At 59.5% G+C, this 113,188-nt stretch carries 107 protein-coding genes and 4 pseudogenes (1 of these 111 cut by a window edge); 50 read left to right on the top strand and 61 right to left on the bottom strand.

Annotated features, from left to right (window positions below; all coding sequences use genetic code 11):
* The 3 genes in view from trxA to AACY44_RS17445 are tightly spaced (at most 57 nt apart) and all read right to left on the bottom strand, a layout consistent with a single transcriptional unit that may run on beyond the window.
* Window positions 1–26: the beginning of a thioredoxin gene (gene trxA / locus AACY44_RS17455; protein WP_339530750.1), read on the bottom strand. 847 nt of this gene lie to the left of the window's left edge; 26 of the gene's 873 nt are visible here — the first part of the coding sequence; it begins with the start codon at window positions 24–26; its stop codon lies off the left edge, out of view.
* Between the two features lie 57 nt (window positions 27–83).
* On the bottom strand, window positions 84–740 hold the full coding sequence (locus tag AACY44_RS17450) for a class I SAM-dependent methyltransferase (protein ID WP_339416993.1): 657 nt from the start codon (window positions 738–740) through the stop codon (window positions 84–86).
* Window positions 737–1,192, bottom strand: a complete 456-nt coding sequence (locus tag AACY44_RS17445) for a YbaY family lipoprotein (RefSeq protein WP_339436991.1) — start codon at window positions 1,190–1,192, stop codon at window positions 737–739. The genes AACY44_RS17450 and AACY44_RS17445 overlap by 4 nt, the downstream gene beginning before the upstream one ends.
* 140 nt (window positions 1,193–1,332) lie before the next feature.
* Here AACY44_RS17445 and nrdR point away from each other — a divergent pair, with 140 nt between their 5' ends.
* The 10 genes and pseudogenes from nrdR to AACY44_RS17395 all read left to right on the top strand — a co-directional run.
* A complete protein-coding gene (nrdR, locus tag AACY44_RS17440) occupies window positions 1,333–1,803 on the top strand; it encodes a transcriptional regulator NrdR (protein WP_049713467.1) in 471 nt (156 codons plus the stop codon).
* The gene (gene ribD, locus AACY44_RS17435) at window positions 1,800–2,936 is read left to right on the top strand and encodes a bifunctional diaminohydroxyphosphoribosylaminopyrimidine deaminase/5-amino-6-(5-phosphoribosylamino)uracil reductase RibD (RefSeq protein WP_339436990.1); all 1,137 of its coding nucleotides are present in this window, start codon (window positions 1,800–1,802) and stop codon (window positions 2,934–2,936) included. Before nrdR ends, ribD begins: the two co-directional genes overlap by 4 nt.
* Window positions 2,937–2,982: 46 nt before the next feature.
* Window positions 2,983–3,645 carry a riboflavin synthase gene (locus tag AACY44_RS17430; RefSeq protein ID WP_339416990.1) on the top strand — a complete coding sequence of 221 codons (663 nt, stop codon included), beginning with the start codon at window positions 2,983–2,985 and terminating at the stop codon, window positions 3,643–3,645.
* A gap of 15 nt (window positions 3,646–3,660) precedes the next feature.
* Complete coding sequence (gene ribBA, locus AACY44_RS17425; protein ID WP_339436988.1) at window positions 3,661–4,752, top strand: bifunctional 3,4-dihydroxy-2-butanone-4-phosphate synthase/GTP cyclohydrolase II; 1,092 nt, start codon at window positions 3,661–3,663, stop codon at window positions 4,750–4,752.
* Between the two features lie 90 nt (window positions 4,753–4,842).
* Window positions 4,843–5,319 carry a 6,7-dimethyl-8-ribityllumazine synthase gene (gene ribH / locus AACY44_RS17420; RefSeq protein ID WP_003194576.1) on the top strand — a complete coding sequence of 159 codons (477 nt, stop codon included), beginning with the start codon at window positions 4,843–4,845 and terminating at the stop codon, window positions 5,317–5,319.
* Window positions 5,316–5,816: a transcription antitermination factor NusB gene (gene nusB / locus AACY44_RS17415; protein ID WP_065873720.1), complete on the top strand. Its 501-nt coding sequence runs from the start codon at window positions 5,316–5,318 to the stop codon at window positions 5,814–5,816. Before ribH ends, nusB begins: the two co-directional genes overlap by 4 nt.
* A gap of 18 nt (window positions 5,817–5,834) precedes the next feature.
* On the top strand, window positions 5,835–6,797 hold the full coding sequence (gene thiL, locus AACY44_RS17410; RefSeq protein ID WP_339416988.1) for a thiamine-phosphate kinase: 963 nt from the start codon (window positions 5,835–5,837) through the stop codon (window positions 6,795–6,797).
* 148 nt (window positions 6,798–6,945) lie between these two features.
* A complete protein-coding gene (ribA, locus tag AACY44_RS17405; protein ID WP_339416985.1) occupies window positions 6,946–7,563 on the top strand; it encodes a GTP cyclohydrolase II in 618 nt (205 codons plus the stop codon).
* Window positions 7,560–7,979 carry an MFS transporter gene (locus AACY44_RS17400; RefSeq protein ID WP_339416984.1) on the top strand — a complete coding sequence of 140 codons (420 nt, stop codon included), beginning with the start codon at window positions 7,560–7,562 and terminating at the stop codon, window positions 7,977–7,979. Before ribA ends, AACY44_RS17400 begins: the two co-directional genes overlap by 4 nt.
* A pseudogene (locus AACY44_RS17395) lies at window positions 7,976–8,761 on the top strand (cobalamin-binding protein); the annotation flags it as partial. The gene AACY44_RS17400 and the pseudogene AACY44_RS17395, both read left to right, overlap by 4 nt.
* Before the next feature lie 11 nt (window positions 8,762–8,772).
* Here the strand turns inward: AACY44_RS17395 and AACY44_RS17390 are convergent.
* The 6 genes and pseudogenes from AACY44_RS17390 to AACY44_RS17365 form a co-directional block, all read right to left on the bottom strand.
* The gene (locus tag AACY44_RS17390; RefSeq protein ID WP_339530747.1) at window positions 8,773–10,668 is read right to left on the bottom strand and encodes a TonB-dependent receptor domain-containing protein; all 1,896 of its coding nucleotides are present in this window, start codon (window positions 10,666–10,668) and stop codon (window positions 8,773–8,775) included.
* A 95-nt stretch (window positions 10,669–10,763) separates the two neighbouring features.
* A complete protein-coding gene (gene dxs, locus AACY44_RS17385; RefSeq protein ID WP_339416981.1) occupies window positions 10,764–12,662 on the bottom strand; it encodes a 1-deoxy-D-xylulose-5-phosphate synthase in 1,899 nt (632 codons plus the stop codon).
* 111 nt (window positions 12,663–12,773) lie between these two features.
* The gene (ispA, locus tag AACY44_RS17380; RefSeq protein ID WP_339457366.1) at window positions 12,774–13,661 is read right to left on the bottom strand and encodes a (2E,6E)-farnesyl diphosphate synthase; all 888 of its coding nucleotides are present in this window, start codon (window positions 13,659–13,661) and stop codon (window positions 12,774–12,776) included.
* Window positions 13,658–13,900, bottom strand: a complete 243-nt coding sequence (locus AACY44_RS17375) for an exodeoxyribonuclease VII small subunit (RefSeq protein ID WP_003176346.1) — start codon at window positions 13,898–13,900, stop codon at window positions 13,658–13,660. The genes ispA and AACY44_RS17375 overlap by 4 nt, the downstream gene beginning before the upstream one ends.
* A gap of 125 nt (window positions 13,901–14,025) precedes the next feature.
* Window positions 14,026–14,403 (bottom strand): MerR family transcriptional regulator, encoded by a 378-nt coding sequence (locus AACY44_RS17370; protein WP_339530745.1) that lies wholly within the window; start codon window positions 14,401–14,403, stop codon window positions 14,026–14,028.
* Window positions 14,342–14,479 (bottom strand): annotated as a pseudogene (locus tag AACY44_RS17365) (NAD(P)H-dependent oxidoreductase); the annotation flags it as partial. The gene AACY44_RS17370 and the pseudogene AACY44_RS17365, both read right to left, overlap by 62 nt.
* A gap of 120 nt (window positions 14,480–14,599) precedes the next feature.
* Between AACY44_RS17365 and AACY44_RS17360 the strand changes: the two are divergent.
* Window positions 14,600–15,631 carry a PDDEXK nuclease domain-containing protein gene (locus AACY44_RS17360; RefSeq protein ID WP_339530743.1) on the top strand — a complete coding sequence of 344 codons (1,032 nt, stop codon included), beginning with the start codon at window positions 14,600–14,602 and terminating at the stop codon, window positions 15,629–15,631.
* Between the two features lie 96 nt (window positions 15,632–15,727).
* Here AACY44_RS17360 and ycaC read toward each other — a convergent pair whose 3' ends face one another.
* The 7 genes from ycaC to AACY44_RS17325 all read right to left on the bottom strand — a co-directional run bounded on the left by ycaC (window position 15,728) and on the right by AACY44_RS17325 (window position 23,535).
* Window positions 15,728–16,360: an isochorismate family cysteine hydrolase YcaC gene (ycaC, locus tag AACY44_RS17355; RefSeq protein ID WP_049711340.1), complete on the bottom strand. Its 633-nt coding sequence runs from the start codon at window positions 16,358–16,360 to the stop codon at window positions 15,728–15,730.
* A gap of 104 nt (window positions 16,361–16,464) precedes the next feature.
* A complete protein-coding gene (locus AACY44_RS17350) occupies window positions 16,465–16,851 on the bottom strand; it encodes a Zn-ribbon domain-containing OB-fold protein (RefSeq protein ID WP_339416976.1) in 387 nt (128 codons plus the stop codon).
* A gap of 1 nt (window position 16,852) precedes the next feature.
* On the bottom strand, window positions 16,853–18,031 hold the full coding sequence (locus tag AACY44_RS17345; protein ID WP_339416974.1) for a thiolase domain-containing protein: 1,179 nt from the start codon (window positions 18,029–18,031) through the stop codon (window positions 16,853–16,855).
* Complete coding sequence (locus tag AACY44_RS17340) at window positions 18,028–20,025, bottom strand: acetoacetate--CoA ligase (protein WP_339530741.1); 1,998 nt, start codon at window positions 20,023–20,025, stop codon at window positions 18,028–18,030. The genes AACY44_RS17345 and AACY44_RS17340 overlap by 4 nt, the downstream gene beginning before the upstream one ends.
* Window positions 20,026–20,144: 119 nt before the next feature.
* Window positions 20,145–20,873: a TetR/AcrR family transcriptional regulator C-terminal domain-containing protein gene (locus AACY44_RS17335; RefSeq protein WP_339416972.1), complete on the bottom strand. Its 729-nt coding sequence runs from the start codon at window positions 20,871–20,873 to the stop codon at window positions 20,145–20,147.
* Window positions 20,874–20,948: 75 nt separating this feature from the next.
* Window positions 20,949–22,220, bottom strand: coding sequence for an aspartate aminotransferase family protein (locus tag AACY44_RS17330; protein WP_339416969.1), 1,272 nt, complete (start codon window positions 22,218–22,220; stop codon window positions 20,949–20,951).
* Complete coding sequence (locus AACY44_RS17325) at window positions 22,204–23,535, bottom strand: amino acid permease (RefSeq protein WP_339530740.1); 1,332 nt, start codon at window positions 23,533–23,535, stop codon at window positions 22,204–22,206. The genes AACY44_RS17330 and AACY44_RS17325 overlap by 17 nt, the downstream gene beginning before the upstream one ends.
* 614 nt (window positions 23,536–24,149) lie before the next feature.
* Between AACY44_RS17325 and AACY44_RS17320 the strand changes: the two genes are divergently transcribed.
* The 8 genes from AACY44_RS17320 to AACY44_RS17285 all read left to right on the top strand — a co-directional run bounded on the left by AACY44_RS17320 (window position 24,150) and on the right by AACY44_RS17285 (window position 30,177).
* Complete coding sequence (locus tag AACY44_RS17320; RefSeq protein WP_339417052.1) at window positions 24,150–24,731, top strand: YjfI family protein; 582 nt, start codon at window positions 24,150–24,152, stop codon at window positions 24,729–24,731.
* Between the two features lie 17 nt (window positions 24,732–24,748).
* Window positions 24,749–25,447 carry a PspA/IM30 family protein gene (locus AACY44_RS17315; RefSeq protein WP_339416966.1) on the top strand — a complete coding sequence of 233 codons (699 nt, stop codon included), beginning with the start codon at window positions 24,749–24,751 and terminating at the stop codon, window positions 25,445–25,447.
* Between the two features lie 57 nt (window positions 25,448–25,504).
* Entirely contained in the window at window positions 25,505–26,065 is a 561-nt protein-coding gene (locus AACY44_RS17310) for a rhomboid family intramembrane serine protease (protein ID WP_339416965.1), read from the top strand.
* Window positions 26,066–26,137: 72 nt separating this feature from the next.
* Window positions 26,138–27,172 (top strand): ion channel, encoded by a 1,035-nt coding sequence (locus tag AACY44_RS17305; RefSeq protein ID WP_339416963.1) that lies wholly within the window; start codon window positions 26,138–26,140, stop codon window positions 27,170–27,172.
* The gene (locus tag AACY44_RS17300; protein ID WP_339416962.1) at window positions 27,159–27,833 is read left to right on the top strand and encodes a DUF2491 family protein; all 675 of its coding nucleotides are present in this window, start codon (window positions 27,159–27,161) and stop codon (window positions 27,831–27,833) included. Before AACY44_RS17305 ends, AACY44_RS17300 begins: the two co-directional genes overlap by 14 nt.
* 16 nt (window positions 27,834–27,849) lie before the next feature.
* Window positions 27,850–28,278 carry a DUF350 domain-containing protein gene (locus AACY44_RS17295; protein WP_065873700.1) on the top strand — a complete coding sequence of 143 codons (429 nt, stop codon included), beginning with the start codon at window positions 27,850–27,852 and terminating at the stop codon, window positions 28,276–28,278.
* A gap of 18 nt (window positions 28,279–28,296) precedes the next feature.
* A complete protein-coding gene (locus tag AACY44_RS17290; protein WP_339427969.1) occupies window positions 28,297–29,007 on the top strand; it encodes a DUF1190 domain-containing protein in 711 nt (236 codons plus the stop codon).
* A 12-nt stretch (window positions 29,008–29,019) separates the two neighbouring features.
* A complete protein-coding gene (locus AACY44_RS17285) occupies window positions 29,020–30,177 on the top strand; it encodes a glutathionylspermidine synthase family protein (RefSeq protein WP_339530738.1) in 1,158 nt (385 codons plus the stop codon).
* Window positions 30,178–30,284: 107 nt separating this feature from the next.
* Here AACY44_RS17285 and darG read toward each other — a convergent pair whose 3' ends face one another.
* The 17 genes and pseudogenes from darG to exaC form a co-directional block, all read right to left on the bottom strand.
* Window positions 30,285–31,373: a type II toxin-antitoxin system antitoxin DNA ADP-ribosyl glycohydrolase DarG gene (darG, locus tag AACY44_RS17280; RefSeq protein WP_339436982.1), complete on the bottom strand. Its 1,089-nt coding sequence runs from the start codon at window positions 31,371–31,373 to the stop codon at window positions 30,285–30,287.
* Window positions 31,370–32,012: pseudogene (gene darT / locus AACY44_RS17275) on the bottom strand (type II toxin-antitoxin system toxin DNA ADP-ribosyl transferase DarT). The gene darG and the pseudogene darT overlap by 4 nt, the downstream one beginning before the upstream one ends.
* Window positions 32,009–32,302 carry a DarT ssDNA thymidine ADP-ribosyltransferase family protein gene (locus AACY44_RS17270; protein ID WP_339530736.1) on the bottom strand — a complete coding sequence of 98 codons (294 nt, stop codon included), beginning with the start codon at window positions 32,300–32,302 and terminating at the stop codon, window positions 32,009–32,011. Before AACY44_RS17270 ends, darT begins: the two are co-directional and overlap by 4 nt.
* A gap of 122 nt (window positions 32,303–32,424) precedes the next feature.
* The gene (locus AACY44_RS17265) at window positions 32,425–33,360 is read right to left on the bottom strand and encodes a hypothetical protein (protein WP_154990140.1); all 936 of its coding nucleotides are present in this window, start codon (window positions 33,358–33,360) and stop codon (window positions 32,425–32,427) included.
* Window positions 33,360–35,024, bottom strand: a complete 1,665-nt coding sequence (locus tag AACY44_RS17260) for an AAA family ATPase (protein ID WP_154990142.1) — start codon at window positions 35,022–35,024, stop codon at window positions 33,360–33,362. The genes AACY44_RS17265 and AACY44_RS17260 overlap by 1 nt, the downstream gene beginning before the upstream one ends.
* Before the next feature lie 14 nt (window positions 35,025–35,038).
* Complete coding sequence (locus AACY44_RS17255; protein ID WP_339530734.1) at window positions 35,039–36,187, bottom strand: restriction endonuclease subunit S; 1,149 nt, start codon at window positions 36,185–36,187, stop codon at window positions 35,039–35,041.
* Window positions 36,184–37,740: a type I restriction-modification system subunit M gene (locus AACY44_RS17250; RefSeq protein WP_339530732.1), complete on the bottom strand. Its 1,557-nt coding sequence runs from the start codon at window positions 37,738–37,740 to the stop codon at window positions 36,184–36,186. The genes AACY44_RS17255 and AACY44_RS17250 overlap by 4 nt, the downstream gene beginning before the upstream one ends.
* A gap of 24 nt (window positions 37,741–37,764) precedes the next feature.
* Window positions 37,765–41,145: a DEAD/DEAH box helicase family protein gene (locus tag AACY44_RS17245; protein ID WP_339530730.1), complete on the bottom strand. Its 3,381-nt coding sequence runs from the start codon at window positions 41,143–41,145 to the stop codon at window positions 37,765–37,767.
* 1,160 nt (window positions 41,146–42,305) lie between these two features.
* Entirely contained in the window at window positions 42,306–43,082 is a 777-nt protein-coding gene (locus tag AACY44_RS17240; RefSeq protein ID WP_339416946.1) for a LexA family transcriptional regulator, read from the bottom strand.
* Window positions 43,083–43,296: 214 nt separating this feature from the next.
* Window positions 43,297–43,824, bottom strand: coding sequence for an inorganic diphosphatase (gene ppa / locus AACY44_RS17235; RefSeq protein ID WP_049711351.1), 528 nt, complete (start codon window positions 43,822–43,824; stop codon window positions 43,297–43,299).
* 109 nt (window positions 43,825–43,933) lie between these two features.
* A complete protein-coding gene (locus AACY44_RS17230) occupies window positions 43,934–44,749 on the bottom strand; it encodes a M90 family metallopeptidase (RefSeq protein ID WP_339530728.1) in 816 nt (271 codons plus the stop codon).
* 6 nt (window positions 44,750–44,755) lie between these two features.
* The gene (locus AACY44_RS17225) at window positions 44,756–45,412 is read right to left on the bottom strand and encodes a DedA family protein (protein ID WP_339416943.1); all 657 of its coding nucleotides are present in this window, start codon (window positions 45,410–45,412) and stop codon (window positions 44,756–44,758) included.
* A 250-nt stretch (window positions 45,413–45,662) separates the two neighbouring features.
* On the bottom strand, window positions 45,663–46,121 hold the full coding sequence (locus tag AACY44_RS17220; protein WP_339416942.1) for a GNAT family N-acetyltransferase: 459 nt from the start codon (window positions 46,119–46,121) through the stop codon (window positions 45,663–45,665).
* 92 nt (window positions 46,122–46,213) lie between these two features.
* The gene (gene eutC, locus AACY44_RS17215; protein ID WP_339530726.1) at window positions 46,214–47,047 is read right to left on the bottom strand and encodes an ethanolamine ammonia-lyase subunit EutC; all 834 of its coding nucleotides are present in this window, start codon (window positions 47,045–47,047) and stop codon (window positions 46,214–46,216) included.
* Window positions 47,044–48,438, bottom strand: coding sequence for an ethanolamine ammonia-lyase subunit EutB (locus AACY44_RS17210; RefSeq protein WP_049711356.1), 1,395 nt, complete (start codon window positions 48,436–48,438; stop codon window positions 47,044–47,046). The genes eutC and AACY44_RS17210 overlap by 4 nt, the downstream gene beginning before the upstream one ends.
* A gap of 52 nt (window positions 48,439–48,490) precedes the next feature.
* Window positions 48,491–49,924, bottom strand: coding sequence for an ethanolamine permease (gene eat / locus AACY44_RS17205; RefSeq protein ID WP_339436981.1), 1,434 nt, complete (start codon window positions 49,922–49,924; stop codon window positions 48,491–48,493).
* Between the two features lie 156 nt (window positions 49,925–50,080).
* On the bottom strand, window positions 50,081–51,601 hold the full coding sequence (gene exaC, locus AACY44_RS17200) for an acetaldehyde dehydrogenase ExaC (RefSeq protein WP_339436980.1): 1,521 nt from the start codon (window positions 51,599–51,601) through the stop codon (window positions 50,081–50,083).
* Window positions 51,602–51,874: 273 nt separating this feature from the next.
* Here exaC and AACY44_RS17195 point away from each other — a divergent pair, with 273 nt between their 5' ends.
* The 4 genes from AACY44_RS17195 to AACY44_RS17180 are packed head-to-tail and all read left to right on the top strand — an operon-like array spanning window position 51,875 to window position 56,092.
* Window positions 51,875–53,782 carry a sigma-54-dependent Fis family transcriptional regulator gene (locus AACY44_RS17195; RefSeq protein WP_339530724.1) on the top strand — a complete coding sequence of 636 codons (1,908 nt, stop codon included), beginning with the start codon at window positions 51,875–51,877 and terminating at the stop codon, window positions 53,780–53,782.
* Between the two features lie 57 nt (window positions 53,783–53,839).
* Complete coding sequence (gene mpl / locus AACY44_RS17190) at window positions 53,840–55,189, top strand: UDP-N-acetylmuramate:L-alanyl-gamma-D-glutamyl-meso-diaminopimelate ligase (RefSeq protein WP_339416937.1); 1,350 nt, start codon at window positions 53,840–53,842, stop codon at window positions 55,187–55,189.
* The gene (gene ubiX, locus AACY44_RS17185) at window positions 55,186–55,815 is read left to right on the top strand and encodes a flavin prenyltransferase UbiX (RefSeq protein WP_003219402.1); all 630 of its coding nucleotides are present in this window, start codon (window positions 55,186–55,188) and stop codon (window positions 55,813–55,815) included. The genes mpl and ubiX overlap by 4 nt, the downstream gene beginning before the upstream one ends.
* The gene (locus tag AACY44_RS17180; RefSeq protein ID WP_065873690.1) at window positions 55,808–56,092 is read left to right on the top strand and encodes a YceK/YidQ family lipoprotein; all 285 of its coding nucleotides are present in this window, start codon (window positions 55,808–55,810) and stop codon (window positions 56,090–56,092) included. The genes ubiX and AACY44_RS17180 overlap by 8 nt, the downstream gene beginning before the upstream one ends.
* Before the next feature lie 87 nt (window positions 56,093–56,179).
* On the opposite strand, the gene AACY44_RS17175 is transcribed toward AACY44_RS17180, so the two are convergent.
* From AACY44_RS17175 to AACY44_RS17165, 3 genes are all read right to left on the bottom strand, one after another.
* Window positions 56,180–56,821: an oxidoreductase gene (locus AACY44_RS17175; protein WP_339436978.1), complete on the bottom strand. Its 642-nt coding sequence runs from the start codon at window positions 56,819–56,821 to the stop codon at window positions 56,180–56,182.
* A 29-nt stretch (window positions 56,822–56,850) separates the two neighbouring features.
* Window positions 56,851–58,569, bottom strand: coding sequence for a C13 family peptidase (locus tag AACY44_RS17170; RefSeq protein WP_339530721.1), 1,719 nt, complete (start codon window positions 58,567–58,569; stop codon window positions 56,851–56,853).
* A 104-nt stretch (window positions 58,570–58,673) separates the two neighbouring features.
* Window positions 58,674–59,129, bottom strand: a complete 456-nt coding sequence (locus AACY44_RS17165) for a MaoC family dehydratase (protein WP_339416931.1) — start codon at window positions 59,127–59,129, stop codon at window positions 58,674–58,676.
* A 159-nt stretch (window positions 59,130–59,288) separates the two neighbouring features.
* Between AACY44_RS17165 and AACY44_RS17160 the strand changes: the two genes are divergently transcribed.
* The 3 genes from AACY44_RS17160 to AACY44_RS17150 are packed head-to-tail and all read left to right on the top strand — an operon-like array spanning window position 59,289 to window position 60,968.
* Window positions 59,289–59,642, top strand: a complete 354-nt coding sequence (locus AACY44_RS17160; RefSeq protein ID WP_049711365.1) for a CidA/LrgA family protein — start codon at window positions 59,289–59,291, stop codon at window positions 59,640–59,642.
* Complete coding sequence (locus AACY44_RS17155) at window positions 59,639–60,355, top strand: LrgB family protein (protein WP_339416930.1); 717 nt, start codon at window positions 59,639–59,641, stop codon at window positions 60,353–60,355. Before AACY44_RS17160 ends, AACY44_RS17155 begins: the two co-directional genes overlap by 4 nt.
* A 22-nt stretch (window positions 60,356–60,377) precedes the next feature.
* Window positions 60,378–60,968 (top strand): LON peptidase substrate-binding domain-containing protein, encoded by a 591-nt coding sequence (locus tag AACY44_RS17150; RefSeq protein ID WP_339416929.1) that lies wholly within the window; start codon window positions 60,378–60,380, stop codon window positions 60,966–60,968.
* Here AACY44_RS17150 and AACY44_RS17145 read toward each other — a convergent pair.
* Together AACY44_RS17145 and AACY44_RS17140 are read right to left on the bottom strand one after the other, a co-directional pair.
* Window positions 60,965–62,281, bottom strand: a complete 1,317-nt coding sequence (locus tag AACY44_RS17145; protein ID WP_339530719.1) for a bifunctional DedA family/phosphatase PAP2 family protein — start codon at window positions 62,279–62,281, stop codon at window positions 60,965–60,967. The two genes, AACY44_RS17150 and AACY44_RS17145, sit on opposite strands and share 4 nt — an antisense overlap.
* A 149-nt stretch (window positions 62,282–62,430) precedes the next feature.
* Window positions 62,431–63,114, bottom strand: coding sequence for a DNA-3-methyladenine glycosylase (locus AACY44_RS17140; protein WP_339417051.1), 684 nt, complete (start codon window positions 63,112–63,114; stop codon window positions 62,431–62,433).
* Window positions 63,115–63,288: 174 nt separating this feature from the next.
* On the opposite strand from AACY44_RS17140, the gene AACY44_RS17135 reads away from it, so the two are divergent.
* From AACY44_RS17135 to AACY44_RS17075, 13 genes are all read left to right on the top strand, one after another.
* Entirely contained in the window at window positions 63,289–64,554 is a 1,266-nt protein-coding gene (locus AACY44_RS17135; protein ID WP_339416927.1) for a glutamate-5-semialdehyde dehydrogenase, read from the top strand.
* Window positions 64,554–65,198: a nicotinate-nucleotide adenylyltransferase gene (gene nadD / locus AACY44_RS17130; RefSeq protein ID WP_049711370.1), complete on the top strand. Its 645-nt coding sequence runs from the start codon at window positions 64,554–64,556 to the stop codon at window positions 65,196–65,198. Before AACY44_RS17135 ends, nadD begins: the two co-directional genes overlap by 1 nt.
* Window positions 65,199–65,267: 69 nt before the next feature.
* Complete coding sequence (gene rsfS / locus AACY44_RS17125; RefSeq protein ID WP_003237041.1) at window positions 65,268–65,762, top strand: ribosome silencing factor; 495 nt, start codon at window positions 65,268–65,270, stop codon at window positions 65,760–65,762.
* Between the two features lie 9 nt (window positions 65,763–65,771).
* On the top strand, window positions 65,772–66,239 hold the full coding sequence (gene rlmH, locus AACY44_RS17120) for a 23S rRNA (pseudouridine(1915)-N(3))-methyltransferase RlmH (protein ID WP_003176297.1): 468 nt from the start codon (window positions 65,772–65,774) through the stop codon (window positions 66,237–66,239).
* 15 nt (window positions 66,240–66,254) lie between these two features.
* The gene (mrdA, locus tag AACY44_RS17115) at window positions 66,255–68,153 is read left to right on the top strand and encodes a penicillin-binding protein 2 (RefSeq protein ID WP_339416926.1); all 1,899 of its coding nucleotides are present in this window, start codon (window positions 66,255–66,257) and stop codon (window positions 68,151–68,153) included.
* A gap of 31 nt (window positions 68,154–68,184) precedes the next feature.
* The gene (gene rodA, locus AACY44_RS17110; RefSeq protein WP_339417049.1) at window positions 68,185–69,288 is read left to right on the top strand and encodes a rod shape-determining protein RodA; all 1,104 of its coding nucleotides are present in this window, start codon (window positions 68,185–68,187) and stop codon (window positions 69,286–69,288) included.
* Between the two features lie 17 nt (window positions 69,289–69,305).
* Entirely contained in the window at window positions 69,306–70,316 is a 1,011-nt protein-coding gene (gene mltB, locus AACY44_RS17105) for a lytic murein transglycosylase B (protein ID WP_339416925.1), read from the top strand.
* Window positions 70,316–71,314 carry a septal ring lytic transglycosylase RlpA family protein gene (locus AACY44_RS17100; RefSeq protein WP_339416923.1) on the top strand — a complete coding sequence of 333 codons (999 nt, stop codon included), beginning with the start codon at window positions 70,316–70,318 and terminating at the stop codon, window positions 71,312–71,314. The genes mltB and AACY44_RS17100 overlap by 1 nt, the downstream gene beginning before the upstream one ends.
* 180 nt (window positions 71,315–71,494) lie before the next feature.
* Entirely contained in the window at window positions 71,495–72,652 is a 1,158-nt protein-coding gene (locus AACY44_RS17095; RefSeq protein WP_339416921.1) for a D-alanyl-D-alanine carboxypeptidase family protein, read from the top strand.
* 83 nt (window positions 72,653–72,735) lie between these two features.
* Window positions 72,736–73,011, top strand: coding sequence for a DUF493 domain-containing protein (locus AACY44_RS17090; RefSeq protein ID WP_065891172.1), 276 nt, complete (start codon window positions 72,736–72,738; stop codon window positions 73,009–73,011).
* Window positions 73,011–73,658, top strand: a complete 648-nt coding sequence (lipB, locus tag AACY44_RS17085) for a lipoyl(octanoyl) transferase LipB (RefSeq protein WP_339416919.1) — start codon at window positions 73,011–73,013, stop codon at window positions 73,656–73,658. Before AACY44_RS17090 ends, lipB begins: the two co-directional genes overlap by 1 nt.
* A 26-nt stretch (window positions 73,659–73,684) precedes the next feature.
* Window positions 73,685–74,686, top strand: coding sequence for a lipoyl synthase (gene lipA / locus AACY44_RS17080; RefSeq protein WP_162490596.1), 1,002 nt, complete (start codon window positions 73,685–73,687; stop codon window positions 74,684–74,686).
* Between the two features lie 153 nt (window positions 74,687–74,839).
* Window positions 74,840–75,760 (top strand): S66 peptidase family protein, encoded by a 921-nt coding sequence (locus AACY44_RS17075; RefSeq protein ID WP_339416917.1) that lies wholly within the window; start codon window positions 74,840–74,842, stop codon window positions 75,758–75,760.
* Window positions 75,761–75,872: 112 nt separating this feature from the next.
* Here the strand turns inward: AACY44_RS17075 and AACY44_RS17070 are convergent, their stop codons facing one another.
* From AACY44_RS17070 to leuS, 5 genes are all read right to left on the bottom strand, one after another.
* Entirely contained in the window at window positions 75,873–77,198 is a 1,326-nt protein-coding gene (locus AACY44_RS17070) for a lytic murein transglycosylase (RefSeq protein ID WP_339437550.1), read from the bottom strand.
* A gap of 61 nt (window positions 77,199–77,259) precedes the next feature.
* Window positions 77,260–77,424, bottom strand: coding sequence for an alternative ribosome rescue factor ArfA (gene arfA / locus AACY44_RS17065; protein WP_003176285.1), 165 nt, complete (start codon window positions 77,422–77,424; stop codon window positions 77,260–77,262).
* Window positions 77,425–77,645: 221 nt separating this feature from the next.
* Window positions 77,646–78,683, bottom strand: a complete 1,038-nt coding sequence (holA, locus tag AACY44_RS17060; RefSeq protein WP_339416914.1) for a DNA polymerase III subunit delta — start codon at window positions 78,681–78,683, stop codon at window positions 77,646–77,648.
* A gap of 39 nt (window positions 78,684–78,722) precedes the next feature.
* Window positions 78,723–79,328, bottom strand: a complete 606-nt coding sequence (locus tag AACY44_RS17055; RefSeq protein ID WP_339416913.1) for an LPS-assembly lipoprotein LptE — start codon at window positions 79,326–79,328, stop codon at window positions 78,723–78,725.
* A gap of 88 nt (window positions 79,329–79,416) precedes the next feature.
* On the bottom strand, window positions 79,417–82,023 hold the full coding sequence (gene leuS / locus AACY44_RS17050) for a leucine--tRNA ligase (protein ID WP_339416911.1): 2,607 nt from the start codon (window positions 82,021–82,023) through the stop codon (window positions 79,417–79,419).
* Window positions 82,024–82,285: 262 nt separating this feature from the next.
* Between leuS and AACY44_RS17045 the strand changes: the two genes are divergently transcribed.
* Both AACY44_RS17045 and AACY44_RS17040 read left to right on the top strand, forming a co-directional pair.
* On the top strand, window positions 82,286–82,603 hold the full coding sequence (locus tag AACY44_RS17045; RefSeq protein ID WP_339416910.1) for a hypothetical protein: 318 nt from the start codon (window positions 82,286–82,288) through the stop codon (window positions 82,601–82,603).
* Window positions 82,604–82,699: 96 nt separating this feature from the next.
* Window positions 82,700–83,461 (top strand): YdcF family protein, encoded by a 762-nt coding sequence (locus tag AACY44_RS17040; protein ID WP_339530716.1) that lies wholly within the window; start codon window positions 82,700–82,702, stop codon window positions 83,459–83,461.
* 129 nt (window positions 83,462–83,590) lie between these two features.
* Here AACY44_RS17040 and lnt read toward each other — a convergent pair whose 3' ends face one another.
* The 5 genes from lnt to miaB all read right to left on the bottom strand — a co-directional run bounded on the left by lnt (window position 83,591) and on the right by miaB (window position 89,284).
* Window positions 83,591–85,114, bottom strand: coding sequence for an apolipoprotein N-acyltransferase (lnt, locus tag AACY44_RS17035; RefSeq protein WP_339427990.1), 1,524 nt, complete (start codon window positions 85,112–85,114; stop codon window positions 83,591–83,593).
* 273 nt (window positions 85,115–85,387) lie between these two features.
* Window positions 85,388–86,227 (bottom strand): HlyC/CorC family transporter, encoded by an 840-nt coding sequence (locus AACY44_RS17030; protein WP_339416906.1) that lies wholly within the window; start codon window positions 86,225–86,227, stop codon window positions 85,388–85,390.
* A gap of 41 nt (window positions 86,228–86,268) precedes the next feature.
* A complete protein-coding gene (gene ybeY / locus AACY44_RS17025) occupies window positions 86,269–86,727 on the bottom strand; it encodes an rRNA maturation RNase YbeY (protein WP_339416905.1) in 459 nt (152 codons plus the stop codon).
* Window positions 86,720–87,724: a PhoH family protein gene (locus AACY44_RS17020; protein ID WP_339416904.1), complete on the bottom strand. Its 1,005-nt coding sequence runs from the start codon at window positions 87,722–87,724 to the stop codon at window positions 86,720–86,722. The genes ybeY and AACY44_RS17020 overlap by 8 nt, the downstream gene beginning before the upstream one ends.
* A 231-nt stretch (window positions 87,725–87,955) precedes the next feature.
* A complete protein-coding gene (gene miaB / locus AACY44_RS17015; protein ID WP_339416903.1) occupies window positions 87,956–89,284 on the bottom strand; it encodes a tRNA (N6-isopentenyl adenosine(37)-C2)-methylthiotransferase MiaB in 1,329 nt (442 codons plus the stop codon).
* A 131-nt stretch (window positions 89,285–89,415) separates the two neighbouring features.
* Between miaB and AACY44_RS17010 the strand changes: the two genes are divergently transcribed.
* Window positions 89,416–89,742 carry a DUF1820 family protein gene (locus AACY44_RS17010; protein WP_003236992.1) on the top strand — a complete coding sequence of 109 codons (327 nt, stop codon included), beginning with the start codon at window positions 89,416–89,418 and terminating at the stop codon, window positions 89,740–89,742.
* Window positions 89,743–89,864: 122 nt separating this feature from the next.
* On the opposite strand, the gene AACY44_RS17005 is transcribed toward AACY44_RS17010, so the two are convergent.
* The 4 genes from AACY44_RS17005 to AACY44_RS16990 all read right to left on the bottom strand — a co-directional run bounded on the left by AACY44_RS17005 (window position 89,865) and on the right by AACY44_RS16990 (window position 93,385).
* Window positions 89,865–90,419 carry a tetratricopeptide repeat protein gene (locus AACY44_RS17005; RefSeq protein WP_339416902.1) on the bottom strand — a complete coding sequence of 185 codons (555 nt, stop codon included), beginning with the start codon at window positions 90,417–90,419 and terminating at the stop codon, window positions 89,865–89,867.
* A 225-nt stretch (window positions 90,420–90,644) separates the two neighbouring features.
* Window positions 90,645–91,928, bottom strand: coding sequence for a glutamate-1-semialdehyde 2,1-aminomutase (gene hemL / locus AACY44_RS17000; protein WP_339456756.1), 1,284 nt, complete (start codon window positions 91,926–91,928; stop codon window positions 90,645–90,647).
* Window positions 91,929–91,945: 17 nt separating this feature from the next.
* Window positions 91,946–92,569 (bottom strand): thiamine phosphate synthase, encoded by a 624-nt coding sequence (thiE, locus tag AACY44_RS16995; protein ID WP_339416900.1) that lies wholly within the window; start codon window positions 92,567–92,569, stop codon window positions 91,946–91,948.
* A gap of 18 nt (window positions 92,570–92,587) precedes the next feature.
* Window positions 92,588–93,385: a hydroxymethylpyrimidine/phosphomethylpyrimidine kinase gene (locus AACY44_RS16990; protein WP_339416899.1), complete on the bottom strand. Its 798-nt coding sequence runs from the start codon at window positions 93,383–93,385 to the stop codon at window positions 92,588–92,590.
* Window positions 93,386–93,672: 287 nt separating this feature from the next.
* On the opposite strand from AACY44_RS16990, the gene AACY44_RS16985 reads away from it, so the two are divergent.
* The 4 genes from AACY44_RS16985 (at window position 93,673) to AACY44_RS16970 (ending at window position 100,068) form a co-directional block, all read left to right on the top strand.
* Complete coding sequence (locus tag AACY44_RS16985) at window positions 93,673–96,069, top strand: hybrid sensor histidine kinase/response regulator (protein ID WP_339416898.1); 2,397 nt, start codon at window positions 93,673–93,675, stop codon at window positions 96,067–96,069.
* Window positions 96,070–96,136: 67 nt separating this feature from the next.
* The gene (locus AACY44_RS16980) at window positions 96,137–97,783 is read left to right on the top strand and encodes an acyl-CoA dehydrogenase family protein (RefSeq protein ID WP_339530715.1); all 1,647 of its coding nucleotides are present in this window, start codon (window positions 96,137–96,139) and stop codon (window positions 97,781–97,783) included.
* A 105-nt stretch (window positions 97,784–97,888) separates the two neighbouring features.
* Window positions 97,889–99,361: an AMP nucleosidase gene (gene amn, locus AACY44_RS16975; protein ID WP_339427978.1), complete on the top strand. Its 1,473-nt coding sequence runs from the start codon at window positions 97,889–97,891 to the stop codon at window positions 99,359–99,361.
* Between the two features lie 71 nt (window positions 99,362–99,432).
* Window positions 99,433–100,068 carry a pseudouridine synthase gene (locus tag AACY44_RS16970; RefSeq protein WP_339437543.1) on the top strand — a complete coding sequence of 212 codons (636 nt, stop codon included), beginning with the start codon at window positions 99,433–99,435 and terminating at the stop codon, window positions 100,066–100,068.
* Here AACY44_RS16970 and AACY44_RS16965 read toward each other — a convergent pair.
* Window positions 100,063–100,272 carry a DUF2788 domain-containing protein gene (locus tag AACY44_RS16965; protein ID WP_049713471.1) on the bottom strand — a complete coding sequence of 70 codons (210 nt, stop codon included), beginning with the start codon at window positions 100,270–100,272 and terminating at the stop codon, window positions 100,063–100,065. The genes AACY44_RS16970 and AACY44_RS16965 overlap by 6 nt on opposite strands.
* A gap of 194 nt (window positions 100,273–100,466) precedes the next feature.
* Entirely contained in the window at window positions 100,467–100,946 is a 480-nt protein-coding gene (locus tag AACY44_RS16960) for an Lrp/AsnC family transcriptional regulator (protein ID WP_017735654.1), read from the bottom strand.
* A gap of 398 nt (window positions 100,947–101,344) precedes the next feature.
* Between AACY44_RS16960 and AACY44_RS16955 the strand changes: the two genes are divergently transcribed.
* Window positions 101,345–102,328, top strand: coding sequence for a DUF6515 family protein (locus AACY44_RS16955; protein ID WP_339471395.1), 984 nt, complete (start codon window positions 101,345–101,347; stop codon window positions 102,326–102,328).
* A gap of 26 nt (window positions 102,329–102,354) precedes the next feature.
* On the opposite strand, the gene AACY44_RS16950 is transcribed toward AACY44_RS16955, so the two are convergent.
* Both AACY44_RS16950 and AACY44_RS16945 read right to left on the bottom strand, forming a co-directional pair.
* Complete coding sequence (locus tag AACY44_RS16950) at window positions 102,355–103,260, bottom strand: cation diffusion facilitator family transporter (RefSeq protein ID WP_339530714.1); 906 nt, start codon at window positions 103,258–103,260, stop codon at window positions 102,355–102,357.
* Window positions 103,261–103,275: 15 nt separating this feature from the next.
* On the bottom strand, window positions 103,276–103,695 hold the full coding sequence (locus tag AACY44_RS16945) for a polyribonucleotide nucleotidyltransferase (RefSeq protein ID WP_339530713.1): 420 nt from the start codon (window positions 103,693–103,695) through the stop codon (window positions 103,276–103,278).
* Between the two features lie 192 nt (window positions 103,696–103,887).
* Here AACY44_RS16945 and AACY44_RS16940 point away from each other — a divergent pair.
* Together AACY44_RS16940 and hrpB are read left to right on the top strand one after the other, a co-directional pair.
* A pseudogene (locus AACY44_RS16940) lies at window positions 103,888–104,268 on the top strand (DEAD/DEAH box helicase); the annotation flags it as partial.
* 250 nt (window positions 104,269–104,518) lie between these two features.
* A complete protein-coding gene (gene hrpB / locus AACY44_RS16935; protein ID WP_339530711.1) occupies window positions 104,519–107,041 on the top strand; it encodes an ATP-dependent helicase HrpB in 2,523 nt (840 codons plus the stop codon).
* Window positions 107,042–107,099: 58 nt separating this feature from the next.
* Here the strand turns inward: hrpB and AACY44_RS16930 are convergent, their stop codons facing one another.
* The 5 genes from AACY44_RS16930 to AACY44_RS16910 all read right to left on the bottom strand — a co-directional run bounded on the left by AACY44_RS16930 (window position 107,100) and on the right by AACY44_RS16910 (window position 111,884).
* Window positions 107,100–107,792, bottom strand: a complete 693-nt coding sequence (locus tag AACY44_RS16930; protein WP_339437540.1) for a helix-turn-helix domain-containing protein — start codon at window positions 107,790–107,792, stop codon at window positions 107,100–107,102.
* Window positions 107,793–107,917: 125 nt separating this feature from the next.
* Window positions 107,918–108,277, bottom strand: a complete 360-nt coding sequence (locus tag AACY44_RS16925) for a DUF2326 domain-containing protein (protein ID WP_339530709.1) — start codon at window positions 108,275–108,277, stop codon at window positions 107,918–107,920.
* A gap of 358 nt (window positions 108,278–108,635) precedes the next feature.
* Entirely contained in the window at window positions 108,636–109,919 is a 1,284-nt protein-coding gene (locus tag AACY44_RS16920) for a cation:dicarboxylate symporter family transporter (protein WP_339436746.1), read from the bottom strand.
* An 88-nt stretch (window positions 109,920–110,007) separates the two neighbouring features.
* Complete coding sequence (locus tag AACY44_RS16915; protein ID WP_339436747.1) at window positions 110,008–111,213, bottom strand: aminotransferase class I/II-fold pyridoxal phosphate-dependent enzyme; 1,206 nt, start codon at window positions 111,211–111,213, stop codon at window positions 110,008–110,010.
* Between the two features lie 11 nt (window positions 111,214–111,224).
* Window positions 111,225–111,884: an RraA family protein gene (locus AACY44_RS16910; protein ID WP_339530706.1), complete on the bottom strand. Its 660-nt coding sequence runs from the start codon at window positions 111,882–111,884 to the stop codon at window positions 111,225–111,227.
* A gap of 174 nt (window positions 111,885–112,058) precedes the next feature.
* Here AACY44_RS16910 and AACY44_RS16905 point away from each other — a divergent pair, with 174 nt between their 5' ends.
* Window positions 112,059–112,961 (top strand): LysR family transcriptional regulator, encoded by a 903-nt coding sequence (locus AACY44_RS16905; protein ID WP_339436810.1) that lies wholly within the window; start codon window positions 112,059–112,061, stop codon window positions 112,959–112,961.
* Window positions 112,962–113,188 lie beyond the last annotated feature (227 nt).

Raw genomic sequence — 113,188 nt, 5'->3', positions numbered from 1 at the left:
AAGATGTATGGCGTGGGCTCACTCATGGGGCGTCTCGAATAAAGCGGGAATGGGGCAACTATAAGGGCTTGCTCGCGAAGGTCTCAAGTGCGCCGCGAATGGTACAGGCTCACCTTGCGAAACTCCCAAGGCTCCGCCAAGTCTGGCAACGTCAGCGCATCCAGAATCTCCAGCCGTTGATAATCCGGGTGCTGGAAGTCCCGCACCCGCGAATCCGCCACCAACGCTTCGCGGCCACGGGTCAGGAACTGGTCCAACAGCGGCAGGTTCGCCCGGTCGTAGAGCACGTCAGCCACCAGGATCAGGTCGAAGCGGTCTGATTCGGCGAAAAAGTCCGCCGAATAACCCAGTTCCACACCATTAAGCTCGGCATTCGCCCGGCAGGATGCCAAGGCCAGCGGGTCCAGGTCGCAGGCGACTACTTCCAGCGCGCCCGCTTTAGCCGCCGCAATCCCGGCCACACCGGAACCCGCGCCAAAATCCAGCACGCGCTTGCCGGCGACCCATTCAGGAGTCGCCGCCAGATACCGTGCCAGCGCCAAACCACTGGCCCAGCAAAAACTCCAGTAAGGCGGTTCATGCAGGATGCGCCGGGTTTCTTCGGGGCTGAAGGCGCGGTCCATGTTGTCTGCGTCCAGCAGCCACAAAGACAGCTCGGTACCCGGCAGCGGGCAGGGCACCAATTGCGCGTCGCCGATCAGTTCGCTCAGCGCCGCTTGCAGGTCCAGCGGTGGCGTCATGGTGCCTTGACGAGTTGCAGGGGGCCGGTGGTCTGGGTGATTGCCCGGGTGATCAGCACGGCGGGCAGGTGCAGGATCAGCTCGCCGGACTGGCTGGCGCGACCACGCAGTTCAACCCGCGCACCGGCTGGGAAGGCTTCGGGGTTGTAGCGCAGGCGGAAGGCCAAGGGCTTGCCGTTGCCGCTCAATACACTGCTGGCGAGCAGTTGCTGCGGGCGCGAACGGTCGTCGATGACCAACAAGGCCATCTCGACTTCGGCACCCGCCGGTACGTTGGTCAGGCTGCCGCTGATTTCCCGCTGATAGGCAGGCAGGGGGCCCATGTCTTCAATCCCTGGGACTTTTTTCTCTTGCGCTGGCGTCGGTTGAGGTGCGGCCGGCTTTGGGGCTTCGCTGCTGCAGGCGACCAGGAAACTGAAGAGGGTAAGCAAAACAAGTGGTCGTAACTGCATGTACGGCTCCAGAAAGGACAAAATCCGTGGCTTAAAAGATATGAAACATAATAGTCAGCCTATATACCGTAAAGGCTATGGCTTGTCTTGCCACGGGGATGCGCTACCATGGTCCTCCCTTTATTTGTTGCCTGCCAACCATGCACTGTCCCTTCTGCGGTGCCAACGACACCAAGGTCATTGACTCGCGTCTGGTCGCCGAGGGCGATCAAGTGCGTCGCCGGCGCGAATGCCTGGCCTCTGGCTGCGGTGAGCGTTTCACCACCTTCGAAACCGCCGAACTGGTATTGCCACGTCTGATCAAGTCCGACGGCAGCCGCCAGCCTTTCGACGAAGATAAATTACGCGCCGGTATGCAGCGCGCCCTGGAAAAACGACCGGTGAGTGTTGAGCGGCTGGAAGCGGCGCTGGTGCACATCAAGCACAAGCTGCGGGCGACCGGCGAGCGCGAGGTCAAGAGCCTGGTAGTTGGAGAGCTGGTAATGGGCGAGCTGCAAAAGCTCGACGAAGTTGCCTATATCCGTTTCGCCTCGGTGTATCGACGTTTCCAGGACCTCAATGAGTTCCGTGAAGAGATCGACCGCCTGGCCCGTGAGCCTGCCAAAGAATGAACCCACCTTCTGCTGAACAGGCTGTGCTCGACGCCCATTACATGGCCCGCGCCCTGGAACTTGCACGCAATGGCTTGTACACCACCCACCCCAACCCGCGGGTAGGTTGCGTGATTGTGCGTGATGGGCAGGTTGTCGGCGAAGGCTGGCATGTGCGTACCGGCGAGCCCCATGCCGAAGTGCATGCCCTGCGCGCAGCCGGTGACAAGGCTCGCGGTGCCACGGCCTACGTAACCCTTGAACCTTGCAGCCACTATGGTCACACCCCGCCGTGCGCCGATGCGTTGCTGAGCGCCGGGTTGGCGCGGGTGGTTGCGGCGATGCAGGACCCTAACCCGGAAGTCGCCGGGCGCGGCATGCAGCGCCTGGCCCAGGCCGGGATCGAGGTGCGCAGCGGTGTGTTGGAGGGTGAAGCCAGGGCCCTCAACAAGGGTTTCCTCAAGCGTATGGAACACGGCCTGCCTTTCGTGCGGGTCAAATTGGCGATGAGCCTGGACGGTCGCACCGCGATGGCCAGCGGCGAAAGCCAATGGATCACCGGCCCCGCCGCCCGCGCCGCGGTACAGCGCCTGCGCGCCGAGGCCAGCGTGGTGCTGACTGGCGCCGACACGGTGTTGGCGGACGGTGCGCGCCTGACCGTGCGCGCCGCCGAGCTCGGCCTGGACGAGGCCACGACTGCCCTGGCGATGTCGCGCCCGCCGTTGCGCGTGCTGATCGATGGCCGCTTGCGCGTGTCGCTCAATGCGCCGTTCTTCAAGGCCGGCCCGGCGTTGGTCATCACGTGCGTGACGGCGGAAAACCAGTTCCCCCGTGGCCCCGAGTGCCTGGTGGTGCCGGGCGTCGAGGGCCAGGTCGACCTGCGCTCAGCACTGGTTGCGCTGGCTGCCCGCGGCGTCAATGACGTGCTGGTAGAAGCCGGCCCAAGCCTGGCGGGCGCGTTCGCCCAGCAAGGCCTGGTGGATGAGTACGTGATTTTCGTCGCCGGCAAGTTCCTCGGCTCCGCCGCCCGGCCTTTGCTGGACTGGCCGCTTGAGAAACTCGCCGACGCCCCCCAACTCAAAATCACTGAAATGCGCGCTGTTGGCGACGACTGGCGAGTCACTGCCATCCCGCTCCCCGCAGCGAGCGTATAATTCCCGGCCTGCGCTTGAGCGTCAGCCCCGTTTTCAGGAGAACGAAATGTTCACCGGCATTATCGAATCCATCGGCAGCATCCGTGCAATGACCCCCAAAGGCGGCGATGTACGCCTGCTGGTTGAAACCGGCAAGCTCGACCTGGGCGACGTCAAACTGGGCGACAGTATCGCCGTCAGTGGCGTGTGCCTGACCGTCATCGAGCTGCCGGGCAACGGCTTCGCCGCCGATGTCAGCCGGGAAACCCTGGACTGCACCGCGATGAATGACCTTAAGGCCGGCAGCCCTGTCAACCTGGAAAAAGCCCTGACGCCGACCACCCGCCTCGGCGGCCACCTGGTCAGCGGCCACGTCGACGGCGTCGGCGAAGTCGTGGCGCGCAGCGAAAACGCGCGGGCCGTGGAATTCCGCATCCGCGCGCCCAAAGCGTTGGCCAAGTACATTGCCCACAAAGGCTCGATCACCGTCGATGGCACCAGCCTGACCGTGAACGCCGTGAACGGCGCCGAATTTGAACTGACCATTATTCCCCACACCCTGAGCGAAACCATCATGGCGTCGTACCAGCCGGGTCGCCGGGTGAACCTTGAAGTCGACTTGCTTGCCCGTTATCTGGAGCGCCTATTGCTGGGCGACAAGGCCGCAGAGCCTGCTGCCAGTAACATCACCGAAAGTTTTCTGGCCGCTAATGGCTACCTGAAATCCTGACCAAGGGGGTGCCACGTGGCGCTCAATAGCATCGAAGAACTGGTTGAAGACATCCGCCAAGGCAAGATGGTCATCCTGATGGATGACGAAGACCGCGAGAACGAAGGCGACATCATCATGGCCGCCGAGGCCTGCCAGGCTGAGCACATCAATTTCATGGCCAAGCACGCCCGTGGGCTGATCTGCATGCCCATGAGCCGTGAGCGTTGCGAGTTGCTCAAGCTGCCGTTGATGGCGCCGCGCAACGGTTCGGGTTTTGGCACCAAGTTCACCGTATCGATTGAAGCCACCACCGGCGTCACCACCGGTATCTCTGCTGCTGACCGTGCACGCACCGTACAGGCGGCCGCCGCGAAAGACGCCAAGGCCGAAGACATCGTCAGCCCAGGCCACATCTTCCCGCTGATGGCCCAGCCGGGCGGCACCCTGGCTCGCGCCGGTCATACTGAAGCGGCCTGCGACCTGGCGCGCATGGCCGGTTTCGAACCGAGCGGGGTGATCTGCGAAGTGATGAACGACGACGGCACCATGGCTCGCCGTGTTGAACTGGAAGCCTTTGCCGCCGAACACAACATCAAGGTCGGCACTATTGCCGACCTGATTCACTACCGGATGATCCACGAACGTACCGTTCAGCGGATTGCCGAGCAGCCACTGGACAGCGAACTGGGCCAATTCAATTTGGTGACCTACCGTGATTCAGTGGAAGGCGACGTGCACATGGCCCTGACCCTGGGTGCCATTTGCGCAGACGAACCGACCTTGGTGCGCGTGCACAATATGGACCCGCTGCGTGACCTGCTGATGGTCAAGCAACCGGGTCGTTGGAGTCTGCGCGCCGCCATGGCTGCGGTCTCCGAGGCGGGTAGCGGCGTGGTGTTGCTGCTGGGCAATCCGATGGACGGCGATGTGTTGCTGGCGCATATCCGCGAAACGGCTGACAACGTGCCGGTGAAAAAACCGACCACCTATAGCATCGTCGGTGCCGGTTCGCAGATCCTGCGTGACCTGGGCGTGCGCAAAATGCGCTTGATGAGTGCACCCATGAAATTTAATGCGATATCCGGTTTCGACCTGGAAGTAGTAGAATACGTGCCCTCCGAATAAAGGCCGGCGATTGTCGCCCCTTGTTCGCGGTTCAAATATCACTAAGGGACGCGTCATACACGCGTCCCGGCTCTTTAAGAGATTTGTCGAATGACCCTGAAGACCATCGAAGGTACCTTCATCGCCCCCAAAGGCCGCTACGCCCTGGTAGTTGGCCGCTTCAACAGCTTCGTGGTTGAAAGCCTGGTTAGCGGTGCCGTGGACGCCCTGGTTCGCCACGGTGTGAGCGAAAGCGACATCACCCTTATCCGTGCCCCTGGCGCCTTCGAAATTCCACTGGTTGCGCAAAAAGTTGCTCAACAGGGTGAATACGCGGCCATCATCGCCCTGGGCGCGGTCATTCGTGGCGGTACTCCGCACTTCGAATACGTGGCTGGCGAATGCACCAAGGGCCTGGCTCAGGTGTCCATGGAGTTCGGCGTGCCGGTCGCCTTCGGCGTACTGACCGTTGATTCCATCGAACAAGCCATCGAGCGTTCCGGCACCAAGGCCGGTAACAAAGGCGCTGAAGCTGCCCTGTCCGCCCTGGAAATGGTCAGCCTGCTGTCGCAGTTGGAGGCCAAGTGATTTCCGACGAGAGCGATCGTTTCAACCCACGCGACGAGCGTCCAGCCGACGCCGGTAAGCCGTCCAAGAACGAGAAGCGTCGCGCTGCTCGTCAACTGGCCACCCAGGCGCTGTATCAGCGTCAGATGGCGGGCGCCTCGTTGAACGAAATCGAAGCGCAGTTTCGCGTCGATAACGATTTCACCTTCGCCGACCTGCCGTACTTCCACGACATCCTGCACGGTGTGTATGCACACCTGAGCGAGATCGACACGGCCCTGGCACCTTGCCTGGACCTGACCATCGAAGAGCTGGACCCGGTTGAACTGTGCGTGATGCGCCTGTCCACCTGGGAACTGCTGTATCGCGTCGATGTGCCGTACCGCGTAGTGATCAACGAAGGCATCGAACTGGCGAAAGTCTACGGTTCGACCGACGGTCACAAGTTCGTCAACGGCGTGCTCGACAAGCTGGCCCCGCGCCTGCGTGAAGCTGAAGTGAAGGCGTACAAGCGCTAACCGGCGCTTGAGTCCTGAATGGGCGAGTTTGAGCTGATCCGCAACTACTTCGCCGCCGCGCCTTGTGCGCAAGGCGGCGAAGGCATTGCCTTGGGGATCGGCGACGACTGCGCCTTGCTGGCGCTCCCTGCCGGGGAGCAACTGGCAATTTCTACCGATACATTGGTGGCCGGGGTGCACTTTTCGGACCCCTGCGACCCCTTCCTGCTCGGCCAACGCTCGTTGGCGGTGGCGGTGAGCGACCTGGCTGCCATGGGCGCCAACCCTCTCGCGTTTACCCTTGCCCTTACCACGCCGACGGTTGATGCCGATTGGCTGCAACGCTATGCCCTGGGTTTGAACCGCATGGCGCAACGCTGCGGCGTGGGCTTGGTGGGCGGCGATACCACGCGCGGGCCCCTCAGCCTGACCCTGACCGTGTTTGGTCGTGTTCCGGCCGGGCAAGCCTTGACCCGCAGCGGTGCGCAGCCGGGTGACCTGCTGTGTGTCGGCGGCGAGCTGGGCAATGCGGCTGGCGCCTTGGCGCTGGTGTTGGGCCAACGCAGCGCCGATGCGACCATCGCCGACCCGCTGCTGGCCCATTACTGGTCGCCGCAGCCGCAGTTGGCCCTGGGGCTGGCGCTGCGCGGCAAGGCCACGTCTGCGATGGATATTTCCGACGGGCTCCTCGCCGATTGCGGGCATATCGCCACGGCATCAAAGGTCAGCCTGCTGATTGAGCGTCAGCGGTTGCCATTGTCCCAGGCGCTGCTGGCGTTTGTCGGCGATCATGAGGCGCGCGTGGCGGCCCTGAGCGGGGGCGACGACTACGTGCTGGCGTTCACCCTGCCACCCGCCGAATTGGCGCCGTTGCAGGCCAATGGCTGGCCGATCCATGTGATCGGCCGGGTCGGGGCGGGGCAGGGCGTGACGCTGCTCGACGACAACGGGCAGGACATCACCCCGGCCATTCGGGGTTATCAGCATTTTCGCGACGCGTGAATAGGTCTTGGCCAGTGGCGCTGCATAGAACCTGAACAAAGGCCAATCAAACCGATTGATCTTTATCAGCGATAATTCAGCTTAAGCGTCTGTAGGAACGTGCTGTTACAATGGCCGCCTCTGTAAAAACTGAAATCAGGAGCACACGGTGCCCGTCGTTTTCGTCGCCGCTTCCAAGTTGCCTACCCCTTTTGCCACGTTCACCATGAACGGCTTTCTTGAAGAAGCCACCGGGCGCGAGCACGTTGTGCTTAGCCTGGGCGATATCGCGGATGGCGCGCCGGTGCTTGGGCGTTTGCACTCCGAGTGCCTGACCGGCGATGCACTGTTCAGCCAGCGTTGCGACTGCGGCTCGCAACTCGAAGCGGCTATGCGAGCCATCGCGCGTGAAGGCCGTGGCGTGCTGCTGTACTTGCGTCAGGAAGGCCGCGGCATTGGCCTGTTGAACAAGATCCGCGCCTACGAGCTGCAAGATGGCGGTGCCGATACCGTGGAGGCCAACGAGCGCCTGGGCTTCGCCGCTGATCAGCGTGACTACGCGATCTGCCTGCCGATGTTGGAGTATCTGGGCGTCAAGTCCCTGCGGCTGATGACCAATAACCCGCGCAAGGTCAAAGCCCTGACCGAAATGGGCATCACCGTTGCCGAGCGTGTGCCGTTGCACACCGGGCACAACCCGCATAACAAGCTCTACCTGGCCACCAAGGCCAGCAAGCTCGATCACATGATGGGCAACGAGCACCAGGGCGAGGTCGACCGCGCGTGACTCGTGGCCAGGTGAAACGGCGACTGTCCTTCAATTGGTGGCAGTACCTGGCGCTGGCGCTGCTCCCTTTGTTCGTGATCAACCTGGTATTTGGCAAGGCGCAGTCCTTGCTGCCGGTGCTGGCCATGCCGTTCTTTATTGCCGGCGTGGCTTCGATGTTCCTCAGTCTGCGCTACTTCAACGGCTATAAACATGCGTTGATCGCGACCTCCAAAGCCCTCGATACCCCCGAAGAACCGGCTGCCTGGATTACGTTGGCGGCGCGTCGGCGCACGGCGTTGCTGATTGCCTCCGTGCCAGCCTGGATCGGTGCGTTGGCGGTGTTTGTCGGCCTTGAAGCAGTGCCGCTGTTCTTGCTGGTGCTATCGACACTCGTGCTGTTTTACCTCTACCGCATCCCCCGTCAATTGGGATGAGGCGTCACTGGCTGGCGTTCCTGCTGCTGGCATCGAGTGCCCAGGCGTTGGCTGCCGAACGCGTGATCAGCCTGGCGCCATCGCTGTCTGAAATCGTCGCTGAACTGGGCGCTGCCGACCTGCTGGTGGGCGTGCTCGACGGCGGCGATCGCCCGGCAGCCTTGGCGCAAGTACCGTCGGTGGGGCGTTATGGCCAACTCGACATGGAACGCCTGCTCAGCCTCAAGCCCGACCTGATCCTGCTGTGGCCCGGCAGTGTCGGCCCGGCCCAGCGTGAGCAGTTGCAGCGCCTGAACATTCCGGTGTACGTCTCCGAACCCCACAGCCTTGAGCAACTGACCACCCAAGTGCACGCCATCGCCGAACAATTAGGTCGGCCTGAAGCCGGTCGGCAGTTGGCTGCACAGTTGCGCCAGCGCCTGGCTGAACTGCGTCAGCGTTATCAGCGGGCCAAACCGTTGCGAGTGTTCTACCAAGTATGGAACCCGCCGCTGTACACCGTGGGCGGCGGGCAGATCATCAGCGATGCCTTGGGTGTGTGCGGCGCGCGCAATGTGTTTGACGACCTCACGCTGCCCGCGCCGCAGGTGAATATCGAGTCGGTGTTGCAGCGTGATCCCGAGCTGATTCTGGTGGGGGATCAGGCGCAGAAGGAGGCCTGGAAGGTCTGGCCGGCGATGGCGACGCGGGTGCGGGTGGTGCCGGACAAAGGCCTGGAGCGGCCCAGTGGGCAGATGTTGGAGGCGGTGGCGAGGTTGTGCCAGGTGATTGCACCTGACCTGTCACAGCCAACTCAGATCTCGGGTGTCCAAGTCACCCCAATCATCCAAGCCCGGCCTTCTTCACGGTAATCCTGATTGTTCAAGAACCCCGGGTCGTTATAGCTGTAACGCGCCCGTGCATAAGACTTGTCCAACAGATTATCGACCTTCACCGACAACGCCACTTCCCGATTCAACGTCCAACTGCCGCGTAACCCCAGCAAGGCATACCCGCCAAGGCGGTGTGTGTTGTCTTCATCGTCATAGCTGCTGCTGATGGCCTGCCAACTGGCACCTACGCCCAGTTTGTCGAACTGCCGATCCAGATCCAGGCTCAACGTACGCCGCGCCCGGCGGGCCAGGGTGTGGCCGCTGTCACGGTCGCGCGGGTCGATGACCGCAAGCCCCAGGTTGCCCTGCCACCCAAACAGCTCCTGCTTCAGCGCGGCCTCAACGCCATCGATGCGCGCCGACGCCACGTTTTGGGGCTTGCTGTTACTGTCGAGAATGATCGCATCGCTCAATTCGGTGCGGTACAGCGAGGCTTCCAGGCGCGTGCTGTCGCTCAACTGGCTGCGCCATTGCAGCGCGTAGCTTTTCGAGGTTTCGGGCTGCAGGTTGGGGTTGCTGTACTTCGTATCCGGGTAATACAGGTCGTTGAAGGTCGGCGCACGAAAGCCTTCGCTGTAGCTCAGCAGCACGTCGTTGTCGGGGTTGACCGGCACGGTGACGGTGCCGCTCCAGCTGTTCTGCCCGCCAAATTGCTGGTTCTGGTCGCGCCGTATCCCCAACTCGGTGGAAAACCATTCGCCGTGGAACCGATGTTGCACAAAAGCTGCACGGTTCCGGCGGCTGTTTTCGGTAAAGGTGGTGGAGCCGTGGAACCGGTCTTCGTACCAGTCGCCGCCGAGAATCAGGCTGTTCTGGTCATTCAGCGTCAGGTCGTTCTGCCAGTTGACCGAGTCGCGGTACGTGTTGAACACGCTGAAGTCATCGCTGAGGGTATCGCGCTTGGTGTCCCGGTTCTCGCTATGGCCCAGCTCCAGGCGCGACTGCCAGCGCTCGTTGAGCCTGGCGTCGACATAGCCGCTGGCGCTGCTGACGGTGTAGTCGGTGTAGGGCTTTTGCCCAAGCGTTTGCCCGGTGGCGACGTCGTAGCGGCCGAAACTGTTGTCGTACTCCGATTTGCCACGGTTATCCAACAGGTTGAACCCGGCCTCAAGCTCATCGCTGAAAGAATGGCTCAGGTTCAGGCTGAGTGACTGGTTGCGGTAGGCGTCGTGGTCGCCATCGCTTGGGAATGACGTGTGCGTCGAGTTGATACCCGAGGTTTCATCCAGGCTCGCGCCGAGGTTGAAACGGGTGTGCTCATCACCGCCGGACAGGCCAAGGCTGCGCTCCCAGGTCTGGTTGCTGCCGAAACCGAACTTGAGGCGTGGTTGCAGGCCTTGCCCGGTATTACGCCGGGTAAACACCTGGATCACCCCGCCAATTGCATCGCTGCCGTAGATCACCGAGCGTGAACCGCGCAGCACTTCCACCCGTTCAATCTGGTCGACGTTCAGGTACTGCAAGCCGCTGTCACCGGAGGTGCTATTGGCGATGCGCTGACCGTCCACCAGCACCAGGCTCTGGGCGGATTTGGTGCCACGAATATAGATGCCGGGCAGGCTGCCGCGGCCACCGGTAGGCGCTATTTGCACGCCAGGAACGCGGCTGAGCAGGTCGGTCAGGCTGGTGGGTTGCAGGCGCTCGATGTCGTCGCGGGTAAACACGCTGTTGGCGGCGCTGCTGTCGTTGCGCGCCTGCACCTGTCGGTTGGCGCTGATGACGACGTTGGGGAGTTTCAGGGCGTCGTCGCGGGTGTCTGCGAGCAGGTCCGGGGAGGCTAGAAGCAGCAAGGGCAGGGCGAGGCGAAGGTGACTCATGGGCGGTCCATGGCTATCAAAATTGACACAAAACCAATCTGGGAGCGGCTTGCTCGCTCCCATATTCTAGTCTCGGTATCAGCCTGGAGATTGGGTTAGAGGCCCAATAGCGCCATGCGCTCGCGCACCGAAGCCTCGATCCCGGCCTCATCCAGCCCACACTCCGCCAGCATCTGCGCCGGCTTGGCATGCTCAACGTATACATCCGGCAAGCCCAGGTGCAGCACCGACTTGAGGATGTTTTCCCGCGCCAGGCATTCGCTGATCGCCGCACCGGCGCCGCCCATGATGGCGTTTTCTTCAACCGTCACCAGCAGCTCGTGGCTACCGGCGATCTCGCGCACCAAGGCTTCATCCAGTGGTTTGACGAAACGCATGTCGACCACGGTCGCGTCGATCTTCTCGGCGACTTTCAGGGCCTCGGCCAGCTGCACGCCGAACACCAGGAACGCGGTCTTGCTGCCCTGGCGGCGCACGATGCCTTTGCCGATCTCGATCGGCTCCAGGTCCTTTTCGATCACGGCATTCGGGCCATTGCCGCGCGGGTAACGCACGGCCGCCGGGCCGTTGTACAGATGGCCGGTGCTGAGCATCTTGCGCAATTCGTTTTCGTCGCTCGGCGTCATCACCAGCATGCCGGGGATGCAACGCAAGTAGGACAAGTCGAAGCTGCCCGCGTGGGTCGGGCCGTCTTCGCCGACCAAGCCGGCGCGGTCGATGGCAAACAGCACGTCGAGGTTCTGCACCGCCACGTCATGCACCAGTTGGTCATAACCGCGTTGCAGGAACGTCGAGTAGATAGCGACCACCGGCTTGGCGCCTTCACAGGCCATGCCGGCGGCGAATGTCACTGCGTGCTGCTCGGCAATCGCCACGTCAAAGTAACGCAGCGGGAACCGTTCGCTGAACGCCACCAGGTCGGAGCCTTCCTTCATCGCCGGTGTAATGCCCACCAGGCGCGGGTCGGCGGCGGCCATGTCGCACAGCCATTCGCCAAACACACCGGAATACTTAGGCCCGCTGGCTTTTTTCGGCGCAGCGGCGGGGGCGTCCAGCGGTTCCAGCTTGGTGATTGCGTGATAGCCGATCGGGTCGACTTCTGCCGGGGCAAAGCCTTTGCCTTTCTTGGTGACGATGTGCAGGAACTGCGGGCCCTTGAGGTCACGCATGTTGCGCAGCGTGGCGATCAGGGTCGGCAGGTCGTGGCCGTCGATAGGGCCGATGTAGTTCCAGCCCAGCTCTTCGAACAGGGTGCCGGGAACCAGCATGCCCTTGGCATATTCTTCGGTGCGCCGGGCAATTTCCCACGCGCCGGGAAGACGCGAGAGCACCTTCTTGCTGCCTTCGCGCATGCTGGCGTAGGTGCGGCTGGAGAGGATTTTTGCCAGGTAGTTGGACAGGCCCCCGACATTGCGCGAGATCGACATGTCGTTGTCGTTGAGGATCACCAGCATGTTGGCGTCCACTTCAGGCGCATGGTTCAGCGCTTCGAAGGCCATGCCGGCAGTCAGCGCGCCATCACCAATCACGGCAATCGCCTTGCGATCGCTGCCTTGCAGACGGGCGGCAATCGCCATGCCCAGCGCTGCACTGATGGAGGTGCTGGAATGGCCGACGCCAAAGGTGTCGTACTCGCTCTCGGAGCGACGCGGGAAGGCAGCAACGCCGTCCTTCTGGCGCAGGGTGCCCATTTGCTCGCGGCGGCCCGTAAGGATTTTATGCGGATACGCCTGATGGCCCACGTCCCACACCAGCCGGTCGTCCGGGGTGTCGAACACGTAATGCAGGGCGATGGTCAGCTCGATGACGCCCAGGCCAGCACCAAAATGCCCACCGGTCTGGCCGACCGTGTAGAGCAATTCCAGGCGCAACTCATCGGCCAGGGTTTCCAGCTCGGCTTCACCCAACCGACGCAGGCCGTCCGGCGTGGCAGCACGGTCGAGCAGGGGCGTGGACGGGCGCTTGCGGGGAATCTCTTGAAACGTCGTGGGCATCAGGCGAATCGTTATAGGTATAAGAAGAGGCGGCAGTTTACCTCAAGCATCGCAAACTGCCCACGCAGAGCGCCGAACTTGGCCGATATGCGGCTGAAATGGCCGCTGTAATCAGTGCCGGCGTTCGACGATATACCGCGCCAAGTCACGCAGTGGCTCGGCCGCCGCGTCGAAAGGTCGCAGGGTGTCCAGGGCTTGGTCGCGCAGTTCCAAGGCATAAACCTTGGCCGATTCCAGCCCGAGCAGCGCAGGATACGTCGGTTTGTCCCGTGCGATATCAGCGCCTTGGCGTTTGCCCAGGGTGGCGGTGTCACTTTCTACGTCGAGAATGTCGTCCTGCACCTGGAACGCCAGGCCGACGGCCAGCGCGTAGGTCTTCAGCGCCGCCAATTGAGGGGCTTCGGCCCGCCCACTGGCCAGGGCGCCCAAGTGCACGGCGGCTTCGATCAAGGCGCCGGTCTTGTGCCGGTGCATGTATTCCAAGGCGTGTTGATCAAGCTTCTGGCCTACCGAACCGAGGTCGATAGCTTGGCCGCCGACCATACCGGCGGGGCCTGCAGCCACGGCCAGGGCGGTCACCATACGCAGACGGATGTCGGCGTTGACGCTGCTCAGCGCCGGGTCCAGCAGTGCGCTGAACGCCAGGCTTTGCAGGCCGTCACCGGCGAGGATCGCGCAGGCTTCATCAAACGCTTTGTGGGTGGTCGGCTGGCCGCGACGCAAATCGTCGTCGTCCATCGCCGGCAAATCGTCATGCACCAACGAATAGGCGTGAATCAACTCCACCGCACACGCCGCGCCATTCGCCTGTTCGGCCGGCGCGCCCAAGGCTTCACAGGCCGCATAGGCCAGCAAGGGGCGCACGCGCTTGCCGCCATTCATCACGCTGTAGCGCATGGCTTCGTAAAGACGCTTGAGTTCGGGGCTTGGCGCAACAAACAAGGGTTCCAACGCCGCATTGACCCGGGCTTGGCTACTGGCCTGATACGCGTCGATCATTCGGGCTGTTCCGCATCGAAAGGCTCTTCGGCCAACTCCCCGTCACGTTCCAGCAGTACTTGGACCTTCTGTTCCGCCTGTGCCAAAGCACTCTGGCAGTCACGGGTCAGGCCGATGCCTTGCTCAAACGCTGTCAACGAGTCTTCCAGCGACAATTCGCCGTTCTCCAGACGCTCGACCAGGGTTTGCAGGTCGGCGAGGGATTGTTCGAAATCGAGTGCAACTTTTTTGCGGGCCATGGCGGCTATTCCGGTAGACGGTAAACCGGCGCGACACTAGCAGACATGGGGGTTCTGGGCAAATGAGCGGGGGAGGATGCCGTGGTGTGTGAGCCGATTAGCCATATTATTCGGCTCATGAGCCGTCAGGTTCTCTGCGCTACTGACAAACACTGTCCTTGTGCATCCTTCAGCTGTGCCTCAAATGCCAGCAATCCCATGCGCATCTTCTGCAATTCGGCAATGTGCACGGCCAGTTCCTGTTTTTTGCCAGCGATAGCCTGGTCCGCTCGGTCCCAGGGCAACGCATCGCCTTGATGGCCTCGGAGAATGTCCTGCAACTCCTTGAGCTTGAAGCCCAGTTGCTGCGCGCACTTGATAAACATCAGCAACTGAACGCTTTGCTGCGAATAGACCCGGTACTGGCCCTGACGCTGCGGCGCAGGTAATAGCCCGATCGCCTCATAGTGACGAATTGCCTTGATGGTCGTGCCCGACAACTGCGCGGCTTTGCCGAAGTACATGAAAATTCCCTTTTCCCAATAAAGCGCCGGTTTGTTTCAGCCACCTGGCCCGCTGCGCTGCAGTAGAGCCCAGTACCTGCAATGGCCAGCAGGGCGTTTCTGTAACCGTTGAAAGGCCCTTCCTGAACCGTTCCTGGCCCCTTGTGACAGCACATGCCCCTGACTAGCCTGCCTTAAAACACAAGAGTGCAACGGCATGAGCGAAACCGCTATCGGCTTGACCCAACCGCCTGCGGGTTACAGCGACTGGCTGACTGACCTGAAAGGCCGCATCCATTCGGCGCAACAGCGCGCAACGCTGACGGTAAACCGAGAACTCGTGCTGCTCTACTGGCAGATCGGCCAGGACATTTTGACCCGTCAGGCTGAGCAGGGCTGGGGCAGTAAAGTCATTGATCGTCTTGCCCAGGATTTGCGTGCGGCCTTTCCCAAAATGAAGGGTTTTTCACCGCGTAATCTTAAATACATGCGTGCTTTCGCGCAGGCATGGCCAAGCTCGGAATTTGTGCAACAGGCTGCTGCACAATTGCCCTGGGGTCATAATGTGGTGTTGCTGGACAAACTACCCGGCCCCGAAACCCGCCGCTGGTACATCGCCCAGGCGATAGCACACAACTGGTCGCGCAACACGTTGGTCATGCAGATCGAAAGCCGATTGCTGGAGCGCAGTGGCAAGGCCGTCAGCAATTTCGACAGCCATCTGCCCAAACCTCAATCCGATTTAGCGCGCGAATCGCTGAAAGACCCTTACCGTTTTGATTTCCTCAGCCTGGGCTTGGACGCGCAGGAGCGCGACATAGAAAACGCCTTGATCAAACACGTCATTGACTTTCTGTTGGAGCTGGGCGCGGGTTTTGCGTTCGTCGGCCAGCAAGTGCTGCTCGACGTTGGGGGCGATGAATTCTTTGTTGACCTGTTGTTCTATCACCTGAAGCTGCGCTGCTACGTGGTGATCGAACTGAAAGCGGGCAAGTTCAAACCCGAGCATCTGGGGCAGTTGAGCTTTTATCTTGCGGCCGTCGATGCCCAGCTCAAACACCCGCAAGACGGACCAACGATTGGCCTGCTGCTGTGCAAGAGCAAGAACGAAGTCGTCGCCGAATATGCATTGCGCGACAACAACCGACCGATGGGTGTGGCTGAATATCAACTGGTTGAGTCGCTGCCCGCGGAGCTGCAGACGGTTTTGCCTAGCATTGAGCAGATCGAGCGCGAGCTGGCGGATTAGAGTGCGTGATAGGCCAAATACGCGTGGGGACGTTGTTTTAGCGAATAAAAAGAGCCTGCTTTTCAGGGCAGGCTTGTGTTGAGTGAAACGGTTGGCTTAGTCCTTACGCGCCGTCAGCGCCGAGTAACCATTCATCAAGTTGCGGTAGTTCGGAATACGCTGGGACAACAGATTGCCCAGGCCTTCGATATCGTTGCGCCAGTCGCGATGCAGCTCACAGGCCACCGAGAACCAGTTCATCATCTGCGCACCGGCTTGGGTCATCCGGCTCCACGCCGCCTGCTGCACTGTGGTGTTGAACGTGCCCGAGGCATCAGTCACCACAAACACATCAAAGCCTTCCGCCAGTGCCGACAAGGTTGGGAACGCGACGCACACATCCGTGACCACGCCGGCAATGATGATCTGCTTGCGGCCGGTAGCCTTGATCGCCTTGACGAAGTCTTCGTTGTCCCACGCATTGATCTGGCCAGGGCGAGCGATGTACGGCGCGTCCGGGAACATTTCTTTCAGCTCCGGCACCAGCGGGCCATTGGGGCCTTGCTCGAAGCTGGTGGTGAGGATGGTCGGCAGGTTGAAGAACTTGGCCAGGTCCGCCAAGGCGAGCACGTTGTTCTTGAACTCGTTAGGGGAGAAGTCTTGCACCAGGGAGATCAGGCCAGTCTGGTGGTCGACCAGCAGCACTACGGCGTCGTCTTTGTTCAAGCGGTTGTAGGTTGGCGTGCTCATGGTTGAATCCTTTTTTGTTTAAGTGGGTTTTGCGTTGCGTTCAACATGGGCACAGATTAATGGGTGGTTGACGGGTGATAAATCGGCTGCGGTGTGTCTGACTGTCAACCCCTAAGGGACAATTTAAAAATGGGTATTTTTTGCCCATCGGGCGTCGGCGCGAAGGTCACCTCAAGCCGTTGCCCGATATGCAGCTGTTGCCTGTCCTCGCACTCGATGACGGACAACATTGTCGGTCCCTCGTCGAGCGTTACGTAGGCGATGCAATACGCTTCATCGTCTCGCCCGCTGTAGCTGAAGCTGTACAAGGTGGCGTTGCCGCTGGCGACGATCCAGTCGGTGGCCGCACTGCCGGTAAAAGGGCTGTGGTCGCGGGGGTAGAAAAAGGCCTTGCCAGTGTCGAGGCAGCGGCGCAGCAGCAGTTGCTCCCGGTTGGCCGCTTCCCAGAACGGCGCGCTTTCGGGGGTGATGTGCGGTGATGTCAGGTGCATATCAGAGTCGCTCCAGAATGAGACTAGCGCTGCCATGCCTTGAGCCCAGCAATCCACCGGTGCCGTGGGCCAGGGCCAGCGCGCAGTCAGGCCGTTGCACCGCGGGGTGTGCCTCGCCACGTAACTGACGCACGGCCTCTATCAGCCTGGCCATGCCGCCGCGATTGCCGGGGTGGTTGTTGCACAGCCCACCACCGTCGGTATTGATCGCCAACGGGCCCATGCCGCTGATCAATTTACCGTCGGCAACGAAAGCGCCGCCCTCGCCGGGGGCGCAGAAGCCGAGGTTTTCCAGCTGGATCAATACGGTGATGGTGAAGCTGTCGTACAGCGAGGCGTAACGGATGTCACTGGGTTTGAGCCGTGCCTCGGCGAATGCATCGGCGCCAGACTTCACCGCGCCCGAAGCCAGCAGGTCGAAGTAGCCGCCGTTCAGATGACTGATTGAGTAACCTGCACCGATGGGTGTAATCAGCGGCCGCTTGAGTGCCCGCGCAATGGCCGGATGAACCACCACCAACGCGCCACCGCCGTCGCTGATCACACAACAATCCAAGCGTCGCAATGGGGCGGCGATCAGCGGTGAGTTCAGCACATCGTCCACCGTCACTATGTTGCGCAACATCGCCAAGGGGTTGTGCTGGGCATGGTGCGACGCTGCGACTTTGATCCAGGCCAGTTGCTCGGCGGTGGTACCGTGCTCGTACTGATGGCGCATCGCGCACATCGCGTACAGGTTGGTCACGGCGGCGCCGTAGGGCATTTCAAAGGGGCCCTCGCAGGTGGTTTGGGGCTGATCGAGGTGGTTGGCGTCCGGCCGTTGGCGCCTGGCACGCGGGCGTCCGGCTTGGGTGATCAGGGCAACGGTGCAGCGCCCGTCGGCAATCGCACGCGTAGCCTGGGCGACGTGATGCAGGTAGGACGAACCCCAGCTTTCTGTGGTCTCCAAGTGCCGAGGATGAATGCCCAGGTACTCGACCATGGAAAAAGGCCCCACGCCCGGTGCATCCCAACCGGGTACGTCGCCGGCGCAAAAGTAGCCGTCCACATCGCTGAGGCTCAGCCCCGCATCTGCCAGGGCGCCGCGGGCCACGTCCGCGTGCAATTGCGCGAGGGAGCGGTCCACCGCATGCCGTGTGGGGTGTTCGTAGGCTCCGACGATAAAGGCTTTGCTCTTCATGGTTGACGACTCCGGCGGGCGTACTCGATGAAAAACGCCAGCGCCTGCGGATCGCGCATGGCGCTGAGGTTGGCGACGTTTTGCGGGTCGTGTCCCATCAGGATTCGGCGCACCGGCACTTCCATTTTTTTACCGGTCAGCGTCAGGGGAATCTGCGGCACCGCGAGGATCTGGTCCGGTACATGCCGGGGCGTGCACGCCTGGCGCAGGCATTCACGCACGCGCTGCTGCAAGGCGTCGTCCAGCACAGCGCCATGACGCAGTTCTACAAACAGCGGCATGAAAAAACCGCCTTCGGGCAGGTCCAGATTCACGATCAGCGCATTGTCGATTTCTGCGATGGGCTCCAATGCCCGGTAGATTTCTGCCGTACCGATCCGCACCCCAAAGCGGTTCAGCGTGGCGTCCGAACGCCCCAGCACCTGGCAACCGCCGCGGGCATTGAGCAAGAAAAAATCCCCATGGCGCCACACCCCTGGCCAGGGGTGGAAATAGCTTTCGCGGTAGCGCTCGCCCCCAGTGTCATCCCAAAAGTACACCGGCATTGACGGCATGGGCGACGTCACCACCAGCTCGCCAACCTGTTCAACCACCGCCTGACCCTTTTCATCAAACGCATAAACCGCCACACCCAGGGCGCGCGCCTGGATCTCACCGGCATACACCGGCAGTGTCGGCACGCCGCTTACCAGCCCCGTACAAATGTCCGTGCCCCCGCTGCCTGTGGTCACCCAGATGTCCGTTTTGAGGTTGCGGTAAAACCAGGCATTGCATTGCGGCGAAACCGGCGAGCCCACCGGCATCACGGTGCGCAGCGCGCCCAGTTCAAAGCGCTCACGGGGCACTACGTCGTAGCGTTTCATCAACTCGATATAGGTGGGGCTGGTGCCGAAAAAGCTGGCGCGGCTGTCCTGCACGATCTGCCACAGCGTATCGATGTTCGGCCAGGTCGGATGGCCGTCATAGAGCACTGGCCGTACTCCGCAGAGCAGGGCGCTGAACAAGGTGTTCCACATCATCCAGCCGGTGGTGGTGAAGATGAATGCTGCATCACCGGGGCGAAAATCCAGGTGTAGATGCAGTGCCTTCAGCTGCTCCAGAAGTATCCCGCCATGGCTGTGTACGATGGCTTTGGGCAAGCCAGTCGTGCCGGAAGAAAACAGCACCCATAACGGATGATCGAAGGGCAATTGTTCGCAGTGGAAATCGGCTGCGGGCACGGTAGGACGCAGGAGCAAGGCGCGCCAGTCGATGGCGTTGGCAAACGTCAGCGGTTCATCGGGAAACAGCGCTGGCAGCACGATGACGTGCTCGATACTGCCCAGCTCGCGGGCAATGTGCCGGACCTGTTCGCGTCGATCAAACGCCTTACCGCCATAGCGATAACCGTCCACCGCCAATAGCACCTTTGGCGACAATTGCCGCACCCGGTCCAGCACGCCCTCCACACCGAAATCCGGCGAGCAACTGGCCCAGACCGCGCCGATGGCTGCACATGCACACAGCGCAATCATCGCCTCGGGAACATTTGGCAAATAAGCCACCACTCGATCACCCGGCACCACCCCCACTTCCCGTAGGTAGGTCGCCAGGATGCGAACCTGACGGGCGAAGTCACTCCACGGCAGGCCTTGCAAGGCAACCGTTTCACTCTGGAAGAGCAGCGCGTCGCCTTCGCGTTCATTGCGCAGAATGTGTTCGGCAAAATTCAGTCGCGCGCCGGGAAACCACTGCGCACCGGGCATCGCACGGTCACCCAGCACTGCCTGGTGAGGGCTGCTGGCCTGAATGTGAAAATGATCCCAGATCGATTGCCAGAACGCCTCCGGATTATCGACGGACCACTGCCATAGCCCGTGATAATCGGCGAATCTGAGCGTGCGTTCGTGCTTCAGCCAATTCAGGTAATGAGTGAGGCGGGCGTGTTGAAGAAGCTCAGGGGAGGGCTGCCAGAGCAGTTGCCCCTGGGCCACGTCGTTGAATGCAGTCGCCACGATAAAAGACCTCTGACGTTGTTGTTATTCGGGTCATGGGGTGCTCTTGCGTGGCGGACTGTAGCGATAAATTGTACGTCGTACAATTAGTGGCGTGTCTGGTTTTGCTGTGCGAATTTTCAGCGGCGGGCAGCCAGGGTTTCCAGGCCGCAGAGGAGGGTGTCGACGTAGAACGTGAAGCTCTCATCCAGCGCGGCGTGCACGCCATTTTGCCAGCGCAGGCTGAAACCGCGATTGCTCAGTTGGTCCATATTCTGCGCGAGAGTGGGGTGCTGTTCTGCGTCGACGGCCCTCAGCTTCTCCTGCACTTGGCATTGCCATGCCTCGGTGTTATCCGGCAATGGTGCGTACTCCAGCGTCGTGAAACCGGCAAGAGCAGCGATAAACGTATTGTAGGCGGCGGCCAGGGAAGGGCCGCTGAAACCCGCTTGTTGCAGTGCTGCCAACACACCCTCGACCAACGTGAAGTCGGTGCTGGCGTTGGACACCAATTGCGAGCCCAACAACGGCGCGATGTTCGGATGCTGGTGCACGGCATCATGGCAGTTGACCATCGCCGCACGCAGGTAGTCCTGCCAGCGCTCCTGAGGCTCTGGCGCAACGTGCTCCAAGACTTTGGCCAGCACTTCGCTCAACAACAATTCGCGTGATGAGACGTACCAATAGATGGCCGTCGGGTACACACCCAGGCTGCTGGCCAGGTTGCGCAGGCTGCATTTGTCCAGGCCTTCGCGATCGATCAACGTCAGGGCTGCGGTGATGATCGCGTCTTTGTTCAGTGGGCTCTTTGCATCTTCGCCAGCGGTTTTTTTACGCCGGCCTCGTGGGTTTGCGGTTTTGCTGGTCATTATTGTGGGTTCCGGTTGAGCGACGGCGAAAGGATAGCGGTTCACCGATTCGCTGTCGCTCTTGCGCAATAGCCGTCAATCCCCTCCGTAGCGCTCGACGAACGCTTGCGTGGCCGTGACCAGTCGGCTCAGCTCGCGGTCAGTCAGCGGCAAACTCAGCGCAAACAACCCGCGCCGCGCGCTGTAGATCCCACATTCGAGCAGGTGAAAAAAGAACAGGTCGCGCAGGTCGTTTCGCTCCGTTGGAATATCTGAAGGACGAAGAATAGGTAAGCCCGTGGGATGCAGATTCATCACCGATCCTTGCCCGGTAAATTGCATCGGCATGGGCGCCAGCACCTCATTGAGCTGGCCGCGCAACCTGTCGCCACGGGCATTCAGTTCCAACGCTGCTTCGCGCGTGTACACCTGCTCCAGTCCGGCGATGCCCGCCGCCATGGTCAGCACATTGTTATTGAACGTGCCCGCATGGGACAGGCATCCATGGCGCGGGTCAAACTGCGCGAGGATGTCCCGCCGCCCACCGAGCACGCCGCACGGCATACCACCGCCGAGGTATTTGCCCAGCGTGATCAGGTCCGGGGTGATGCCGAGCTTTTCCTGCAGGCCGCCGGGGGCCAGGCGCGAGGTCATCACTTCATCGAAGATCAGCAGCGTGCCATGGGCGTGGCTCCTTTTGCGCAACCCTTCGAGAAAACCCGGCGCGGCACAGATACACCCGCCCGCACCCAGCATCGGCTCCACCAGGATGGCCGCAATGTCGACATGCTCATGCAACAAACGCTCGACGCTGTCCAGGTCGTTGTAGTCGGCCAAGTAGACCCGATGCGGCACATTCATCGCCGTGCTTGTCCCGGCAAAACTCAACACACCGCCGTGATAACCGCCGTTGAACGCGATGACTCCGCTGCGCCCGGTGTAGGCCTTCGCCGCCGCCAGCGCGAGCAGATTCGCCTCGGTGCCGGAGTTGGTAAACCGCACCTGCTCGATGCAGCCGAAGCGCTCCACAATCAGCGTCGCCAGCCGCGCCTCCCCTTCCGTATGGGCGCTCAGGTTCAGCCCATTCGCCATCGCCTTTGTCAGCGCATGGGTGATCACCGGATGGGAGTGTCCATACAGCGCTGCCGTGTATTCCGCGAGAAAATCGACGTAGCGGTGCCCATCCAGATCATCGAGAAAACACCCGCTGGCGCCTGTCATCACCAACGGAAACGGCTCATAAAACAGCACCGAGCGCGTGTTGCCGCCGGGCATCACCTGCGCGGCCCACTCCAACTGGCGCGCACTCTTTGGATTGGCCCGGATGTACCGTTGAATGCAACGCTCCAACTCAAGCTTGCCAGGCATCACTCACCCCCTTCGACGCAGTACGTTTCGGATACACCAGCATCAATAAGCCAAACCACGCCGCCGCTACGTAAAACGCCGCGCGCGTTTCCGGGTCGCGAATCACCAACACCGTCAGCACGCCCAGGTAACACAGCACCAGCACACTGCTGACCTTGGGCCAGGGCAGGCGGTAATCCACTTCTGCCAGCTCGCTGCGCTGCACCTTACGGCGATAGGCCATATGCGCGGTGATGATCACCATCCACACCCAAATCAACAGGCCCAGGATTCCCGTGATCAACAGGCTGAAAATGCTCTCCGGGATCAAATAATTCAGCAGCACCCCCACTAGCAAAATGGCGGTCGACACCATCAAGCAACGGGCCGGCACCCGTTGCGGGCTCAACACCTGCAACTGACGCGGCGCCTGCCGGATATGTGACAGTGCAAACAACATGCGGCTGGTGGCAAACAGTCCGGTATTACACGAGGACGCCAGCGCGCTGATCACCACGAAATTGATGAATCCGGCCGCCACACCCAGCCCAATACTGTCGAACACCATCACAAACGGGCTTTGCGAGGTGTCGATCTGGTTCCACGGGTACAGCGCCATGATCACAGCGGTCGACCCCAGGTAAAAAATCGCCATGCGCCACAGGATGCTATTGATCGCTCGTGGCAAGGTGCGCTGCGGCTCGGCTGTTTCCGCCGCCACCAAACCAATCACCTCGACCCCGGCAAAGGTAAACGCGGCCACAGGCACCGCGAACCAGAAGCCATGCCAGCCATTCGGAAAAAACCCACCGTGCTGCCAGAGATTCGCGACTGAGGGTGTCGTCTGCGCAGACGTCTCCAGCCCAAACAACAAAATCACCAACCCCGCCCCAATCAGCCCGACAATCGTCAACACCTTGATCAACGCCAGCCAGAACTCCACCTCACCAAACGTCTTCACTGCAAATAGATTGATCACCATCAACACGCCGACAGTGACCAACGCGGGAATCCACTGCGGCAACTCCGGGTACCAATACTTCATCAACAAACCAATCCCGGTCACCTCCAGCACCCCGACCAGAATCCAGATCATCCAATACGACCACCCCGTGATAAACGCCACCCGCGGCCCCAAAAATTCCTCCGCGTACGTCGCAAACGACCCACTGCTGGGTCGATACAACGACAACTCCCCCAGCGCCCGCGCAATCAGATAAACCATCCCTCCACACAACGCATACGCCAGCAACAGCGCCGGCCCCGCCGTGGCAATCGCCTTGCCCGACCCCAAAAACAACCCGGCCCCGATAATGCCGCCGATAGCGATCAACATGACGTGGCGCTCCTTGAGCGATCGCGCCAAGCCATGGTTGGAAGAGTGAAGCGGTGTTGTAGACATCAGCATTCCCCAGGCTGCATTACGCAGCAGTGGTTGAGGGTGAGCCCGGCTTGGGCCGGTTTTATTGTACGGTGTGCAATAAGCAGGTTTTGGGCCAGCGGCGAGGGGAGTCGGGGAATTGGCGTTTAAACGGTTTATTTAGATATGCGTGTAGGACGTTTCATCTGATGTTTATGCGATGGGGGTAAGGTTGCAGGGTGTCACCTGGGAACACAGGTGGGTGGGGGGAACACGGGAGTGAGTGTGGTGTGATCTTCAAAGGCCAGCAGGGCTGATCTTTGTTACGTGCAGGACGTTTCCTAGGGAGCGCCTATCGCTCGTCGACGCTTTTTGATGGCCGGAAAACGTAACGCAAAAATCTCACGCGTGAGCTCTTGAGCGTGGTCGAAATTGCCTGTAGTGTTTCTCACGCGTGAGTTTTTCACAACGAGGTCAGTACCATGAAAAGCAGCTCTCCATCGAGCCCGCCGGCTGGGCCCGATACAGATTCAGCAAGCCGCAAGGGAGAGCGCTTGAAATCGCCTGCGAAAAAGCCGTCTAGCTTTTATATGAAGCAGATGCGCGCGGGCCTGGCGGCCGCCGGTTATGTGAAACACGAGACTTGGGTGCTTCCCGAAAATCGAAGCCTGCTCAAGCAGATGGAGAAACAGCTTCGCCAGCCGATTCTGGCTGGCTCATTCATGTCGGAGAATTACATGAGCGCAGGTACCAACTGGAACATCAATCGCCTCTTCAGTGCACTTCAGGCCCTGGACGACGTGGTTTCCAACGACATTACGCTTTCTCTGGTTCAAGGTTCCGAGTCCAGCATCAAGCTGGAAATGAACGACTTCGGTGGCCTGCCGATTTACATCGCGGTGGTCGGCGAGCAGATCATCGTCGACACCGTTCTGGTCGACGTCGAGTCCATCAACGATGTACCTGCCTTCAATGACGCCGTGCTGCGCAGCCGGGAGATGTTCCCGCTGTCCTCGATCGGCATCGAGTCCATGCCGAACGGGCAAGTTATTTACAACATGTTCGGCGCGTTGAGCTCCGACTCCAGCTTGACGAACATCGTGACCGAGGTAAAAACCCTCGTCGATAACGTGCAGCGCGCGAGCGAAGCCTTTGAACGCTTCTTCAACTAATCAGTAGGGAATATCCAATGACTCAGTCCATCTGGAGCAAATTGTTCACCGCGCTGCGTGGCGGTGCCAACGAAGTCGGCGAATCGATTGTCGATCAACAAGCCCTGCGCATCCTCGACCAGGAAATTCGCGACGCCGACAGCGCGCTGGCTAACGCCAAGCGTGAGCTGGTCAGCATCATGGCCAAGCACAAACTGGCGAATGATCGCGTCGGCGAGTACAACGCCAAGATCAAGGATCTGGAGTCCAAGGCGATGGCCGCTATCCAGGCCAACCGTGAAGACCTGGCGCTGGAAGTGGCCGAGGCCATTTCGACCCTGACCAACGAACTGGATGTCGAGCAAAAGCAGGCCGCCGAGTTCGGTGGGTACGCTGAAAGCATGCGCAAGGACATCACCAAGGCTGAAAGCCGGATTAAAAGCCTGCGTCAGCAAGTGGACATGGCCAAGGCGCGCGACAGCGTACAGAAGGCCCAGGTCAGCGCGTCCATCGCCAGTGGCGGTGCCAACGGCAAGCTGGAAACCGCCGTCGGTACGCTGAATCGCTTGCAAGCCAAGCAGCAGCAACGCGCCGCTGAGCTGCAAGCCCAGGACGAACTGGCTGACGCCTCGACGGGTACCGACCTGGAGCGTAAATTGCGCGACGCCGGCATCACGCCGAACGAAGGCAGCGCCAATGCGATTCTGGAACGTCTGAAGCAAAAGTCGGCCGACTAAGCAACGCGGCAACAGGAAGGGCATGGTCTGCCCTTCCTTTTTTATATCGAGGTCAGGATGGATGCCCTGAAGGGTTTCAAGACAATCGCAGGCCTCGCCCTCTTGATGGTCGCGCTGCAACTACTCAATGCAGCCACCGGTTACAGCCTGATGGCATACGGCCTGGTCCCAAGAACGCTGTACGGGCTGCCGGGCATTCTCACCTCACCCTTTTTGCACGCGTCCTTTGCTCACCTGAGTGCGAACCTGATCGCCTTTTTGATACTGGGCACCCTGGTCATCCTCGAAGGGTTCAATCGGTTCATCAGCGTCAGCGCGATCATTATCCTGCTGGGCGGCTTGTTGGTCTGGCTGTTCGGTTTTGCAGGCGTCCACGTGGGTGCCAGCGGCTGGGTATTCGGGTTGTGGGCCTACCTCCTGTCTCGCGCCTGGTTTCATCGGAGCTGGAGCAACCTGATAACCGCCGGCGTTGTCGCTCTGCTGTATGGCGGGCTGATCTTTGGCTTCCTGCCGCGTCAGGGTGTGTCCTTCGAAGGTCACCTGTTTGGTGCGTTCGCTGGATTTATTGCAGCCAAAGTACTTCTCTCTGCGCCGCGCAGCAGGTTTAATGCGCGGTGAACGCACTTGAGCCTCCAGACGCCCAGGCGCTGATCTCATCCGGAATCAAGTACCCAGGGAATCAGGGACAACATGTCGATTTTTTTATTGCTGCGCCTGTACGCGTCCTCCCTCTTTCACCGCTTCGGCTGGGCAGGTCTGGTCATTGCCCTGGGCGTCCACCTGAGCACGGCTTATCTGGGCCTGGTGTTTCTGGGCGAACAGCACCTCACCGCTCCCGCCACGTTCATTTACTTCTATCTCACCACCACACTCACCGTCGGCTACGGCGATCTCGCGCCGCAGACCTCGGCGGGACGAATTTTCGTGGCCTCCTGGGTCATGCTCGGGGGCATTGCGCTGTTGACGGCAGCCATCGGCAAAACCACCAGCAGTGTCATCGATGCATGGAGAAAAGGCATGAAGGGTAAAGGCGATTTCACGGGCAAGGTCGACCATACGGTGCTCATTGGCTGGGAAGGCGCATCCAGCGAGCGGGTCATTGAGTTGTTGCTGCAAGACGAAACCTCGAGCGACAACCTGATCGTCATCTGCGATTGCACCCTCGAAGAAAACCCGATGCCCGGCAAAGCGGCATTCATCCGCGGCGAAAGCCTGTCCTCCACCGCGTTACTGCTGCGTGCAGGCGTGCCCGGTGCCGAGCGTGTGCTGGTGCGAACTTCGTCTGACGACTTGACGCTGGCCACTGTGCTGGCGGTGAATCAATTGAATCCTGTGGGGCATGTGGTCGCGCACTTCAACGAAAGTGAAATTGCCGCACTTGCCAGCTCCTACGCCCCGAGCCTGGAATGCACCTCCAGTATGGCGATCGAGATGTTGGTGCGAGCCTCTCAGGACCCGGGCTCGTCAGTGGTCATTAATGAGCTGCTGTGCGTGGGCCAAGGCGCCACCCAATACCTGATGAAATTGCCCGAGGCCTTTGAAGCAACGTTTGGCGACCTGTACACGCAGATGAAGGAACACCACAACGCCACCCTCATCGGCTACCGCGCCAAAGGTGCCCAACAACCGTCGATCAACCCGCCCAGCGCCACGCGCGTTGAAGGCGGCGAACTCTTTTACATCGCCTCTACACGCCTCAAGGAAATCTCCAATGGGATGGCTTAAACAGTTGATGGGGCTTGAGGCCCCGAACGCGAATACCGCGTCGAACCGCACAGCCAGCGTAGCCCTGCCGACCACTGGCCCGCTGGGCCTGGCGCCGGGTAAAGGCGTGATCTTCGACGCAACCCTGCGATTGTTGCTCGATGATAAAACCAGCGTGGTCATCCCCGGTTCCCAGGAAATCTGGAGCAACGGCACCGTGGACCTCGGGCAGTCGACCTGGCTGTCGCGCTATTACATGAACGACGACGATTACTGGCTGCAGGTGCACACCACGGGTGACATCGCCGGGCAGGTCGAGTCGGTGATCCTGTTCAACTACCTGAGTTACGTCACCCTCAGCAGTGAGGCGGAACTGCGTCGGCTGGCAGGTCCACAGAGCCTGATCGGGCTGGCGACCTACACGCACAACGGCGTCGAATACAGCCGCGTGTGGGGCAGCGAAGAGGGCCAGACAGAATTAGTGGCAATGAGCGAGCAGGTGATCAATCCGGAGAGTGCCTACACCGTCGAGCACCGTTCGATGTTGTACGCCCGCGATACCGGCCTGACCGATCGCCGGGAGTTCCTGCTGTTTTCCGTTGAAGAAGACGCTGAAGGCACCGTCAGCCTGAGCACCTCGCTGGGCATTTCACTGTACACAACCGACCTGAATACGCTCTGAAAAAAGGAAGAAATCCATGCTAGAAGCTCTGTCCATCTCGCTGAATAAACCCGCCGTGTTCGGGTTTGTCACCTACATCCTGGGTGCCGCCGTGCTGTTCGCGCTGTTCCAGTTCATCTACACCCGCGTCACCCCGCACAAGGAATTCGAACTGATCCGTGCGGGCAACGTGTCGGCTGCGGTCGCGCTGGGCGGTGCCATCATCGGTTTCGCGATTCCGGCCAGCAATGTGATTGCCTTCTCGATCAGCCTCCTCGACTTTGTCGTTTGGGCCGTGATCGCCGCCCTCGTCCAACTGTTGGCGTTTCTGGTGACCAGCCTGGTACTCAAAGGCACTTCCGAACGTATCAAAAAAGGTGAACTCGCGGCCGGTATCTACGTGGCAGCCGTGGCCATCAGCGTCGGCATGTTGAACGCCGCCTGCATGACGCCTTCCCAGAACTGATTGCGCACGGAGCTCCCGATGAAACGAAGCAAGTACGTCCAGCTTTCGCTGGCAGCGTCGGTCGCCATGGCGATATCCGGCTGCGGGCCGACGGAAAAAACCTACGAGTTGCAGAAGAAGTACAACTTCCAGTCTGTTCAGCAGTGCGCCGATGAAAAGCTACCGGTGGACGTCTGCTCGGACGCCTACATGAAGGCCATGGCCGAGCACCGCCGCATTGCACCGGTGTACGACAGCCAGGCCGACTGCGACGCCGACTTTGTCGCCGACTGGTGCCAGCAAGACTCCGCCGGCAAGTTCATCCCCAAGCTGGGTGGTTTCGAACTGACCGCCGAAGGCCAAGTCACGCAATCCCAGGTTGACGCGGCCAAGGCGCAAACGGGCGAATCGCAAGCGAGCGGCGGCTCAGGCTTCTCCACCAGCAGCCTGCTGACGGGGTTGCTGATCGGCAACATGCTGAGCAACAACCGCAACAGCTACCGCTCCGAGCCGGTTTATCGCTACCGCGACGATCGCGGCAGTTATGGTTCCTCGACGCTGAGTCAGCGAGCCTCCAGCGGGGCGACATTCGGCCGCTCGAATCAGGCACGGTACGGCAGCAGCAATTACTCGAACACGCTGCGCTCCTCCAGCGCGTCCAGTGCCGTATCGTCGGCCACCTCCCGTGGCGGCTTCGGCAGCAAGGCCAGCGCACGCAGCGGCTGGGGCGGCGGCGGGTCGAGCAGTTAAGGAAACCGGGCCATGAAGAAGATCCATTGCGCAGAGCGTCATGACTGGAAACAGACCGCCGACAGCCTCGGCTTCCTGTTCCACACCATCGACGACGAACCCTACTGGGACGAGAGCGCGTACTACCAGTTCACGCTCAAGCAAATCGAGCAAGACCTCGAAGACCCGACCACCGAGATCCATGACATGTGCATGGACCTCGTGGCCCGCGTGGTCCATAGCGAGGAACTGCTGGACCGCCTGAGCATCCCCGCGCCGTTCTACGACATGATTCGAACCTCATGGCTCGAAGGTCACCCGCACCTGTACGGGCGCATGGACTTCTCCTACAACGGCCCCGGGCCCGCCAAGCTGCTCGAACTCAACTACGACACCCCCACCAGCCTGTACGAAGCGGCGGCGTTCCAGTGGGGCTGGCTGGAACAATGCATCGAACGCGGCCTGCTGCCCAAGCACGCCGATCAGTTCAACAGCATCGACACCAAACTGCACCAGGCCTTCGCCCAATTGCAGATCAACCAACCTTTCTACTTCGCCTCGATGAAAGACTCGATCGAAGACAAAGGCACCACCGACTACCTGCGCCTCGTCGCGGAGAAAGTCGGCATCGAATCACGCCACATCGACATCGAAGACATCGGCCTGACAGCCGAAGGCCGCTTCGTCGACCTCGAGGACCGCTGGATCCCCCACCTGTTCAAACTGCACGCCTGGGAATTCATCTTCCACGAGCCCTTCGGCTCGGCGATTGCCCAGAGTGATACGCAGTTTTTCGAGCCGGCCTGGAAGTCCATTATTTCCAACAAAGGCATCCTGCCGCTGTTGTGGGAATTCAATAAAGGGCATCCGAATTTGCTGGCGTCCCACCTGGATACCGACCCGGGTAAAGCCGTGCCAAAGGGCTGGGTGCGCAAGCCGTTCTTCTCGCGGGAAGGGGCCAACATCGAGCTGCAAACGGCGGACGGGCTGATTGTGAAGGAGGATGGCCCCTATACGGATGCGCCGTTCATTCTTCAAGAGTTTGCGCCGCTGCCGAAGTTTGGGGACAGCTATACGTTGATTGGGTCTTGGGTGATTGGTGATCAGGCGGCGGGGATTGGGGTGCGCGAGGATAATAGTTTGATTACCAAGGATTCGAGTCGGTTTTTGCCGCATTTGATATTGGATTGAGAAAGTCCGCCGGGCTCCTCAGTCAGTATTGGCTGGACACGACTCAATAATTGGGTAAATACCCGCGCCAGCGGGCAGGATTCTAAGCATCTCGAAGATTGCGCGGCTCAGCAGGTAGCCATCTGAGCATTGGAGTGGTTGTGCGTAAGCCGTTTCAGTGCGATCTCAAGCGCTTGATCGTCGAACAGCTTGTTCTTACGAGCACCAGCACCGACTCCGCCCTCCCAATTTTTCAATGCCTCGCGCACAGCAGAGATGGTAGGGGGGATATTTTTCCGACTCAGCAACCAATCGACTGTCGCCAGCAGTTCCATACCAAACGGGGACTCAAAGCCGTCAATCAATTCGGCAGTGCACTCCAGGGCTTCGGAGTATTCCTTGGCTTCTGTTTTAAGATAGGTTTGTAGAAAGGCTTTGCGGTCTTGGTCGAACCAGATCACATCACTGTTTTCCGCATCACCGATGCGCTTATCGCAATGCAGATAACTACCATCCAGGTTGTTAAGCAGATGCTCTAATCGATTGGCATACGGCCCGTATTTATGAGCAACAAACTGAAGGTCCAGTGGGTTCTTAAGATCTGGCCGCTTCTCGATAGCGCGTTCCAGAAACCAGGCCAGTTTCTGAATCTCAAGCAGGCTACATTCCATACCTAAAACCCAGTAACGCCGAACCAGTTCCGCAATGAGTGCGCGGGCCGGCGTGAGTTTCTCCACGCCGGTGCGCTTCGCGACATTCAGGTATTGATTGGAAGGCTCGAATACCAACACATCAACATCCAGATCGCTTAAGACGTCAATAATCTGCTCACGTACTTCCGGCCATTTGAGACCTCCGTTACCTGCACCCAGCGGCGGAACCGCTACAGATTTCACATGGTTTTCGATCAAAAAACGACGTAAGTCGTGCAGGCCTTCGGTTATCCATGCCATCTGCGACGGTGATCGCCAGTGACGTTTGGTCGGAAAGTTAACGATCCATTGAGGACCTTCCAATTCGTTGACAGCGGTTACGTGAACTTTACCGGTCTCCACCTCACCAGCCTTGCAGGCGGCCGCGTACAAGCGATAGTTCTCCGCAAACCGCTCTTTGAACATCAGCGCAATACCTTTACCCATCACACCTACGGTATTCACCGTGTTGACGAGGGCTTCGGTGTTGGCTTCCAGAAGGTTGCCCTGGGTGAATCTGATCATTGGAAATACCATCCCGGACGCGCATGAACAGACAACGTCAGACCTCTAGCGGCAACGTCCTGCTCTATACGTTTTTTCGTTGCATCGGTGTAACACATGATGCCAAGGAGTCCTGTAATCGGTAGGTGGTGGTGAATCAGCGCTTCTGCCTGATAGCGCTCCATCTTTCGAGGGTCATCTGGATCGCGTTTGAAGTCGCGTCTTTGAAGGATAGACCAATCGATCTCATGGAGACTCGCCAGATCGCTGTAATAGTCTGTCCAATCCGGGTACGCATGTGCGTTTGTGAAGACGAACGGTAAGCCAAGCTCGGCCACGCGGTGCAGGCTTGAGACCAGAATTACGATCTCTTCGTTGTTGCTGCTGAACGCTCCACCCGGAGTGAATGTTTTTCATCATCACAGAGAAGGGGGTGAAATAGAAGGGTACGTAGTCGGACAAGACACCTGCAGGTGCAATGGGTACGCAGCGCGTGCGGCGCTTGTCGATTAAGTCAACGTTGCCGATGTTCACGTACTGCGGTGCCTGCAACTCGGAGCTGGCGCAGTGCAGGCCGTTGTCCAGAATCCAGGGCAGATTGTCGCGATGAACGATCCGCCAGATCAGAGCCTTTTCCGGATTCAGGTTGTTATAAATCATCTAATTAACATTCCCCGATTCACCGCGATTTGGACGTTAACGCCAGCCTCACGCATTTTAGCCCTGCACAGGGTCTCAACCTCAGTATTGGAAACAAAAACCTTGAAAAAATCGTAAGAGGGCACGACCTCCGGCGATAAGCACTCTGCCATACAGATGCTTTTGCAGTGCGGATCGTGGTAATCCCTGGCGTTCATGACATCCCAACTTATCGCGTCGAAGCCTTCGGCATACTGCAGTGTGCAGTGGCCACGTCGCAGGCGCTTGGTGAACCGCTGGGTGCGCCGCATAGAGCGGTGATGCATTTGGTGGAGATGGCGAAGATGGTGGCGGATCGGGCGGTGGAGGCGAAAGACAGCTCACCGCCGTACTTTCTACGGCGTCGCCGATAAACGCTTGTGCTTGTTACCTGTTATAGGTTTTTTGTCTCAGTGACCTTTCCTGTGGAGTCAACAACAAGAATAGGTTCGACTAACTCATACACCTGTGAGTCTTGGTTGTATTCTGCCCAGCGGTTAGCGTGATGATTTCGATCAATAAGGGAGACATCGGTGGTCTGGTTCGCGCCTGTAGCTTCATCCAGCCCCCCCTCATAGTACAAACCGGCATTTTCAGTAAGCAAGTAGCGTCGATGAAAGCGCTCCCCGCCAGGTTTTTCCTTCCATCGAATTATCCGCAGCGTCCCCCCCTCTGGAATTACTTGTTTGAGCTGCTGAAGACGTCGGATCAGTTCGGCAGTGGAGGGAGAGTCACCCCTCTCCTGAAGATGATATTCGCATTCGACTCTGCTGATGTTGGGGAGAAATGCAAGGATGGCGGCAAGGGGGGTCCACCATTTTGGTCTGCCGGGATCAAAGTAGGGGTCTACAAGGCGTAATTTATGACAGTTTTGTAATAGCAGCGCGGCCGCCTGTGCGAGGTCGTTAGCAGTTCGGCTAACCATACGGGTTCTATTGACGGCAAATAAAGGATTTGCTTCATCACATTCGTTGGCATTTACAAGTTGGTTCTGTGGATCGTCCTGCTCACAGAGAATGCCTTGGAAAGGAGTTTGAGCATGTGCTAACACTGCATTATTGAGCCAAGGGTCGCCTGGGGCCAAATACGCGCGGTTTGATGTGGCAAATGTCAGCCACTCGTTGCCGATACTGTTTAGATACTCAACGATCCGCTCCTTTTGTAAACCGTCGGGTAGCTTATCGGCAGCCTCGAAAGCCAATCGCTTCCATTTGTTTGGAAACTTGGAAATCAGCCGCCCCTTGTCGGCACCGAACTGACTGATCAGGTAACGACAGGTTTCGAAACTTGATGCGATAACACGAGGATCGACCGCGAACTCCTTTAGCACTAGAACAGCTCCTTTTTCCGTTCTGGGAAAAACCCGTTTGGCCAACGGTCGAGGAACTCGCCCTCTTCGGTCAGGCGCAGATGTTTGATCTCAGTGGCGTCACCTGTTGGATTGACGTAGTACACGGCCAAGTCTTCTGGTGCCAGCGCAGGAGCATCTGGTTCGAGCTCATCATTGGCCGTTTCATTCAATCGGCGCAGGAAGCGCAGCATCATGTATTCGCTGTGGGTCTCTAGGATGAACACTGTGTCTCTGGCGAAGTGTTCGTCCTTGATAGCATGGATAAAAAGCTCGCCAAGCGCCACTTGGAACTTGGGATGAACGTGTAGCTCAGGTTGTTCGATGGCGACGATATTCTTGTTGTGGCCGAGGGCGGCGACCAGTACAGGGAGCACCTGAGAGATGCCTGTTCCGAGGTCTTCGGGATACAGATCAATATTGCTGCGCTGATCCCGCAGGGTGACTTGCCTGCGGGTGGGGTTGGCTTCGAGCTGTTCCCGCACAAATTCGCTTGATTCGAGCAATTCGCTATTGGTTTGTAGAGCAATCATCAAAGGCGAATCCAAGGGGAACGGCTTGTATTCGCTGTAATGTACCTCGTAGCCAGCATTGAGCCGCTTGTCATCCGCCAGCCAGGAGTTGACCTTCTCCGCCAATCGCTCTCCTTCGTTATATAGCTGGTCCCACGCTCCTAGCCCTGAGGACCAGCGAGCCAGGCCGGGGGAGAGTTCGGGGCTGTAGTGGCGACCAGGAATGTCGCGCAACGGACCGAGGTAGAGAAACTGCTGCAGACAGCTATGAGCCAATTCACCGGAACCGACAATGATGCGAGAGAGGTAGCGGTTCAAGTAGGTAAAGTTTCGCTCGGCCTGCCGTGTTTGCTCGTCCGCTCCTTCTCTTGAGTCGCTGTCTGCCTCATCTGGCAAATCCATCGAGCGCACCAATGGCAAGGCGATCCCAAAGTCCGGCATAGCCCCCCTTCCTGTGCGCAACTGCAAGGGAACGGTTATCGATTGTGCGTCGCGTGTGGCGGGCACGGTAGCGAATTCGTTTACCAGGTCCTGCAAGGCTTCGCCAACGGTACCAGTCTCTTCGTCCTCGTTCAGTAACGCACTGAACATGGTGTGGTGGCAATTGAGCATACTCAATGCGATTTGTTTCTGATCGGGCGTGGTGGTGATCGTGGCGAAGGGCTCACCATCAGCCGAGACGGTGTAGGCAGAGACGTAGGCCTGATTGAGTTGCTGGCTCCAGCTCATGCCGAGCCGGACCTCCACCGTCGTAACGCGACTCAGGTCAAACACCTGCTCACTCCCCAAGGACTCACCTAGCAGGAGATGCTCGTCCTCTTCGTCGCTACCGTAACCGGTGAGCAGGTTGTTATCGAGCTCAAGCCTAATCGCCAGTTCGATGGTGGTATCCGGGTCATGTAAATGGACCAGATTGCGGAAGCCGCCTAGGTCGAGCTTGCCGCCGATTTGGGTGGTGCCAGGGTCGCAGTTGTTGCGTGACAAGACTTCCGACAGGTAGTGCAGAGCCTGGACAACGGTGCTCTTGCCCGCGCTGTTGGGGCCAAAAAGCAAGGTAATGGGGCGGAACTCAATCCGCTGCTCGACGGGGCCGATGGCCTTGAAGTTGCGGAGGCTGAGTGAGGTGATGCGCATTATCTGCCCCTTGCTTAAAGTTCGTTGGCGAAAGCTCGTTGGCTCAACGAGGAAAATAAATTGTCTTGGTTAATAGTGAAATTCAGAGCCCTTTCACTGTTTTCCACAACTTTTGCAACGATCTCGGAAAATCTTTTTTGCAAATCAATATCGGGAACAGGAATGTCGAGATCTCTCAGAATCTCCAGATTTATATTCTTCTGTGCTGATTCAGGCGCGTTTGCTTCGAGATTTTTCTGCAAGAAACTCAGCCAGTGTTGAATATATTCCACGGTTACGTGTTCGTTCGCTGTAAAGCCTACAACGCTATCTGGAAAGCACGCATCAAATGTCAGGATGCCGGTTTTAGCTATATTCGCTGCAATTGTTATGCAAAGCGTGCCCTTTGGCCACTTCCTACTTTGCTGCAATCCAAGGTCTGAGTAGGTGGATTTATAGTTTCGTATATACCCACCAGATCCGGCGACGTCTCCAGTCTGAACCAACGGATGTGCCCCGCCCAGAAGTGCGGGATCGTTTCTCGGCCTGTGCCTAGATTTTCCTCTATCTAGTGTGCCGACATCCATTAGCTTTTTAGTGTCCCAGTCCTTCGGATTAATTACTGGCTCGCCGAACATGTCGAGGAAAACGGAGCGCAGGAATTGGTCGGCGAGCTGATTAGCCTGCTGGCGTTTGTGGCGGATAGCATCGGCCTTATCAAGTATTGCGGCGATGCGTTTTTGCTCTTCCAGGGGAGGCTTAGGGATAAACGTCTCTTTGAGAAATTTATAATGACGACTATATCCTGCGTTTTCAGGAAGTCTTACTTGCTTTAGGTAGTGAAACAGGAAGCGCTTATCAAAGCCGTCCTTTGGAACAAGTACCTTCACGCCATCGGCGCCTAGTACGAAGGGCTTATCTACATATTTGAATATACGAGTGTGGTCACCAAAAAGAAGGCAGGGCAGCTCCTCTTTGCACGCAAGTGAGAAGTCATTGACGTATCCCGCTACTGCGGATTGGCCTTGATCAACAACCGCGAGCTCGCCGGATTCTTCATACTCACTTTTTTTGACCTTTGGATTCCCGCCAGTCCGATCTTCGATAGCTGAGCTAAAGGGCAAAACTTCCCAGCATTTAGGAAATCGTTGAAATTCAGCGGGCAAAGTACTGCGTGCTTTCACAACAACCCCTCCAACTCATCCATCTCCTGCATTATTTCCGCTTCCAATACCCTCATGCGCGCCAGGATTTCCTTCGGAGGCTCGTACTCCTCCTTCTGATGCACTACCTCCTTATAGCGGTTAATGGAGAGATCGAACATGTTCTCGGCGATCTCATCTTTTTTAACCCAGAAGTGGGAGGCGCGGCGGTCGTTGGCTTCGCTGTTTGCATTTTGCTTATCGCGGGCGTGCCAGACCTCCAGTAGCTCGGGTAAGTCGCCAGCAAAGTCGTTGTCGTAGAGACGATCACGTCTATCGTCCAATGAAAAACCGTCGTCTTGGAGGTCGTAGAACCAAACGTGTTCGGTACTACCGTCTTTAGTAAAAATTAGAATGGCGGTGGCGACACCGGCATAGGGGCGGAAGACGCCGCTAGGCAGGTTGATGACCGCTTCTAATTGGTTTTGCTCAATCAGCAGTTCTCGCAGGGCGCGATGGGCGGTGGAAGAACCAAACAGTACGCCCTGGGGCACGATGGTGGCTGAGCGGCCGCCGGTTTTAAGCATGCGCAGAATCTGGGCGATGAATAGCAGCTCAGTCTTTTTGGTTTTGACCAGACGTAGAATGGCGGGGTTGATAGTGTCTTCGTCCAAGCTGCCCTTGAAAGGCGGATTGGCGAGGATAATCTCAAAGCCATCACGCTCGGCTTGCGGAAATTTTTCTGCAAAGCTTTGGGCCAAAGTGTCCTGGTAGTGGATGTCGGGGTCTTCGGCGCCGTGCATATAAAGGTTCATGGCAGCGATGCGCAGCATAGTGGCGTCGAAGTCGAAACCGTGGAACATTTTGCCCTTGATATGGGTCCACTGGGTCTGGTCGAGTAGGTCACCAGTGTAGATGGCTTGTACTTCCTTTTTGCCGTTCTCGAGAGTGACGGTTTCGCGGATCACCCCTTCGGGCGAAGTGTAGGTTTCCAGCAGGTGTTCGAGCACTGCGACCAGAAAACCGGCTGTACCGCAGGCCGGATCGGCAACCACTTCATCGGGCTTGGGGTCGAGCATACGCACCATCAGTCGTATGATGTGACGCGGTGTGCGGAATTGCCCGTTGATGCCAGCAGTGGAGAGTTTGCCGAGTAGGTACTCATACAAGTCACCCTTGGTGTCGCCGGCTTCCAGCGGGAGTTTGTCGATCATACGCACGGCTTTTTGCAGTAGGCTGGGCTTGTCGATGGCGAGGCGTGCGTCCTTCATGTAGTCACCGAAGCGACTGTCGCGATCATGTTCACGGATGTGCTTGAACACTTGGTCGCGAATCAGGGTATAGAGCTTGTCCGCGTCTTCAATGTGAATAAAGTCGGACCAGCGAAGGTGCTGTTGATATTCCCCAAAGCGACGTTTGAATGACTGCCCGGTACGCTTGCTGCGCTTTTCATCGCGCGTCTCGTTGATGTCGAGCAGGCGGGTGAAAATGAGGAAGGTGATCTGCTCTATGACGGTGAGCGGATTGGCGATGCCGCCCTGCCAGAATTCCAGCCAAAGTTTGTCGATCTGGGTTTTCAGTTCACCGGTGATCATAGATGTATTGTTACCTGATTGCGTTTATTGGGTAGCACCACTGTCGGCTTGCGGCGTGGGGCCGAAGCTCTGGACAATAGCGATGATTTTTTCGATTTGCTGTTCGTTGCCAAACAATTGGTCGAGATCGCCGACGGCGGCAAAGGGCATTTCATATAGACTCTTCAGCTCGATGGCCCCGCTCTGGGCGATCTGGCGCTTGAGCATGCCAAGGAACTGAACCTGCTTGGCCTTCAGGCCGGGATAGGCCTGAATAAATTCCGCGAAACGGGCATTGACTGCCTCAGAGTCCATTCCGACGATGTTGCGCAGAATCTGATCGAGTGGCGCGGCGGAGCCATAGAACTCATGCAGCCTGTGCAGATCAATGCTGGGGTTTCGAATGTGGATCAGCGCATTGAGGCTTTCTAGTTCCTGTCGATTGACCGGCAGGCCGGTACGAATTTTTTGCAGGATAGGGTTGTCGTCGAATAAGACGCTGAGGGCTTGCTCCACCTTGGCGCGGTAGGCGCGCATGTCTACTGCGTTGAGGTGGCTACTCTGCTGCTCGTGCACCTCATCGCTGTCATGAATGTCGATCACTCTCGGGTCAAAGCTTGGACCGTCGCCTTTATCACGATACCTGATGATGTCGCGCAGTGCTTCGCGAATGGCCTCGATCTCTTCTAGTGAGGCCTTGTCCCAAAATTCCGGGGCACGTGACTGTTTGATCTCGACCGCTTTAGTTTTCACCTGATTGAGGTTCATTTGAAGGGCAGCAAGCAGATTCAGGACATCACCCTTGATGTCGTCAAAATGAGTGCTGTTGGCGAGCTTTGCAATTTGTAGCTGGGTAATGAGCAGATCCCATTGATATGCATCGACATGGCCGCGGATGTCCACCCACTGCATCAGCGGGGCAATTTCGGTTTCGAGTAGCGTGACGGTAGTGGCGGCGAACTGACGGATCACCTCCAGCTCACCGAGTTGACGTTTGATCTTCCACTTGTCGCGCACAGCGATGGTCTTTTCATCAAGGCTGTTGATCGCCTTGGCAAGCCACTTCGCGAGCGTATCAAAGTGATCGATTTCGCTATTGTCCAGAGCTGCCTTGGCCAGCCCAAGGCGAGCTTCGAAAAGGCGCTGCATGAGCGGCTTGCTCTGGCTGACCGTAACCTCGCGCTGCTGCATGCCATGATATTCCACCACGCCCCAGTGGTCGAAGATCTGGAAGCGGGTTTTATCCTTCCGAGGGCCGAATAGGTTTTTGCATAGACGGGTGCCGCGGCCTACCATCTGCCAGAACTTGATGGGAGATTTGACCGGACGAGCGAAGACCAGATTAACGACTTCGGGAACGTCGATGCCAGTGTCGAGCATGTCCACTGAGATAGCGACGGTGAGTTGGTCGTTACTACCGTTACCCTTGAAATCGTCGATCAGCGTTTCGGCGCGGGGGTCGTAGTTGTCAATAACCTGGCAAAACTTGCCGCCGTACTGGGGGTACATCTCGTCAAAGAGCTCCTCCAGCAACTTGGCATGACGGTGGTTCCGGGCGAAAACGATGGTCTTGCCCAGGGTCTGGCCATCGGCCTGACGAATACCGTTGTTCATCAGGTTTTGCAGGATTTTGCGATTGGTGTCTTTGTTGTATATGGCGCGGTCAATCTCACTGCCGTCGAAGTCAAGGGTGTTGGGGTCAATTCCCTGCTCCTCCAACTGAGCTAATTCTTCGGCGCTCAAGGCGTGTCCCTTGATGCCATTGCGCAGGAATTTAGTTGTATGTTTGACCACCTCGTAGGGCACTAGATAGCCCTCCTCCACGGCGCGGTCCAGTGGATAGTTGGCTGTGGGGTGTTTGAAGTCGCAGCCGAACAGGCGGCAGGTGGAGCGGCTGATCATCTCTACAGGGGTGGCCGTTAGACCGAGCTGAAACGCATCGAAATAGCGGAATAGGTCACCGTAGACGTTGTAGATGCTGCGGTGAGACTCGTCGGCGATGATGAGATCGAAAAAGCCTGGGTCAAAGCGTTGGTAAATCCTGTCCATCGCTGGATAGGTTGCAAGGAAGATGCTGTTAACGTCGTCGTTGACGCTATTTGACGTCAGCACCGTTACCGGGGAGGGGAGGAACTCACTGAAGGCGTTCTTCGCCTGCTTGCGCAGTTCGCGACGATCACATAGGAAAAGGACCCGTTTGACCCACCCGGCCTGCATGGTGATATCGCTGATAGCGATGGCTAGCCGTGTTTTGCCGGTGCCGGTGGCCTGTACCGCTAGCGCCTTGCGCTGCTTAGCTTCGAATCGCTCGCTGACGCGTTTGAGCGCCTCGTGCTGGTAGAGCCGATCTCCAAGAGTGTCGGGGCGGGGGGAGACCGAATTCAGGGGCTTACGCTCACGCCGCTGGCGGATCAGGTATTGCAGACTAGCCTTCGAATAGAAGCCGTAAAGACGACGCGGGGGGTAATTCTGTTCAGGATGATCGTCCCAGATCCAGATGTCGTGGCCATTTGTGTAGAAGATTACTGGGCGCTGACCATGCATCTTCTCTAAGCCGTCGGCGTAAAGGCGCGCTTGATGGCGGCCCTTCTCGGCATCGACGGCGGTTTTCTTTGCTTCGATTACGGCTAGGGGTTGGCCGTTGTCATCCCACAGCACATAGTCGGCATAGGCGTTACCTGTCTCGGTCGGCTGCTCGAGCACCTTCTCTTCTTGGGTGACGACTTCGGTATTGACGCCATCTGCGCCCACGTCCCAGCCGCGTTCGGACAGCTGCAAGTCAATGAGGCGCTTGCGCGTGATAGCCTCATTGAAATGGAGTTCGTTGGCAACCTGTTGCGCTCGATCTTGTACCTTGACGAGCTCTTCTGCAGTCTTTCTTGGGCGCGTGGCTTTCTGGCGTTCTGTCTCCAACTCGGCAAGGAGGGCCTGCATGCGCGCTTCCTGCTTGGCGTATTGTTCCAGCAGGGCTTTGCGTTCTTTTTTGTATTCGCTCTTAGCTGATTGAGGCCGCAAGGGTTGAATATAATCGGCAACAGACTCTACAGCTCCGTGGCCGTAGGTAACGAATAGCCAACGCCCCAGATCCCAAGCTTCACGGACGAGCAACAGTGCGCTATCAACGGAAATCTTGTCACCATGGGCGGCCTTGTTGCCGTGGATGCGAATTGCGTGAAGCTTGTCGATCACCACCTTGGGGGTAACCGATTCGAAGGCGGCGTTACTCAGAAGGTCCATGAACGTAGGCATGGGCGGGCGCGGAAGCGCGAGGTCCTGATAGACGATGGCGACCATTCGCTCAGCATAGGCTCGCAGCTTTACCATGGCTCCTTCAGGATCGCCATGAGAATAGTTCTCAGAAAATCCACCAAGCGATGCCAGCTCTGGCCAACGTTTCCTGAGAAACTCAAAATTTTGTGATTGCATATTGTTTTGCGTCCATGCTGGTAGTACAGCGAAGACCGTGCCAACTATTCGAGCACGCCGTGTTTTATTCGGTTACCGAGCGTTTGGTCTTCGAGAGGCCTAGAAGACTCGCCGCTCTGGGACGATTCCACCGGTTTCCTCAAGGGCTCGGGTGATTTAATGTCGCATTACTTCATCAATAGCTAATTGAATATTAAAGCTATTATCAAAATTCTTATCTAGGATGCTACTGGCCTAGCTGGGGCATTTGAAAAGCGCTGATTCTATATCTAACTCGTAATCTTATCATCCTGCGACCGCAAGGTCGCCCACAGTAAAGGGTGGAGTAGAGCTCCGTGATGTCTCCGTGCCAAGGGTGTCTGTGGATAAGGTTTTTGCCGTTGCATAAAATTTCTTATGCTCCTGACCGGGCGGACCTTTTGTTTCCCGATTGATCTGCTCTAACAAGGCATCAGCAAGCAAGCCGAGATCGCCTTTGCGCTCCCGCAGCGGAGGCAAATGGAGCACACCCACTGCGACACGGTATAGTGAGTCCATCACGTGTGCACGACAAGCGACCCCATCGCCCGTGATTACTGCAAGACTGAAGGTAGGGTAAAAAGCTCAGACCGAACACCCCTCGAATGACAGGGGGGCATGCGTTTGCCCTAGAGTCGCTGACTTACCGTGGGTAGTCATTACTAGCAAAGAATTAACTGGCCACCCACCCTCGGCGTGTTCGGCTGGTGGGCAGTTTTCCGATTCTGACCGTCAAACCTGCTTTTAACCTTTTCACACAGTATTAGTCGTTTACCACCCATCGTGATATGCAGGAATCGGCCATGAGACGCCGCAGATCGTTGGTGTTATAGATCGCTGGCCGATCGAGTGGCAAACCAGCGTTTTGGTGTGGGTCAAAGTGTGGGTTAAAGATAACGTTTTTTATCCGGCCTATGTGTTTCGTGGCTTTCAGGCATTAAAAAGCCGGCTTGTGGCCGGCTTCTCGGGGACTGCCTCAGCTTGTTTTTGACAAACCTCACCAGCCTTCAAATCGCTCAGCCCACATTGCGTCAGGCTGAATAGTAGGGGCATCCGCGGGAACGCCTCCGCATCGCCGAGCAGGGTGGATAGCGCAAAGCCACCCCCTGCCAAATGTGCGGCGCATGATACCCACATTCATTTCAAATGCCCACCTCCGGCTCCGATTTAGAGCCTTCCCAGCCCAAGAGGTGTTCATCCAGCGGCACTGGGGGCCGGCGGTTGTTCAGAGTGGACCACCAGAACACCCACCCCAGAATCTGGAAGTTCTGTTCAAAGCGTTGCTCGTGCGTGAGGTATTCGTCCGGGTGTTCACTGGCATTGTGGCTACGCATGCGCAAACCACCGCCAGGTCGGTTGTAGAGGTATTTGATGCGCAGCATGCCGTCGTGTTCAACGGCGTAGATTTCGCCGTCGATGAGTTGCGTGCGGCCTCGGTCGATGGCGAGGGTGGCGCCTTGTTGGATGATGTCGATCATGCTGTTGTCGACCATGTAGGCGCCCAGGGCGCGGTCGGGGTTTACGGTGAGGGTTTGGAGGGTGTGCAGGGAGACGCGGATGCGTTCGGTGGAGGTGAATGAGGGGTGGAGGTCGATCTCCACGTCGATTTTTTCTGGAGGGCAGGCGGGGCCTGTGAGGTATTTGCCGCTTCCTTCGCGGGTCGAGGGCAGTCCTTTTCGGGTGTCCGGGCCTTCCAGCAGGAAGTTGGCCGGTGGGTGTTTGGGGCCCTCGCCGGTGCGCAACCAACGGCTGGAGATGCACAGCAGTTCTGCGATCTCGTTGAGTCGGCCCATGGGTACACCGCGCTTGAACCAGTTGTTCACGTGTTGAGGCGTGACACCACGGTTCTTGGCGAAGTCGGAGGCGGAAAGATGAACTTCCCGCAGTAGCGCTTTTAAGCGATCACCTGATGTATTCATAAACGCAGAGTTTACTGGCGGGATTTACAGATCAAATAAACCATGCGTTGAGTTGCGCCTGTAGGTTTTTGCTTAGTTGTAGCCCAATACTTCGGATTCGCTCGCTAGTTAAACATTACTTATAAAGAGTTGAACTTGTCGTTTAATTTTTCCCACAAAAAAAGCCCCGAATGATCGGGGCTTTTTCAATTGCCGAGGCAATGAGGAGCAGGTATCAGCCTTTGTAGGCCGCGACCGACTTCATGATTTCGGCACGAGCGGCTTCTGCGTCGCCCCAACCGTCGATCTTCACCCATTTGCCTTTTTCGAGGTCTTTGTAGTTCTCGAAGAAGTGTTTGATCTGCTCCAGCAACAGGGGCGGCAGGTCGGTGTATTCCTTCACGTCCACGTACAGCTGGGACAGCTTGTCGTGTGGCACTGCGATTACTTTGGCGTCGCCGCCGCCGTCGTCGGTCATGTTCAGGATGCCGACTGGGCGTGCGCGGATAACCGAGCCTGGGGTAACCGGGTAAGGGGTTACAACCAGCACGTCGAGGGGGTCACCGTCGTCAGCCAGGGTGTTCGGGATGAAACCGTAGTTGGCCGGGTAGAACATCGGGGTGGCCATGAAACGGTCAACGAACAGGCAGTCGCTGTCTTTGTCGATTTCGTATTTGATCGGCGCGTGGTTGGCCGGAATCTCGATGGCGACGTAGATGTCGTTCGGCAGGTCTTTGCCAGCCGGAATCTTGCTGTAGCTCATTGGGCGTTGCCCCCGTTAATTGGCCAAGAAACTTGGCCGGATTGGCCTAAAAGTGGCCGCGATTATAGGCACATTCTGACGCTGATGCCATGCGCCAGACGTCGTACGGTCATTCGCCTTGTGGCTGATAACGTGGGTCGCTTGCCTGCAGTTCGGTGAGGCGGGCCAAGGGATCCTGGCGATAAAAGCGGCTGAGTTGCGCGTACACCTGTGGATAACTGTTCACCAGCAAATCCGGGGCGCTGAAAAAATATTCGCTGGTGACGGCAAAGAATTCCGCCGGGTTTTCGGCGGCGTAGGGGTCGATCTCGGTGTCGGCGTCCGGGTTGGCGTCCAGCTGGCGATTGAGGTCGTCGTAGGCGCTTTGCATCACGCTGGCCCAATCCTGCACGCGCATGTCGTGGTGCAGCGGTGGCAGGCCGTTGGCGTCGCCGTTGAGCATGTCGAGCTTGTGCGCCAGCTCGTGGATCACCAGGTTGTAGCCTTCCCAGTGGCCGCTGGCGAGTACGCCGGGCCAGGCGAGGATGATCGGGCCTTGTTGCCAGGCTTCGCCGCTGTGTTCGCCGTCCCATTCGTGTTCGATGCCGCTGCTGTCGCGATGGCGCTGGGGGCTGATGAAGTCGTCGGGGTACAGCACGATTTCGTGGAAGCCTTGGTACCAATCGAGGTCGCCGAGGTTCATCAGCGGCAGTTGCGCCTGAGCGGCGAGCAGCAGGCGTTGTTCCTGGTGCAGTTCGACGCCGGGCAGGGCGGTGAGGTGTTTTTCGACGAGGAACACCACACAGGCTTCGCGCAGCCACTGGTCCTGCTCCGCAGCGATGCCGTCGAGGAAGGTCAGGTGCTGGCGCACCCGCTGCCAGGTCTCATCGGCAATCGGGTGCCTGGCCAGCAAGCGCTGGCGACGCCAGGCGCTGAGGGACCACATCGTCGCTTACTGCGACTTGGCTTCGGAGGAGGTGCGGCCAAAACGGCTGCGCAATACACCAATGATCATCGGCACCAGCGACAGCAGGATGATAAACACCACCAGCAGCGACAGGTTTTTCTTGATGAACGGCACGTTGCCAAAGAAGTAGCCCAAGGTGACCAAGCCGCCCACCCAGAGGATGGTGCCCAGCACGCTGAAACCAAAGAACCGTGCGTAGGGCATTTTCGCGATGCCGGCGACGAACGGCGCGAAGGTGCGCAGGATTGGCAGGAAGCGCGCCAGGGTCACGGTTTTGCCGCCGTGCTTGTCATAGAAATCATGGGTTTTTTGCAGGTAATCGCGACGGAAGATTTTCGAGTTGGGGTTGTTGAACAAACGTTCGCCCACCGTTCGCCCGATGACGTAATTGGTACTGTCGCCAAGAATCGCCGCCAGCATCAACAGGCCGCCCAGCAAGACCGGGTCCATGCCACCACCAGCGGCCACGGCGCCGGCGATAAACAGCAACGAATCACCGGGCAGGAACGGCATGACCACCAGGCCGGTTTCGCAAAAAATGACCAGAAACAGAATGGCGTAGATCCACGGACCGTAATTGGTTACCAGCAGGTCGAGGTAAACATCGAGATGCAGGATAAGGTCGAGCGGGTTGAAATCCATGGATGGCACCTGTGTGAATGGCCCGGTTCTGCAGGCCTGTGCGGAAGCTCGGGTAATAAGGCTACAAATGTATGCCGCATTTCTTACAACCCTGAAAGGTGCGCATTATACGGATAGAGGGGTGAAAAGCGTGTTGGTTTTGTAGCGGGGGATGTCGTGGCACGCGGTCCGCAGATCACCACACATCCAAATGTGGGAGCGAGCAAGCCCGCTCCCACAGGGGAATTGTAGTGTTTGAAGTATTCAGGTTTCAGTCTTCACTGATCGGCAGCGTGTAGTTCTTGAATTCAGTGTCCTCACGGAACCCGATCGACTCATAGGTCTTCTGAGCCACTTCATTGTCACTGCTGGTCGACACCCGCATCCGCACCGCATATGTCTCCTTGGCCATCTTCTTCGCCGTGCGCATCAGGTTATCCGCCACCAACTGGCGGCGCGCGTCTTCCGCCACGTAGATGTCATTAAGAATCCACACCCGCTTCAGCGACAGCGACGAATAGCTGGGGTACAGCTGGCAAAATCCAAGCAGCTTTTTATCGTCATCGTCCGCCAGGGCCAGGTAAATCACCGACTCCTTGCGGCGCAGGCGTTTTTCCAGAAAGGCCCGTGAGGAGTCCGGGAAGGGCAAGGCGCCATAAAACTCGCGGTATTTGACGAACAACGGGGTCAACAGGTCCAGGTGTTCCAGGGTCGCTTGAGTAATCCGCATGCCAGGCCTCAACTTCCAGATTGGGTATGACCACGCAAGCGGCCGTGACTCGATGCTGCCTAATGGCGTGAAAAAGCGCAATCGCCCATCAATCAGTCATCCGGTGAACTGAGCAGGAAATTGCCTTTCATCAGGTCCGGATCGTCGGATTCGATTGTCTGAACCTGCGCTTCGTCCTTGAGATTGACCCCCGACAACTGCCGACGACACGCCTCTCGCATCAGATACAGCAAGCGATGGGCCGCCATGCCGTAACTCAGTCCTTCCAGGCGTACGTTGGAGATGCAATTGCGATAGGCGTCAGTAAGGCCCACTTTGGGGTTGTAGGTGAAATACAGCCCCAGGCTGTCCGGCGAGCTGAGCCCTGGCCGTTCGCCAATCAGGATCACCACCATCCTGGCACCGAGCAATTGCCCGATTTCATCCGCCACCGCCACGCGGCCTTGCTCCACCAAAATGACGGGCGACAAAGACCAGCCTTCAGCGTGGGTTTGTTCCTCCATGCGTGTAAGAAACGCCAGGGTGTGTTTATGCACCGCCAGCGCCGATAAACCATCGGCTACCACCACCGCCAGGTCCACACCGCCGGGATTGGCCGAGGCATGGTCGCGCAGTGCCTGGGCCGACTCATCACTGAGGCGCCGCCCTAAATCCGGGCGTTGCAGGTAGCTGTGCCGGTCGGCAGCAGCGCTGTGCAGTAACAAACTATCGCGTCCGCGTTCTGCCAGTTGATTGCTCAGGCCCGCGTGGTCGAAGGGCAGGTGCACCGCGTCCCGCGCCTGGGCGTGAGCATATTGGAAGTCCAATTGCGCGCTGGTGGGGATGCTGGTGCCGGTTCGGCCCAGGGCAATACGCGCCGGCGTCAGGCGGCGCAGTTCCAGCCATGGGTTGTCAGGCAGGTCTAGTTGCACGGGCGGCTCCTTCATCCCAGTTGCGCCAAGGCTTGGCGAAACGCCGGTGGCAAGCTGTTGCCGAAGCGCACCTTGCCGTCGGCTTGCGTGAAGATGCCCATCTTCGCCAGCCACTGTTCAAACTCCGGCGCCGGTTTTAACCCCAGGGTCTGGCGGGCGTACAAGGCGTCGTGGAACGAGGTGGTCTGGTAGTTGAGCATGATGTCGTCGGAACCGGGGATGCCCATGATGAAGTTGATCCCGGCCACGCCCAGCAGGGTCAGCAGGGTGTCCATGTCATCCTGGTCGGCTTCGGCGTGGTTGGTGTAGCAGATATCGCAACCCATCGGCACGCCCAGCAGCTTGCCGCAGAAGTGGTCTTCCAGGCCCGCGCGAATGATTTGCTTGCCGTTGTACAGGTACTCGGGGCCGATAAAACCGACCACGGTGTTCACCAGGAACGGCTTGAAGTGCCGCGCCACTGCATAGGCGCGTGTTTCGCAGGTTTGTTGGTCGACGCCAAAGTGCGCGTTGGCCGACAAGGCACTGCCCTGGCCAGTTTCGAAATACATCAGGTTCTGGCCCAGCGTGCCGCGATTGAGGCTCAAACCCGCGTCGTAACCTTCCTGCAGCACACTCAAGCTGATGCCGAAACTGGCGTTGGCGGCCTCTGTGCCGGCAATCGACTGAAACACCAGGTCGAGCGGCACGCCACGGTTGATCGCTTCGATGGAGGTGGTGACGTGGGTCAGCACGCAGGCCTGGGTCGGGATCTCATAGCGCTGGATAATCGCGTCGAGCATTTCCAGCATGGCGCAGATCGAGGCGATGCTGTCGGTGGCCGGGTTGATGCCGATCATGGCGTCGCCGTTGCCGTAGAGCAGGCCATCAAGGATGCTCGCCGCGATACCTGCTGGTTCGTCCGTCGGATGGTTGGGTTGCAGCCGTGTGGATAGCCGCCCGCGCAGGCCCATGGTGCCGCGAAACTGCGTGACCACGCGGATCTTCTGCGCCACCAGCACCAGGTCCTGCACGCGCATGATCTTGGACACGGCGGCCGCCATTTCCGGTGTCAGCCCTGGCGCCAATGCGCGTAGGGATTGTTCATCGGCGGCGTCGCTGAGCAGCCAGTCGCGCAGGCCGCCGACGGTCAGGTGGCTGACCGCCGTAAACGCCTGTTTATCGTGGGTGTCGATAATCAGTCGGGTGACTTCGTCGCTTTCATACGGAATCAGCACTTCTTCCAGGAAGTGTTTCAGCGGGATATTCGCCAACGCCATCTGCGCGGCCACCCGTTCGCCGTCGTTCTGTGCCGCGACGCCGGCGAGAAAGTCCCCGGAACGTGCGGGACTGGCCTTGGCCATCACGTCCTTGAGGCTGTCGAAGCGGTAGGTTTGTGCACCTACCGCGTGGGAAAAGCTTGCCATACAGTGTCTCCTTGACGACGCGGGCTGCTGCCCGCGTCGAGGTTTACGGCATTTAGTGCAAGGCGGCCTCTGCGGCCTGGATCGCCGCGAATTCCTCTTCGGGCGTGCCTGCTACCAAGTGATGCCGGCTGTAGAAAGCAAAGTAAGCAATTAATACTCCATAGATGATCGCGGCGCCAATCACCACCCGTGGATCCACCAGAAAGCCCGCCACCACGGCCACGCAGGCCAGTACCAGTGCAACGCCTGACGTGAAGATGCCACCCGGCGTGCGGTACGGACGGTCCATTTTGGGGCGACGGATGCGCAGGGTGATGTGCGCGGCCATCATCAGCACGTAGGAAATCGTCGCGCCAAACACCGCCACCAGGATGAGCAAATCCCCCTGGCCGGTCAGCGACAAGCCAAAACCGATGATGCCAGGGATCACCAGTGCCAGCACCGGCGCCTTGCTTTTGTTGGTCTGGGACAGTTTGCGTGGCAGGTAACCAGCGCGGGACAAGGCGAAGATCTGCCGCGAATAGGCATAGATGATCGAGAAAAAGCTCGCGATCAGACCGGCCAGGCCAACCAGGTTGACGAAGCTGCCCATCCACGTGGAGCCGCCGTAGGCCAAGGCCAGCGCTTCAACCAGCGGGTTGCCGGACTTGATCAGCGCGTAAGTGCCGGCGCCGCCCGGTGCGATCACCAGGATCAGCAGGGCAAAACTGGTCAGCACCACAATGGCGCCGATCAGGCCGCGCGGCAGGTCGCGTTTCGGGTTTTTGGTTTCTTCGGCGGCCAGCGGCACGCCCTCGACCGCGAGGAAAAACCAGATGGCATAGGGAATTGCCGCCCACACACCCACATAGCCGAATGGCAGGAAGGTGCTGGCGCCTTTGGCTTCGGTTACCGGGACATCCAGCAGGTTGGCGACGTTGAAGTGCGGCACCATGGCCACCAGAAATACGCCCAGGGCAATCGCGGCGACGGCAGTAATTACAAACATCAGCTTCAGGGCTTCACCGACACCAAAGATGTGGATGCCGATAAAGATGATGTAGAACGCCAGGTAAATCATCCAACCGCCGATGCCGAATAGCGACTCGCAATACGCGCCGATAAATACCGCAATGGCGGCGGGGGCGATGGCGTATTCGATCAGGATCGCGGTGCCCGTGAGGAACCCGCCCCAAGGGCCAAAGGCGCTGCGGGCAAAGCCGTAGCCACCGCCGGCGGTAGGGATCATCGAAGACAGTTCGGCCAGGGAAAAGCACATGCACAGGTACATGGTGGCCATCAGCAAGGTGGCCAGGAACATCCCGCCCCAGCCACCCTGGGCCAGGCCGAAGTTCCAGCCGGCATAGTCGCCGGAGATGACATAGGCAACGCCGAGGCCGACCAGCAGCACCCAGCCGGCGGCGCCTTTTTTAAGTTCGCGTTGTTGGAAGTAGTCGGTGCCGACTTTTTCGAAGTCGACGGAGGATCCAGTGGGTTCGCTAGGCATAAGAAGTACCTTTCGTTGTTATTGTTTTTAACCCGGCCTCTTTGTGCCGAATGAGGTAGCCGCTACTTGCGAAGTTCAAGTGTGGGCGCTGGCAAGCCAGCTCCCACACTTGATCGCATTTCAAGTTGAGAGCGGGTCGCCTGCTAGAAGGCTAAGTTAGAAGAAGCCAAGTGGATTAATGTCGTAACTCACCAGCAGGTTTTTAGTCTGCTGATAATGATCCAACATCATCTTGTGCGTCTCACGCCCCACGCCGGACTTCTTGTAACCGCCGAACGCCGCATGCGCCGGGTACAGGTGGTAGCAGTTGGTCCACACGCGGCCCGCCTTGATCGCGCGGCCCATGCGGTAGGCGCGGTTGATGTCGCGGGTCCACACGCCGGCACCCAGGCCGAACTCGGTGTCGTTGGCAATCGCCAGGGCTTCGGCTTCGTCCTTGAAGGTGGTGATGCTCACCACCGGCCCGAAGATTTCTTCCTGGAACACACGCATTTCGTTGGTGCCCTTGAGCAGGGTCGGCTGGATGTAATAACCGCCAGCCATATCACCTTCGAGCTTCTCGACTTTGCCGCCCGTCAGCAGTTGCGCGCCTTCGCCCTTGGCGATTTCCAGGTAGGACAGGATCTTGTCGAACTGCTGCTCGGACGCCTGGGCGCCGACCATGGTGTCAGTGTCGAGCGGGTCGCCGCGTTTGATCTGCTCGACTTTCTTCATGACCACTTTCATGAAGTCGTCGTAGATCGACTCTTCCACCAGCGCGCGGGATGGGCAGGTGCACACTTCGCCCTGGTTGAAGAACGCCAGCACCAGGCCTTCAGCGGCCTTTTCAATAAAGGAAGGCTCGGCTTTCATGATGTCGGCAAAGAAGATGTTCGGCGACTTGCCGCCCAGCTCAACAGTCGACGGAATGATGTTCTCCGCAGCGCATTTCATGATGTGGGAGCCCACAGGCGTAGAGCCAGTGAAGGCAATCTTGGCAATGCGTTTGCTGGTGGCCAGGGCTTCACCGGCTTCTTTACCGAAACCGTGCACCACGTTCAGCACGCCCGGTGGCAGCAGGTCGCCGATCAATTCCATCAGCACGCTGATGCCCAGCGGGGTTTGCTCGGCAGGCTTGAGCACCACGCAGTTGCCGGCGGCCAGGGCCGGGGCGAGTTTCCACGCGGCCATCAGCAGCGGGAAGTTCCACGGGATGATCTGGCCGACCACGCCCAGCGGCTCATGGAAGTGGTAGGACGCCGTGTGTTCGTTGATCTCGGCGCTGGAGCCTTCCTGGGCGCGGATGCAGCCGGCGAAGTAACGGAAGTGGTCGGCGGCCAGCGGGATGTCGGCGTTCAGGGTTTCACGCACGGCCTTGCCGTTGTCCCAGGTTTCGGTGATGGCCAGCAGTTCGAGGTTCTGTTCGATGCGGTCGGCGATTTTCAGCAGGACCAGCGAGCGGTCTTGGGCCGAGGTCTTGCCCCAGGCGTCGGCGGCAGCGTGGGCGGCGTCCAGTGCTCTATCGATGTCTTTGGCAGTGGAACGCGGGAATTCGGCGATAGGCTTGCCGTTGACCGGCGAGATGTTGGTGAAATAGTTGCCGTCGACCGGCGCAACAAATTCGCCACCGATGTAGTTGCCGTACTTGGCCTTGAATGAAACGACGGCGCCTTCAGTACCGGGGTGTGCATAACGCATGGTGGGTATCTCCTGGCTTTTATGTTTATTCGGAGTGCAGCGCAGCAAGCGCGTAATAAAGCGTAGAGCAAAGGTTGGGCCACCGCTTTGTACGCCAGGTAAATCAAGGGGTTGTGCATTATTGCAAGGCGTTGCTGTGGCAGGGCTGATACAGGTCATGTGACAGTTTGTGCCACAAGCGGTACAGCCTGTGACCGGTGGGTCGACCCGGGATTGCAATGCCTGGATGGCTGGGGGATGCTGGGCGTTCTCACGCAGGGAGAATAATAAGAAATGCAAAACGATCAATTCAGTCGCCATGCCCAACAGGTTCTGACCGTGGCGCATGGCCGCGACCCGTCCAGCGATCCTTCCATCGCTCGCTCCTGGCTGCGTTGCCTGGAGGACTACCACCTTGACCCTGCGCAAACCATTGCACCCACTGTGCTTGAACATGGTCGCTTGCTGGAAAGCCGCGAGCGCCTGCAGCAGGTGCTGCACATCGCCGGCAGCGAGATGAACAGCCTGCATCAGCAACTCTCCGGTGCCGGGCATGCGGTGTTATTGACTGACGCGCGCGGGGTGATCCTCAACTGCGTCACTGCGCCGTCCGAGCGCAAGATCTTCGAGCGCGCCGGGCTCTGGCTGGGCGCTGATTGGAGCGAAGCCTGCGAAGGCACCAACGGCATCGGCACCTGCCTGGTTGAGCGCCAGTCCCTGACCATTCATCGCGATGAGCATTTTCGTGGCCGTCACACGGGCCTGACCTGTTCGGCGAGCCCGGTGTTCGACCCCCACGGCGACCTGCTGGCCGTGCTGGATGTGTCGTCGGCGCGGGAAGCAGTGTCGCGCCAGAGCCAGTTCCACACCATGGCACTGGTGAACCTGTCGGCGAAGATGATCGAGAGTTGCTACTTCCTGCGTCACTTTGAACACCACTGGCTGCTGCGCTTCCACTTGCAGGCGGAGTCGGTAGGGTTGTTCAGCGAAGGCCTGCTGGCGTTCGATGGCGAGGGGCGGATTTGTGCGGTCAACCAGAGTGCACTGAACCTGTTGGGGCAACTGCGTGGCCATTTGCTTGGGCAGCCGGTGGAGGCGTTTTTCGAGTGCTCCCTGGATCAGTTGCTCGGTCGCGCCAGCGCGAATGCCACCGCCAGTTGGCCGTTGCGTACCCGTGATGGTCGGCATTTGTTCGCGGCGTTGCGTGGCCAGTCGCGCAGCGCGCCGGCGCCCGTTGCCAAACCTGGTGTGGTGGCGCGGCCGCACCTGCCCGGTATCTGCCTGGGCGACCCGGCGCTGCAACTGGGTTTCAGCAAGGCGCTGCGTGTGTTCGAGCGCGATGTGCCGTTACTGATCAATGGCGAAACCGGCTCCGGCAAAGAGGCCTTCGCCAAGGCTGTGCACCTGGCCAGCCAGCGTGCCGACAAGGCGTTTGTTGCGCTCAACTGCGCGGCGATTCCGGAGAGCCTGATTGAAAGCGAGCTGTTCGGCTATCGCGGCGGCAGCTTTACCGGCGCGCGCAAAGAGGGCATGCAAGGCAAGCTGCAGCAAGCCGACGGCGGCACGTTGTTCCTGGATGAAATCGGCGATATGCCTCTGGCGCTGCAAACCCGTCTATTAAGGGTGCTGGAGGATCGGCTGGTGGTGCCGCTCGGCGGTGAGCCCCAGGCGGTGAACGTCAGAATTATCAGCGCAACCCACCGCAATCTTCTGGAACGTGTGCAGGAAGGCAGTTTTCGCGAGGACTTGTACTACCGGCTCAATGGCCTGGAAGTTGGGTTGCCGCCTTTGCGCGAGCGCAGTGACAAATCCCAGTTGCTCGAATTTCTGCTGGCACAGGAAGCCAACGGTGAGGCCGTATCGCTCGACCCGGCGGCGCGTGGGGCGCTGTTGGCTTTCGCCTGGCCGGGAAACGTGCGCCAACTGCGCACGGTATTGCGCACGCTGGTGGCGTTGTGCGACGAGGGGCGTGTTGGCCTTGACGATTTGCCCGCGCAGATTCGCCAGCCCCGTCCCGTGGCAGCCGCGCAGGCCAAGCTTGTGGAATCGCCACTGGAAGACGCCGAACGCCTCGCACTGCTCACGGCGTTGCAGCAACAGCGCTGGCACATGACGCACACGGCAGAGCAGTTGGGCGTGAGCCGCAACACGCTGTATAGAAAGCTGCGCCGGCACGGCATCGCGCGTCACACCCTCAGCTAAAAGGTGCGATTTTCGCCCCTCTGCGCTAACCTGCCTCGATGTTTTACGAGGTCGACTATGCACATTCATATTCTCGGTATTTGCGGCACGTTCATGGGCTCGATGGCAGTACTGGCCAAAGAGCTGGGCCATCACGTGACAGGCTCCGATGCCAACGTTTACCCACCCATGAGCACGCAACTCGAGGCCCAGGGCATCGAGCTGACTCAAGGCTACGACCCGTCGCAATTCGACACGGTCCCGGACCTGGTGGTGATCGGCAACGCGATGTCCCGTGGCAACCCGGCGGTCGAATACGTACTCAATAAAGGTTTGCCCTATGTGTCTGGTCCGCAATGGCTGGCGGACCATGTGCTGCAAGGCCGTTGGGTGCTCGCGGTTGCCGGCACCCACGGCAAAACCACCACCAGCAGCATGCTGGCCTGGGTGCTGGAGCATGCGGGCATGAGCCCGGGGTTCCTGATCGGCGGCGTGCCGCAGAACTTCTCGGTGTCGGCGCGCCTGGGCGATACGCCGTTCTTCGTGATCGAGGCCGATGAATACGACAGTGCGTTCTTCGACAAACGCTCCAAGTTCGTTCACTACCGCCCGCGCACGGCGATCCTGAATAACCTGGAGTTCGATCACGCTGACATCTTTCCTGATCTGCCGGCCATCGAGCGTCAGTTCCACCATTTGGTGCGCACCATTGCGAGCGAAGGCCTAGTGATCCACCCAACCACCGAGCCGGCGCTGCAGCGTGTGATCGAGATGGGCTGCTGGACCCCGGTGCAAACCACCGGCGCGGGCGGGCAGTGGCAGGTCAAGCTGCTCAGCGAAGACGGTTCCCGATTTGAAGTGCTGTTCGAAGGCAAACCCCAGGGCATTGTCGATTGGGACATGACCGGCCAGCACAACGTCGCCAACGCCTTGGTTACCCTCGCTGCCGCGCGGCATGTGGGCGTGGTGCCTTCCATGGGCATTGCCGCGTTGAGTGCTTTCAAAAGCGTGAAGCGCCGTATGGAAAAAGTCGCCGACGTGAATGGGATTACCATCTACGACGACTTTGCCCACCACCCAACGGCCATTGCTACTACCTTGGACGGCCTGCGCAAGCGTGTCGGTGATGCGCCGATCATTGCGATTATCGAGCCGCGTTCCAACTCCATGAAGCTTGGCGCACACCGCGATGGCCTGCCGGAAAGCGTCAACGACGCCGACGAGGCCGTCTGGTACGCGCCGGCCAACCTTGGCTGGGACCTGCCGGCGATTGCCGCGCTGTGCACGGTGCCCTCAACCGTGTGTGACTCCATCGAAGGCATCATTGAGCACGTCAAGCAACAGGCCAAACCGGGCACGCATGTGGTGGTCATGAGCAACGGCGGCTTCGGTGGCCTGCACGGCAAGCTGGCCGAGGCGCTGAAATGAGCGGCCCAGAGCGCGTCACCCTGGCGATGACCGGTGCGTCCGGCGCGCCCTATGGTTTGCGCCTGCTGGACTGCCTGGTGCGCGAAGACCGTGAGGTGCACTTCCTGATCTCCAAGGCCGCGCAGTTGGTGCTGGCCACCGAGACCGATGTGGCGCTGCCGCCCAAGGTGCAGATGATGCAGGCCTTCCTCACTGAGTACACCGGTGCGGCGGCGGGGCAGATCAAGGTTTACGGTAAAGAGGACTGGATGTCGCCCGTGGCCTCCGGCTCCGGCGCGCCGGCGGCCATGGTGGTGGTGCCGTGTTCCACGGGCACCCTGTCGGCAATCGCCACGGGTGCCTGCAACAACTTGATCGAACGCGCAGCAGACGTGACGTTGAAGGAGCGCCGGCAGTTGATCCTGGTGCCCCGTGAAGCGCCGTATTCGAGCATTCACCTGGAGCACATGCTCAAGTTGTCGAACATGGGCGTGACGATTTTGCCGGCCTCGCCCGGTTTTTATCACCAGCCGCAGACCATCGATGACTTGGTGGATTTTGTGGTGGCGCGGATTCTCAACCTGCTGAATATCCCTCAGGACATGCTGCCGCGTTGGGGCGAGCATCATTTGAGCAGTGATGAATAAGGCGCTGCTGATCGTACTGGCGTTGCATCTGACGGGCTGCGCCACTGCGCGCACGCTGGATGCGGCAAAGCCAGGCGCGCCGGTGGTGTATGCCGGTACGCGCCTGGATCTGTATGCGATGAATGGGGGGTGTTGCGCCAAGGATAGGTTTGGTGCCGAGGCGCCGAGCTATCCCGGTGTGGATCTTCCGGCGAGTGCGTTGCTCGATACGCTGTTGTTGCCGCTGTCGGTGTTGACGGTACTTGGGGTTGGCTTCAACGCTACCGGTGGCCTCTAACCCTATCTGGAAGGCAGCACAAAACCAACGTGGGAGCGTCGAACCGCCGCTCCCACATTTGAATCTCTGCCAGATAATTAAATCGGTTTACTTGCCCAGCTTGCGCAACTCATCCGACTCCACCACCCGCACCCCATCCTGCTCTTCCAGGGCCAGGCGCCACATGGCGCGGGCCAGTTCGCACACTTCAATGCCGCGGTATTTCCCAGGAATCAATCGCGACAACGGCCCTGCCAACTGTTCGGCCAAGCGCGGCTCCAGCCTTTCCCCGAGTAACAGCGACGGTCGCACGATGGTCAGTTGTGGCCAATCCTGAGCCTTCAACGCTTCCTCCATTTCGCCTTTGACGCGGTTGTAGAAGATCGAGGACTTCGGGTCGGCGCCAATCGCGCTGACCACGATCAGGTGTCGCGCGCCCAGTTCCCGCGCACGTTTGGCGAAAGCCACCACCATGTCCAGGTCGACCGCGCGGAAGGCGTCTTCGGAGCCCGCCTGTTTGATGGTCGTGCCCAGGCAGCAAAAGGCGATATCCACCTGGCCGCTCAGTTTCGGCAGGAGCACCGCCGGGTCGCCCACCGGGTTTTCCAGGTGCGGGTGTTCGGCCAGTGGCTTGCGGCTGGGTGCCAGCACGCGGGTCACGGTGGGTTCGTTGAGCAGGCGGTCGAGCAGGTGTTCGCCGGCGAGGCCGGAGGCGCCAGCGAGCAAGATATGCTGCGGAGTCAGGTACATGGTGTTTCCCCCTCGTTACACGTTACAGCTTAGTTGCCTTTGGCTTCCTTGCTATTCATTGAGACGCTTTCGAGCGCCTTTCGTGCCTGCTGTTTGCGTAATAAGTGCCAATGGGCGATGACGCCCTTGGGGGTCCATATCTGCGGTTCGGAGGCTTCGAAGCTGTCCGCCTGCTCGCGCTCGGCCACATGCAGTTGCGCCAGCTTGAAGGCTTGCTGCAGGTCGTCGGTCTGGTTGAAGGCTTGGGCGAAGAGGGCGTCGCCGAAGTAGGTGAAGTCGGCTTCCTCGGAACAACCGAAGGACACACGGTCGGCCCGCGAGGCGGTCATGATCAGCGTGCGCTCATCTTTGAGTGCCGGGATGAAGCCGCCGGAATAGCAGGCGGAAATCACCACGATCTTGTCGCGGTTCTTCAACGGCGCCATCACGGCGGCCAGCTCATCGGCAGGCAGGTCCGCCAGTTCCATGCGCGGTTGGTCCAGCACCAGTTCGTGTTCGTGGGTGCCGTGGCTGGTCATGTAAATAAACACCAAGTCTTCCGGGCCGGTGCGTTCGGCCAGGGTTTGCACGGCGCGACGCAGGCTTTCGCGGGTGGCCAGGGGGCGGTCGGCGATGTGGTCGCGGTGATTGACCAGGCGAATCTGCCCGCGCGCGCCGAAACGCGTTGCGAGCAGGTTGCTGACGTAATCGGCCTCGCGCAGGAACACGCTCTGTTTGCCGTCACCGGCCACGGCGAGGGTGTACAGCTCCACGGCGGGGGTGGAGGCGGGCACTTCGGCGAGGGCGGTATCCAGCAGGCGGCCCTGGGCCAGCACGCCGATTTCCAGTGGGTCGGGCAATAATTTGCCGTCGGCATCACGCACACGCAGGCCATTGACCCACGTGCCGGCCTGTACGGTGCCATCGGTGAGGACGAGGGTGCCTTTGCCTTGGTAGCTGTCGCTGTCGAAGCCGCCGATATAGAAGCTGCCGTCGGTGAGGTTCAGGCGGCCTTCACCGGTAAAGCGCCAATCGCTGAACTGACCCACGTAGTGGCTACCATCGACGCCAATCAACTCGCCTTTGCCGCTGAGCGCGCCTTCCTTGAACTGGCCGATCCACACGTCGCCGTCGGCGTTCTCATAGCGGCCTTTGCCGTTGAGCTGGTTCTGTTTGAACTGGCCGACATAGATGTCGCCGTCGGCGCTGTTGAACGTGCCGTTGTCTTCCAGTTGGCCATCGACGAAATGGCCGCTGAACTGGTTGCCACTGTCATCGTTGCGCTGGCCTTCGCCATTCGGCTTGCCGTGGGCGAACTGGCCCTGGTACTGGCTGCCGTCGGCCAGTTCCAGGCGGCCGAGGCCGGAATACTGGTCGTTCTTGAATTCACCGCGATAGGTCATCTGCCCCTCTTTGAGGGTGCCTTCGCCGTTGCGTCGCCCGTTCTTGAAACCGCCCACATAGTGACTGCCCGCCGTGGTCAGGCTGCCCTGGCCGTCGAACAGGCCCTGTTTGAACTGACCTTTATAGACTTCGCCATTGCTGCCATGCCATTCGCCCTGGCCGTGCCATTGACCTTTGTCGAACTGGCCGGCGTACCAGCTGCCATTGGGGTAGTCCACACGGCCCTGGCCTTGCAGCAAGCCATTGACCACATCGCCCCGGTAACGGCCGCCGTCGGGCAGGCGCGCATCGGGCGGCAACAGCGATTCGCCGTCTCCGCAAGCGGTGAGCAACAGGGCAAGGGCAAGGGGAGCGAGGGGGCGCATAGCGGGATCCGGGTAATTGAGCGCCGAGTATGCCGCAGCCGCGAGTTTCATACATAAATTTACATACACAGTGGTGAGGTTTTACCCCTCACCACAGGCAAGGCTTACACGAAGCAGAGTGACAGCGACTCGGCAATGTAGGCGGGTTTTTCCTGGCCTTCGATTTCCAGGGTGGCGGTAGCCTTGAACAGCCATTGACCAGGCTTTTTCTCGGTGACGTCGGTCAGGGTCACGTTCAGCCGCACCTTGGAATCAACCTTTACCGGCTGGATAAAGCGCACGCTGTCCAGGCCATAGTTGACGGCCATCTTCAGGCCTTCAGGCATGATCAGGATGTCTTCCATCAGCTTGGGCATCAGCGACAACGACAGGAAGCCGTGGGCGATGGTGCTGCCGAACGGTGTTTGCGCGGCCTTGACCGGGTCGACGTGGATGAACTGATGATCGCCTGTGGCCTCTGCGAACAGGTTGATGCGCGCCTGGTCGATGGTGAGCCATTCGGAACGTCCCAGTTCCTTGCCGACATAATCGTTGAGCTGCGCTACGGGTATATAAGGCATTGCGTCTCTCCTTGGTTCATCGGTTTTTATCAGTGGGCGAACTTCAATGTAGATCATCATGGGCAACAGGTCGGGTCAACCCACCATGCTTTTGGCGAATGCCTGAGCATACGGCGGGCATGCTTATAATGCCGACACGTTTTGAGGGGGAGAAAACGGATGCTGTTACGCGGTCTGACATGGCTGGTGCTGTTTCAATTGATCGGCACGGCACTCAATCATTTGCTGCTGCCGGTGCTGCCGGGGCCGATCATCGGCCTGTTGCTGATGCTGGGTTACCTGGTGTGGCGCGGCGAAGTCGGCGAGCCCCTGAGCCTGGCGGCCAGCAGCCTGTTGCGTTACCTGCCGTTACTGTTGGTGCCGCCGGCGGTGGGGGTAATGGTGTACGCCAAGGACATTGCCGCTGATTTCTGGGCGATTGTCGGCGCGCTGGTGCTGTCGCTGGTGATCGCCATGGCGTTTGTCGGTGTGCTGATGCAACACATGGTCAAGCGCAAGGAGAAGGATCAATGACCTTCGACTGGCAGGGCGCGTGGACGGCGGTGATTCATCACCCTTTGTTCGGCATTGGTATCACCCTCGGTGCCTATCAACTGGTGTTGGCAGGGTTCGAGAAGACCCGTTGGGTGTTCCTGCAACCGGTGCTGGTCTCCATGCTGTTGGTGATCGGCGTGTTGCTCTCCTGTGGCCTGAGCTACGCCGAATACCGCAAGAGCACCGAGATCATGGGCATCCTGCTCGGCCCGGCGACGGTGGCGCTGGCCGTGCCGCTGTATTTGAACCTGCGACGGATTCGCCAATTGTTCTGGCCGATTTTTACTACGCTGGTGGTAGGCGGGGTGTTGGCCACCGGCCTGTGTGTGCTACTGGGCTGGTGGTTTGGCGCTGAGCACATGATGTTGATGACCATGGCGCCCAAGTCGGTGACCTCGCCGATTGCCATGCTGGTGGCCGAGCAGATCGGCGGCGTGGCAGCGTTGGCGGCGGTGTTTGTGCTGATCACCGGGGTGGTGGGGGCGATGGTCGGCCCGTCACTGCTTTCACGCTTGGGCGTGTACAGCCCCGAAGCGCGAGGCATGGCCCTGGGCATGACCGCCCACGCTGTCGGCACCTCGGTGGCCCTGCAGGAAAGCGAAGAGTGCGGCGCCTTTGCGGCGCTGGCCATGAGTCTGATGGGCGTAGCTACGGCGGTGCTGCTGCCGCTGGCTGTGTCGGTGATCGTTTAAATCGGGGTTAAGGAAACCTTTTATGAGTCTGGCGCTGTTCCCGCTAAATACCGTGCTGTTCCCTGGCTGCACCCTCGACCTGCAACTGTTCGAGGCGCGCTACCTGGACATGATCAGCCGCTGCATGAAAAAGGGCGAAAGCTTCGGCGTGGTGTGCATCCTCGACGGCAGGGAAGTGGGCATGGCCCCGGACGGCTACGCGCTGATCGGCTGTGAAGCGCTGATTCGCGACTTCAAACAACAGGACAACGGCCTGCTGGGGATTCGGGTCGAAGGCGGTCGCAGGTTCCGCGTGCGGGATGCGGGCGTGCAGAGGGACCAATTGCTGGTGGCCGACGTGCAATGGCTCGAAGAACTGCCTGACCAACCGCTGGAAGAAGAGGACGCCGACCTGCTGGCGCTGCTGCAGGCGTTGGCCGAGCACCCCATGGTTGCTTCGCTGGACATGGATGCGCACGCCGACGGACAGCAAGCCTTGGGCAATCAGTTGGCGTACCTGCTGCCCTTCACCGAAGCCGACAAGGTCGACCTGCTGCAACTCGACGACCCGCAGCAGCGCCTGGATGCGATCCAGATGCTGCTCGATGAATTGCAGGGGGAGCTGTTCACTTAATAGGCGTAGCGCAGCAGAGCATGCGGCGTGCCGGTGAGTGCGATGAAGCTCAGCACCGCAATCAGCGCCGGCAACAACAGCCACCAGGTTTTTTGTGACATGGCGGGCAGCGGGCTTCGGTACTGGCTGATGCCCAGGCTGAACGCACACACCGTCATCGCCAGCAGTGTGCCGGCCAGGATGTCCGTGGGCCAATGGGCGCCGAGGTAGACCCGCGACAGCGCGATAAATGCAGCCGGAATGCAGCCCAGCAGCATCCACGTCAGGCGCAGCCGTGTGGGTTGCCCGCGACCGGCCAGGATCGCCAGGGCCAGGAAAAACGCGAAAGCGCCGGACGCGTGGCCGCTGGGCATGCTGAAGCTGGTCAAAGGGTCTGTAAGGATTTCCGGCCGTCCGCGAGCGAAAAACAGCTTGGTCCCGGTGTTGATCACCGCAGCGCCCGCCAGCGTTACGCCGACAAACACCGCATGGCGCCATTGGCGTGCCAATAGCAGCAGGCCGGTGAACACGGCGCTGGCGAAAAACATCTTCTTGAATTCACCCAGTTGGGTGATGCGCACCATCACTTCATCCAACCAAGTGCTGCGATGTTCCTGCACCAGGGCGGTCAGGCCATGGTCGAAGTTGTCCAGAGCGTGGTAGCCGATAAACAGCGCGATCAACAGCACCAGGCTCGCGCAACCCATCCACAAGGTAGCGCGACGATGGCCGCGCAAGCTGCTGTTCACGCTCAGCCCGATCAGGACGGCCAGGCATCCTGCGACCACTGCGGCCTCGGGCCAGACCCCCTCGGGCAGAGGCAAGCGGAAGGCGGCGCCGGTCGCCCAGCCCGGCAGCAGATAGGCCACCGACCAGCCCGCTGCCGCCACGACGCTCACCACCGCAAAGCGCGGAAATGGCATGTCGCACATGCCCGCCACCATCGGCAGCATAGGGCGCAGCGGGCCGATGAAGCGTCCGACCAGGAGGCTGGCAATGCCGTACTTGTGGAAGTAGGTCTCAGCGCCGTTCATCCATTCAGGATGGTGACGCAAGCCGGGCAAACGCCTGATGTTCTGGTGGAAATGTCGACCCACAAAGTAGGAAGCCCCGTCACCGAGCAGACCGCCCAGAAAGCCCAGCAGCAAGGTTTCACTCAGGGACAGTGCGCCGCTGCCGGCGAGTGCGGCAATAGCAAACAACAATACCGTGCCAGGCACGATCAACCCGGCGATGGCCAAGCACTCCACGCAGGCGACGATAAACACCGCCACCGCCAGCCATTCGGGGTTGAGGGTCAACCAGCCGGTAATGCTATCGAGCCATTGGCCCATACAATCCACTCCATTTATTCGGCCACTGCCTTGCAAATTCATATCCGGACTCGCCGCACATCAACTGTGGGAGCGAGCAAGCCCGCTCCCACATGGAATCTGCCGCGCTGCAGATATCAATTTTCAGCAGCAACAGCGGCCTCTACTAATCAAATCAAAAAATAATCGCGCCCTTCGACCTGGCCACGGCGCAGCGGGTTCCGTGTGCAATAAGGCGCATAGCCAGCATCGACAAAGCGGTACATCAAGTGTTCATCCCGGCCGCTGGGAATGCCCAGGCGGGTGGTTTGGATGATCTGACTCGGCGCCTGGCCCACATCCTCAACGTAGAGCAATTGCTGATCGAAGCGCTTGGCATCCCACATCGGCACCTTCAACCTCAAGGCTTTGCACAGCAACGTCTGGCCTGCGCACAGCTTTTGAGCGGCACGCGGGCTGCCATCGGCATTTGGATTGTTCAACAGCATCTGCGCCAGGCTTTCGGGGCCGGACAACGCGTCGACCCACGGATACGCCGATTTGATCAACACGGCATTACCCGGCCCATGAGCGCTGAAGTTCAGGGAATCGCCACCACGGGCGTAGTACATGTAGATATGACCGCCATCCAGAAACAAAGCCTTACGCTTTTCTGTGTAGCCCAATGAAGCGTGACTGCCTTTTTCGGCCACGTAATAGGCTTCGGTTTCAATAATTCGTGCAGAAAGCCAGGTTTCGCCGACGCGATGGCGGATGACTTTTCCGAGTAATGCTTGCGCAAGCGTTTGCGCATCGCGGTCGAAGAAGCTGTCGGGCAGGGCGCTGGCGGGGAGCAGGGGCGATGAGCTGGGCATGGCAGTCAGGGTGAATACGGCTAAATGTGACGGAATCATAACAACTCCCACCTTAATTACCGCTGAACCCCAGATTTTTACAGTTCATTTCGACCATCCGCCCCTCACCGCTGTCAGTCGGGCGGCGTCACAGCTATAATCTGCCGCTTTCCTCCATGCCAAGACTCCCTGACCATGACTGAGTCCGTTCTTGACTACATGACCCGCCTGGGTCGCGCTGCCCGTCAGGCCTCGCGGTTGATCGCCCGTGCGAGCACTGCGCAGAAGAACCGTGCCCTGTTGGCTGCCGCTGACGCTCTGGATGCTTCGCGCTCCGAGCTCGCCACTGCCAACGAACTGGACCTGGCCAACGGCCGCGCCAATGGCCTGGAGCCGGCCCTGCTGGACCGCCTGGCGCTGACCCCGGCACGTATCGACGACATGATCGAAGGTTTGCGTCAGGTGGCCAAGCTGCCTGACCCCATCGGCGAAATCCGCGACATGCGTTACCTGCCGTCCGGCATCCAGGTCGGCAAGATGCGCGTGCCGCTGGGCGTGATCGGCATCATTTATGAGTCGCGTCCGAACGTTACCATTGACGCGGCGAGCCTGTGCCTCAAGTCCGGCAACGCCACCATCCTGCGTGGCGGTTCCGAGGCGATCAATTCGAACCGCGCCATTGCAGCGTGTATTCAGCAGGGCCTAGCCGTGGCCGAATTGCCCGCCGAAGTGGTGCAGGTGGTGGAAACCACCGACCGCGCCGCCGTAGGTGCGCTGATCACCATGCCGGAATTTGTCGACGTGATCGTGCCACGTGGCGGCAAGAGCCTGATCGAGCGCGTCAGCCGCGATGCCAAGGTGCCAGTCATCAAGCACTTGGACGGCGTGTGTCACGTATACATCGACATCGCTGCCGACATCGACAAGGCGATCCGCATCGCCGACAACGCCAAGACTCACCGCTACGCCCCGTGCAACACCATGGAAACCCTGCTGGTGCACGTCGGCATTGCCGATCGCGTGCTGCCGCCGCTGGCTGCCATCTACCGCGACAAGGGCGTGGAGCTGCGTGGTTGTGTGCGCACCCGCGCGCTGCTCGGCGCGGACGTGATCGAAGCGACCGAGCAAGACTGGTACACCGAATACACGGCGCCGATCCTGTCGATCCGCATCGTCGACGACCTGGATGAGGCCATCGAGCACATCAACACCTATGGCTCCAAGCACACCGACGCCATTGTTTCCGAGCATTTCAGCGATGCCCGGCGTTTCCTCAACGAAGTGGATTCCGCTTCGGTGATCGTCAACGCCTCGACGCGTTTTGCCGATGGTTTCGAGTATGGCCTGGGGGCGGAGATCGGCATTTCCACCGACAAGCTCCACGCACGCGGCCCGGTTGGCTTGGAAGGCCTGACCAGCGAGAAGTACGTGGTGTTCGGCGACGGTCATGTGCGCACTTGATGGCTAAACGCATCGGGCTGCTCGGCGGTACCTTCGACCCCGTGCACATCGGCCACTTGCGCAGTGCCCTGGAAGTCGCGGATGCCCTTGCGCTGGACGAGCTGCGGGTGATGCCCAACGCCCGGCCTCCGCATCGCGATACGCCGCAGGTGTCGCCGCAGCAGCGCCTTGAAATGGTGCGCCTGGCCGTGGAAGGTATCTCGCCGCTGGTGGTGGACGACCATGAGCTCAAGCGCGATAAACCGTCCTACACTGTTGACACCCTGGAGCTGATGCGCGCTGAACTGGCCGCAGATGACCAGTTGTTTCTGCTTTTGGGCTGGGACGCATTTTGCGGCCTGCCCTCTTGGCATCGCTGGGAGGAACTCCTTCAGCATTGCCACATCCTGGTTTTGCAACGCCCGGATGCCGACAGCGAACCGCCGGATGCCTTGCGCAACCTGCTGGCCGCGCGGTCGGTAAGTGACCCCTTGGCCCTGACCGGGCCGAACGGGAATATTGCATTCGTCTGGCAGACCCCGCTTGCGGTGTCCGCCACCCAGATCCGTCAACTGCTGGCCAGCGGGAAGTCGGTACGTTTCCTGGTGCCTGACGCGGTCCTGGCCTACATCGATGCGCACGGGCTTTACCGTGCGTCGAACTGAAAAGGCGCGCTTGAGCGTACGCACAGTCGTACAGCGAGCGCCCGTACATACGAGCAAAACGAGTTTTATATGACGAACAAAGACGTAAGCAAAGTTAAGCGCAAAGGCACCTTCAAAAGCGCCCCGCTGCCGGTAGAAGCCCACGTTGGCCCTGAGCTGGCTGGCGAAGAGCTGGTAAAAGTCGCCGTAGCGGCCCTGGAAGACGTTAAGGCCCAGGACATCCAAGTGCTGGACGTGCGCGACAAGCAGAGCATCACCGACTACATGATCATCGCCACCGGTACCTCCAACCGCCAGATCGGCGCGATGCTGGACAAGGTTCGCGAAGCCGTCAAAGCCCAAGGCGTCAAGCCGCTGGGTGAAGAAGGCAAGGGCGACAGCGACTGGGTGCTGTTGGACATGGACGACGTGATCGTGCACATGATGACCTCCAACGCTCGCCAGTTCTACGACCTGGAGCGTCTGTGGAAAGGCGCCGAGCAGAGCCGTGCCGCCGATGGCAAGCACCACAGCCCGGAAGTGGGCCACGCGCACTTCGACAAGCTGAACAAAGACCAGGAATAAGGAACGGCTGTGCGCCTGCGTCTGATCGCTGTCGGTTCACGCATGCCCAAGTGGGTGGAAGAAGGCTGGCACGAGTATGCCAAGCGTCTGCCCGCTGAGCTGTCGCTTGAACTGGTGGAAATACCGCTGAATACCCGGGGCAAGAATGCCGATGTGGCGCGCTTTATCCGTCAGGAAGGCGAAGCCATGTTGGCCAAGGTCGGCCCCAACGAGCGCATCGTCACTCTCGAAGTGCACGGCAAACCCTGGAGCACCGAGCAATTGGCGGTGGAACTGGACCGCTGGCGCCTGGATTCGCGTACGGTCAACTTCATGGTGGGCGGCCCCGAAGGGCTGGCGCCGGAAGTCTGTGCGCGGGCGGACCAGCGTTGGTCGTTGTCAGCGTTGACGCTGCCGCACCCGTTGGTACGGATTCTGATCGGTGAGCAGCTGTATCGCGCCTGGACAGTTCTGTCCGGGCACCCTTATCACAAATAATCTGCGCCTCTTTCGATGACCCAGCCGATCCGCATCAAGGACCACGAGAAAGACGCACGTCTCGTACGCGCTCGGGTCGTGTTCGGCGCTTTTATGGTGGTTGGGCTAATCGGGGTGCTGATTGCGCGCCTGTATTTCCTGCAGGTGATCCAGTACGACTATCACTCCACGCTGTCGGAAAACAACCGGGTGCATGTGCAGCCGATTCCGCCGACCCGTGGGCTGATTTTCGACCGCAATGGCGTGGTGGTCGCGGATAACCGGCCCAGCTTCAGCCTGAGCATGACCCGCGAACGTTCCGGTGATTGGCAGCAGATCCTTGATGTGATCGTCGAGGTGCTGCAGTTGACCCCAGAAGACCGCGTGATCTTCGAAAAGCGCATGAAGCAGGGGCGCAGGCCATTCGAGCCGGTGCCGATCCTGTTTGAGCTGACCGAAGAGCAGATCGCCCGGATCGCGGTGAACCAGTTCCGTCTGCCGGGTGTGGAAGTGGTGGCGCAGTTGGTGCGGCACTACCCGCATGGGCCGCACTTTGCGCACTCTGTCGGCTACATGGGGCGAATCAACGAGAAAGAGCTGAAAAGCCTCGACCCGGTCAATTACAGCGGCACCCACCATATCGGCAAGACTGGCATCGAGCGTTTCTACGAGCCAGAACTGCACGGCCAGGTGGGTTACGAAGAAGTCGAGACCAACGCTCGCGGCCGTGTGCTTCGGGTACTCAAACGCACCGATCCGGTGCCGGGCAAGGACATCGTCCTGAGCCTGGATATCAAGTTGCAGGAAGCCGCCGAGATGGCCCTGGGCGGTCGGCGTGGCGCGGTGGTCGCGCTGGACCCGAAGACCGGTGAAGTGCTGGCGATGGTCAGCCAACCAAGCTTCGACCCCAACCTGTTTGTGACCGGCATCAGCTTCAAGGCTTACGCCGAGTTGCGCGATTCCATTGACCGGCCGCTGTTCAACCGCGTATTGCGCGGCCTGTACCCGCCGGGTTCGACGATCAAGCCGGCGGTGGCGATTGCGGGTCTGGACGCGGGCGTGATCACGGCCTCCAGCCGAGTCTATGACCCTGGCTACTACATGCTGCCCAACTACGATCACAAATACCGTAACTGGAACCGCACCGGTGACGGCTATGTCGACTTGGACACCGCGATCATGCGCTCCAACGACACCTATTTTTACGACCTGGCCCACAAGCTGGGGATTGATCGCCTATCCACCTATATGCGCAAGTTCGGCCTCGGTCAAAAAGTCTCCCTGGATATGTTCGAAGAGTCCCCAGGCTTGATGCCGTCGCGCGAATGGAAGCGCGCGACCCGCCGCCAGGCGTGGTTCCCGGGCGAGACGCTGATCCTCGGCATCGGCCAGGGCTACATGCAGGCCACACCGCTGCAGTTGGCCCAGGCCACGGCGCTGGTGGCCAACAAAGGCATCTGGAACCGTCCGCACCTGGCCCGGACCATCGAAGGCGAAAAACCGGTGGATGACAACCCGATCCCCGACATTGTGCTGCGTGACCCGTCGGACTGGACCAAGGTCAACCATGGCATGCAGCAAGTGATGCACGGTGCCCGCGGTACAGCGCGCAAAGCGGCGATTGGCGCGCAATACCGTATTGCCGGCAAGAGCGGTACCGCGCAAGTAGTGGCGATCAAGCAAGGCGAGAAATATGACCGCTCCAAGGTTCAGGAGCGCCACCGTGACCACGCCTTGTTTGTCGGCTTCGCGCCGGCCGACGATCCGAAAATTGTGGTGGCGGTGATGGTCGAAAACGGCGAATCCGGCTCCGGCGTCGCGGCCCCGGTGGTGCGCCAGATCATGGACGCCTGGCTGTTGGCCGACGACGGCAGGCTCAAGCCCGAATATGGCGGCCCCCCGTCAAGCACCGAGGTTACGGCCCATGAAGAGTAAATTTGACCGCATCCTCTCCAGCGAGGACGTGATGCGTCGTCGTGCGACGTTTCTGCAACGCATTCACATTGATGGCCCGTTGCTGATCCTGTTGCTGACATTGGCAGCGGGCAGCCTGTTCGTCCTGTACTCGGCCAGCGGCAAGAACTGGGACCTGCTGATCAAGCAAGCGTCGTCGTTCGGCCTGGGCCTGTTGTCGATGGTCGTGATCGCCCAGCTTGAGCCACGGTTCATGGCGCGTTGGGTGCCGCTGGGCTACGTCGTCGGGGTGTTGCTGCTGGTGGTCGTGGACGTGATGGGCCACAACGCCATGGGCGCGACGCGCTGGATCAACATTCCGGGGGTGATTCGCTTCCAGCCGTCGGAATTCATGAAGATTCTGATGCCGGCAACCATCGCCTGGTACTTGTCCAAGCGCACCTTGCCGCCGCAGCTCAAACATGTGGGGATCAGCCTGATCCTGATTGGCGTGCCGTTTGTGCTGATCGTGCGCCAGCCCGACCTCGGCACCTCGCTGCTGATCCTGGCGGGCGGTGCCTTTGTGCTGTTCATGGGCGGTTTGCGCTGGCGCTGGATCCTCAGCGTGCTGGCTGCCGCCGTGCCCGTGGCCGTGGCCATGTGGTTCTTCTTTATGCATGACTACCAGAAGCAGCGAATCCTGACCTTCCTCGACCCTGAAAGCGACCCGCTCGGCACCGGCTGGAACATCATCCAGTCGAAGGCCGCCATCGGTTCCGGCGGCGTATTTGGTAAGGGGTGGTTGCTGGGCACCCAATCGCACTTGGACTTTTTGCCCGAGAGCCACACCGACTTCATTATTGCGGTACTGGGCGAAGAGTTTGGCCTGGTGGGCATTTGCGCGTTGCTCCTGATCTATTTGCTGTTGATTGGTCGCGGCCTGGTGATCACCGCGCAGGCGCAGACGTTGTTCGGAAAATTGCTGGCCGGCGCACTGACCATGACTTTTTTTGTTTACGTTTTCGTCAACATCGGTATGGTCAGTGGCCTGTTGCCGGTTGTTGGGGTGCCGTTGCCGTTCATTAGCTACGGCGGAACTTCGCTGGTGACATTGATGTCAGCGTTTGGGGTTTTGATGTCGATTCATACGCATCGCAAATGGATCGCACAGGTTTGAATAAGGTGAAGATGTCAATGCAAGTAATGCGCGGCTGGGCGACTCGGCATGCGTCCTGGATGGGTCTGATTGGGCTGCTGGGCGCAACGCAAGAGGCGCGGGCCGGTGACTACGATGGTTCACCCCAGGTCGCCGAGTTTGTCGGTGAAATGACCCGCGACTATGGTTTCGCCGGTGAGCAACTGATGGGCGTGTTCCGCGAAGCCCAGAAAAAACAGTCGATCCTCGACGCCATTTCTCGCCCTGCCGAACGCGTGAAGCAGTGGAAGGAGTATCGCCCGATGTTCCTCACCGACGCCCGCGTGGCGCGGGGTGTGGACTTCTGGCGTCAGCATGAGGCAGTACTGGCCCGCGCCGAGCAGGAATACGGTGTGCCAGCTCAGGTCATTGTCGCGATCATTGGCATCGAAACCTTTTACGGGCGCAATACCGGCAGTTACCGGGTGATCGACGCCTTGTCGACCCTGGGCTTCGATTACCCGCCGCGCGCCGACTTCTTCCGCAAGGAGCTGCGCGAATTCCTGCTGCTGGCTCGCGAAGAGCAGGCCGACCCGCTGAGCCTCAAGGGTTCCTACGCGGGTGCGATGGGCTTGCCGCAGTTCATGCCGAGCAGCTTCCGCGCCTATGCCGTTGACTTTGACGGTGATGGGCATATCAATATCTGGAGCAATCCGGACGATGCCATCGGCAGTGTGGCCAGCTACTTCAAGCGTCATGGCTGGGTCGGCGGCGAACCGGTGGTGATCCGCGCCGATGTCACGGGGGATCGCGCCGACGAAGGCCTGACCCAAGGCATAGAGCCGGCCAAGACGGTCGGGGAGTTGCGGGCGCTGGGCTGGTCGAGTCAGAATGCGCTGCCTGATGATCTGCCGGTGACGGCGTTCCGTCTTGAAGGCGAAAATGGCCCTGAATACTGGATGGGCCTGAAGAATTTCTACGCAATCACGCGTTATAACCGCAGTGTGATGTACGCCATGGCCGTGCATCAGCTGTCAGACATGCTGGTCCAAGCACGGGGCAACAAGTAATGCGGGCATCGCCGTTCAATAAACCGCTCAAGCTGGTGGCGTTCGCCGCGTTGTCCCTGCTGGTCGTCAGTTGTTCCACCAGTCGTGGTCCGGCGCAGAAGGCCGGGGGCACGGTTGTCCGTGCCCAGCCGGGCCTGGACATCAACCGCGCGCACAAAGATGGCGCGCCGTGGTGGGACGTCGACGTGTCGAAGATCCCGGACGCCACGCCGACCCTGCACACCGGCCCGTATAAGGCGAACCCTTATACCGTGCTGGGCAAAAGCTACTTCCCCCTGCAGGAATCCAAGACGTACGTCCAATCGGGTACAGCGTCCTGGTATGGCACCAAATTCCATGGCCAGAACACCGCCAACGGCGAAGTGTATGACCTGTACGGCATGAGCGCGGCCCACAAGACCCTGCCGCTGCCCAGCTACGTACGCGTGACCAACCTGGACAACAACCGCACGGTGATCCTGCGAGTCAACGACCGCGGGCCGTTCTATTCGGACCGCATCATCGACTTGTCGTACGCTGCCGCGAAGAAACTCGGTTATGCCGAAACCGGTACTGCGCGCGTGAAGGTTGAAGGTATCGACCCGGCGCAATATTGGGCCCAGCGCGGCAAGCCAGCGCCGCTGATGCTCAATGAGCCGCAAACCCAGCAGCCGCAAGTGACCGCCTCAACGGGCAAGGTCGAGCAGTGGACGCCTCCGCCGCAGCAGCATGCTCCGGACACCGTCGTCGTACCCAGGGCTGCACCAGGCGCTGCCGTCGCGGGCGGGCAATACCTGCAGGTCGGCGCTTTCGCCAACCCGGATGCGGCAGAACTGTTAAGGTCCAAGCTGAGCGGGATGGTCAACGCGCCGGTTTTTATCAGCTCCATCGTGCGTAACCAGCAGACCCTGCATCGCGTGCGGATGGGGCCGATAGGCTCGCCGAGCGAAGTCGCGCAAGTGCAGAACAGCGTGCGCATGGCCAACCTGGGGCAACCCAGCGTGGTTACCGCCGAATAACAGAGAATTGATGGTTCTGGCTCGTGCGCGGGTCAGAGCTGTGGTTGTTGGCTCGTTTGACAATAAAAACCCAGGGGCAAGGGGTGAGCGGGCAACCGAATACGCGACAGTCTGGCAACGGGCTGCCTGAATGAGTTTTGCCCGCGAGGGCAAGTTTCCATAAGCAATTTCGAGAGACGGATGAACATCACCACCTTAGCCAAACGCACGTGCCTGCTTCTTTCGCTGATCATCACCCCGGCCGCCTGGGCCGTTGAAATGGTGCCGGCTTCCCCGCAACTGGCCGCCAAGTCCTGGGTTCTCATGGATGCTGCCAGTGGCAACGTGCTGGTCGAGAGCAACGGTGACCAGCGCCTGCCACCGGCCAGCCTGACCAAACTGATGACCGCCTACATCGCGACCCTGGAAATCCGTCGCGGCCAGATCGGCGAGAACGATCCGGTGACCGTCAGCGAAAACGCCTGGCGTACCGGCGGCTCGCGGATGTTCATCAAGGTCGGTTCGCAGGTGACTGTAAGCGACCTGCTGCACGGCATCATCATCCAGTCCGGTAACGACGCCAGCGTCGCCCTGGCCGAGCACATCGCCGGCAGCGAAGACGCGTTCGCCGACATGATGAACAAGACGGCGACTGACCTGGGCATGACCAACAGCCACTTCATGAACCCGACCGGTCTGCCGAACCCAGAGCACTACTCGTCGGCTCACGACATGGCAATCCTGGCGCGCGCGATCATTCGTATCGACCCGGTGCACTACGCGATCTACTCCCAGAAAGAGTTCTACTGGAACAACATCAAGCAACCTAACCGCAACCTGCTGCTGTGGCGCGACAAGACCGTTGATGGTCTGAAAACCGGCCACACCGAAGAAGCCGGCTACTGCATGGTGTCGTCCGCTGTACGTGACGGCCAACGCCTGATCGCCGTGGTCTTCGGCACCAACAGCGAGCAGGCCCGTGCGGCCGAAACGCAAAAACTGCTGACCTACGGTTTCCGCTTCTTCGAAACCCAGACCTTCTACCAGAAGGGTGCTGAACTGGCGACCGCGCCGGTTTGGAAGGGCGCTACCTCCCAAGTCAAGGCCGGCCTGGCTGAAGACCTGACCCTGACCATGCCTAAAGGCCAGCTGAAAAAGCTCGCTGCCAGCATGACCATGAACCCGCAATTGGTTGCGCCAATCGCCAAGGGCGATGTGATCGGTAAAGTCGAAGTGAAGCTGGACGACAAGGTGGTGCACAGCGCCGACCTGATCGCCCTGGATGCCGTCGACGAGGGTGGTATCTTCCGCCGCGTGTGGGATAGCATCCGTCTATTCTTCTACGGCTTGTTCAACTGATAGTGTGCATCTGCAAAGCCCCGCGTTGATCCGACGCGGGGCTTTGTTGTCGCCAAGGCTTACGCTTACGAGGCCGTTACGCCATGACCGATACCGAAGTAAAGGCGCCAAAGATCGAATTCCCGGTGGTGGACTATCCCATCAAGATCATCAGCGACACCGGCGTAGGCCGCAAAGACTTGATCCTTGAGATCGTGCGCAAGCACGCCACGATCAATGATGAGCGTGTGGACGAGCGATCCAGCTCCACAGGCAAATACACCACGATCCAGTTGCACATCGTTGCGACGGGGCAAGACCAGCTCTACGACATCAACAGTGAACTGCGGGCCACTGGCTTCGTGCACATGGTGTTGTGATGTCACAGGTCCTGGGCTTTCGCGAGCTCGGCCGGATGGACTACGCGCCCGTCTGGCACGCCATGCAGCGGTTCACTAACGAGCGCGGCACGTCGGCCCCCGATGAAATCTGGCTGGTGGAACATCCGCCGGTATTTACCCAGGGCCAGGCCGGCAAGGCCGAGCACTTGCTTCTGCCGGGGGATATTCCGGTGGTGCAGGTCGACCGAGGTGGCCAAGTGACTTACCATGGGCCCGGTCAGCTTGTCGCTTATCTGTTGCTGGATGTGCGCAAGCTAGGGTTCGGCGTGCGCGACCTCGTCAGCCGCATGGAGGCTTGCCTGATCGAGCTGTTGGCCAGTTACGGCGTGACCGCCGCGGCCAAGCCGGATGCGCCGGGTGTTTATGTGGACGGCGCGAAAATCGCCTCCCTGGGGCTGCGGATTCGCCACGGCTGTTCCTTCCATGGCTTGGCCTTGAACGTGGACATGGACCTGGCCCCGTTCCGGCGGATCAACCCATGTGGCTATGCCGGGTTGGCGATGACGCAACTGAGTGATCACGCCACACCGATTAAATTTGCCGAGGTAAGTGCCCGGCTGCGTGAGCAGCTCGTCAAACACCTCGACTATGCTGAGCAGACGACCCTCACGGGCGGAATCGACTGATTATGACTACTGATGCAGTGCAAACCATGATCCCGACGGTGGACGTTACCGACCGTGCGGCCCCGGCCCCGCGTGCCAAGGTGGAAGCCGGCGTCAAGCTGCGCGGCGCCGAGAAGGTTGCACGCATTCCGGTGAAGATCATTCCGACCACCGAACTGCCGAAGAAGCCTGACTGGATCCGCGTGCGCATCCCGGTTTCGCCGGAAGTCGACCGTATCAAGGCCCTGCTGCGCAAACACAAGCTGCACAGCGTGTGCGAAGAAGCGTCCTGCCCAAACCTAGGCGAGTGCTTCTCCGGCGGCACCGCCACCTTCATGATTATGGGTGACATCTGCACCCGTCGTTGCCCGTTCTGCGACGTGGGCCACGGCCGTCCGAAGCCACTGGACGTCAACGAGCCGGAAAGCCTGGCCATCGCCATTGCCGACCTTAAGCTCAAGTACGTGGTGATCACCTCGGTTGACCGCGACGACCTGCGTGACGGCGGTGCCCAGCACTTTGCCGACTGCATCCGCGAAATCCGCAAGTTGTCGCCGAACGTCATGCTCGAAACCCTGGTGCCGGACTACCGTGGCCGTATGGACGTGGCGCTGGAAATCACCGCTGCCGAGCCGCCGGATGTGTTCAACCACAACCTGGAAACCGTGCCACGCTTGTACAAGGCCGCGCGCCCGGGTTCGGACTACCAGTGGTCGCTGACCCTGCTGCAGAAATTCAAGCAAATGATGCCGCACATTCCGACCAAATCCGGCCTGATGCTGGGCCTGGGCGAGACCGACGAAGAAGTGATCGAAGTCATGCAGCGCATGCGCGAACACGATATCGACATGCTGACACTGGGCCAGTACCTGCAACCGTCCCGCAGCCACTTGCCGGTGCAGCGTTTCGTGCACCCGGACACCTTCGCCTGGTTCGCCGAGGAAGGTTACAAGATGGGCTTCAAGAACGTTGCGTCGGGGCCGTTGGTGCGTTCGTCATACCATGCGGACGAACAGGCCAAGCTGGTCAAGGCTAGCCTGGTGTCGTAATACAGATTTGGCCAACACCGCTGATCCAATGTGGGAGCGGGCGTGCTCGCGAAGGCGGTGTTTTTCAGTCACCTGATTTATTGACTGACACTGCGCCTTCGCGAGCAAGCCCGCTCCCACATTTCGTTCCGCGTCTGCCAAGGAGAGTTGTGGATGAGCATTGCCGTACCTGCCTTGCGAGCCGAAGGCACCATCGCCCTGATCGCTCCCGCCGGCCCCGCCACGCTGGACTTCGAAAAGGCCGACCAATGGATGCGCGCCCACGGTTACGACCTGCGAATCTTCCCTGGCGTCTATGAGCGCGACGGCTACCTGGCCGGCAGCGATAAAGTCCGCCTCAACGACCTCCATAAAGCCTTTGCCGACCCTGAAATCGACGCCATCTTCTGCCTGCGCGGCGGCTACGGCACGCCGCGTCTGCTTGATAGCCTGGATTTCGACCTGCTACGCGCCCATCCCAAGCCGTTCGTAGGTTATAGCGACATCACCGCTCTGCACCTAGCGATCAGCCGATATGCCGGCTTCGTGACCTTCCACGGGCCGATGCTCAATGCCGATCTGCTGGGCGATAAGCAACAACCCACCGAAGCCTCGCTGTTCAGTCTGCTGCGCGGCCAACTGAGTGCTGGTAGCCAGTTGATACACCCGGTGGCTTACCCGCTGACTACGATTGAACCGGGCGTCGCCTGCGGGCGTTTGCTGGGCGGCAATCTGTCGATGATCGCGGCTGTCATGGGCACGCCCTACGAGATGGATGCTGAGGGCATCATCCTGTTTATCGAAGACGTCAACGAGCCCCTCTACCGCATCGACCGTCTGCTCACGCACCTGCGCCTGGCAGGCAAGCTGGCCCAGGTTGCGGGTGTGCTGGTGGGGGATGTGGCGGGTGTGGACAAGGATGCGTTGGAGCGGCTGCTCAAGCAGACCTTTGAACCGCTGTGCATTCCGGTATTGTCCGGCTGGCGCAGTGGGCATTGTGATCCGAACCTGACGTTGCCGATGGGCGCGTTGGTTAGGTTGGAGGCGGGGGAACAGCGGGTGGTGTTGGAGCAGGATGTGGTCTTCAAGGACTGAGTTTGATATCGCCTGCCAGGCAGTCATCGCAGGCGAGCCAGCTCCCTCAGGGAAATGCATTCCAACTGTTGGGGCTGGCTTGCCTGCGATGGCGGTAGTCGCCTACAAGGGTCTACCTGTTCTGCAACGATTCCAGCAGCTTCACCGTCGGATACCCATCCGCCGGCCAGCGCAGCGCTTGCTGCGCCGCACGAATCGCCTTGCGCGTATTGGCGCCGATGATCCCGTCCGGGTTCCCCGCGTCATAGCCGTTGGCACTCAGCGCTGTCTGCAAGTCGATACGCTGGGAGCGACTCAGCGGCAGCTCATCCTTCGGCCAGTCACCACGAATTACACCACCGCCACCGAACCTTTCCGACAACAGGCCAACCGCCAGCGCGTAGGACGACGAGTTGTTGTACCTGAGGATTGCGCGGAAGTTATCCAGCACCAGGAACGCCGGGCCACGGTAGCCCGCCGGCAACAGCAGGGCGGCTGACAGCTGGTCGGCGTTGGGCGGCATGGTGGCGCCCGGTGGCAGTTGGATACCAAGTTTCAGCCATTCGGCGACTGTCTTGCGAATGCCGCCATCGGCCAGGGCGTAATCGAAGTTCGCCGGCAGTTGTTTCACCTCGAAGCCCCATGGCTGGCCTTTCTGCCAGCCGGAGCTTTGCAGGTAGTGCGCGGTGGAGGCGAGCGCGTCCGCTGGGCTGTTCCAGATGTCGCGGCGACCGTCGCCATCGAAGTCGACGGCATGGGTGTTGTAGGTGGTCGGGATAAATTGGGTCTGGCCCATGGCGCCGGCCCAGGACCCTTTCATCTGGTCTGCCTGGATGTCGCCGTGCTGGATGATCTGCAGCGCTGCCAACAGTTGCGCCTGGGCGAATGCTGGGCGACGGCCTTCATAGGCCAGGGTCGCCAGCGAACGAATCACCGAGTTATTGCCCTGGAACTGTCCGAAATTGCTTTCCATGCCCCACACCGACACCAGCGCCTGGCGGTCGACGCCATAACGTTGCTCGATGCTTTGCAGGATATCGGCGTATTTGTTCAACAATGCCTGGCCATTACGCACGCGCACCGGCGAGAGGGCGCCGTCGAGGTATTCCCACACGGGGCGGGAAAATTCCGGCTGGCTGCGGTCGGCGCGGATGACCGCCATATCAGGGGTGACGTTGGCGAAAGCGTTGTCGAACACAGCTTCGGTGATGCCGGCCTGCAGGGCTTGCACGCGAAAGCCAGCCTGCCATTCGGCAAAGGTCTGGGTCGGTTGGATATCAAGATTGTCCACCGCCAGCGGGGCCACGACAGCGGGCGCTACCACCGGGGCGGTCTGTAACTTTGGCAGTGGTTGAGCGTCGGCGGCGGTCGGTTTCTCCGCGCAGGCGACTAGCAGAATGAGGCTGGAGGCAGCGATCAATTGGCGAAGGTGCCAACGACGGGGAAGACTAGAGGGCATGCACAGGTCCAGAGATTACAAATCAGGTGCAGACCTTATCATGTCAGAGGGGCGCTTGCCTTCAGGCAGCCAGAAAGTAAGAAGCCTCCCAGCTATTAGACTGGAAGGCTTCGCGGCGGTAGCTGCCTTTGCCCTTGCCGGCGCGTTCCTGACGGCTGCGGAACAGTGGCTGGGCGATGATGGATTTGGCCTTGTTGGGGCCATGCTTGGATGGCTTTTTGCTCATGATGGTTACTCTCATGGGGTGGATGGAACGGCGCAAATGATCGGCCGAAGTTCACCCGCTGTAAAGCCCAGCGATGTGTAGGCGCTTTCGCAAGCTGAAGTAAGTACGGTTAATGTGTGGCTTGCCTGCGATAGCATCACCTCCATGCATCTGAAAAACCGAGGTGCCTGCATCGCGGGCAAGCCCGGCGCCCACAGGGGAAGGTGGTGTTTTAGAAAGTGTTATTCAGCAGGCAGTGTCAGGCGCTGGCCGGCCATCAACAGCGACAAACGGCTCAAGCTCATCCACGGCGATCCCGCTGCCTGGCCCTTGATCTGCGCATCGATGCGCTGCGCTTCCAGCAAAAGCTGCGCCCAGCGTTGTGCCGAGTGCCGTTGCAGGGCCTTGCTCATCAAGGGTTTGCGTTTGTCCCAGACCGGTGGCCGGGCTTGGCTGAACGCTTTGTCCAGCGGCGTGCCCTGGCTGTATTGCAGGGCAATGTTGGCCAGCACCCGCAATTCTCGCGCAAGGGCCCAGAGAATCACCGGCGGCTCTACGCCTTCGCCGCGCAAGCCCTCAAGCATGCGCAGGGCATGGGCGGGTTCGCCATTGAGGATGGCATCCACCAGCCCGAACACATCAAAGCGCGCACTGTCGGCCACCGCGCCCTGGACGGTCTCAACGGTGATTTGCCCGTCTTCGGCCATCAGCTTGAGCTTTTCGATCTCTTGGGCTGCGGCAAGCAAGTTGCCTTCGACCCGGGCGGCGATCAGCTCCACCGCATCCTGGGTCGCCGACAGCCCCGATTGTGCCAGGCGTTGGCGAATCCATTGCGGCAACTGGTTGCTGTCGACTGGCCAGATCTGGATGAACTGGGTCTGAGCCCCTTCGACCAGTGCCTTGCCCCACTTGGTTTTCTGGGCGCTGCCATCAAGCTTGGGCAGGCTGATCAGCAAGACCGTGTCTTCGGCAGGTCGTGAACAGTACTCAATGAAGGCGGCGGCACCCTTGTCACCCGGCTTGCCCGAAGGCAGGCGCAGTTCCAACAGGCGCTTTTCGGCAAACAGCGACATGCTCGCGCCGGCTTGCAGCAACGTGCCCCAGTCGAAACTGGCGTCGGCGCTGAAGACCTGGCGTTCATCGAAACCTTGCTGGCGTGCGGCGGTGCGGATGGCGTCGGCGGCTTCCTGGCACAGCAACGGGTCATCACCGCTGACGATGTAGACAGGCGCAAGGCCACCTTGCAGGTGTTTGGCGAGTTGGGCGGGGGCGAGTTTCATAGGCAGTGTAAACGGGGCGCCAGGGGCGCCCCGTCTGGCTTACTCGACAGGTACTTCAACAGGCGATTGTTTCGGCGTGTTGTCTTCGTACTCTTTGGCGGCTTTCAGTGCGTCGGCATCAGCCTTGGCCTTGTCGTCAGCGCGTTGCTGCAGGGTTTCCAGTTGTTCCGGGGTGATCAGCGAGAGGCGCAGCACCATGCGCTGGACCAGTTCGCGACGCATCTCCTTACGCACCTGAATGATTTCGGAGTCCGAACCCACCAGGTTGTTGCCGTCGTGGCTAACGACTTTCTGAATCTGGATGTCGTCACCCATCAATGGCAGGTGGTCGTGGCCCTGGATTTCAAAGCTGAGCACGGTGCTCAGTTCGATATCGGACGCACGCCCGGCGCTGGCATAGCTGAGGTTACGCTGGGTTTGTTTTTCATTGGCCAGGAACAGCTTGTAGGTCGCGCCGGTGTAGACGTGAACGCCACTGTTCTCCAGGACCTGACGCAGCTGGGTCACTGTTTCGCTGTAGGCGTCGCGGGCACTGACGTCCAGTTCCTTGATCGCCATTTCGTGGGTGCCGGTACCGCGCAGCTGGAAGCCGCAAGCGCTCAGCAACACGGCAAGGCCCATAACCAGCAAATTGCGTTTGATCATTTTGTTGCTCCCCTTGAAACCATGTGGGCCTTATCGAGGCCCTGAAGGCTTTGTTCGGCGCAGGGCTCAAGCCCTGCGCCCGATCCGATTAGCTAGCGACGATATTGACCAGTTTGCCAGGCACTACGATCACTTTGCGGATCGTCAGGCCTTCGGTAAAACGCAGCACGTTTTCGTTGATGCGCGCAGCCGCTTCGACGTCTTCGCGGCTGGCGCTGGCTGGCATGTCGATCTGGCCACGCAGTTTACCGTTGACCTGGATCACCAGTTGCAGCGTGTCCTGTACCAGGGCGCTGTCATCCTGCACCGGCCAGCGCGCGTCGATGACGGCGCCGCTGTGGCCCAGACGGTTCCACAAGTCGTGGCTGATGTGCGGCGTGATCGGGGCCAGCAGCAGTGTGACCGTTTCCAGGCCTTCCTGTATCAGCGCGCGATCCTGTTCAGTGGCTTGCGGCGCTTTTTCCAGCACGTTCATCAGCGTCATCACCTGGGCGATGGCGGTGTTGAATTTGTGGTGCTGGCCCACGTCCTGGCTGGCTTGCTTGATGGCCAGGTGGGTGCTGCGTCGAATGAGTTTCTGCTCGTCGCTCAACGCCGCTACGTCCAGTTTGCCCGGCAAGCCCTGGCTGATGTGGGCATGCGCCAGGCGCCAGACGCGCTTGAGGAAGCGGTGCGAGCCTTCGACGCCAGAGTCAGACCATTCGGCGCTCATGTCAGGCGGCGAGGCGAACATCATGAACAGACGGCAGGTGTCGGCGCCGAACTGGTCGATCATCGACTGTGGGTCAACGCCGTTGTTTTTCGACTTGGCCATCTTCTCGGTGCCGCCGATTTCCACGGGCAGGCCGTCGGCGATCAGCTTGGCGCTGATGACCTTGGCTTTGCTGTCGCGCTCAAGCTCGACGTCGGCCGGGTTGAACCAAGTGTAGGCGCCGTTGGCTTCACGGCGGTAGTAAGTCTCGGCGACCACCATGCCCTGGGTCAGCAGGTTCTTGAACGGCTCATCCGAACTCACCAGGCCTTCGTCGCGCATCAGCTTGTGGAAGAAGCGCGCGTACAGCAGGTGAAGGATGGCGTGTTCGATACCGCCGATGTACTGGTCCACCGGCAACCAATGGTCGGCTGCGGACTTTTCGACCAGGCCGCCTTCATAGTGTGGCGAGGCGTAGCGGGCGTAGTACCACGAGGACTCGACGAAGGTGTCCATGGTGTCGGTTTCACGCTTGGCAGGCGCGCCGCATTTCGGGCAGCTGCACGCGTAGAACTCGGGCATGCGCGCCAGTGGCGAACCGGCGCCATCCGGCACCACGTCTTCCGGCAGGACCACCGGCAGTTGGTCTTCCGGTACCGGCACATCGCCACAGCTTTCGCAGTGGATGATCGGGATCGGGCAGCCCCAGTAGCGCTGGCGGCTGATGCCCCAGTCGCGCAGGCGGAACTGGGTGCGCGATGCACCGAGGTTCTTTTTGATCAGCGCGACTTCGATCGCGTCGAACGCGCCCTGGAAGTCCAGGCCGTCAAATTCGCCGGAGTTGATCAGTTCACCATGCTCGCCGTAGGCGTCTTGCCACGGGGCCGGGTTGGTGTCGCCCGCGCGGGTGCGCACCACGGATTTGATTGGCAGGTTGTACTTGGTGGCGAATTCGAAATCGCGCTCGTCGTGAGCCGGCACAGCCATTACGGCGCCATCGCCGTAGTGCATCAGCACATAGTTGGCGACCCATACCGGCAGCTTTTCGCCCGTCAATGGATGTTCAACAAACAGCCCGGTCGGCAGGCCTTTTTTCTCTTGGGTGGCGACGTCGGCTTCGGCCACGCTGCCGCCTTTGCATTCGGCGATGAACGCCTGCAGCTCAGGGTTGTTCTGGGCTGCCTGGGTGGCCAGCGGGTGTTCGGCTGCCACGGCGACGTAAGTCGCGCCCATCAGGGTGTCCGGACGGGTAGTAAACACTTTGAGCGCGCCCGCTGCGCCGATCGAATCGACGTTATACGGGAACTGCACTTCCATGCCCTTGGACTTGCCGATCCAGTTGCGTTGCATGGTCTTGACCTGTTCAGGCCAGCCCGGCAGGTCGTCGAGGCTCGACAAAAGTTCATCCGCGTAGGCGGTGATCTTGAAGTAGTACATCGGGATTTCGCGCTTTTCGATCAGCGCGCCGGAGCGCCAGCCGCGACCGTCGATCACCTGTTCGTTGGCCAACACGGTCTGGTCGATCGGGTCCCAGTTCACGGTACCGCTCTTTTTGTAGATCACGCCTTTTTCGAACAGACGCGTGAACAACCATTGTTCCCAGCGGTAGTAGTCCGGCTTGCAGGTGGTCACTTCGCGGGACCAATCCACCGCCAAGCCCAGGCTGCGCAGCTGGTTCTTCATGTAGGCGATGTTTTCGTAGGTCCACTTGGCAGGCGCCACGTTGTTTTTCATCGCGGCGTTTTCCGCCGGCATGCCGAAGGCATCCCAACCCATGGGTTGCAGGACGTTCTTGCCTTGCATGCGCTGGTAGCGGGAAATCACGTCACCGATGGTGTAGTTGCGCACGTGCCCCATGTGTAGCTTGCCGCTGGGATAAGGGAACATCGATAGGCAATAGAAAGTCTCCTTGCCTGGCTGTTCACTGACTTCAAAGGACTTTTGCTCGTCCCAAAAGGCTTGGGCGGCATTTTCTATTTCACGGGGCTGATATTGTTCGTGCATGGCTACTTTTGAACTGAATAGGGGTGGCCTAATCCTCTTCGGTGCAACGTTCAGGTTGATCGACACCAAAAAGCGGCGCGTCCGTGCCCAAACCCTGCGGGAAGTGGAGTTACAGGAAGCGCCGTAGCATACATGACCCCACTCTATCGAGGGAAACCCTGATTGCGCCGGCAGGGCCGTCTGTCGCGGCGGCAGGCAGGGGCAGCCATGGGGGCTACGCTGTTTATTGGGGAGTAAGTCTTATCTTCAATGAGGTGAGGGGATGGTTGAATCGCAGCGAATCGTATCGAAACCGGATATCTACGAAGGACTGATCGACCGATTGGGTCGTGTATTGGATGCAGCGAGAACAGCCGGCCGATTGCGTGATGAGCGGCCTGTTGAGTTGGAACTGCGTGGTTTGAGCCGCGCAGAACTGGAACTGATCGAGGCCTATTTGGAACGCAATGGGCGCAGTGCGCCTCCCTCGGTGGCAAACCCGCCAGCAGGGGAGCCTACGCACTCAGCCAAGGTGGTGTGGCTCAAGGACTTGTCGGCCGGTCGTGGCCCGCAAAAGCTTCGGTCCGCCCGCTACAAGTAGTTCATTGCCCCCCTGAACGTATCATCGCGCTGCACTGTAAGGATTGTCGCTAAACCCCGTTACACCTTAGGCTTCGGGCATCTATGGAGATGCCCGATGCCTATTCGTTATTTCATTAAACAATTGCTCCTGCCGCCCGGCATTCTCTTGCTGCTGCTGGCGTTTGCCTGGTGGTTTCGTCGCAGCCGGCCACGCTTGGCGGGTTGCTGCTTTGCCCTGGGTTTTGGCGGCATGTGGCTGATCAGCCTGCCGGTGATGGTGGAGTGGGGCGCACGGGTCCTGGAAACCGAGCCACCGCTGGCGCGAGAAGACTGGTCGACACTGGCTCAGCGCGCCGACGCCATTGTGGTGTTGGGTTCGGGGCGCGAGCGCGGCGACCCGGCCTGGGGCGTCGACCAGCCCACCGGTATCGGTCTGGAGCGCCAGCGGTATGCCTCACGATTGGCCAAGGCCTCCGGGCTGCCGGTGCTGACCACTGGCGGCCTGCATTACGGCACGCCGCCAAGCGAGGCAGAATTGATGTCGGTCTCGATGCGCGATGACTTCGGTGTGACGGTGCGCTGGGAGGAAGAGCGCAGCCGCACCACGTGGGAAGATGCGCAGATGAGTGCTGAGATTCTGCTACCCGAGGGCGTCAAACGCGTAGTGGTAGTGACTCAGGCCTGGCACATGCCGCGTGCGGTGTGGAGTTTTGAAAAGGCTGGCTTCACCGTGGTGCCTGCGCCAGTGGGGTTCCTGAGCGTAGACAATGCCAGACCGCTGGGTGGTTGGATGCCGGAGTTCAAGTCGGTGTGGCAGAGCGGGCAGTTGATCAATGAAGCGGTGGGGCAGATAGGCTACCGGTTGTTTTATCGGTAACTCGCAACACCGCAGGCCAATTGTGGGAGCTGGCTTGCCTGCGATAGCGGTGTGTCAGCTAGCAGATGTGTTGGCTGGCAGTCCGCTATCGCAGGCAAGCCAGCTCCCACATTGTTATGTGTTTGTCTGTTAGACGGTTTTGGACATACGACCGGCCAGCAGCGCCCAGCCAAACAGCCCCAGGCACACAATGATCAACGGCCACGAGCGCCATTGCAGGTACGGCGTGAGGTTGTGCATCGGCACCACTTCACCATAGAGAATGCCGCGCTCAAACTGGGGGATCTGCACGGTGATCTGCCCATATGGGTTGATCAGGCCGGTCACGCCATTGTTGGTAGCACGGATCATCCAGCGGCCGGCTTCCAGTGCACGCATCTGCGCCATTTGCAGGTGTTGCAAAGGGCCGATGGAGCGGCCGAACCAGGTGTCGTTGCTGATGGTCAGTAACAGATCACTCTGGGCCGAGAGGCCTGCGGCGAACTCCGGGTACACCACTTCGTAGCAAATGAACGGCGCAATCTGATAGCCCTTGGCCTGTAGCATGGCCTGGTCGGCAGGGCCACGGGCGAAGTCCGACATCGGCAGGTCAAAGAAGGCAATTAGCCCCCGCAGCATGTCCTGCAGCGGCACGTATTCGCCAAAGGGCACGAGCTTCTGCTTGAGGTAGGTGCCATCGCCTTCGCCCACCACGGTGATGCCGTTGAAGTAGCGCTTCTGGTGGTGCACTTCCTGGCGGATCGGTACACCGGTAATCAGCGCCGTGTGCCGGTCGGCGGCGAACTTGCCCATCATGCCCAGGTAGCCTTCGACAGACTCCTTGAGCACCGGCACCGCCGTCTCCGGCCATACCAGCAGGTCGACACGCTTTGAGCTCAAACTCATGTCGCGGTACAGCGCAAGCTGTGCATTGAGCTGCTCCGGGTCCCACTTCATGCTTTGTTCGACATTGCCCTGAATGGCTGCGACGCTCAGTGGCGCCCCAGACGGGCTGGTCCAGGCGTGATGCTTGAGTGCCAGGCCGATGGCCCAAGGCGCCACCAGCAATACCAGGCCTGCGCCGATAAACGCGTTGCGCTTAGTGGCCAACAGGCGCGGCAGGTTGCACAGCAGGGCTGCCGTCAGCGCCAGCGCAAAGGAAATCAGCCACATGCCGCCCACTGGCGCCAAGCCTGTGAGCGGACCGTCGAGCTGGCTGTAACCGGAGTACAGCCACGGGAAACCGGTGAGGAACCAGCCGCGAAACGCTTCCTGACCGACCCACAACGCCGCAAACGTCAGTGCATCCGCCAACGGCGCTTCATTGCGACGCAACCAGCGCGCCCATAACCAGGCGGGCAGGGCGAAGAACCAGGCGATGGCGGCTGTAAACAGCAACATCAAGAAGCCAGCCAGCAGCACCGAGGCACCGCCGAAATGGTGGATGCTGTAATAGATCCAACTGGTGCCCGCGCCAAACAGGCCAAAACCGAAGCACCAGCCACGGCCCAAGGCCTGGCGGGGGCTCAGGTCTCGCAGTCCCACATAGAACAATCCGACCGCTACCAGTGCAAATGGCCACAGATCGAACGGTGCCAGCGCCAGGGTGGTGATGGCGCCAGCCACCACGGCCAGCAAATTACCGGGCCAGCCGGGTGAGGTGAGACGGCGCACGTAGGGGTGGGTCATCAGCTATTTCCTGTGTCGCGCCGGGCCTGCTGCGGCACAGGGCAAGGCGCGAGGAGTGTAGTTTGGTTTTTCCAAATGAACGACGCGTAACGCAGCCCTATGTCGCAGCAGGCCCGGCCCTACGGGTTGCCCCTGAGAGCGGGCCATGCTGCGTTGCAGGCCTTGAAAAGGGAATGCCGTTCCCTGCGGCCTGCGCCTTGCCTGGCCCGCGCTCAGGAGCAACGCGACACAGTAAATAGCTGATGACCCACCCCTTCCTTAGCGGGCAATAGGTGTTAGGCGGATCAGGTGGATACGGCGGCTGTCCGCATTCAGGATACGGAAGCGATACGCGCCGATCTCGGTGGTTTCGTTACGTTTTGGGAGATGCCCGAACGCACTCATCACCAGGCCACCCACGGTGTCGAACTCATCGTCGGAGAATTCGCTGTCGAAGAACTCGTTGAAGTTTTCGATCGGCGTCAACGCTTTGATCAGGAAGTCACCGCTGGGCAGCGGCTTGATGTAGCTGTCTTCTTCGACGTCGTGTTCGTCTTCGATGTCGCCAACGATCTGTTCCAGCACGTCTTCAATGGTGACCAGGCCGGCGACGCCGCCGTATTCGTCGATCACAATGGCCATGTGATTGTGGTTGGCGCGGAATTCGCGCAGCAGCACGTTCAGGCGCTTGGATTCAGGCACGAAGGTGGCCGGACGCAGCAGGTCCTTGATGTTGAAGTTGTCACCGTTCTCCTTGAGGATCAACGGCAGCAAATCCTTGGCCAGCAGGACACCCATGACGTCGTCATGGCTTTCACCGATCACCGGGTAGCGCGAGTGCGCCGAGTCGATCACGGCCGGGAGGAATTCCCGTGGGGTCTGGGTCGCCTTGATGCTGATCACCTGCGAGCGCGGGACCATGATGTCGCGTACTTGCAGGTCAGCCACCTGAATGGCGCCCTCGACGATAGCCAGCGCTTCGCTGTCCAGCAACTTGTTCTGATGGGCCTCGCGCAGTAGCTCAAGCAGCTCCTGACGGTTTTTCGGCTCGTGGGCAAAAGCCTGGGTGATTTTACCCAGCCATGACTTCTGCCCGTTGCTCGATCGGTCTTCGCTCATAGCGATTACTCTGAATCCTTTAGTGTGACAGTTGAGTGTTTTTAAACTTCGTCGTCTGCATACGGGTCTGGATGACCCAGTTCTGCAAGCAACGTTTGTTCCAGTGTTTCCATCTCGCAGGCTTCGTCATCGTCTATATGGTCGTAACCCAAGAGATGCAAGCAGCCGTGGATGACTAGATGGGCCCAATGGGCTTCAAGTTCCTTGCCTTGTTCCTTGGCCTCGCGCTCCACCACCGCGACACAGATGACCAGGTCGCCCAGTAGCGGGATATCCAGCAGTTCATCGGGTACGTCGGCGGGGAAGGACAGTACGTTGGTCGCGTAATCCTTCTGGCGCCAGGTGTGGTTCAATTCGCGGCCTTCGGGCTCGTCGACCAGGCGAATGGTCAGTTCCGAATCAGCGGTGCGCTGGCGCAGGGCCAGCGCGCACCATTGGCGGAACTGCTCTTCGCTGGGCGAGGGCGCTTCGGTTGCCAGCTGCAGGTCTAGCTCAAGCATCGCGGCGAGTGTCCTTGGACAAACCGTCGTCACGGTGTTCGAAGCGCTCGTAGGCTTCGACAATGCGCTGCACCAGCGGGTGGCGCACCACGTCCTTGGGCGAGAAATGCGTGAAACTGATACCCGGCACGTCTTTTAGCACTTCAATCACATGGCTCAGGCCCGACTTCGTGCCCTTGGGCAGGTCAACCTGGGTAATGTCGCCGGTGATAATGGCCGTGGAGCCGAACCCGATGCGGGTCAGGAACATCTTCATCTGCTCGACCGTGGTGTTCTGGCTTTCGTCGAGGATGATGAAGCTGTTGCTCAAGGTGCGGCCGCGCATGTAGGCCAGCGGGGCGATCTCAATCACTTGGCGTTCGATCAGCTTGGCCACGTATTCAAAGCCGAGCATCTCGTAAAGCGCGTCGTAGAGCGGGCGCAGGTACGGGTCGATCTTCTGCGCCAGGTCACCGGGCAGGAATCCGAGTTTTTCCCCGGCCTCGACCGCCGGGCGAACCAGCAGGATGCGGCGCACTTGCTCGCGCTCCAGTGCGTCGACCGCGCAGGCCACGGCCAGGTAGGTCTTGCCGGTACCCGCAGGGCCGATGCCGAAGTTGATGTCGTTACCGAGGATTGCCTTGACGTACTTCTGCTGATTCAAGCCCTTTGGGCGAATCATGCCTTTTTTGGTTCGCAGGGCCACGCTGGCTTCGGCCACGGGGTTGTTGGCCAAATCTTCCACAGCCGATTCCTGCAAATACAGGTGCACGGTTTCCGGCGACAGCTCGCTACCCTTGGTTTCGCGGTAGAGCCGACGCAGCAGGTTTTCTGCAGATTTGGTGTATTGGGCCTCACCAATGAGCTCGAACTGATTGCCGCGGTTGCGGATCTCGATGCCCAGGCGTTGTTCGATCAGGCGCAGGTGCTCGTCGAACTGTCCGCACAGATTGGCGAAACGGCGAGCCTCAAAGGGCTCGAGGAGAAAACGATGGGGTTCTGCTATGGGTGCGTTCAAGGTCGCTTTTAGCCGCCCTTTGGCTGTTGAGGTGAAATAGAGAATAACGCCAGCCGCCTGTGTGCGAAAGCACTTAAATGGACTGGCCTCACTCTCAAGAACTACAAATAACGACTGTGGGAGCTGGCTTGCCTGCGATGGGGCCTGCACATTCAAAAGAGATGTCGCCTGTTACATCGCTATCGCAGGCAAGCCAGCTCCCACATTTGGTCCACATTTATCCTGGGATTGTCAGTTGATCAAAGAACCACGCAACGAATGGGGCTGCGCGGCATCAATGTGCACATCGGCAAACTGGCCGATCAAGGTCGGATTATCGCAACGGAAGTTTACGATGCGGTTGTTTTCAGTACGCCCTTGCAGTTCGCCCGGATCTTTTTTCGAGTAATCGGTGACCAGGATCCGCTGGGTGGAACCGACCATTTGTCGGCTGATCTCGAAACCCTGCTGGTTCAAGCGGTGTTGCAGCGCGTTCAAGCGCTCTTTTTTCAGTGCTTCCGGGGTTTCGTCCAGCAAGTCGGCCGCCGGGGTGCCGGGGCGCTGGCTGTAGACGAACGAGTAGGAGAAGTCGAAACCGACGTCTTCGATCAGCTTCATGGTCTGCTCAAAGTCTTTCTCGGTTTCACCGGGGAAGCCAACGATAAAGTCCGAGCTGATGCAGATACCCGGCACCGCCGCGCGCAATTTGCGCAGTTTGGATTTGTATTCCAGCGCCGTATGGTTGCGCTTCATCGCCGACAGGATGCGGTCCGAGCCCGATTGCACCGGCAGGTGCAGGTGTTTGACCAGCTCCGGCACCTCGGCGTGAGCCTGGATCAGACTGTCGGAGAACTCCAGCGGGTGCGAGGTGGTGTAGCGAATGCGCTCGATACCGTCCACGGCGGCGACCACGCGGATCAGCTCCGCCAGGTCGGCCAGGCGGCCATCGTGGGTCAGGCCGCGATAGCCGTTGACGTTCTGGCCCAGCAGCGTCACTTCGCGCACGCCGTTTTCGGCCAAGTGGATGATTTCCGACATGACATCGTCAAACGGCCGGCTGACTTCTTCACCGCGAGTGTAGGGCACTACGCAGAACGTACAGTACTTGCTGCAGCCTTCCATCACCGACACGTAGGCGCTTGGCCCATCGATACGGGGCTCGGGCAAGTGGTCGAACTTTTCGATCTCCGGGAAGGACACGTCGACCTGCGGCAGCTTGGTGATGCGCGCCGCGTCGATCATTTCCGGCAGGCGGTGCAGGGTCTGTGGGCCGAAGACCACGTCGACATAGGGTGCGCGGTCGCGGATCGCGGCACCTTCCTGGCTGGCCACACAACCGCCGACGGCGATCACCATCTCCGGGTTGGCCAGTTTCAATTCACGCCAGCGGCCCAGTTGTGAATACACACGGTCCTGAGCGCGTTCGCGGATCGAGCAGGTATTGAGCAGGATCACGTCGGCATCTTCGGCGCGGGCGGTGACTTCCAGGGCCTGGTGTTCGCCCAGCAGGTCGACCATGCGCGAGCTGTCGTACTCGTTCATCTGGCAACCGTGGGTTTCGATATAAAGCTTCTTGGCCATGGGAATCGTCAACTGGTGGTAAAGAACCGCCCATTATAGAGGGCATGCCCATTGGTTCCTAGCGTTGTGCATCGGGCGCCATGCTATAGTTCGCGCCCTCTTTTATATCCCCGATGTGTTGCTCGCCCACCATGACCAAACGTGAAGCTCCAATCTATAAGGTGATTTTCCTCAACCAGGGCCAGGTGTTCGAAATGTACGCCAAGCAGATCTATCAGAGCGATCTGTGGGGTTTCCTGGAGGTGGAAGAGTTCGTCTTTGGCGAGCGCACCCAGTTGGTCGTCGACCCGGGCGAAGAGAAGCTCAAGGCTCAGTTCGAAGGCGTGGTGCGCAGTTTTGTGCCGATGCATTCGATTGTGCGCATCGATGAAGTCGAGCGCCTGGGCACGCCGAAAATCAGCGAAGCGCGGGGCGTGAGCAATGTCATGCCGTTTCCGATGCCGATGCCTGAGAAGTAGGGCTTCAGACCGTGTCGCGCCCTTCGCAGGCAAGCCCTACATTTTAATGCATCCCACAGTTGGAACTCGGTCAACTGTGGGCGCTGGCTTGCCTGCGATGGCGGTAGACGGGTTTAGCTGAGTCAGGGCAGGGGTGAGAAAGGCGAGCGCCCATCGGCACTCTGCAGCTCTTGCAAGTAGTTGCGGAAAATCTGCCCCAGCACCTGGGTCGCCAGTTCCAATTCATCACGCTGCATGTGCTCGGCCACTTCGTCGGCCGTATCCAGCGCATCTTCCGCACCGTTGACCGCCGCCATTTTCAGCACGATATACGCCTGGACGTTATTGGCCGGCACACCTTCGCCCTTGAAGAACATGGTACCCAGCTGGAACTGCGCCTGGGCGTGGCCCTGCAACGAGGCTTTCTCGAAGTAGCTCAAGGCCTTGTTGAGGTCGCGGGCGGGGTTTTTGCTGTCGTGGAAGTACTCACCCAACTCGTATTGCGCCTGCGCATTCCCGTCCTCGGCCTGTTTCTGGCACGCGCTCAGCGCTTCGGCCTGGCTGTCTGGCTGGGTATTGAGGGTGCAACGACCCATCGCTGGGATTAACAACGAGTTGCCGCCTGCTTGTGCATGTGCCAGCAGCGGCTGAAGGAGCAACAGGCAGCCCAGAACCAGGGTGCGGCCGGTGCGTTTCATGGGAATCGACTTACCTCTGACGGGGCACGCGGACCCTCGTGGGATCCAATAAGCGCGCATTATGAAATAAGCAGGCCTCTGCTTACAAAGTCTTTACTCGTTTTTCTGCTGGTTGGGCAAGTTATCTGCCGGATTGCAGGTGATTTCTCGAAAAAACTCGGAAATCTCTTCAAGCAAAGTAGCAAATCAGACACCGTTTGCGCGGTGCCTGATTTTTACGGCCAGTTACTTCAGTGCGGCGAAGGCGCGTTCAGCGGCGTCGAGGGTCAGCTTCAGCTCGGCTTCGCCATGGGCGATCGAGGTGAAGCCGGCTTCGAAAGCGCTCGGCGCCAGGTACACGCCGCCTTCCAGCATGAGGTGGAAGAAGCGCTTGAACAGATCCGCGTCGCCGCCCATCACGTCATCAAACGTGACGATATCGTCGGCGCCGCTGAAGTACAGGCCGAACATGCCGCCCGCTTGCGTTGTAACGAACGGGATACCGGCGGCGTCGGCGCGTTGTTGCAGGCCGTCGAGCAGGCGGGTGGTGTAGTCGGTCAGCTCGGCGTGGAAGCCCGGGCGGCTGATCAGTCGCAAGGTGGTCAGGCCGGCGGCCATGGCCAGTGGGTTGCCTGACAAGGTGCCTGCCTGGTACACCGGGCCCAGCGGCGCGATGTGTTGCATGATTTCGCGCTTGCCGCCAAAGCAGCCCACTGGCATGCCGCCACCGATGATCTTGCCAAAGGTGCTCAGGTCTGGCGTTACGCTGTAGTGCGCCTGCGCGCCACCCAGGGCTACACGGAAACCGGTCATCACTTCGTCGAAAATCAGCACCACGCCGTGCTTGTCGCACTGCTCGCGCAGGCCTTCAAGGAAGCCTGGCGCGGGCGGTACGCAGTTCATGTTGCCGGCCACCGGTTCGACGATGATGCAGGCCACCTCCTGGCCCACTTCATTGAGCATCTGCTCGACGGCGGCGATGTCGTTGAATGGTAGGGTCAGGGTGTGTTTGGCAAAGGCTGCCGGTACACCGGCCGAGCTTGGCACGCCTTGGGTCAGCAGGCCGGAACCGGCTTTTACCAGCAGGCTGTCGGAGTGGCCGTGGTAGCAGCCTTCGAATTTGATGATGCTGTCGCGGCCAGTGAAACCACGGGCCAGGCGGATCGCGCTCATGGTGGCTTCGGTGCCGGAGCTGACCATACGCACCATTTCCATCGACGGCACGATGGCGCACACCAGGTCAGCCATTTCGGTTTCCATGGCGGTCGGTGCGCCGTAGGACAGGCCGTGTTCCAGTTGCTTGCGCACCGCGTCCAGTACGTCTGGGTGGCTGTGGCCGAGGATCATCGGGCCCCAGGAGCCGACGTAGTCAACGTAGCGCTTGTCATCTTCGTCGGTGACGTAGGCGCCTTCGGCATGTTTGAAGAACAACGGCGTGCCGCCCACGCTTTTGAACGCACGCACGGGGGAGTTCACACCGCCGGGGATGTGTTTCTGGGCATTGGCAAACAGCGTTTCGGAACGGGACATGGTTGGGCTCTCTGAAATCAAATCTTAAGAAGGGCGTTGAACGCGCGGGCGCGGCGCGTGACTTCCTGGGTGGTGTCGGCGCCAAACAGGCCGTGCACCACCGCCAGCAGGTCGGCACCGTGGGCCACCAGCGGTTCGGCGTTCTTCAGGGTGATGCCGCCGATCACGCAGATTGGCACGTGCAAGCGTGCGCGGGCCTGGGCCAGCATCTCGACGGTGGCCGCCGGCGCGCCGGGCTTGGTGTTGGAGTTGAAGAAGCGGCCGAAGGCGACATAACTGGCGCCTTCCTTGGCGGCCTGCTCGGCCAGTTCGATCTGGCTGTGACAGGTCGAGCCGATGATGGCCTTGGAGCCGAGCAGCGCACGGGCCGGGGTCAGCGGGCCGTCGGTCTGGCCCAGGTGCACGCCGACGCCGAGGCGCGCGGCCAATTCAGCGTCATCGTTGATGATCAGTTGGGTCTTGTAGCGGGAGCACAGCTCCCGCAGCTTTTCCGCTTCACGCAGGCGCCGGGCTTCGTCGCTGCTTTTGTCGCGGTACTGCAGCAGGGTCACGCCACCGTCCAGCGCCGCTTCGACGTAGGCGAGGAATTTGCCGGCCAACAGTTGGCTGTCGGTAATGGCGTAAAGGCCACGTAGTTTCATCGGGCATGCCCCTTGGTTTTAAGAGCAGAAATCCAGCGGCAACCGGCGCGGTACAAACTGGCCCTGGCCGAGTTGTTCGGCGTCACGCAGGGTGCGCCAGGTGTAGTTGAGGGCTGATTGCACCGCGCTGACCAAGCCTTCGCCCTGGGCGATCCGACCGGCCAATGCACTGGCCAGCGTGCAGCCCGAACCATGGTAACTGCCGGGCAGGCGCTGGCAGGTAAAGGTATGGCGCGTGCCGTCACGGCTGTAGAGGCGGTTGTGCACTTCGTGCTCATCGCCATGGCCACCGGTGATCAGCAGGTGCTTGATATACGGCAGCAGCTTCTCGGCGCATTCGTCCGCCGTGCCTTCAGGCAATTGCGCGAGGATGCGCGCTTCGGGCAGGTTTGGCGTGGCGATCAGCGACAACGGCAGCAGCCGCTCGCGCATCGCATAACCGACTTCGTCCTTGCCCAGGCTGCCACCGCCACCGGCGCGCAGCACCGGATCACACACTACCGGCAGGTGCGGGTGCGCCTGCAGCAGTTCGACCACGGTGTCGACCATCGCAGTGGAACCGAGCATGCCCAGCTTGACCGCTGCCACTTCGGAATCGCCGAGCACGGCATTGGCCTGGGCCAGCACCCACTCGCGGTCGAGCACGCGGAAATCGCTGACATTGACGGTGTTCTGCACGGTCAGGGCGGTGACGGCCGGGGCCGCATGGCAGCCCTGGGCGAGCAGGGCTTCGATATCTGCCTGCAAGCCGGCGCCACCACTGGGATCATGGCCGGAGAGACAGAGGACAACGGGGCGAGAGCTGTAGATATTCATGGTGCGCGAGCTTACCACCAAACGCTTTTGGCGGGGCCGTGTGGCGATGGCTGAATTTTGTACGCAAACATCAGCGTTTATGGCTGTTTGCTAGTGTCCGTTACTTACGGTGAAACACGCTAAAACCCTTGTTCTAGAGCCTTTAAAAATTTTATTTGAATGGTGTCCAATGGCCTTTAGCGGCTATGCTAGAGTGGATCCAAACAACTAACTGTATTGCCGGTGTACGTCTTCTCAAAAGGATAGGGGGCTTTTTGACATAACCGGACAGGCCACGCTGGGGCACTATGCGCTATTTGCTGATTTTACTGTTGTGCGGGCTGCCGTTGCTCGCCAACGCTGTCGAGTTCAACCAAGACACGCGAAGCCTGCCGCTGGGCCGGGCCATGCAAGTGCTCGAAGACCCGACCGATGCCCTGACCATTGCGGATGTCAGCGCGCCTTCCGCCGCTACGCAATTCAAGCCCCACGATAAAGACACACTGAACGCCGGCTACTCACGCTCGGTATTCTGGCTCAAGGTCAATCTGCATTACCTGCCCACCCATCCCGAAGCGCAACGCACCTGGTTGCTGGAGTTGGCGTATCCGCCGCTCGACCATCTTGACCTGTACCTGCCCGACAACACCGGCACCTATCGCCTGGCCGGGCGCACGGGGGATGCGCTGCCATTTTCTTCCCGTGAAATTCGCCAGAACAATTACCTGTTCAACGTCGACTTCACCCCTGGGCAGGCGAAAACCGTCTACCTGCGCCTGCAAAGCGAGGGCTCGATCCAGGCGCCATTGACGCTCTGGTCCAGCACCGCCTACCTGGAACAACAGCCACTGCGCTTGTATGTATTAGGCCTGATCTATGGCGTGTTGTTGGGGATGCTGGTCTACAACCTGTTCATCTACCTCAGCGTGCGCGACACCAGCTATCTCTATTACATCTTCTATATAGCTTCGTTCGGCATGTACCAACTGTCGGTCAACGGCGCGGCGGTGGAGTATTTCTGGCCAAACAACCCTTGGTGGGCGAATGCGGCGACGCCGTTCCTGATTGGCTCGGCGGCGCTCTTCGGCAGCCTGTTTGCGCGCAGCTTCTTGCACACCGCCCAGCACAGTCGCGGGATCAACCGCCTGCTGCTGGCGTTGGTGGCCTGCGGCGCAGTGGTGATGCTGCTGTCGTTGATGACCAGCTACGCCCTGGCGCTGCGCCTGGCCACCGGTCTGGCGCTGGTATTTACCGTGACCATCTTTGTTGCCGCCATCAAGGCCTGGTATTGCGGCCAGCGAGTGGCGCGCTATTTCATCATCGCCTGGTCGGCGTTCCTGCTGGGCGGGGTGGTGAATACGCTGATGGTGCTGGGCTACCTGCCCAATGTGTTCCTGACCATGTACGCCAGTCAGATCGGCTCGGCGATTGAAGTGGCGTTGTTGTCCCTGGCCCTGGCCGACCGCATCAATTCCATGCGTGAACAACAGGCGCAGATCCTGTTCGATGCCAGCCAGAAGCTCGAAGTGCTCAACCAGCAATTGGCCCGCAGTAACCGACTCAAGGATGAGTTCCTCGCTACCCTCACTCACGAACTGCGCACGCCCATGAACGGCGTGATTGGCTCCCTTGAGCTGATGCAAACCGTGCGGTTGGACGCTGACCTGGCGCAGTACCAGCAAACGGCCGCCGGTTCGGCGCGGGACATGATGCGCATGGTCAACGGCATCCTCACCCTGACCGAATTGCAGGCCGGGCGCCTGAGTGCCCAGCCGCAGGTGTTCAGCCTGCGCGGGACGCTGGACACCTTGCGCCAGCAGTTCAACGCCAGCGCCCAGAGCAAAGGCCTGGCGTTTTCCATCGACGTGGCGGGCGAGCTGCCGGACCGCGTGGTGGGCGACGCCGACAAACTGCTGCAATGCCTGGATTGCCTGCTGGACAACGCCTTCAAATTCACCCACGAAGGGTCGGTCCGCCTGCGTGTGGTTGGCGTGCCGCACAGTGAGGGCGCTTTGCGCCTGAGCTTTATCGTCACCGACACCGGCATCGGCTTTGCCTTCCTGGATGAGGCCACGCTGTACCAGCGGTTCTTCCAGCTCGATGGCTCTACCACCCGTGAATATGGCGGCATGGGTATCGGCTTGGCGATCTGTCGGCAACTGATCGAGCTGCTGGGCGGGCGCCTCACTCATCATTCCGAACCGAGCAAAGGCAGCCGCTTCCAGCTGGAGCTGGAGGTGGAGGTCAGCCCAACGCCGCCTGAGTTCAAACCAATGCCAGGCCGGCAACGCGCGCCTCAGGAGTGCGCGGTGCTGGTGGTGGATGACAACAGCGTCGGCCAATTAGTGGTGCGCGGCATGCTGCTTAAGCTCGGCTACCGGGTGAAAAGCGTGGACAGCGGCCCTAACGCGTTGGCGGCTTTGCAGGGCGAGGATTTCGACGCGGTACTGTTGGACCTTCCCGAAGGTGGTTTCTCGTTGTGCTGTCAGATTCGTGCACTGCCTGGCTGCGGTGAATTGCCGGTGATCGCCGTGAGTACGTCGCTGAATGTGTCTGAACGCGAGCATTGCCATGGCATCGGTATCTCCGATCGGCTGGTCAAACCGGTGCGTTTCGAGGCATTGCAAGCGGTGTTGCAGCGTCGGTTGTTGTGTCCGGTTGAGGGCGAAAGCGCCGGGCTTTCGGCGGGTATGCCCCTTTTTTGAGGAGGATGACGGTGCTTAACTGAAATTCAGGCCCCAACTGGACGTGGCCTTTTTCAGGAGGCCCGTCATGAACCTGCATCAGTTTGCCGAGACCCACGACGTCACCAACCAACCGCCGTCCCTGGACGGCACTAACCTGTATCGCATCGACTTGCCCTTGCAGGAATGGTCACGCCGCTGTGGCGCTGGCTGGGCGCAGGCGCGCATTGATGCCTACGGCGCGCTGGCCGGCGGGCCGCTGATGGAAGCCGGGTTCCTGGCCAATCAGAACAAGCCTGTATTCAACAGCCATGACCGTTATGGTCATCGCATCGACCTGGTGGAATTTCACCCGGCTTACCACGAACTGATGCGCACCGCCGTCGAGCATGGTCTGCCGTCGCTGCCTTGGGCGCACCCGCAGTCCGGTGCCCATGTGGCCCGCGCTGCCATGACCTACCTGCACAGCCAGGCCGAAGCCGGTACCGGCTGCCCGCTGACCATGACCTTCGCCTGTGTGCCGGCGCTGCGTATTCAGCCAGAATTGGCTGACCTTTGGCTGCCGAAAATTCTCAGCACTCACTACGACCCGCGCAATGTCGGCATCCGCCACAAGGCTGGCGCCACCATCGGCATGGCCATGACCGAGAAACAGGGCGGCACTGACGTGCGCGCCAATACCACCCGGGCTTATCCGGTAGGCGCAGGCGGCCCGGGGCAAGCCTATGAACTGGTGGGCCACAAATGGTTCTGCTCGGCGCCGATGTGTGATGCCTTTCTAACGCTGGCGCAAACCGACAAGGGCCTCTCCTGTTTCCTATTGCCCCGACATCGCCCGGATGACACGCGCAACGAGTTCTACATCCAGCGCCTGAAAAACAAACTCGGCAACTGCTCCAACGCCTCCAGCGAAGTGGAGTTCCGTGGCGCCCTGGCCTGGATGATCGGCGAGGAGGGACGCGGCGTGCCCACCATCATCGAGATGGTCGCCATGACCCGCTTCGATTGCATGGTCGGTTCCAGCGCCCTGATGCGTCAGGCGCTGACCCAGGCCAGCCATCATTGTGCCCATCGCTCGGTGGGTGGGCGTGTACTCGGCGAGCAACCGCTGATGCAAAACGTGCTGGCTGACCTGGCACTGGAAAGCGAATCCGCGCTGGCCCTGAGCATGCGCATGGGCAAGGCCCTGGATAACCTGGGTGATGAGCAGGAAGCCAAGTTCGCCCGGCTGGTGACGGCGGTGGGCAAGTATTGGATCTGCAAGCGCGCCCCGGCCATGATCAACGAAGCCGCCGAGTGCATGGGCGGCGCCGGGTATGTGGAGGACAGCATCCTGCCGCGCCTTTATCGTGAGGCCCCGGTGAATTCGACGTGGGAAGGTTCCGGCAATGTGCAGTGCCTGGACGTGCTGCGCGCGTTATCGAAAGAACCGGGTGTGCTGGAGGCGTTGTTTGTCGAACTCGGGGACGGGCACGGGGATAAGCCACTGGCGCGGCATATTGAACAGCTGAAGTCGGCGTTTATGGACACTCAGGATATCCAGTACCGTGCGCGGCAGTTGACCGAGGATATCGCCGTGGCGTTGCAGGCCAAATTGTTGCTGGAGGCAGGGAATGCGGCGGTGAGTGATGGATTTATTGCCAGCCGGTTGGGTGAGTCATCCGGTCGGGCCTACGGGACTTTGCCGCGTGGTATGGAGGTGGAAGCGATTGTTGCCCGCTCGACACCTAACTGAATAAACGCGGGCAAGCCAGCTCCCACCTTTCAAAGCATTCCAACTCTGGTGTTTATGTGAGCCTGGGATACAGGCAAGATAAAGGCCTGCAAGTCAGAACACAGGATGCTTACCGTGACCGAAGCTTTTGTTGTCGTTCAAACCGCTGAAGAAGCCGTGGATCGTCTGGCGGCCCTGCATGAGCGCGCTACCGGCGCGCTCAATCAAGCCCTCAAGCAGTACCTCAAAGACCGCGTCGAACCCGATGCCGAACAACGTGCGCTGTTTCGTTACCCAGAACTGCGCCTGACCTACCACTGCCACGGCGAAGTCCCACAGACCACTCGGGCGTACGCGAAGGTCCAGTTGCCGGGGACCTACAGCGTTACCGTCACCCATCCTGCGGCCTTCCGTAAGTACCTGCTGGAGCAACTGGTGCCGTTGATGCACGACTTCACCGTGACGGTGGAAGTGGGCGTCAGCCAGCAGAACATCCCGTACCCGTATGTGGTGGAGCAGGGCGACGAACTGGCCGGCTCCGGCGTGACCGCCGCGACCCTGGCTCGCGTGTTCCCCAGCACTGACCTGTCGGCTGCCACCGATGGCATCGCCGATGGCCTCTACGACTGGGAGAACACCGACCCACTGCCCCTGGCGCTGTTCGACGCGGCGCGCGTGGACTTTTCCCTGCGTCGGCTGGTGCACTACACCGGCAGCGACTGGCGCCATGTGCAACCGTGGATCCTGCTGACCAACTACCACCGTTATGTCGACCAGTTCATCGTGCATGGCCTGGAGCAACTGCGCAGCGACCCACGGTTTATCCGTATGGTGCTGCCGGGCAACGTGGTGATCGACAAGAGCATGGACCACGGTGAAGCGTCGGCGATTGCCGCAGGCGTTGTGTGGCATCGTTATCAAATGCCGGCCTATCACTTGCAGGCCAGCGACGGCCACGGCGTGACCCTGGTGAACATTGGCGTCGGCCCGTCCAACGCCAAGAACATCACCGACCATTTGGCCGTGCTGCGCCCGCATTGCTGGCTGATGATCGGCCACTGCGGCGGCCTGCGCCAATCCCAGACCATTGGCGACTACGTACTGGCCCACGCCTATATGCGCCGCGACGGGATTCTCGACCGCGTAGTGCCGCCGAATATTCCGATTCCGGCCCTGGCCGAAGTGCAGATGGCCTTGCAGCGGGCGGCGGCCAACGTCACCGGCGAACAAGGCGAAGAGCTGAAAAAACGCCTGCGCACCGGCACCGTGTTGACCTATGACGACCGTAACTGGGAGCTGCGCTGGGCCCAGGAACGCCCATTGATCAACCTGTCTCGCGCGGTGGCCGTGGACATGGAAAGCGGTACCATCGCGGCGCAAGGCTACCGCTTGCGTGTGCCTTACGGCACCTTGCTGTGCGTGTCCGACAAGCCGCTGCACAGCGAGATCAAACTGCCGGGTTCGGCCAACGCGTTCTATGAGCGCGCGGTCAGCCAGCACTTGAAGATCGGCATCGAAGCCGTCGACCTGCTGCGCACCGAACTCAACTCGCTGCACTCGCGCAAACTGCGCAGCTTCGACGAACCGCCGTTCCGCTAAGCGGTTGGGATGGTCATTTAACGGTCAGGCCACTAGGATTGTCGGTCCTGACCGTTAGATGTTCCTTTGCCATGTCCCGTCCCACCCGTCCTGATTCGCGCCGCCCCAGCGTGAAACCTACGCATTCCGCAGCCCGTCGTGTCGCCAAGGCACCGCCGGCCGAGCCGAAGTTGATCCTCTTCAATAAACCGTTTGACGTGCTGACCCAGTTCAGCGACGAAGGCGGGCGCGCGACCCTCAAGGACTTTATCGACATCCCCGGCATCTACCCGGCCGGTCGCCTGGACCGTGACAGTGAAGGCCTGTTGCTGCTGACCAACGATGGCCAACTCCAGGCGCGGATTGCCGACCCCAAGCACAAACTGGCGAAAACCTACTGGGTACAAGTGGAGGGCGAACCGACCGAAGAGCAACTGCAACGGCTGCGTGACGGCGTCGAGCTCAATGACGGCAAGACCTTGCCCGCCGAAGCGCGGCAGTTGGATGAGCCCGAGTTATGGCCGCGCAACCCGCCGGTGCGCTTTCGTAAAAGCGTGCCGACCCATTGGTTGGAGTTGGTGATTCGAGAAGGGCGCAACCGTCAGGTACGGCGCATGACCGCCGCCGTGGGGTTGCCCACCTTGCGCCTGGTACGTGTGCGAATTGGCGATTGGACAATTGAAGGCCTGGATCAAGGCCAGTGGAAGGAAGTGCCGGCGCGCTTATAAGGCGCCGGACTCGATCAGACCGATGACCACGCTCTTGATGATGAACGCGGCCACGCCCAGGCCCAGCACGAAGAACAGGATGAACGAGCCAAAGCGTCCGGCTTTGGATTTCTTCGCCAGGTCCCAGACGATAAAGCCCATGAAAATGATCAGGATGGTGACCAGGCCGGTCATCATCCATTCTTCAAACAGGACGGGATCGATGTTGTTCATGGAGTATTTCCGACAAAGGCAGGCGGCGAGTATACGGCAGTGCTACAGGCGCAATATTGACTTGAGTTGGAATGCAATCAATGTGGGAGCAGGCTTGCCTGCGATAGCATCACCTGGGTCTGGCTGACATACCGAGGTGTCTGCATCGCAGGCAAGCCAGCTCCCACATTTGATCTTCATGGGGCTCAGGTACGCAGATGGGTCAGTGGTAACTCAGTGCTGTTGAGCACCTGGTTCAGCACAAAGCTCGACCGCACGCTGGTCACGCCATCAATGCGCGTTAGATGCCCCAGCAGCAACTTCTGGTAGTGATCCATATCCGGCACCACCACTTTCAATTGGTAGTCAGCATCCATTCCCGTCACCAAACTGCATTCCAATACCTGGGGCAAGGTGCGAATGGCCGCTTCGAAATTCTCGAAACGCTCGGGGGTGTGACGGTCCATGCCGATCAGCACATAGGCAGTGAGGCTCAGGCCGAGCATCTTGCGGTCGAGCAGAGCGACCTGGCGTGCGATGTAGCCGTCATCCTCCAGTTGCTTGACCCGGCGCGAGCACGGCGAAGGCGACAAGCCGATACGTTCGGCCAACTCCTGGTTGGAGATCCTCGCATCACGCTGCAATTCCGCCAAAATACTCAGGTCGTATCGGTCAAGCTTGCTCATTGGGTTGGCCTTTGTCGTAACTATTGCGGTTAATTATCTATGAAGGGTTAAAAATTGCGCAAGCACTGTTTATTGACGCAATCTTCGCAATCATCTGTCGGGCGCTCGCCTGTATCTTTATCAACAGAATCACCGCCTGGACAACAGTCCACTTACAGCGCGCCCAATCAGGCCCGCTGCGGCCGCCACCCCAGCAGGGTTGAGCCGGCCTCCAGGCTGCACACTGTCCACAAGACGGCGTGAGGTGAGCCAACGCCAAAAGCGTTGAGCCAGGACGAAGTTCTCAAGGGGTGGCCGACGGGTCACCCCTTTTCTTTTGCCTGCTGATAACCTGTCCAAGAACCGGGCCTCGCTTTTCCAGTCTCATGGACAGGTCCTAATCCGCAATGAGGAATAGCATGAAGCGCATCTGGCGTTGGGCAGGTGTTGGTTTGCTGATGGTCACCGTTGGTGCTCAGGCAGTGGCCGACGAGCGTGATAACGCGCCGCGCGGTGAAGGCGGTGGTCAGCATGAAAGAGGGCCGGAGGGCGGACGGCCTGGGAATAATGAACAGCCGCGCCCACAGAATCAGCATTTCGATGGTGGTGCCCAGAACGGTGGTGGCCAATGGCAGGGGCGTCCCCAGGGCAATGAGCAGGGGCGGCCGGTGCAGCAACCGCAACCGTCGAATAACCTGCCGATCCAGAGTCGCCCCGACACCGTGCGCCAGACCCAGGAGCCCCGCCAGGGCTATTACCGCGACATCCCGCGACGCAATGATGGTAACCCACATTGGGAAGCCGGCGGCCCAGGCTCACGGCCCGGCGACAACCGCTGGCCAGGCCGCCCCGACGGGCACGGCAATGGTTGGGGCCCAGGCCCGCAACATCGTCCTGGCTACGTGATCGACCGCTTCCCCGACCGCAACTACCGCGTGCCTTACCGCGGCCAGGATTATTTCTATTCCGGTGGCTACTGGTACCGCCCGCAAGGGCCGCGCTATGTAGTGGTGACGCCGCCCTACGGAATCCGCGTGCAATACCTGCCCGACTATGCACGTGAAGTGTGGATAGGCAGTGCGCTGTTCTTTCTTGCGGCGGGCTCTTATTACACCTACGAAAGCAGTTCCCAGCAGTACGTGGTGGTGCAACCGCCGACCGCCGTGCCGGCGCCGCAGCCCACGCCGCAAGGCAATGGCTATGACGTGGTGGCGTACCCCGCCAACGGCCAGTCACCGGCCCAGGTGCAGCAGGACGGTTACGACTGTTATCGCTGGGCGGTGCAGCAAAGCGGCTTCGATCCGCAGGCGGTGACGTACGCCCCAGACCCTGCGGTGGTGCAAACCTACCGCCAGGCCCAGGGCAACTGCCTGAGCAGTCGCGGCTATCAGGTGCAACAGTAGCAGCGACAAGCCTCAAGCTTTTGGTGTCAAGCTTGAGGCTTGTGACTTGCAGCTTGAAGCTGATCCGCAGGATCCGCATGCACCAGCACTTCGGCGCGCGGGTAAGCCTTGTGAATGGCATCGGCGGCCTGGTCGCTGATCCCGTGGGCGACTGACAGCGTCAACTCCCCCGGCAACTCCAGGTGCAATTGCACAAACCAGTGGCTGCCGGAAATCCGCGTGCGCAGATCATGTGCGCCCAACACCCCCGGTACGCCACGGGCCAGTTCCAACATGTGCTGGCTGACGTCCGTCGGCAGCTCTTCATCCATCAACACCGCAAAACTTTCCCGAGCGATCTGGACCGCGCTCCACAAGATGTAGGCAGCGATGCCCAGGCCGAACCAGGCGTCCACTTGATGGTAGCCAACACCCGCCAGCACCAGCGCCACCAGGATGCTCCCATTGAGCATCAGGTCCGAGCGGTAGTGCAGTGAATCCGCGCGCACGGCGTTGGAGCCGGTTTCGCGGATCACCCGGTGTTGCAGCATTAATAAGGCGACGGTCAACGCCAGGGAAAACACGATTACGCCAATGCTCAACCACGGCGCGCCCACGGGTTCCGGGTGCTGCAGCCGCTCGTAGGCCTGGAACGCGATCAGCACCGCACTGCCACCGATAAACAGCGCCTGCGCCATGCCCGCCAGCGATTCTGCCTTGCCATGCCCATAACGGTGATCGTCATCGGCCGGGCGCAGGGCGTAATGCACCGCGAGCAAATTCAACAGCGAGGTCACGCCGTCCAGCAGCGAGTCGGTCAACCCGGCGAGCATGCTCACCGAGCCGCTGAACCACCAAGCGATGGCCTTGGTGATAATCAACGCACAGGCCACGCCCACCGAAGCGCGAGTGGCCAGGCGCAAGAGCCGGGCGTGTTCGGGACCGCTGGTCATAGGCGGCTCGATTCCTTAAGCGGCAGGTTGCAGGCCCAGGCTGGCGAGCTGTTGCACGCTGCCTTTGAACTGGATCATGCGCGGGTCTTCCAGCGGCAGGGTGCGGCCGGTTTCTTTCTGAATGATGCTTTGCAGCTTGGCATTGTCGACCTTGCCGTCGGCGCCGATGGCTTCGTGGAGTTTTTCCGGGTCGACCTGGGCGGTCTTGCCCGGTTCGAAGTAGATGGCGCCGGTGGCGAAGTCCACACCAAAAGCGATCAGGCCTGGGATTACGTAGAACAGCAGGCCCACGGCATCGAGCACGGCAATCGTCGGGTCGATCTTGCCGTCGATCTGGCCGCGGCGGTCCGGGTAGAAGATCGATCCGCAGGCCGTCAGTTGGCTCAGCAGGGTGACGGCGAGGACACCACCAATGACACGGGAAGCGATACGCATAAAAATTCTCCTGAGCACGATTGATACGGGACTATATGACAATACTGCTGAACAACAGCGCTCTAATGTGCGAGTAGGCAAGCCAGCTCCCGCCGTTGAGCGCGTTGCCAGGCGCAGCCGGTGGTGTTTTTCAGACCAGCGTCGGCAACCGGCAGTTCGCCGTTATACTCGCCGCTCTGCTTTGGAGCCAGTATGAATTCGTTGCCGATTGATGATGTTTTACCCGCCCTGCGTGACGCCTTGGCGAATCGCCATGAAGCCGTGCTGGAAGCGCCGCCCGGCGCCGGTAAAACCACCCGCGTGCCCTTGGCCCTGTTGAATGAGCCATGGCTAGCCGGGCAAACCATCCTGATGCTCGAACCGCGCCGCCTTGCCGCCCGCGCCGCTGCCGAGCGCTTGGCCAGTGAGCTGGGTGAAAAAGTCGGTGAAACCGTCGGTTATCGCATTCGGCTGGACAGCAAAGTCGGCCCCAACACGCGCATCGAAGTGGTCACCGAAGGCATTCTCACCCGCCGCCTGCAGGACGACCCGGCGCTGGACGGCGTGGGCCTGCTGATTTTCGACGAATTCCATGTTTTGCTGATTGGTTCGCTTTTAGGCTTCTGGTTGTCAAGCTTTAGAGGCAACGCCCACAAGGCGTTGCCTGCTTTTGCTCTTGCTTGAAAGTCAAAGCCCACAAGGCTTGGATGCTCCTGCTCCTTCCCTCGCTATTCTTATCTTCAAATCGTGCACTTAGGTAGCTCACTGATCCTGACTGGCACTCTCAAGTCCAAATCATCACTCAACGCCCAGCGTATACTGCTTCCCTGCTTTGGGAGCCTTGATGATTTCTCTACCTATTGACCTCGTATTGCCAGACCTACGAGAGGCCCTGGCCAACCGCCACGAAGTAATCCTTGAAGCGCCACCTGGTGCGGGTAAGACCACTCGAGTGCCCCTGGCGCTCCTGAACGAACCTTGGCTTGGTGACCAGAAGATCCTGATGCTCGAGCCTCGTCGATTGGCTGCTCGGGCCGCCGCTGAACGTTTGGCGAGTGAGCTTGGTGAGAAGGTTGGTGAGACTGTCGGATACCGCATTCGTCTTGAAAGCAAGGTAGGCCCTCGCACCCAGATTGAAGTGGTCACAGAAGGTATCCTGGCTCGCCGGCTTCAAGATGATCCTGCGCTGGATGGTGTGGGTGTGGTGATCTTCGACGAATACCACCTGCGAAACCTCGACTCCGACCTTGCACTGGCTCTGTGCGTGAGTGCTCGTGAGCTTCTGCGTGATGAGCCGCCACTGAAGTTGCTTCTGATGTCCGCAACGCTGGAAGGTGCTCGCCTTTCAAAAGTGCTGAATGATGCGCCTGTGGTCACCAGTGAGGGCCAAATGTATCCGGTCGTACCGGTTTGGGGCAGTCCATATCAGCCGGGCGAGCGTATGGATGCGCGAGTCACTGACACCTGTTTGGCTGCCATCAACGAACAGTCGGGAAGCGTTTTGGTTTTCCTTCCTGGGCAGGCAGAGATTCGGCGGGTGACTGAGGCGCTCAAGGAGCAGTTGAGTGGTCGTCCAAAGGTAATCGTATGTCCTCTATACGGCGACCTCGACTTAAATGCTCAGCGTGCTGCGATAGACCCGGCACCCAAAGGCTCCCGGAAGATCGTACTGGCCACGAACATCGCGGAGACCAGCTTGACCATCGAAGGTGTCAGAGTGGTGGTGGACAGTGGTCTCGAGCGAGTGCCGAAATTCGATCCTCGCAGTGGAATGACCCGGCTCGACACACAGCGTATTTCGAAGGCCAGTGCTACTCAGCGTGCAGGACGGGCAGGGCGGTTGGAACCAGGTATCTGCTATCGCCTTTGGTCTGAGTCGCAGCACGAGCAAATGGCTGGCTACAGTACCCCTGAAATCCTGCAGGCGGATCTTGCAGCCCTGGCTCTCCAGTTGGCCCGGTGGGGAATGAAGCCGGATGAGATGACCTGGCTCGACCAACCTCCATCAGCTCCCTTCGCACAAGCCCGAGACCTGCTGAAGAGCTTAGGCGCACTTGATGATGCTGGGCAGCTCACACCACACGGATCGTCGATGAGCGAGCTACCAGCGCATCCACGGATCGCTCATCTGCTCATCAAAGGTAACTCGATGGGGCTAGATGACCTGGCTTGCAATATCGCAGCACTGTTGGGTGAGAAAGACATTCTGCGCGGAGCCGGTGCAGATCTTTATACCAGGCTGAGTGCATTGTCAGGCGAGCAACATTCACGTCGAGGTGGTGGCCCATTGCAGCGAGTTAAGCAGTCTGCTCGGCAGTATCGATCCCTGCTGCGTGGAAGAGCCTCCAGCCCCGTTAGCGAGCCCGACCATCCACGATGGGTAGGTTGCCTGTTGGCGTATGCATATCCAGATCGAATCGGCCTGCAGAGGCGTTCAAGCACATCTGAGTATCGTCTCTCCAACGGACGGGCTGCCGTATTCTCCGAGCCTGATGCTCTCACCAAACACGAGTGGCTGGTGGTAGCCGATCTGGGTAGCCGGCAAGGCCAGCGTGAGGAGCGGATCTACCTGGCGAGTGACCTCGATCCGGCCCTGTTCGATGACGAGCTGGCTGATCTTGTGAGGTCTGTCGATGAGGTCGACTGGGATGAAAGGGAAGGGGTGCTGAAGGCTGAGCGGCAGTTGAAGGTTGGGCAACTCATCTTGTCGACGACAGCCCTGCCAAGTCTCGATGAGCAAACCCGTTCGCTGGCCTTGGTCAACCTCGTGAGGCGCAAGGGCATCGAACTCCTGCCCTGGAGCCCTGAGCTGCGGCAGTGGCAAGCTCGAGTCGATCTGCTCCGTCAGATGGATATCCAGAGTGGCCAATCCGCTAGCAAATGGCCTGATCTCAGTGATACCAATCTCTTGGATACACTGGAAGATTGGCTGACGCCATACCTGGGCAAAGTCACGAGGCTCAGTCACTTCAGCCAGCTGGATCTGTCTTCGATAGTCAGAAACCTCCTGCCTTGGCCGCTTCCGCAAGAGTTGGATGTTCAGGCGCCGCAGGCGATCCAGGTGCCTTCTGGTTCGAACATCCGCATCGACTATTCAGAGTACCCGCCAATCCTTGCTGTGCGGCTACAGGAATTGTTCGGGCTGGCCGAAACGCCTCGGATTGCTCATGGGAAACAGCCGCTGACGCTACATTTGTTGTCGCCGGCCCGGAGGCCTGTACAGGTCACCCAAGATCTTGCCAACTTCTGGCGGAGTACCTATGCGGAAGTGAAGAAAGATCTCAAGGGTAGATACCCAAAGCACTTTTGGCCTGACAACCCTTTAATCGCAGAGGCTACCGCTAGAGCCAAGCCCAGAAAGCCATGAGTGTCCAAGTAATCCCCAGTCTTTTTGGCGGCTGGGGTAATTACCAGAAGGCTTAGATTTACAGCAGGCTCATTCTCTTGGGCAGAGCTATCTCTTCAGGCGCCTCACCGTCCTTGTACCCCATCAGGTAAAGGACGTCTCCGACCGGTCGTGGCTGATGATTCGGATCTGACTCGTCCTTAGATACCATCTTTCTTAATACGTAACGGAACGTGACGCCCTGATCAGCAAGTCGGTCTAGGAGTGCCTGCAGTTCATCAAACACGGCCAGGCGAGATGTGCTTGAGTAAAGTTCTGCGCAATCGCGATATTCCCTGAGGTAATCGACCAGTTCAGCAAACGTCTCGGCTTGATCTTGGTTGGGGTCAAAGTCTAGCTCGATGTAATCGCCTATGCACTCGGCTGCAAGATTGGCTAGATTTCTGCCCGATTCAAGCAATAGCACCTTCGTAAGCACATACTCTTTTTCGAACTTGTCTCTGGCAGCTTGCAACTGTTCATTTGTCGGGATCGCCATGGGTTTGGTGAATGCATCGATGTCCTTAAACTCGAAAGCACTGGCCAACGATCGCAAAGTGTGAGGGTTCCCACCTGAGCCAGCCTCCACTCGCTGGATGGTTCTCGGGGTTGTTCTGGAGAGTTCCGCAAGCGTCTCTTGTGACCATTGACGGATCTCACGCAGGTATCTGACCACCTGACCCAGTTCGCCCTTGCTCAGCACGCGGGTCTCAATTGTATCGAAGCTGCTCATATCGTTTCTCCTGCCCCATTGGCTCATCTGATGGGTCAAGTATGGAAGTGCTCAGGTCGCTGCAACACGACACGAACACGACAGGCACCGTCCTTATATCCCACTCACCTTCGGGAGGAGAGGGATTACTTTTTTTCCCTCCAGTCGGCTTTATATAGAAGCTGATCGCGGTGAAGCTGTAAAACCTTATGGGCCTGAAGAGTCTGCTGTGTTTCCTTGTTAAACTTCTTTGCTTCATCAAATGCGAGAAATATCTGCTTTCTTCTTACTGAGTTTAGGATGCGGATAATATTTTCTGTGGCGGCCAATTCGATGTTTTTGTAGATGATGGAGTCGTGAATTACAAATGGCAGTCGTGTAAGTGATAGCATCGCTAAGTCGAAACCTACAAGTCCGGCGTAGGACTTACCCGTCCCGGTATCCATCGGGCAAGTGACGCTGTACGAGCTAGCACTTTTTATTCGAAGTTGCGAAGCAAGAGGCAAATTAGCTCGCAGCCCGGATTTTGGCCAAAAAATTAGGTGAGTAACGAATACAGTCCTGAACGCAACAGCTGGGGAACCGCTTCTCCGGGCGAAGGCGTATCTTAGGCTCTACTGAAGAGGCGGCCACCACCCGCGTGGGGGGGGTGACCGATGGCTCCGAACTCCGTCAGAACCGCACCTGCCCAGCTAGGCTTTCAGTACCGGCGATGTAACGCCAACATCAAGCCTGACCATGGCCTGGCAGAACGAAGGCCGTTCTGCCAGGCGGACTCTTTAAACCATGATGATCGAGGGCCGTTTAGGCTCCGCATATCTCAGGGGCATAATTTGTTTCTACCGTGGTCGCAGAAACGCTACCTTACTTAGCGCTAGAAATCTCCCCCTCGTATGTAGCTCCGGTGGCTGGGGAGGTCGCTTGATTCCCTTGCCATTTCGCAATGACCAATGGGGCCAATGCGTTACCGAGGACGTTGAGCGTAGTTGTACCCATATCCATGATCCGGTAGACGCCAGCGATAAACGCGATACCTTCAAGAGGTAGCCCAGCGCTCGCCAGGGTGGCAGAAAGGATCACGAACATGAAGCCAGGTACACCGGCAGCACCCTTAGACGTCAGCACCATGGTGACTACCAGCATGGCTTGTTGTGCCAAGCTCAGCTCAATGCCGTAGAGCTGAGCGACGAAGAGCGTGCCAATCCCCAAAAAGATGGAAGCGCCGTCCAAGTTGAACGAGTAGCCGACCGGGACAACGAAACTAACAACCTCGCGGGGTGCGCCGAACTTCTCGAGCTTGGACATCAGCTGTGGCATGACTGCCGTAGAGCTCGCGCTTGAGAAAGCCAGTACCAACTCGTCTTTGATATGGCGAATGAGGCCGATGAACGGGATGCCAGCAAGTTTCGCTATCGAGCCCAGGACAACAATTGCGAAAAGGAACAGGGCGATGTAGGTAACGACAATAAGCTTTGCCAAGGGCAGGAGCGAGGAGAAGCCGAAATTTGCGACTGTCACCGAGATCATACCGAACACGCCGATTGGCGAATATGCCATCACCATAGATGTCACTCTGAACATGGCATCACTCATGCCTCTGAATACTGCCAGAACGGGATCCTTCCGTTCTTTAGGAAGGCCTGAAAGGCCCAGGCCGAACATCACGGCAAAGAACAAAACAGGCAGCAAATTTCCTTTGGCCATCGAGTCGATAATATTGTCGGGAACGATTCCTAGAATCAGACCAGCTACGCCCTGGTGCCCCCCGCCAGAAGGAAGCGCGATTTCAGCAGCCTTGAGGCTGTGCAGATCAGTGCCAGCACCGGGCTCAAGTAAATTGCCCAAAACCAGACCAAAAATAATTGCGCTCGTGGTGATGCCGAAGAAATAGAGAAGGGTTCTAGCCCCCATACGGCCCAAGGCTTTGGTATCACCTTGACCTGCGACCCCAACGACCATGCAACAGAAAACGATTGGAATAACGATCATCTTCATCAATTTGATGAACAGGTCGCCAGCGGGTTGGAGAATATTGGCGATTAGCCAAGGGCGAGCCTCAGGGTAATGGTTGAGTACAGCACCCAAGATGATGCCTGCTACAAGGCCGATCAGGATCTGAGCGACCAGGGGAATACGAGGTTTATGCATGTCCGTCTCACAGATTTTCAGCGGCAGGATCTTGTTTTAAAAAATCGGGGGCTAACGCCCCCGGTGGCTTCCAGCTATTGATTGCTGGTTAGCGCAGAGACTCACAGGCATGACGAATGCGCGCACATCCTTGCTGGATTACGGACTCACCGCTTGCAAAGGACAAACGGACGTAAGGGCTAATGCCAAAAGCTCCACCAACCACTGTCGCAACCCCTGCCTCTTCAAGCCAGTATTTAACTACGTCCCCATCAGTGTTGAGCGTTTTACCGCCTGGAGTGACTTTGCCGAGGAGCCCCTGGACATTTACGAACAGATAGAATGCACCTTCAGGAACGACATACGTCAGCCCTGGTACGCCTTCTAGAGCTACTAGCATGATGTCCCGACGACCGCGATAGAGCTTGGCCATCGACTTCACTGGAGCCTGATCTCCGGCAAATGCAGCTACAGCGGCGGCTTGGCTAATGGAGCTTGGGCAGGTGGTGCTCTGCGATAGCAGCTTACCGATTGCAGCGATCAGCCACTTCGGGCCCGCACCGAAGCCCAAGCGCCATCCGGTCATCGCATAGCCTTTTGAGGCGCCGTTAATGATTAGGATCCGATCTTTCAGATCTGGCGCAGCAGCAGGAAACGACAGGTACGGCTCGTCGCCGTACACGAAGTGCTCATAAATCTCGTCCGCCATGATTAGGACATGCGGATGAGCACGGAGCACCTGTGCGAGGGCCTTCAGTTCAGCTGCGCTGTAGACGGCACCGCTTGGGTTGTTTGGACTATTGAGAATGACCCATTTCGTGCGAGGAGTAATTGCTTTCCGCAGTTGTTCAGGGGTCAACTTGAAGCCGTTTTCCTGGTTCCCGTCAATGACAACCGGCGTGCCGCCGTTGAGCTTGGTGATGTCGGGGTACGACACCCAGTAGGGACTGTGAACGATGACTTCGTCGTTAGGATTAAGGGTTGCAGCAAGCGCCTCAAAGATCACCTGCTTGCCGCCCGTGCCTGCAACTACTTCATCAATCGCGTACTGGAGACCATTGTCGCGAGCAAGCTTGGTGACGATGGCGTCACGCAGTGCTGGGGTGCCCGAAGTGTTTGTGTAATGGGTGTCACCAGTTTCCATTGCTTTGCGAGCAGCTTCAACGATATGCGCCGGTGTATTCAGATCAGGCTCACCAACGGTGAAGTTGACGATATCCCGGCCTTCAGCACGAAGCTCAGCAACCAGTGCGTTAGCGGCGACGCTTGGGGATGGAGCAATGCTTAATACGCGCTCAGAAAGATATTTATTCATTTCGTTTGTCCTCACAGCAGGCCGGCTTTAGCCAACGCATTATTGATCCAAGACTGGTCTACCGAACCGTTGGCGATTTCTGCCTTAACGCGCTCTTCCAGAGCTTCGTGATCCCGTGCCTTGGACAGGACTTCTTCTGCGTCTGCTTGGGAGAAGGCAACAACACCGTCTTCGTCGCCAACGATGATATCGCCTGGATTAATGATCATCCCCCCGATGCTGACGGGCACGTTGACTTCGCCAGGGCCGGTTTTATAAGGGCCGCAGTGCACAACAGCTTTCGCGTAACACGGAGTGTCTGAGAAGCAGGCGACGTCGCGGATGGCCCCATCGATTACGAATCCCACGCAGCCATGCTGTAGTGCATACAGCTTGATAAGCTCGCCGATCATCGCGTTGGTGGTGTCGCCTTGGCCGTCAACAACCAAGACATCCCCTGGCCGCAGCATGGTCAGAGCTTTATAGATGATCAGATTGTCGCCTGGACGGGTTTTCACGGTCAGTGCAGTTCCAACCAGCTTGCCGGTTTGGTTGTAGCGGGTTAGACCACGCGCACCGATGTGACGTCTCATGTTGTCACTGATGTGCGGGGTGACGACGGTACGAAAGGCTTCGATCATGCTGGGTGCAGCAGAGGGAGCCGGCGGGTTGAATCGGTTGCCAAGGGACATGGGATATCTCCGTCACACAGGTGTTGTTTTTCCTAGATGATAAGGAGATACCTTGAATGCTTTTAGCGATATTTTTGGATGTGATACCATCTCTTTTAGTAAACATTTATCGATCAGCCATTGTGATCACGGAAAATGCGGATCAGCATCGGCACCTATGAAAGGACAGTTGTTGTGGTGACATTCAAGCAACTCGAGGCGCTTTTCTGGATCGCTCAGCTAGGCAGCTTTGAATCAGCCGCTGCGAAGCTGAACATGTCGCAATCGGCCATTTCTAAACGCATTTCAGAATTGGAGGACACGTTCAAGGTTGCCATGTTTGATCGGTCGAGGCGGACTGCTCGACTCACACCTAGGGGTACGCTGTTACTTGAGCATGCTGCCGAACTGCTCTCCCGCCGCGATCAAATGCTAGGAGAGGTCAGCGATAAATCTGCCTTAGTGGGACGATTCCGTATTGGCGTAACTGAGCTCACGGCGATGACGTGGCTACCGTCGCTCGTGGAGGCCGTCAGCGAAGTCTATCCCCGCCTTCAGCTGGAACCACTGGTCGAAGTGGGCGCTGATCTCTTCCGCAAGTTGGAGCAAGATCACCTAGATCTAGTTGTCCTCCCAGATGTCTTCGGCGATGCCCGCTTTACACAAGTTATGCTGCAAGGGGTTCGTAATGTCTGGATGTGTTCGCCCCGATTGCTTGACACCGGACGACTGTGGACGCTTGATGAACTGGCAGACCAAAAACTTTTAACTCAAGGCATCTCATCGGGTGCGGGGCTTTTGTATCAGAGATGGTTCGCCAACCAGGGTGTCAATTTCGCCAAGTCAGTGACGGTTAACAACTTGCTCGCTCAGGTAGGCTTGGCTATTTCAGGCCTAGGCGTTGCTTATTTGCCTTGTGACTGCATTGGGCATCTGCTTGAGCGTGGTGATTTGCGAGAGATACGGTGCGAGCCTGCGTTGCCTGACACGAACTACATAGCGTTGTACCGAGCAGATCGCTGGGTAGGTGTCGGTGCAGACATCGCCGAAATGGCCAAAAAACTCTGTGACTTCTCTCGTCTCCTAATCGCCCAGTGAGGCTATTCGTCGTAGACGTAGCCACCTTCGCTATTCTGTTGAATGCACTGACTGCGCATTCCACGCCATCCGGCCACCCAGTCCACCAACATCCGGCCATCCTTTCCACGCTCATCCGGCCAGGCAGTCGGAGCGCAGCGACGCAGGTTTGCATTGTTAGTCTGAAGTCCCTGTCGTCGTCAATTTCGTTGCGCGTCTGCGCATCGATTCGCCCTTCAGTTCGATCC

The sequence above is a fragment of the Pseudomonas sp. RA_15y_Pfl1_P11 genome, from assembly GCF_963970975.1.
GTDB classification, from domain to species: Bacteria; Pseudomonadota; Gammaproteobacteria; order Pseudomonadales; family Pseudomonadaceae; genus Aquipseudomonas; species Aquipseudomonas tritici.
This window is presented reverse-complemented; position numbering and strand designations above follow the sequence as displayed.

Excerpts from the sequence above, each read along its gene's own strand:
- lipB (WP_339416919.1), top strand. The coding sequence starts at position 73,011 with ATGTCACAGGTCCTGGGCTTTCGCGAGCTCGGCCGGATGGACTACGCG.
- AACY44_RS17445 (WP_339436991.1), bottom strand. The coding sequence starts at position 1,192 with ATGCAGTTACGACCACTTGTTTTGCTTACCCTCTTCAGTTTCCTGGTC.
- hrpB (WP_339530711.1), top strand. The coding sequence starts at position 104,519 with ATGATTTCTCTACCTATTGACCTCGTATTGCCAGACCTACGAGAGGCC.
- holA (WP_339416914.1), bottom strand. The coding sequence starts at position 78,683 with ATGAAACTCGCCCCCGCCCAACTCGCCAAACACCTGCAAGGTGGCCTT.
- AACY44_RS17145 (WP_339530719.1), bottom strand. The coding sequence starts at position 62,281 with ATGGGCCAATGGCTCGATAGCATTACCGGCTGGTTGACCCTCAACCCC.
- AACY44_RS17350 (WP_339416976.1), bottom strand. The coding sequence starts at position 16,851 with ATGCACCTGACATCACCGCACATCACCCCCGAAAGCGCGCCGTTCTGG.
- ribH (WP_003194576.1), top strand. The coding sequence starts at position 4,843 with ATGACCCTGAAGACCATCGAAGGTACCTTCATCGCCCCCAAAGGCCGC.
- AACY44_RS17335 (WP_339416972.1), bottom strand. The coding sequence starts at position 20,873 with ATGACCAGCAAAACCGCAAACCCACGAGGCCGGCGTAAAAAAACCGCT.
- AACY44_RS16930 (WP_339437540.1), bottom strand. The coding sequence starts at position 107,792 with ATGAGCAGCTTCGATACAATTGAGACCCGCGTGCTGAGCAAGGGCGAA.
- AACY44_RS17100 (WP_339416923.1), top strand. The coding sequence starts at position 70,316 with ATGCGGGCATCGCCGTTCAATAAACCGCTCAAGCTGGTGGCGTTCGCC.
- AACY44_RS17225 (WP_339416943.1), bottom strand. The coding sequence starts at position 45,412 with ATGGATTTCAACCCGCTCGACCTTATCCTGCATCTCGATGTTTACCTC.
- AACY44_RS17075 (WP_339416917.1), top strand. The coding sequence starts at position 74,840 with ATGAGCATTGCCGTACCTGCCTTGCGAGCCGAAGGCACCATCGCCCTG.
- AACY44_RS17160 (WP_049711365.1), top strand. The coding sequence starts at position 59,289 with ATGCTGTTACGCGGTCTGACATGGCTGGTGCTGTTTCAATTGATCGGC.
- AACY44_RS17040 (WP_339530716.1), top strand. The coding sequence starts at position 82,700 with ATGCCTATTCGTTATTTCATTAAACAATTGCTCCTGCCGCCCGGCATT.
- mpl (WP_339416937.1), top strand. The coding sequence starts at position 53,840 with ATGCACATTCATATTCTCGGTATTTGCGGCACGTTCATGGGCTCGATG.
- AACY44_RS17300 (WP_339416962.1), top strand. The coding sequence starts at position 27,159 with ATGGGATGGCTTAAACAGTTGATGGGGCTTGAGGCCCCGAACGCGAAT.
- ycaC (WP_049711340.1), bottom strand. The coding sequence starts at position 16,360 with ATGAGCACGCCAACCTACAACCGCTTGAACAAAGACGACGCCGTAGTG.
- AACY44_RS17450 (WP_339416993.1), bottom strand. The coding sequence starts at position 740 with ATGACGCCACCGCTGGACCTGCAAGCGGCGCTGAGCGAACTGATCGGC.
- AACY44_RS16915 (WP_339436747.1), bottom strand. The coding sequence starts at position 111,213 with ATGAATAAATATCTTTCTGAGCGCGTATTAAGCATTGCTCCATCCCCA.
- lipA (WP_162490596.1), top strand. The coding sequence starts at position 73,685 with ATGATCCCGACGGTGGACGTTACCGACCGTGCGGCCCCGGCCCCGCGT.
- arfA (WP_003176285.1), bottom strand. The coding sequence starts at position 77,424 with ATGAGCAAAAAGCCATCCAAGCATGGCCCCAACAAGGCCAAATCCATC.
- ybeY (WP_339416905.1), bottom strand. The coding sequence starts at position 86,727 with ATGCTTGAGCTAGACCTGCAGCTGGCAACCGAAGCGCCCTCGCCCAGC.
- eutC (WP_339530726.1), bottom strand. The coding sequence starts at position 47,047 with ATGAAGGAGCCGCCCGTGCAACTAGACCTGCCTGACAACCCATGGCTG.
- AACY44_RS17295 (WP_065873700.1), top strand. The coding sequence starts at position 27,850 with ATGCTAGAAGCTCTGTCCATCTCGCTGAATAAACCCGCCGTGTTCGGG.
- AACY44_RS17305 (WP_339416963.1), top strand. The coding sequence starts at position 26,138 with ATGTCGATTTTTTTATTGCTGCGCCTGTACGCGTCCTCCCTCTTTCAC.
- AACY44_RS17150 (WP_339416929.1), top strand. The coding sequence starts at position 60,378 with ATGAGTCTGGCGCTGTTCCCGCTAAATACCGTGCTGTTCCCTGGCTGC.
- leuS (WP_339416911.1), bottom strand. The coding sequence starts at position 82,023 with ATGCACGAACAATATCAGCCCCGTGAAATAGAAAATGCCGCCCAAGCC.
- rsfS (WP_003237041.1), top strand. The coding sequence starts at position 65,268 with ATGACGAACAAAGACGTAAGCAAAGTTAAGCGCAAAGGCACCTTCAAA.
- nadD (WP_049711370.1), top strand. The coding sequence starts at position 64,554 with ATGGCTAAACGCATCGGGCTGCTCGGCGGTACCTTCGACCCCGTGCAC.
- AACY44_RS17220 (WP_339416942.1), bottom strand. The coding sequence starts at position 46,121 with ATGCGGATTACTCAAGCGACCCTGGAACACCTGGACCTGTTGACCCCG.
- AACY44_RS17290 (WP_339427969.1), top strand. The coding sequence starts at position 28,297 with ATGAAACGAAGCAAGTACGTCCAGCTTTCGCTGGCAGCGTCGGTCGCC.
- AACY44_RS17090 (WP_065891172.1), top strand. The coding sequence starts at position 72,736 with ATGACCGATACCGAAGTAAAGGCGCCAAAGATCGAATTCCCGGTGGTG.
- ispA (WP_339457366.1), bottom strand. The coding sequence starts at position 13,661 with ATGATCGACGCGTATCAGGCCAGTAGCCAAGCCCGGGTCAATGCGGCG.
- amn (WP_339427978.1), top strand. The coding sequence starts at position 97,889 with ATGCTTACCGTGACCGAAGCTTTTGTTGTCGTTCAAACCGCTGAAGAA.
- AACY44_RS17330 (WP_339416969.1), bottom strand. The coding sequence starts at position 22,220 with ATGCCTGGCAAGCTTGAGTTGGAGCGTTGCATTCAACGGTACATCCGG.
- ppa (WP_049711351.1), bottom strand. The coding sequence starts at position 43,824 with ATGAGCTACAGCAAGATTCCGGCTGGCAAAGACCTGCCGAACGACATC.
- AACY44_RS17210 (WP_049711356.1), bottom strand. The coding sequence starts at position 48,438 with ATGGCAAGCTTTTCCCACGCGGTAGGTGCACAAACCTACCGCTTCGAC.
- AACY44_RS17315 (WP_339416966.1), top strand. The coding sequence starts at position 24,749 with ATGACTCAGTCCATCTGGAGCAAATTGTTCACCGCGCTGCGTGGCGGT.
- AACY44_RS16980 (WP_339530715.1), top strand. The coding sequence starts at position 96,137 with ATGAACCTGCATCAGTTTGCCGAGACCCACGACGTCACCAACCAACCG.
- AACY44_RS17070 (WP_339437550.1), bottom strand. The coding sequence starts at position 77,198 with ATGCCCTCTAGTCTTCCCCGTCGTTGGCACCTTCGCCAATTGATCGCT.
- AACY44_RS16990 (WP_339416899.1), bottom strand. The coding sequence starts at position 93,385 with ATGAATATCTACAGCTCTCGCCCCGTTGTCCTCTGTCTCTCCGGCCAT.
- AACY44_RS17005 (WP_339416902.1), bottom strand. The coding sequence starts at position 90,419 with ATGAAACGCACCGGCCGCACCCTGGTTCTGGGCTGCCTGTTGCTCCTT.
- AACY44_RS17430 (WP_339416990.1), top strand. The coding sequence starts at position 2,983 with ATGTTCACCGGCATTATCGAATCCATCGGCAGCATCCGTGCAATGACC.
- ubiX (WP_003219402.1), top strand. The coding sequence starts at position 55,186 with ATGAGCGGCCCAGAGCGCGTCACCCTGGCGATGACCGGTGCGTCCGGC.
- AACY44_RS17170 (WP_339530721.1), bottom strand. The coding sequence starts at position 58,569 with ATGCGCCCCCTCGCTCCCCTTGCCCTTGCCCTGTTGCTCACCGCTTGC.
- thiL (WP_339416988.1), top strand. The coding sequence starts at position 5,835 with ATGGGCGAGTTTGAGCTGATCCGCAACTACTTCGCCGCCGCGCCTTGT.
- AACY44_RS17230 (WP_339530728.1), bottom strand. The coding sequence starts at position 44,749 with ATGTGGTCCCTCAGCGCCTGGCGTCGCCAGCGCTTGCTGGCCAGGCAC.
- AACY44_RS17240 (WP_339416946.1), bottom strand. The coding sequence starts at position 43,082 with ATGAATACATCAGGTGATCGCTTAAAAGCGCTACTGCGGGAAGTTCAT.
- AACY44_RS16910 (WP_339530706.1), bottom strand. The coding sequence starts at position 111,884 with ATGTCCCTTGGCAACCGATTCAACCCGCCGGCTCCCTCTGCTGCACCC.
- nrdR (WP_049713467.1), top strand. The coding sequence starts at position 1,333 with ATGCACTGTCCCTTCTGCGGTGCCAACGACACCAAGGTCATTGACTCG.
- AACY44_RS17310 (WP_339416965.1), top strand. The coding sequence starts at position 25,505 with ATGGATGCCCTGAAGGGTTTCAAGACAATCGCAGGCCTCGCCCTCTTG.
- AACY44_RS17165 (WP_339416931.1), bottom strand. The coding sequence starts at position 59,129 with ATGCCTTATATACCCGTAGCGCAGCTCAACGATTATGTCGGCAAGGAA.
- AACY44_RS17320 (WP_339417052.1), top strand. The coding sequence starts at position 24,150 with ATGAAGCAGATGCGCGCGGGCCTGGCGGCCGCCGGTTATGTGAAACAC.
- AACY44_RS17390 (WP_339530747.1), bottom strand. The coding sequence starts at position 10,668 with ATGAGTCACCTTCGCCTCGCCCTGCCCTTGCTGCTTCTAGCCTCCCCG.
- AACY44_RS17285 (WP_339530738.1), top strand. The coding sequence starts at position 29,020 with ATGAAGAAGATCCATTGCGCAGAGCGTCATGACTGGAAACAGACCGCC.
- exaC (WP_339436980.1), bottom strand. The coding sequence starts at position 51,601 with ATGCGTTATGCACACCCCGGTACTGAAGGCGCCGTCGTTTCATTCAAG.
- AACY44_RS16920 (WP_339436746.1), bottom strand. The coding sequence starts at position 109,919 with ATGCATAAACCTCGTATTCCCCTGGTCGCTCAGATCCTGATCGGCCTT.
- darG (WP_339436982.1), bottom strand. The coding sequence starts at position 31,373 with ATGATCAGATTCACCCAGGGCAACCTTCTGGAAGCCAACACCGAAGCC.
- AACY44_RS17175 (WP_339436978.1), bottom strand. The coding sequence starts at position 56,821 with ATGTACCTGACTCCGCAGCATATCTTGCTCGCTGGCGCCTCCGGCCTC.
- AACY44_RS17030 (WP_339416906.1), bottom strand. The coding sequence starts at position 86,227 with ATGAGCGAAGACCGATCGAGCAACGGGCAGAAGTCATGGCTGGGTAAA.
- AACY44_RS17260 (WP_154990142.1), bottom strand. The coding sequence starts at position 35,024 with ATGCGCATCACCTCACTCAGCCTCCGCAACTTCAAGGCCATCGGCCCC.
- dxs (WP_339416981.1), bottom strand. The coding sequence starts at position 12,662 with ATGCCCACGACGTTTCAAGAGATTCCCCGCAAGCGCCCGTCCACGCCC.
- AACY44_RS17055 (WP_339416913.1), bottom strand. The coding sequence starts at position 79,328 with ATGATCAAACGCAATTTGCTGGTTATGGGCCTTGCCGTGTTGCTGAGC.
- AACY44_RS17045 (WP_339416910.1), top strand. The coding sequence starts at position 82,286 with ATGGTTGAATCGCAGCGAATCGTATCGAAACCGGATATCTACGAAGGA.
- AACY44_RS16955 (WP_339471395.1), top strand. The coding sequence starts at position 101,345 with ATGAAGCGCATCTGGCGTTGGGCAGGTGTTGGTTTGCTGATGGTCACC.
- AACY44_RS17140 (WP_339417051.1), bottom strand. The coding sequence starts at position 63,114 with ATGCCCAGCTCATCGCCCCTGCTCCCCGCCAGCGCCCTGCCCGACAGC.
- AACY44_RS17360 (WP_339530743.1), top strand. The coding sequence starts at position 14,600 with ATGAGCGAAACCGCTATCGGCTTGACCCAACCGCCTGCGGGTTACAGC.
- AACY44_RS17010 (WP_003236992.1), top strand. The coding sequence starts at position 89,416 with ATGACCAAACGTGAAGCTCCAATCTATAAGGTGATTTTCCTCAACCAG.
- AACY44_RS16960 (WP_017735654.1), bottom strand. The coding sequence starts at position 100,946 with ATGAGCAAGCTTGACCGATACGACCTGAGTATTTTGGCGGAATTGCAG.
- AACY44_RS17095 (WP_339416921.1), top strand. The coding sequence starts at position 71,495 with ATGAACATCACCACCTTAGCCAAACGCACGTGCCTGCTTCTTTCGCTG.
- rodA (WP_339417049.1), top strand. The coding sequence starts at position 68,185 with ATGCGTCGTCGTGCGACGTTTCTGCAACGCATTCACATTGATGGCCCG.
- AACY44_RS16985 (WP_339416898.1), top strand. The coding sequence starts at position 93,673 with ATGCGCTATTTGCTGATTTTACTGTTGTGCGGGCTGCCGTTGCTCGCC.
- AACY44_RS17375 (WP_003176346.1), bottom strand. The coding sequence starts at position 13,900 with ATGGCCCGCAAAAAAGTTGCACTCGATTTCGAACAATCCCTCGCCGAC.
- mltB (WP_339416925.1), top strand. The coding sequence starts at position 69,306 with ATGCAAGTAATGCGCGGCTGGGCGACTCGGCATGCGTCCTGGATGGGT.
- AACY44_RS17345 (WP_339416974.1), bottom strand. The coding sequence starts at position 18,031 with ATGAAGAGCAAAGCCTTTATCGTCGGAGCCTACGAACACCCCACACGG.
- AACY44_RS17195 (WP_339530724.1), top strand. The coding sequence starts at position 51,875 with ATGCAAAACGATCAATTCAGTCGCCATGCCCAACAGGTTCTGACCGTG.
- mrdA (WP_339416926.1), top strand. The coding sequence starts at position 66,255 with ATGACCCAGCCGATCCGCATCAAGGACCACGAGAAAGACGCACGTCTC.
- ribD (WP_339436990.1), top strand. The coding sequence starts at position 1,800 with ATGAACCCACCTTCTGCTGAACAGGCTGTGCTCGACGCCCATTACATG.
- AACY44_RS17270 (WP_339530736.1), bottom strand. The coding sequence starts at position 32,302 with ATGCGGCGCACCCAGCGGTTCACCAAGCGCCTGCGACGTGGCCACTGC.
- AACY44_RS17250 (WP_339530732.1), bottom strand. The coding sequence starts at position 37,740 with ATGATCACCGGTGAACTGAAAACCCAGATCGACAAACTTTGGCTGGAA.
- AACY44_RS16950 (WP_339530714.1), bottom strand. The coding sequence starts at position 103,260 with ATGACCAGCGGTCCCGAACACGCCCGGCTCTTGCGCCTGGCCACTCGC.
- miaB (WP_339416903.1), bottom strand. The coding sequence starts at position 89,284 with ATGGCCAAGAAGCTTTATATCGAAACCCACGGTTGCCAGATGAACGAG.
- AACY44_RS16945 (WP_339530713.1), bottom strand. The coding sequence starts at position 103,695 with ATGCGTATCGCTTCCCGTGTCATTGGTGGTGTCCTCGCCGTCACCCTG.
- hemL (WP_339456756.1), bottom strand. The coding sequence starts at position 91,928 with ATGTCCCGTTCCGAAACGCTGTTTGCCAATGCCCAGAAACACATCCCC.
- AACY44_RS17180 (WP_065873690.1), top strand. The coding sequence starts at position 55,808 with ATGAATAAGGCGCTGCTGATCGTACTGGCGTTGCATCTGACGGGCTGC.
- AACY44_RS17325 (WP_339530740.1), bottom strand. The coding sequence starts at position 23,535 with ATGTTGATCGCTATCGGCGGCATTATCGGGGCCGGGTTGTTTTTGGGG.
- thiE (WP_339416900.1), bottom strand. The coding sequence starts at position 92,569 with ATGAAACTACGTGGCCTTTACGCCATTACCGACAGCCAACTGTTGGCC.
- eat (WP_339436981.1), bottom strand. The coding sequence starts at position 49,924 with ATGCCTAGCGAACCCACTGGATCCTCCGTCGACTTCGAAAAAGTCGGC.
- AACY44_RS17135 (WP_339416927.1), top strand. The coding sequence starts at position 63,289 with ATGACTGAGTCCGTTCTTGACTACATGACCCGCCTGGGTCGCGCTGCC.
- AACY44_RS17155 (WP_339416930.1), top strand. The coding sequence starts at position 59,639 with ATGACCTTCGACTGGCAGGGCGCGTGGACGGCGGTGATTCATCACCCT.
- AACY44_RS17370 (WP_339530745.1), bottom strand. The coding sequence starts at position 14,403 with ATGTACTTCGGCAAAGCCGCGCAGTTGTCGGGCACGACCATCAAGGCA.
- AACY44_RS16970 (WP_339437543.1), top strand. The coding sequence starts at position 99,433 with ATGTCCCGTCCCACCCGTCCTGATTCGCGCCGCCCCAGCGTGAAACCT.
- AACY44_RS17245 (WP_339530730.1), bottom strand. The coding sequence starts at position 41,145 with ATGCAATCACAAAATTTTGAGTTTCTCAGGAAACGTTGGCCAGAGCTG.